This window comes from Rossellomorea sp. DUT-2, assembly GCF_052665285.1.
The window spans coordinates 57,672-173,014 of record NZ_JBQPEO010000003.1 but is presented as its reverse complement, the minus strand read 5'-3'; the positions used below and the strand labels follow the sequence as shown (position 1 = coordinate 173,014).

Sequence of the window (115,343 nt, the reverse complement as noted above, 5' to 3'; positions counted from 1 at the left end):
TCATCGTGATAATGTCTGATGTTCGCTCTCTCAGTGGAGGAATCGTAATAGGAACCACGTTCAAACGGAAGAATAGATCCCTCCTGAATTCTTTCTCATCTACAGCCACCTCTAGATCCTTGTTCGTAGCTGCCAGAACCCGGAAGTCAACCTTCCTTTGCTTCGTACCTCCTACACGATAAAATTGTTTCTCCTGAATGAATTTTAGAATTTTGACCTGGTTTGACAGAGATAGTTCCCCTATTTCATCTAAAAATAGGGTGCCGCCTTCAGCAAGTTCTGCTAATCCAATCTTTCCTTTTCGGTCCGCCCCCGTAAAAGACCCGGGTTCATAACCAAAAAACTCTGCTTCAAATAACGAGTCTGGTATCGCTCCGCAATTGACCTCAATGAACGGGCCGCCTTTTCGTTGACTTTTGTTATGTATGAATTTCGCAATATGGGACTTACCGACACCTGATTCCCCCAGCAGTAGGACGTTTACATCGACTTCTGCTACTTGCAGGGCAACCTGTAACACCTTTTTCATCTCATCACTTGAGGCAATGATCCCTTCCGAATAATAATGACGGCTTCTAAGGATTTCAAGCTCGCTTTTCACCCTCTCCATCTCATCTTCCATTTCTGTTAAATACTTTTTCATATTCAATAATTCCGTTACATCATGTGAATAGCTTACGATTCTAACTAGTTCACCGGTTTCATTGAATACCGGGATCCCTGTAACAAGCAGTTTCTTGCCTTCTTTACTCGTCTGGACCAACGTAATTTTTTTCTTTTCTTTTAAAACAATCGGAGTTAATATCGGAGAAAAAACGCCTTCTTTTTCCAGATCATATACAGATTTCCCTACCATTTCTGCCGAGTTCACGTTATATATGTCACCGGTTGCGTCACTTACCTTCAAGATAATCCCATCCGTATTGGTTACTAAAATATCATCTTGCAGCGAATGAAGAATCGCTTCATTTTCATTCCAACTTTTTTTCTCTACAGTCACAGACAGCATCCCCTTTGCAAGTCTTGAAATTATTCAAAAATGAATAATTATCCTGATATTTTTTATATTAATTCATTTATACCAAAGTTTTTTGACTTTTTATACATTTTTGAATAAATTATTCAAAAATAAATATTTTTACTCAACTCATTTGTAGGAGGCTAATTACTTCTATTCAAGATAGCAGTAGTTGATTTCCGCTGCAGGTGCTCGCTTTCCGCGGGGCGGGCGGTGAGCCTCCTCGGCTTCCCGCTTCTCCCGCAGGAGTCGAGCACCTTCCGCTCCAATCAACTTTTAAGCATGAGTTTTCATTATAGCTAAATAAAACCAAAATATTTGAGGAAATCACTTCTCTATTTCTTTTTTATTAATTACTAGTAATTCAATTTTCTTAAGGTTGTTTTTTCTCCACTTTTAAATTCTGTCATTAGAAACTCTTATAGATGGTGAGGGGAACTGCGCAGACTCCTGCGGAAGAACGGGCGTGCCGAGACCCCGGAAGCGAAGCTGAGGAGGCTCGGCCGTACGTCCGCGGAAAGCGGAGCAGTTCCCCTCACCATCTAGCACACTCTGGTTGACAGGACTAATAGCAATTTTAATGACGTAAACCACAAATATTGTTGAATAATAACTACAAAAAACCATTATACTTTGACAGACCTAATAATTGTTTTACTATTCAAACCATTTGGATTATCATTTTGGTAAGACTGTTTAAGGTGGGATAGGGATGACAGATGGAGAGAAGTTGACGTTGGAACATGCTCAGGAATTGGACAGGCAGGACTCATTGGCTCATTTCCGGAATGAATTTTACATAAAGAAAGGTCACTATTATATGGATGGGAACTCCTTAGGCTTATTATCTGAACGGGCGGAGAAGTCGTTGCTTACGTCTTTGGAAGATTGGAAAGAACATGGAATCGATGGCTGGATGGATGGGCAGGAGCCCTGGTTCTATTATTCTGAGAAGCTTGGTGAAATGACGGCCCCTTTAGTTGGGGCAGAAAAGGAGGAAGTGATTGTGACGGGTTCCATTACGACGAACCTTCATCAGTTACTCTCCACTTTCTATCAGCCCCAAGGAAAACGCACCAAAATCTTAGCGGATGAATTGACTTTTCCTTCGGATATTTACGCGATCCAAAGTCAGCTGGAGTTAAAAGGCTTCACCCCTGATGAACATCTGATTCAGGTAAAAAGCAGTGACGGATACACAATAAGAGAAGAGGACATCATCAGGGAGATGACGGATGAGATTGCTCTGATTCTATTACCCTCCGTTCTCTATCGAAGCGGACAGCTCCTGGATATGAATCGATTGACGAGGGAAGCCCATAAACGTGGCATTGTGATTGGATTCGATCTGGCCCATTCGATTGGAGCTCTTCCTCATCAATTACATGATGACGGAGTAGACTTTGCTGTTTGGTGCAATTACAAATATTTAAATAGCGGCCCGGGTGGTGTAGGTGGATTATTTGTTCATAACAGGCATAAAGGGAAAAAACCTGGCCTTTCAGGATGGTTCAGCTCCCGCAAGGATAAGCAGTTTGATATGGATCATACCTTGACCCATGCAGATTCTGCAGGTGCCTTCCAAATTGGGACCCCGCATATATTAAGCAGTGCTCCTCTACTCGGCTCGCTGGAGTTATTTGAAGAAGCCGGCATTGAGAATCTGAGAAATAAATCCCTTTCTCTAACACGCTTTATGATGGATCTATTTCAACAAGAACTTTCACAGTACGGGTTTACAATCTGTAACCCACTTGAAGATGATCGGAGAGGCGGGCACATTAGCTTAAAGCATGAAGAGGCAGCAAGAATTTGTAAAGCCTTGAAAGTGAACAAAGTCACACCTGACTTCCGTTCACCAAATGTGATTCGACTGGCTCCAGTCGCTCTCTATTCTTCCTATGAAGATGTGTGGGAGACCATCCAAATCTTGAAAACCATCATGGACAAGGAAGAATATAAGAAGTTTGAAAATACGCGGAATGTTGTAGCGTGACTTCTTTTAGAAAGGATGAGACTGTTTGAAGATCATTGATATTTCCCGCCCGTTGCACAATGATACTCCCGTTTGGCCGGGGGACACTCCCTTTTCTTTCTCATTGAATTGGACCAAGGAGGAAACGGAATCCGTGAATGTCGGTCAGCTCACCATGAGTTCTCATACTGGAACACACGTCGACGCCCCCTTCCACTTTGACAATGAGGGAAAGAGAATATTGGACCTGCCATTAGAGAGGTTTGTGGGACCGGCAATCGTTGTATCGGTGGAGAATGCTGCAGAAATAAGCAGTGAACGATTGGAAGAGGTCGACTTGTCAGGAGTTAAGAAGGTACTTTTCAAGACGAATGCCTGGAAGAATCCTGAGGAGTTTCCCGAACGCATTCCACCCATTGCGAAAGATCTCGCACCTTTTTTGAAGGAAAAAGGCGTGGACCTGATTGGAGTGGATCTTCCTTCAGTGGATCCATTGGATAGTAAAGAGTTGTATGCTCACCATTCATTACGGGAACATGACATCGGAATATTGGAAGGGATTTTCCTTGACCATGTAGAGCCTGGACGATATGAATTGGTGGCCCTTCCCCTCCCTCTTAAAGAAGGAGATGGCTCTCCCGTCCGGGCAATTTTAATGGATCTGACATGATAAGATTCCTTTACAGGTTTTCCCTTCATTTTGTATAATAGAATAGAAAAGTTCATTCATGAAATACAGAGTCCTGGCTGCCACCAGAACTCTGACAGTATACATTGCCGTGAGCAATTTTATCCTTAATAAGATCGAAGTAACCTTTCCCTTGCAGTTGTCATAGTGGGTGGGTTACTTCTTTTTTTGTTGCGTGACTGCGATTATTGCTACTGTTAATGTACCAAAGGCAATCATCAATTGTAGTACGTCTGCGGTTTCGATCATTCCTGCTCATCACCTCCCATCTTTAGGGAGCTGCCTCTTGCCCACCCAGCTATGTACACCGTAGATTCATTTTAACACAAAAACGAACGTATGTTCTATAATTATGAGCATATTTAGAAAATAGTTCCTTTTTACTGAATTAACCCTGCCTATAAATTGTTTTCAATCGCATATATTCCCTCCTCCCATTCATAGACTAACGATATAGATGTTTAAAATGGTGAAAATTGGACCATAGCTAATTTTAAAAAGGAGGCGGCACAATGGGAATCACAATCACTTTGGGTTTAATCGTGATGTTGGGAATGATTTTGGGTATTCTTATTTATTTCTTAAGACAAGCATTGGATTCAAATGATTCGAAAAAGATTGACTCTCATGATCATGATCATTTTTCTCAATGATGGTTTGTATTAAAGACCGATGCGAAATTGTCCATGCTTGCAGAGAGGTCGATCATCAAAGCAAAAAGCCCGGGCATCCTCTCTTGCAGGACGCCCGGGCTCTTTTTATTCAGTGATTTCCTTTTCACCCAGTTTCATTGAACTTGAGCATAGGGGACAAACCTTGGAATCTGTATCTTCATGGGTTTCCGGTCTCTGCCAGGCTATGCACTTGGTGTTTGTGCAAACCCAGGCCAAGATCTTACTCACCTTCCCACTCCTCGGCTTTTTATTTGTTTTCGGATGATCCGTGTGGGGAGTGTTCGTAAATAAGTCTGCAATAAAACGGGAGCATTTCCGCTGTTCACCTTGATAATAGGCAGGAGAAGAAATAAATAACTTCTCTTTTGCCCTCGTGATGGCGACATACGCGAGCCGTCTTTCTTCCTCTACTGCACCCAAAGCCTTTTCTTTCTGATTCGGATCTTTGTATACCTTATCTTCAAGCTTATTGGCATTCAGCGCTGAGCTGTGGGGAAGGTTTCCTTCAATCGCACCGATCAAAAACACGACGGGGAACTCCAGGCCTTTGGAACGGTGAATCGTCATTAATGAAACGCTGTTTGAATTCTTTTTTTGACTTTGATTTGAATAGATTTCTTCATACTTTGCTTTCATTTCATCAATGAAGGTAATAAAGCTCGAAATCGTATCAAAGCGCTTCGCCGATCCTTCAAGCTCGTCCAGCATTTCTTTAATGAGTTCCTTCTGTTCTGTTACCACATGTGATTCCTGGGCATCAATGTACTGATGATAGAACTCTTTCCTGATCCGTTTGATTGCAGCTTCCGGTGACTGGTCTCCGATCGACTTTAGAAATTTCATCCGTTCTTTTATATTCTTTACCTGAAACGGCTTTAATCCTGATAATGTCGTTAGATGGATAAGAGGATATTTCTTTCTCTCCTTACGATCTTCCTCCAGAATATGAGCCATACCCCGGTCCCTTCTTATGAAAAGAGTCGGCAGCAGTGATTCCATGGCTGAAAAGTTCCTTGGAACCATCGATAGCCGCAAGTAATCCACCACCGGTTTCACCGTCCAGTTTTCATAGAAGAGGGAATCCTTTTGATTATATGGCGTAAAAGGAATTTCCTTTAATAGCAGTTGCTCAAAGACCGCCCGCCCGCTGCTCATCGTGCGGTGAAGAATCGTCATATCCCCGTACGTATAGCCTTCTTCTATTAACCGGTGGATTTCTCCTGTGATCCAAACGGCCTCTTCATCTGCAGTCGCTGGCCTTGAATAAAGCGGCTTTTGCCCTTCCACTTTAGTGGCGATGAGCTCTTTAGCACGACGGTGTTCATTTTGTCCGATCACTTTATTACCCAACCCGATGATATACGCATCAGACCGGTAGTTCTCTTTCAAAGTTACAACCCTTGCATCCGGGAACTCTTCATCAAAATCCAAAATAAATTCGTTTCTGGCGCCGTTAAAGGTGTAGATCGTTTGGTCATCATCCCCTACTACGAACAAGTTCCGATGAGCCGCAATGAGCTTCATAAGCTCATATTGTACAAGATTCGTATCCTGGAACTCATCTACCATCACGTACTGGAAACGGTGCTGAAGAGAGGTCAAGAGGTTGGGGTTCGAAAGTAATAATTGATATGCTTCTGTCAAAATATCATCGAAATCCATTTTATGATTCATTCGCTTCCATTCTTCATATTTTAAGAGAATGTCACGCACTTCTTTTTCCGACTTGGATTTCTGTGGAAGATCCCTGATATCTTTTTGGTTCAGCTTATAATGAGAGAGTTTTGCGAGGAGCGTCTCCGCATCATAAGGGTCATATATCTTCATTTCTCTCTGTATCTGCTTCAAGATGATTTGTTTATAGCGCTCGTTCCCGATCACTTCTTGTGTGTAGTGGCGGGATCTCAATAAGTAAAGAAACAGGGCATGAAACGTGCTGGCATGAACCTGTCCCCCCGATTCCGTCCCCGGCAGGCTTGAAATACGCTGCTTCATTTCTTCCGCCGCTTTCTTAGTAAATGTCACCAGTAAAATATTTTTCGGCTGAATATTTTTCACACTCATCAAGTAGCCTGCCCGGCAAACGAGGACCGTCGTCTTTCCAGTCCCTGCACCAGCCAGGGTTAAGCACGGTCCCTTCACATGGCGCACAGCCTCTATCTGGGAAGCATTCAAGTGAATGCCTGCTTCCTCCATCGTCCGAAAGAAAAAAGAATCCTCTTCATGGGAGGATATCAGTTGTTTCGTCGTTTCCCCTTTATGGAGTGGCGCTACCGGGATTTCCTTCTTTTCCGCTTCATATGGATAAATAGAATAGTTGGTTAAAACTTTATTCAAAGCTCATTCTCCTAGCTTTTCTTTACGATTCATAACCTTCTCATCATAACAAGAGCCCTTCAAAAATAGCAATGACAATCTCAGAATGATAGGGACGGACTACTGGATATGTAAATACTGTTAAACGATTGTTTAATCCCTTGAACCCTAGTAGAATAAATGTTTTGAAGCACTAATCAAACGTTTGTTTAAATCGGATATGCTCCCCGAAGATTAACATATTGAAAGAAAAGGTAATAAAACATTAGGTGATAAATGATGAATCTAACAAAATGGGGCTTTACCCGCTTCAACAGCATAAAAGCAGAATTCGATCACTTCCCCCACTCCCTTGTCATCCTCAGGAAAATCAGAAACTATTACTTCGTAAATAAAGTTCACTGGTCCCACCTCGATCCCGTCGTGGAAACACATCATCTCGAAGAAATGGAACTGCTTGTGAACCGGGAGCTGGATTTGGAGAAGTACTATCTTAATAGAAGATTGGATTAATGACAGTTTTTTCGCCCAATTCATGAATTTATTTTTAATGAGAGAGGAACAACGTGCTATTCCTATGTAGAATGCCTGCTTTTGAAGTGACGTTCAATCCTTTTGTTAAATGATTTTTAGTGTTTGATCTATCTACTCCTTATTCTTATAAGTGATAAACAATGAAGAAGCACAGAGTGGATTGGAGCGGAAGGTGCTCGACTCCTGCGGGAAAAGCGGGACAGGTGAGACCCCGGAAGCGAAGCTGAGGAGGCTCACCGCCCGCCCCGCGGAAAGCGAGCACCTGCAGCGGAAAGGAACGGTCCTTGTTTTATTGAAACCACTCATTTTGAAGCTACTACTTACTTTTCCTAAGAAATTTAAAAAAACAAGAAAGATTGAGATAAAGTAAGATAACCCACTATTTCATCGTAAAAAACAGCCCAAATCGCATTATATTGATTATTCTGAACATTTGCATTAATTTTAGAATTTGTTAATATATAATTAATAAAAGATTTACAAACACAAAACTTTAAAGGAAGGCGTGATTCCAATGAAGTAAGCTAGCAAAGCATGTCAGCATCACATCTCGCTTTTGAGATCGGCCCGTGAAAACTGATTTCAAGATGTGTGGATATGCGGGAATGCGCAATCTTATTTCAGGAGATGATTCCAATGAAGAGTGTAAGCGAAGCATGCTAACATCATGGTACGCAAGAAGGTAGCCCGTGAAAACTATCTTCGTAACATGTGGGCGTGTGGGAAAATCAGCGGCAAATGAAAATAAACTAAATATTACATGCAAGACCATTAATTGAAATGAATGTTAAGTATGTGTATTAGTAAGAAAGGATAGTAAAGTTAATTGAATAAGGTTTACTTAAGTTAAGGCGCTGTTTATGTGATATAGGCATAAGCAGCGTCTTAAATTTTGTTTAAAACTCTTCTTTTAACAGGGAACAAACAGCTGCATCGCAAAAGATACCCTTTTCAAATGCCGCTTTTCTCAATACTCCTTCGAACATGAATCCTGCTTTTTCAAGACATTTCTTTGAAGCCGTGTTCTCCGGATCATAAAAGGCTTCTATTCGATTAAGGGACATTTCTTCAAACCCGTACTTCAAGGTAGGTCTTAACACTTCGGACATGACCCCTTGTCTCCAATAGTCTGGATGGACCTCAAATCCCACCTCGGCTTTAAAGTGTTCTTTTTCCCACTGATGAAAACCGCAGCTTCCTATGATTTCGTCTGTATCTTTTAAAGCAATCCCCCACCTGATCCCTTCGTTTTCTTGAAATTTCCCATTCCATCTGTTGATGATTTCAATGGCTTGTTTTTCTTCTTGAAATGATTCTAAATCATAATATCGAGTAACTTCATCTTTTGAAAAATAGTCAAATACTCGGGGAGCATCTCCTTCTTCCATCTTTCTTAAGCGGAATCTTTCAGTTTCAAGCACCGGAAAGGTTCTTGTCAGCATAGTCATTCTCCTTTACTTCTTGTTCTCTTTTACTATTCAACATTGTTTTTTTAATGCCTTCTTGAAAATTGAATTTCTCATAAAATCTTATACTCGTGATGAGAAGCGTTTGTTTGTATTCTTTCCTTATTCTGGTTACAATCGATTTAATAGGATGAAAAGGATTGGAGAAAAGATGTTGGATCATAAAGCTCATAAAATGATTGTAAGTAATGCCATATTTACCGGAAATGCTTTATCCCCTTTTGATGGGTTTGTGGCCGTTCGGGATGACCGTATTATTGGAGTAGGTCCCCGTTCAGAGATGGTAAGCTATATTGGACCTTCGACAGAAACTTGGGATGTCGGAAACCGCCTGGTAACGGCAGGGTTTCATGACTTCCATCTTCATTTGTTTTTAGGGGCAATGTTTGAGGGGTACTGTCAGCTGACATTCGGTTATTCAGAAGAAGCAACAGCGAAAATGGTTGCGCAGTATGCAATGGACCACCCGAATGATGAATGGGTACTTGGATTCGGCTGGCATCACGTGCGTTGGCCTGGTCAGGCCCTTCCCTCCCGTCACTCTCTGGATCAGTACATTCCCCACCGTCCTGTTGTGCTCCTGAATGAAGAAGCTCATAGCGCTTGGCTGAATACAGCTGCCCTTCAGAAATTAGGGATTCACCGTGATACACCCGAACCTCCTTTTGGAAAGATTGAAAAAGACGAGCATGGGGAGCCGACCGGCTTTTTGTATGAGACGGCTGTTCAGTATGTAATCGAAGCTTTTTCGTTTGATGAAAAAGTGAAAACCAGGCTGATGAACGGGATGTTGGCAAAGACATCATCCTACGGCATCACCTCTGTTTCTGATATGCTTCCTCTTCCCGGATATACTTTAGGGGATCCGGCTTTTTATAGGACCTTTGAGGAAAAAGGAGAGCTGACGACGAGAATTCATTTTTTGGATGTTTTGGACGGAAACCTTGAGCGTGGTATTCAATTCAAGGAAAAGTATCAATCCGATAAGCTTCAATTTTCCGGCTTGAAGCAGTTCCTGGATGGTGTCCCCCTCACCTATACCGGCTTTTTACTTCAGCCGTACTTTGACCGTCCTTCTGAAACAGGCGGCACCATCTATGATTCTCATGTGTACCAAAAATGGATTGATGAGGCTGACCGGGAAGGTTTCAGGATCCGCCTACACGCATGTGGAGACGCGGCGGTCCGGTTGGGCCTGGATTTGTATGAGCACGCCCGGAGTGTGAATGGCATGCGGGATTCCCGCCATACAATCGAGCATATTGAAGTTTGCGACCCAAGTGACTTCCATCGGTTTGAGAAGTTAGGCGTCATTGCATCCATTCAGCCTGAACACCTGACTTCAGGGTCCATGGATACCCATGCCTATTTAGACAGGCTGGGTCCTGGGAGGTCTCGATTCACTTGGCCGATCGGGTCCTTGCAGAATCATAACGCCAGTATCGCGTTCGGTACGGACTTTCCGATTGTGGAGCTGAATCCCATGCTTGGTCTTTACCGGGCGGTTACACGTAAACATGAAGACGGTACTCCACATGAAGGATGGAATCCTTACGAGAAAATTTCTATGGCACATGCTCTGATGCATTACACGAAATCCCCTGCTTACGGTAACTTCAGAGAGCATGATTTAGGAACGATCGAAGTTGGAAAGAAAGCTGATTTAGTCGTCTTGGATCGGAACTTGTTTGAAGTGGAAGCAGAGGAAATGCTGGAGACCAGTGTATGGATGACAATGATGGATGGTAACGTCGTGTATGGGAGATAGGGTTATAATTAGGGATGGGTAGACGTCACCACATCCAGTCAAAAAACAGAGGTCCGTCCCTCAAAACCTGGGGACGGACCTCTAATTATTCATCTTATTTTTGTTCTGGCGCTTGAAGTCCCCCACCGCGAATGGTTTTTTCTTGGAATGGGAGATTGAGTTCTTTGCTCAGTTTCTCGAGGAAGCTCAGTTCGCGTTTGGATACGAGGCAGATGACGGTTCCTTCTGCTCCCATGCGTCCGGTTCTTCCTGAGCGATGAATATATTGTTTTGTATCGCTTGGGAAGTCGTAATGGACAACGTGTGTGACATCTGTGATATCCAGACCGCGTGCTGCGACGTCTGTTGTCAGAAGCATCGACACTTTTCCTGAACGGAAGCGGTCCAGTGATTGCTTACGCTCCATCTTGTTTGATTCCCCTGCCAGCACTTCCAGTTCGACTCCCTTATACTTCAGCTTTTCTTCTATTTCAGAGAGCTTTTCCAATTGATTAAAAAAGACAAGAGCCTTGATTCCTTTGAAGTAGGAGATGCTTCTTAGAGCTTCCATTTTGTCTCGCATCTCACTGTATACATACACATGATCCACTTTCGGGTTATCGAGATTGGCTTCCATTTTCACGATTTCATGGTTTTGCAATAGGGATTCTGCTACGTGCTCGGTTTCGTCTGATAAAGTGGCCGAGAAGAATAAAACTTGACGCTCTTTTAAAGTTGACTTGATGATATCCTTCACTTCACGGATATGTTCTGAGGAAATCATTAAGTCGAACTCATCGACGACAATGGTTTTCACTTCATGCATCTTCATTTTCTTCATTTTCATCAGTTCGATCAAGCGACCCGTTGTTCCCACTACAATATGCGGCTTTTTCTTCAGCTTCTCGACTTGCTTTTTAATGTTTGCCCCTCCAATGAAGGCAGCACTCGTGACGTCGGTTCCCTTCGCCCACTTCTGGATTTCCTGGTGGATTTGCATGACAAGCTCCCTTGATGGAGCAAGTATCACAGCTTGAGCCTGTTTTCTTGATGGATCAATGGACTGGATGATTGGAAGTAGATACGCAAGCGTCTTCCCTGTTCCAGTCGGAGATTCACAAACAACATCTTTCCCTTCCATGATGAGAGGTACCACACGCTCCTGTACAGGAGTTAAAGAAGTGAATCCTGATTCATCCCAGTTTTTTTGGATTGATGGGGTATTGATAATAGTTGAAATTGAGTTCATGCTATTAGTCCTTTCTTAATCGGCAGAGGCAGCAGGAATCTCTTCGTCCACGATCGGCAAGCTGATTTCCACTGCGGTTCCTTTTTCTTTTTCACTTTGAAAGTGTATATGTCCTTTATGTCGTTCAATGATCTTTTGACAGACGGCCAGTCCCAGGCCCGTTCCTTTTTCTTTCGTTGAATAGAATGGCTCTCCAAGGTGGCTGATTCTCTCCGGCTCCATGCCTACACCGTTATCCTCAACGATAACATGGACGTCGTCGCCTCTAGTGACCAATGTAATGGAAACATTTCCATCCTTGTTATCAGGTATGGATTCAACTGCATTTTTAATAATATTAATGAACACCTGTTTGAGCTGATTTCCTTCACCCAAAACGTACAAAGGCTTTTCCGCCAGGTTTTTATATTGAATGGATACATTATCAAAATGAGCCTGTGGTTCCATCAGCACCAGTACTTGTTTCAGAATATCATCCAGTTTTTCACGACGAAGGTCGAACTCCTGCTGTTTACCCAGTATCAGCATCTCCCCTGAGATCAAGTCAATCCGATCGACTTCAGAGAGCATGATATCCAAATGATCATGGTTGATTCGATTACTGATTTGCATAAGCTGGATGAACCCTTTAAGGGACGTAAGGGGATTACGGATTTCATGCGCAACAGCCGCAGCCAGCTGGCCAATGACAGAAAGCTTTTCCGATGCTATCACCATTTCTTCATTTTCCCGATGAAGAGTGATATCCCTGGCAATGGCAAACATCCCCGTCACTTTTTGATTAACAATAATCGGTACAAGTGAACAGCGCAATATTTTCCGGTTGTTATTGGCTAAATGAATGGTCGTTTCAAAGGTTGACGCCCAGCCTTTGAAGGTTTGGAAGAAGTACTCCGTTACTCTTTTCATCTCGACTTCATCCAAAAATTCGCTGAATTTCACTTCTTTCAACTCTTCATGAGTTGATTCCAGCAATCCTTCAGCTTCAGAGTTCACAGATACCACCTTGCCCTCCAGGCTAAGCTCTAAGACTGCATCCGAATTTTGTTCAAATAAAGAATGATAATGCTGATTCCTTATTTGAAGCTGTCTCTCTTTTTTCTTCAACTTTTCATTCGAGATTATTAATTCACTGGTTCTCCGAAACACCAATAAAAAAATGACCACACCTGTTACAAGTGTAAATAACCAGCCTTTATAGCGCTGAAAATAGATATACATGCTAAGCTTTTCATGAGCGAGGATCATGGAAAAATAGTCGGATAGTATAATCCACAGGATGCCTAATAATACATAGGTGACGGAGATTCTTAAGGCAATGTCTTTTGCTTGTTTCATCGTTGATGGTTCACCTAAATTCAAAATAGTCTTTCTCCTATGGTTTCTCAGTTCTTACCAATTTATCATAAATTCTTTGAAGACTTATTTTCCTTTCAAAAAGAAAGTCGTCAAAGGGTAAATTCCTATGCTTTGTATGATGAGAGAAAGCAGGATGACACCAAATGTCAAGGAATGGAGCAGCTGAGGTCCTTGTCCACCTATACTCAGTAATAAAGCAACAGACATAGTTCCTTTAATACCGGACCAAGTTAATATGAATACTTCCTTCCATCCGTATGTTTTTCTCCAAGTTTTTTTCATTTTGACAACACCAATAATAATAACATAGCGAACCACCAAGGAGAGAATAAATAGGAGGAAGATCCACCCGATTAATGAGAAAGACAAATACTGTGTCGCCTGAATCCCGATTAATAGGAATAAAAAGGTCAGAATGGTCGGTTCCATGACGGTCCAGAAACCATCCAGATCCTTTCTAAAATGATGTTCCTTAATCGTTCTTCCGTATTCATACGAGAGCATGATCCCTGAGAATACAGTGGCGAGTACGCCTGAAACACCAAGCGCTTCCCCTATGTAAAAGGTTCCATAAGCAAGAATGATGCTAAGCATGATCTGATAGCTGGAATCTGTTGTGAAGTGGATCGCTTTACTCGCGAGCCAGCCGAGTGACACACCAATCGCGATTCCTCCTAAGGAAACCAGCAGAAATTCCAATAGAAAAGAAGGCACTGAAATGGTTCCTTCCCCAAAGTAGACTCCTGCCACAACCGTAAAGAGCACGATGCTTGTCCCATCATTGATCATGGACTCACCTTCTACAACATCTGCAATGTCCTGGTGACCGGAAGATTCCTTTAGTATAGACACCACGGACACAGGATCCGTAGGTGTCAGGATCGTCGCGATTAATAGAGCTTCTATAAACGAAATGGAAAGCCACGGATGCAAACCGTAATAAAAGAGCAGGCTCATCAGAAGGGTCGTAATGATAATTCCCACTGTACTTAGGATAGAGATGATTCCAACATGCTTTTTTAAGGCTTTGGTTGAAAATTGATAGGCGGAAATAAATAATAAGGATGGCAGAAACCATTCAAAGATGATTTCTTTCGTTAAGTTGACGTCAGAAAAAGCAGGTGCGTACGACAGCCCTATTCCAATCAAAAGTAAAACTACAGGAACAGGAACATTCTTTTTCTTTTTATCAATGGTAAAAACACTGTAGCCGATTACAAGCAAAAACAGAATTTGAATTGGATCGATGATTCACACCTCCAAACTAGGGGTTATACCTTTTTATTCCACTGATCCCCCTCCCATTAAACACACCCCAACCTTCTTCCTATTTTTTCAAAATTGTGTTTATTTTTCATGTAAGAGGAAAAAAGAGAAGCAATGATAGTGAAGGCAGGTGATGCTACATGTTGAGCACGATATATGGTAGCAAAACATTTAGTAAAAGCGGTACGATTACCCTCCCACACAGATGGCGAGAACAGTTTGGACTGGTTCCAGGAAGACTTGCAGAACTCGTCTACCAAAACAACTGTATCTATATTAAGCGAGCGGTCAAAGACTCTACTCATAACAAGCGCTACGTCTCTGAAAAAGGAACCGTCCACATCCCAAAAGAACTCCGCGAAGAAATGGGCATGGCCCATCAATCACCCTACTACCTGATCGTAAATGAAACGGATAATTGTTTTATGATTTCAAGAGAAAAATAACCATACGAACCAAGCTCTTCCCTCCACCAAACAAGGTCCGTCCCTCGCCTGTTTCAAAGCGACGAGGGACGGACCTTTGGTTGTTCGATGGTGATGCTGCTTCCCGATGGGGAGATGGATAGTTTGCGGACGTTCATGCTTGGGAAGGACTGTTCGAGCTGCCGTGCGAGCCATTCACTTGCTTCCCGTTCCACGAAGCAGGCAATCGTCGGGCCGGCACCGCTTAAGGCGACACCGAATGCCCCGAAACGGCCCGCAACCTCTTCCACTGCATCATAGTGAGGAAGCAGCTTTCTCCGGTGGGGCTGATGATACCTGTCTCGCTTCATCATTTCCCCAACCGTTTCCCAATCTCCCGTTAGAAATGCTGCCACCAGTACGTTTGATATCGCTCCGGCTTCCACGGATTCTTCAAAGGAAAGACTCTCAGGAAGTACATTTCGGGAATCCGATGTTTTCAGTTCAGCTTTAGGAATCACGCATACTACATCAACGGGCAGATCAGGAACCGATAAAAGACTCACACCTTTTTCATGCTGACAGCTGACTACAAACCCGCCATATAGTGAAGCTCCTACGTTATCGGGATGACCTTCGAACCGATTCGCAAGTGCCAGTTTCTTTTCCTGGGTCAGATTCAGTTCACACATCGCATTGGCAAGCTCAATGCCCGCCACAACTGCTGCTGCGCTGGAGCCTAACCCTCTCGTTAACGGAATGTCACTGGATATGTAGAGGTGACAAGGAGACGGCTTCTTACCATAGTCATCTGCCACCTCTTTCACGATCTCTACAATGAAATGTGTATCATCAGCCGGAAAGACCTCCAGGGCAGAAGAAAGGGGAATCACTTGCCAATCTTCCGCTTCATGTACCTCCACGGTTAAAAATACATTTAAAGCCAAACCCAGAGAATCAAATCCAGCTCCTAAATTGGCTGTGCTTCCAGGGACAATGATTTTCCAGGAGCGGGGGTCACGTCTTTTCATACGCCAATGGTCCCTTTAATATAGTCCTTCACCATTTCACGATCGTTTGGCAGCTTCGCCGGTATGACCGGACTGCAATCCATGGCCGTAACCGGATCCTTTAAGCCATTACCTGTCAGCACCGCCACTACCTTTGAACCTTTTTCGATCAAGCCTTTATCCAATGATTTCTTTATTCCCGCAATCGAGGCACAGGAAGCGGGCTCGGCAAAGATCCCTTCTTTACTTGCAAGCAGCTGATAGGCCTCTAGAATTTCTTCATCGGTTACTTCATCGATATGTCCGTTTGATTCCTCCAGAGCGTCTACAGCTAATGACCAGCTTGCCGGGTTCCCGATTCGGATCGCCGTCGCAATCGTTTCAGGCTGAGGAAACACCCTGTCATGGACCAAAGCTGCTGCTCCAGATGCTTCAAAGCCAAACATTCGAGGTAAAGTCGAAGCTTTGAGCTCACGATATTCTTTGAAACCTTTCCAGTATGCTGAAATATTCCCCGCATTACCAACAGGTATCGCAAGCACATCAGGGGCCTCACCCAATCCTTCGATGACTTCAAAAGCTGCTGTTTTCTGTCCTTCCAAACGATACGGATTCACTGAATTCACAAGAGTGACAGATTCGGTTTTACTCAATTCACGGACGATTTCCAGGGCTTCATCAAAATTTCCTTCGATGGAAATGATTTCGGCACCATACATGACAGCTTGAGCCAGTTTCCCTTGAGCAATTTTCCCCTCGGGGATGACCACGATACATTTGATTCCTGCCCTCGCTGCATAGGCTGCTGCTGAAGCGGAGGTATTTCCGGTAGAGGCGCAAATGACCGTCGAACTCCCTGACTCTACCGCTTTGGCAACGGCGAGAACCATTCCGCGATCTTTAAAGGATCCGGTAGGGTTTGCTCCCTCAATCTTTACATTCAACTCGATGCCCCATTCCCGGGACAGCGTTTTTAATTCAACCAAGGGGGTATTCCCTTCATTTAACGTTAAAAGAGGAGTGTCATCATTTAATGGAAGATGCTCCCTATACTGCTCCAGTAACCCTTTCCATCTCATCCTTTGTCTCCCCCTTCTACACGGTATGAACTTTCAATCGAATGAACCGCTTCATAATCCTTCAGCTCCATCAATATGTCTTCGTAATGATCAAGAGATGCTTTATGAGTCACAAGAACAATTTCAGCAAATTCATCACTGTCTAATGGATTCTGTAGAATCTTCTCAAAACTGACGCCATGATTCGAGAAGATGGAAGTGAGTTTTGCTAAGACGCCTACTTCATCCTGAACGTGCAGACGCAAGAAATATTTTGAGTGAATTTCATTCCGTTCTTTTAACTTTTTAGGGAATTGCGGGTTCACCGCACTCTTACCCGTGACTCCCAATCTCATATTCTTCATAATTCCTACCATATCTGATACGACGGCTGTGGCAGTTGGAAGACTTCCTGCCCCAGGACCGTAAAACATCGTTTCACCAACCGCTTCCCCGTATACGTATACTGCGTTATATTCATCATGAACGGATGCGAGTGGATGCTCATTTTGCAGCAGAGTGGGCTCCACGCTCACTTCAACACTTTCTCCTTCACGGTGAGCGTAGCCGATGAGCTTCATTGTGTAGCCGAATTGCTCGGCATATTGGATGTCATCACCCGTCACTTCCGTAATACCTTTTACTTTCACATCGGCTAAATCGACGTTCATGGAAAACCCTAACGTTGAAAGAATCGCCATCTTTCTCGCTGCATCCAAGCCGCCTACATCTGCCGTCGGATCCGCTTCTGCATACCCTAAGTCCTGGGCTTCCTTGAGAACATCATCGAAGGTCCGTCCCTCTTTCGTCATCTTCGTCAGTATGAAGTTCGTCGTTCCGTTGACGATTCCCATCATTTTCGTGATGCGATCGGAGGCGAGGCCATCTACTAAACTTCTTAAAATCGGGATTCCCCCTGCGACGCTGGCTTCATAGAATAGGTCGCAGCCGTTTTCTGAGGCGGCCCTTAGTAATTCCGGTCCGTGAAGGGCCATGAGATCCTTGTTTGCCGTTACGACATGCTTCTTCTGGTGCAGTGCATGGAGGAGATGTTCTTTCGTTGCTTCAATTCCTCCCATTACCTCGACCACAATATCAATTTCAGGATCAAACAGGACTTCCTCAGGATTTAAGGTCAGTATGCTGTTTACCATTTCCAGTCCTCTATCTTTCTCTAAATCCTGAACAAGGGCTTTCTTCACCTTCACAGGACAGCCGATTTGATGGGACAGTTTATCCTGATGATTCTCTACAATCTTCACCACTCCGGCTCCCACCGTTCCGAGTCCTAAAAGTCCGATTGAAATTGATTCCATAAGCCGAAAACCTCCATTTGTTTATTTCACATGTACATTTGTTCTTCTATAGTGGACATTATAGTTGAAAAAATTACCTATTACAATAGGTATTTACGTATTTCTCGAATGTAAGAGCTTTCATTATTCATATATTGTGAGAATTGTTTTTAATAAACTCCATTACTTATAAACAGAGGACCGCCCCTAACTAACAACGTAGTTAAGAGCCGTCCTTCTTTCACACAATATGGTGCAGCTGCCTGGCCATTTTTGATAGATCCCGGTACACAGGGATCTTGCTTGGATCGGCATTTCCGCCACTGATGACACAGCCGACTTTCTTTCCTTGTACCTTGACCTTTTGGCACATGGCTGCCGCTAAGGATGCTGCTCCTGCTCCTTCAACCAGCGTTTTTTCCCGTTGAAGCATAAACATGATGCTATAGGAGATTTCTTCATCCGTAACCGTAACCATATCGTCTACATACTGACGGATGATCGGAAACGTGAGCTCTCCAGGGTTCTTGACGAGGATCCCGTCAGCAATGGTGTGTACATGCTCCAGTGATCCTTTGTTTCTTCCTGTAAAAAAGTTATACGTAGCCGGTGCTCCCAGTGCCTGTACGCCGACGATTTGCACTCGGGGGTTAAAGGCTTTTACGGCCAGTGCCATTCCGGCCAACAGACCGCCTCCGCCAACAGGTACCAGGATCATGTCTAAATCACTGAGTTGCTGAAGCATTTCCAGTGCGACTGTCCCTTGCCCAGCCATCACTTTATGATCATCAAATGCATGAACATACGTCGAGCCATTTCTGATTTTCTCTTGGAGTGCTGCCCCGTAGGCTTCCTGATAGGTGTCTCCAGTCAGGACAATTTCAGCTCCGTAATGTTTCGTTGCCGCTATTTTTGTGGAAGGTGTTCGTTTCGGCATGAAGATTTTCGACGGAACTCCGCGCAGGGATGAAGCCAGTGCCACACCTTGGGCATGATTTCCAGCAGATGCAGCAATGATGCCCATCCTCGCTTCTTCTTCAGACAATGACATGATTTTATTCATTGCGCCTCTTACTTTGAAGGAACCTGTTCGCTGTAGGTTCTCCATTTTCAAATAAATCTCTCCACCTGTGAACGTATTCAGCGTCGATGATTGCTTTAACGGTGTTCGATGCACCTGATGACTGATTCTTTCCATCGCTTCTACAACTTCAGTGTTATCCATTAAATTCCCAAGCCACTCACCTCATAATTTTTTTCGTATTCTTCAATATTTTTCCCGTAATGTAACGTTAAATCAATTTCATCCAGTCCCTTTAACAACATCGTCTTCCAGTAAGGATCGATGTCAAAAGAGACATGAAGCCCTTCTGAATCACAAATGGTCTGATGCTCAAGGGAAACCTCCATTTTATATAAATCTACATGACTCTCATTTCTTAAAAGAGCATCCACTGTTTTCTCTTCAAGCTGAATGGGCAGGATCCCATTCTTCAAACAGTTGTTATAAAAAATATCTGCAAAGCTTTTGGCGATGATTACTTTAAACCCATAGTCCTGAAGGGCCCACGGAGCGTGCTCCCTCGAAGATCCGCACCCAAAATTCTTACCGCCAAGGAGAACCTCGGCGTTTTGATATTGGGGTGTGTCTAATAAAAATTCGTCTCGTAGCGACTTTCCATCGTCTTCAAACCGCCAATGATAAAACAAGAACTGTCCAAACCCTTTACGTTCAATTCTTTTTAAAAACTGTTTCGGTATGATTTGATCGGTATCGACATTGTCCCTCCTGAGAGGAAATACTTTCCCTTCCACATGATTGATCGCCACCTTCTCACCTCCTATGAAATCGGCATTTTTTCAAGCTTCCGTACATCTGTCAGCTTTCCGGTCACGGCAGCCGCTGCGGCCATGGACGGGCTGAGTAGATGGGTTCTCGATCCGTTTCCTTGCCGGCCTTCAAAGTTCCGGTTGGAAGTCGATGCACAGCGTTTGCCTGGAGGCACGATATCATCATTCATAGCCAGGCACATGCTGCAGCCTGCTTCCCTCCACTGGAATCCAGCTTCTTTAAAAATGGTATCCAAGCCTTCCTCTTCAGCCTCTTTCTTCACTTTAAACGAACCCGGAACAACCAAAGCGGTCACGCCCGGCTTAACAGTTTGGCCTTTTACTACCTCAGCCGCCGCTCTCAAGTCACTCAAGCGCGAATTCGTACACGAGCCAATAAACACATAATCAACCTCTATGTCCTCTATTCTCATCCCCGCTTCGAGCCCCATATAATGGAGCGCCCTTTCAACCCCTTCTCTTTCAGAAGGATCTGCGTACTGTTCCGGATGAGGGACGGACCTCGAGATCGATGCGCCCATTCCAGGATTGGTTCCCCATGTTACATGAGGTTCGATCTCCTCACCTTTCACCTCAATTTTGTGATCATAGGTTGCGTCCTTGTCACTCTTTAAGGATCTCCATTCTTCTTTGCATTGTTCAAACGACTTATCTTTAGGAAGATATTCTTTCCCCTTTAGATAATCGAAGGTCGTCTCGTCAGGACTGATTAATCCCGCTTTGGCTCCTGCTTCAATACTCATATTACAGACGGTCATTCTTTCTTCCATGGATAGATTGCGGATCACGTCACCGGTGAATTCGATGACATATCCGGTTCCAAATCCTACCCCGTAAGTAGAAATGATGTTTAAAATCACGTCTTTGGCTGTGACACCGAATCCCAACTCTCCCGTCACGTCCACTTGAAGAGTTTTCGGCTTTGATTGCCAGAGGGTTTGGGTTGCCATAACATGCTCCACTTCACTCGTGCCAATCCCGAAGGCCAGTGCTCCGAAGGCTCCGTGGGTTGAGGTATGGCTGTCTCCGCAAACAATGGTTTTCCCCGGCTGTGTCAAACCGAGCTCTGGACCGATGACGTGGACAATCCCTTGATCGGGATGATGAATATCGGCAAGAGTGACACCAAATTCTTCACAATTTTTCTTTAACGTATCCATCTGCAGTCGAGCGATTTCATCCCTGATGATGTGACGCTCTCTCGTCGGTACATTGTGATCCATCGTGGCATAGGTCAAATCGGGTCTTCTCACCTTCCGATTTTTTAAGCGAAGACCTTCAAATGCTTGGGGAGACGTTACTTCATGTACAAGGTGCAGATCAATATACAATAGATCCGGCTTGCCCTTTTCTCTGTGTACAATGTGTTTTTCCCATATCTTTTCGATGATATTTTTCCCTGCCATGAACTCCCTCCTGGTTTGGTTAGATTTTCATTCAGACTGTTTCGGTGAAACTGTCGCTAAGCGAGTAGTGGTTGATTTCCGCTCCAGGCACTCGCTTTCCGCGGGGCGGGCGGTGAGCCTCCTCGGCTTTGCCTCCGGGGTCTCACCTGTCTAGCTCCGGCGGCTAGCCCCTCGAGGTCATAAGCTAAATGGTCCAAGAAGGCAAAAAGCGCCTTCCCGGCCCATTCATCTTATGCTTGTCGGGGCTGGGCGAGCCGCCTTCGCTTTTCCTACTTTCCCGCTATTCCCGCAGGAGTCGAGTGCCTTCCGCTCCAATCAACTTCTTTATAATCTAATTGCTTACACAAAAGCAATTCAAGCAAATCCTACCCTACAAGTAAGCCGCCAGGATCGAAGACAGGGCATGATCCGCTTCCAGTCGCTCTACAACCAGCTGACTCATGGCACCAGTCCCTACAACCGTTCCGCGGCCCATGGTCCAAAGGTCTCCTGTACGGTAGCCTGCGTTCAGGACTTCCTGAACGGCCATTTCGATCATTTCCGCTTCTTCTTTTAAGCCGAAGGAGTGTCGCAGCATCATGGCAACCGATAGAATCATGGCCAGTGGATTGGCTTTTCCTTTTCCTGCGATATCGGGTGCTGATCCGTGTACCGGTTCGTAAAGCCCGAAGGAGTCCCCTCTTAAACTGGCGGAAGGAAGCATTCCCAGTGATCCTGTGATCATGGAGGCCTCGTCACTCAGGATATCTCCGAACATATTCTCCGTTACTAAAACATCGAATTGCTTCGGCTGATACATCAACTTCATGGCCGCTACATCGACCAGCATGTGCTCCACTTCCACATCCGGGTATTCAACGGCGACTTCATTCACGACTTCGCGCCACATTCGACTTGTTTCCAGAACATTTGCCTTGTCGACGGACGTTAATTTTTTCTTGCGCTTTTGAGCCAGCTTGAAGGCTTTATGAACGATTCGTTCGATTTCACTTTTTTCATAAACAAGAGTATCAACTGCTACTTCGTCTCTCTTCCCTTGACGACCGGACGGCTGACCGAAGTACAATCCTCCTGTCAGCTCCCTGACAATCACCAGATCTACTTCTTCTACAATCTCCCGCTTTAGCGGGGATGCACCTAGTAAACTTTCAAATGCTTTCACCGGTCTCAGATTCGCAAATAGTTCGAACTCTTTGCGGATCGCCAGGAGACCTTTTTCAGGACGAAGCTCTTTCGGAAGATGCTCCCACTTTGGACCTCCTACGGCTCCTAATAAAACGGCGTCACTATCTCTACAAAGCTTGATCGTTTCAGGAGGTAATGGTGTACCGAAGCGATCGACTGCAGACCCGCCGATGTGACCTTTCTCGACTTCGAATTCATGACCGAACCAATCACCCACTGCCTTCAGCACTTCTAATGCCCCGTCCATGATCTCTTGACCGATACCGTCTCCTGGTAGTACAGCGATTTTCTTCTTCATTAGAATTACCTCCTGTTTTGGTTGGCTTTTTTATGTGAGAGCCTTGGTATACAAGGCTCTTCCTTGTTATAAGCTGGCTTTCACCGCTTCCTTCTCCATGGACTGTGACTTCCGTTGAGCGGATCGATTCACTGCATTAAGGTAAGCGCGTGCTGATGCTTCTAATACATCCTGGGCAGTTCCGCGTCCGCTTGTCTTCTCTCCGTTATATTCGAGTCTGACATAGACTTCTGCAAGGGCATCCCGGCCACCGCCGACTGAGTTGATCTTGTAATCTAATAATCTAGAAGGACTTGGCAGGATTTTTTCGATTGTATTGTAGATGGCTTCTACACTCCCTGATCCCGTTGAAGCAAGCCGGGTTACACTTCCGTCCTCAAACTTCAATTCAATCGTGGCCGTCGGAATATTGTCCATGCCATATTGGACCTGCATTCTTTCTAATGTAAAGCCGACAGCTTCGGCCATTTCCGTTTGTTTATTCGTCAGGATGCTGAAGAGATCTTCATCGACGATTTCCTTTTTCTTATCCGCCAGATCCTTGAATGCATGAAATGCTTCATTAAGCTTCTCCTCTGAAAGTTCAAATCCCAATTCAACCACTTTATTTTTAAAGGCGTGACGTCCTGAGTGTTTTCCAAGCACCAGGCGGGTTGCATTCACTCCAATCAGTTCAGGGGTGATGATTTCGTACGTTGTTTTTTCCTTCAGCATCCCGTCCTGGTGAATACCTGATTCATGAGCGAAAGCATTATCACCTACAACCGCTTTGTTAGCCGGTACTCTCATCCCCGTCAGCTTACTGACAAGAGAGCTTGTTTTCTTGATTTCATCGAGTTTCAGGCGGGTGGTGGCTCCGTAAAAATCTTCCCGGATTCTAAGAGCCACTGCGATCTCTTCCAGAGCTGCATTTCCAGCCCTTTCCCCGATCCCATTGATCGTTCCTTCGATTTGAGTGGCTCCGTTTTCAATGGCAGCCAGTGAATTGGCTGTCGCCATTCCCAAATCATCATGACAATGAGCCGATAGCTTTACTCCGTCGATATTCGGAACGTTTTCTCTTACGTACCGAAACAATTCACCGTATTTATGAGGGGTGATATATCCTACCGTATCGGGCAGGTTAATGACAGAAGCTCCTGCCGCAATCACCCTCTCCATGATTTTCACTAAAAAATTCAGATCCGATCGGCACGCATCTTCTGCCGACCACTGAACCACCGGGAAAAATTTCTTCGCGTACTGAACGGCCTGGACCGCTGTATCGATGACCTGATCAGGCGTCATTTTCAGCTTATGGGTCATGTGAATGGGAGAGGTGGCTAGGAACACATGCAACCTTGGTTCGGCCGTTCCTTTAAGCGATTCCCATACCGCATCGATGTCCCGCTGCTGAGCTCGGGCAAGCCCCGTAACAGAGCTGTTCTTGATCGTGGAACCGATCTGCTGCACGGCATCGAAGTCCCCTTTTGAAGCTGCAGGAAAACCGGCTTCAATGACATCCACCCCGAGCCTTTCCAGTTGTCTCGCCACTTCGATCTTTTCAATCGTATTAAGATTTACACCCGCTGACTGTTCACCGTCCCGTAGAGTTGTGTCAAAGATCTCAATGGTTCGCACTCGCAACCACTTCCTTTTCTTTAGTAGAAGGTTTCTGTACAAATGGCATCATTTTACGAAGCTCTCTCCCAACGACTTCGATCGGGTGCTGACTTTCACGCTGATTGATGGCGTTAAACTCCGGACGGTTCGCCTGGTTCTCCAGGATCCATCCCTTCGCAAATTTTCCTGTTTGGATATCCGTTAATACTTCCTTCATGCGGGCTTTCGTTTCTTCGTTCACCACCCGTGGACCTGAAACGAAGTCTCCCCATTGAGCCGTGTCTGAGATTGAGAAGCGCATTCCTTCTAATCCCTGCTCATACATCAGGTCAACGATCAGCTTCAATTCATGTAAACACTCGAAATAGGCGACCTCTTTTTGATAACCTGCTTCCACAAGTGTTTCGAATCCTGCTTTCACAAGGGATGTCACCCCTCCACACAGGACTGCCTGTTCACCGAATAGATCGGTTTCCGTCTCCTCCTGGAAGGATGTCTCCAAGATCCCTGCGCGTCCTGCCCCAACACCTTTTGCATACGCAAGGGCCAGTTCTGCGGCATGACCTGAAGCGTCTTGATAAACCCCGAAGAGGGCAGGCACTCCGGCTCCTTCTTCAAATGTTCTTCTTACCAGGTGTCCCGGTCCTTTCGGTGCTACCAGGAATACATCTACATCTTCCGGAGGGACGACTTGATGGAAATGGATATTAAATCCGTGTGCAAATGCCAGTGCTTTGCCTGAGGAAAGGGCCGGCTTGATTTCTGCCTCATACACTTTCGGTTGATGCTCATCCGGCAGGAGAACCATGATGACGTCCGCCTGTTCGCTTGCTTCACGGACAGAGTAGACATCGAATCCGTCTTTTTCCGCCTGGTCCCACGACTTTCCTTTCCGTAATCCCACTACAACATCAAATCCGCTTTCCTTCAGGTTCTGAGCATGTGCGTGACCCTGTGAACCATAACCGACAACCGCTACCTTCTTCCCTTTTAAAACCTCTTCATTCACATCTCCGTTATAATATACCTTTACCATTTCCCTCATCCTCTCCATTTTTTGAATAATAAGTTTTTTTAAAAGTGTGAATTCAGCAGCTTCTAATTCACGATTGAATACTGTTTTAAATCCGTCACCGATTTACCATTTCCCCTTGCGAATGCCGTGATGCCTGTTCGGGCAATTTCTTTGATGCCGTATGGTCTTAACAGATCGATGATGGCTTCTATTTTGGAAGTTTCGCCTGTTACCTGGACGGTTACGCTGTCCCTGGCCACATCAATGATGGCGGCTCTGAAAGGTTCAACGATCCCATTGATTTCAGATCTGGTCTGCCCTGTACTCAGCACCTTGATGAGTGCCAGTTCCCTGGCAACGACTCCTTGATCCGTGATGTCGGAGACCTTGAGGACATCGATTTGTTTATGCAGCTGTTTTAAAAGCTGTTCAATTTTGCCATCGTCTTCTACATTGACGACAAACGTCATTCTCGAAATCCCTTCGACTTCTGTGTAGCCCACTGAAATGCTTTCGATGTTGAACTGACGCTTTGTAAACAATCCGGTCACCCGGTTCAGGACACCACTCCTGTTATGAACGAGAGCCGTTACAATCCGTTTCCTCATGGTTTCACTCCTAACATTTCATGTAATCCTTTTCCTGGAGCCACCATCGGGTAGACATTTTCTTTTGGATTCACCCAGCAATCAATGAGTACCGGTTCATCACTTGTTAATGCTTCTTTTAACACAGAATCGACTTCCTCCTGGGTTTTCACCTGATACCCTTTGATTCCGTATGATTCAGCCAGTTTCACAAAATCCGGCTGGGTGTTGAACACCGATTGTGAGTATCTCTTTTCAAAGAAGGTTTCCTGCCACTGTCTCACCATCCCCAGTGTGCCGTTATTGAGAAGGACTACTTTTACTGGAAGATTCAATTCTTTCAGGAGAACCAGCTCCTGAAGTGTCATTTGGAATCCTCCATCTCCTACAAAGGCGACCACTGTACTGTCTGGGTTCGCTAACTGAGCCCCGATCGCTGCCGGAAATCCGAATCCCATCGTCCCAAGGCCTCCGGAAGTGACCCAATTATTCGGCTTCTTAAAAGAGTAATACTGTGCCGCCCACATTTGATGCTGTCCCACGTCTGTTGTGACGACGGCTTCCCCGTTCGTCATTTCATACACCTGTTCAATCAGGCGTTGAGGAGATAGCACATCATGAGCCTGGTTATACCAGAAAGGATATTCCCTTTTGTATGACTTAAGATGCTGATGCCAGGCATCGAAATCAGGCTTCTCTTCCTCATGTTGAAGGAGTTTTTCCAGTGCCTGTTTGGCATCGGCTACGATCGGGATCTGCGTTTTGACATTCTTCCCGATTTCAGCCGGGTCGATATCGATATGAACCACCTTGGCCCTCGGCGCAAAGGTAGCGAGATTCCCGGTCAACCTGTCATCAAATCGGGCACCGATATTAATGAGCAAGTCACACTCGTGGAGAGCCATATTGCTTGCATAACACCCATGCATCCCCGCCATGCCGAGAAACAACGGGTGATCTGCCGGAAATCCTCCTAAACCTAAGAGGGTGTGGATCACCGGGAGTTCATATTGTTCTGCGAAAGTCTTCAATTCCTCCGTTGCCTTTCCATGAAGGACTCCAGCCCCGGCTAGGATGACCGGCTGCCTGGATACTTTGATAGCTTCCACCAGCTTCTTGATTTGAAGTGGATTGGGATAGAAGTTAGGCTGATATCCCGGTAAGTCCATTTCCACATCGCGTACCGGATAAGCTTGCTGCAAGGTCAAGTCTTTCGGAATGTCGACAAGTACAGGGCCAGGCCTGCCGGTTGATGCGATATGAAAGGCTTCCTTCACAATCCTCGGTAAGTCTTTAATATCACGCACCTGATAATTATGCTTGGTGATCGGCATCGTGATCCCGACTACGTCCGCTTCCTGGAAAGCATCGGTGCCGATGACCCCAGAAGCCACCTGCCCGGTAAAGATAACAAGAGGCAGTGAATCCATCATGGCATCGGCAATCCCTGTCACTAAATTCGTTGCTCCCGGTCCTGACGTGGCAATGACCACACCCGGTCTCCCTGATACACGGGCATATCCTTCTGCCGCATGGATGGCGCCTTGCTCATGACGAGCAAGAACGTGCTTGATCGGGGCTTTGTATAGAGCATCGTAAATCGGCAAGACCGCTCCTCCAGGATACCCAAACAGAATCTCAACCTTTTCCTCCTTCAAAGCTTTCATGAGCATATCAGCACCGTTGACATGTTCTGTTAGTGTCTGTGAAGCCAGTTCTGCCTCAACTTTTGCTCTCATTGCCTATCTCCTCCTTTATTCGAAATGCGCAGGCGGCTTGGTCAGGCCCGACAAGCATAAGGCAAGGTCGCTGAAAAGGCGCTCTTTGCCTTTTTGGCGAAATTGACTTATGACCTCGAGGGACTAGCCGCCGGAGCTGGACACCAAAATCATAGTGAAAAATTTTCATACCAATCAGATGTACATAATAAGCATTTTCCCAAACAAAAAAGACCTTTCCACCCACTACGACAGAGTTCATCTTTCGCAGGGGCGAAAAGGTCTTCATCCTTTCCACGGTACCACCCTAATTCAGAGACAACGGATATCATCTCCCTTTGCAGGCTGGTTTCACCAGCCTTTGTTTTTGTAACGAGTATCATCTACTCGATCGTTCCTACTTTCAGAGGTTCAGAACGATACTCAGAGGGGATGTCGGTATTGGATGTATTACTGGTTTGCAGCACCACCAGCTCTCTGAAAATACGATTTCCAATCCTTTTACCTCTTCAACGCTTTCCTTTATTCCGTTTTCAAAATTCCACCTGTACTGGCTGATGTTACAAGCTTGGCATACCTTGCTAAGTACCCTTTTCTGATCTTTGGAGGAGGCTGTACCCACTCCTTTTGCCTGAACTGAAGTTCTGTTTCTGAAACCATGAGGGAAATCGTTCGATTTGTGAGATCAATAAAGATGGGATCTCCATTTTCCACCACGCCGATCGGTCCCCCTTCAGCAGCTTCCGGTGAGACATGACCGATTGAAATGCCCCGGGATGCTCCTGAAAACCTGCCGTCCGTCATGAGTGCGACTTTCTTCTCAAGGCCCCTTCCTGCAATGGCTGCCGTTGGTGCCAGCATCTCCGGCATTCCCGGACCACCCTTTGGTCCTTCATACCGGATCACCACTACATGCCCTTCTTTCACTTCTCCACTTTCAATGCCTGCAAGTGCGTCATCCTGAGATTCATATACAATCGCTTCACCCATGAAGGTTTTAATGGATGGGTCGACTGCTCCGACTTTGATGACTCCTCCGTTTGGAGCGATATTCCCAAAGAGGACGGATAATCCTCCGACTGGACTGTGGGCATTTTCCTTGCGACGGATGACATCGTCATTTTGAATATGAGCATCCTTCACATTTTCATAAAGTGACTTTCCTGTAACGGTGATGCGATCTTTGTGTACAGCTTCCATTTCACATAGCTCTTTAATGATGGCGCTGACCCCTCCAGCGTTATGGACGTCCTGCATGGAGTAATCCGAGGCCGGGCTTATTTTAGATAAATAGGGGACTCGTTCAGCAACTTTATTGATCCGGTTGATGTCATAATCGATTTCCGCTTCATTGGCAATCGCCAGTGTGTGGAGGACGGTATTCGTGGAACCTCCCATGGCCATGTCTAAAGCGAATGCATCATCGATGGTATCTTTCGTTATGATGTCTCTTGGTTTAATATCTTTCTTGACCATTTCTACCAGGTATTTGGCTGCATCCTTGATTAACTGATGCCGTTCTTCCGATGTGGCAACAATCGTGCCATTCCCCGGAGGAGCCATTCCAAGCATTTCCATCAGGGAATTCATGGAGTTCGCCGTGAACATTCCTGAGCATGATCCACATGTCGGACATGCATTGGCTTCGATGTCGAGAAGCTGTTCCGCGGTCATCCTTCCTGACTGATGGGCTCCCACTCCTTCGAAAACGGATACGAGTGATAATGGCTTCCCTTCACTGGAAACCCCCGCTTCCATCGGCCCTCCCGATACGAAAACCGATGGGACGTTTGTTCGGACCGCTGACATGAGCATTCCCGGTGTGATCTTGTCACAGTTCGGAATGTAGAACACTCCGTCGAACCAGTGAGCGTTGATGACGGTTTCTGCTGAGTCGGCAATCAGTTCCCGGCTCGGGAGTGAGTACCTCATCCCGATATGTCCCATGGCGATCCCATCATCCACACCGATTGTGTTGAATTCGAATGGGATTCCGCCGGCTTCCCGGATCGCTTCTTTCACCACTTGGGCAAATCCGTTTAAATGCATATGACCGGGAATGATATCGATGTAAGAGTTGCACACCCCGATAAATGGTTTTTCCATGTCTTCGAGCTTGACTCCCGTCGCATATAGTAAACTGCGGTGGGGAGCCCGGTCGATTCCTTTCTTGATCATGTCACTTCTCACGTCATCACCTCCAACTTAGCCAACTTGAGCATTCTGTTTGTAAACTTTTCTTCCATCCTGCGTGACAGTGCTTCTGAACTCCTGCAATAATTGGGTTGTATACTTTCCAGGTTTTCCTTCACCGATTACACGTCCGTCAACCTTTACAACGGCAATGACTTCGGCGGCTGTGCCTGTTAAGAACACTTCATCCGCTGTATACACATCATGACGGGTGAAGACTTCTTCCTTCATCTCGAATCCTAATTTCCCGGCAATCTCAATGATGGCATTACGGGTAATTCCTTCAAGGGCCCCTACATATCCGGGAGGTGTAAGGATCTTTCCTTTTTTGACAATGAAGATATTGTCTGCGGATCCCTCTGCTACATATCCTTGATCGTTCAGCATCAATGCTTCGCTTACACCAGCGAGGTTCGCTTCGATTTTAACGAGAATGTTATTTAAGTAATTTAAAGATTTAACCTTTGGTGAAAGAACATCTGCACGATTTCGGCGGCTGGCCACTGTAACGATATCTATGCCCGTTTCGTATAAGCTTTTCGGGAATAGGGCCAGTTGTTCTGCAATGACGATGATTTGTGGTTTCCTACAAGTAAATGGATCCAATCCCAGGTTTCCAACACCTCTGGAGATGACCACTCGTATGTAGGCATTCTCAAGTTGATTCTTTTTCAATGTATCTACGATAATGTCGCTCATCTCTTCTTTAGAGACTTCGATATGCAACATGATGGATTTTGCTGAGTCATAAAGGCGATCAACATGCTCTTCCAGACGGAACACATTCCCATCATACATTCGAATCCCTTCGAACACTCCATCTCCATATAGAAAACCATGGTCGTACACAGATACAACTGCGTCTTCCTTTTTTACAAATTGTCCGTCTAAGTAGATCCACTGTTCGTTCATGTTAATCATTCCTTTCCCGGTTGAAATTTATTTGATTATTCAGAAATTTATTATTGCAACGCAAGTACGTTGACTTGGAGCTTACTTTAGCAGTCGGCTTGGTTCAGGTGTTGCTGGCGCTTCCTGCCGGCTCAGATTTTTTTATTGAGGACAATATTACTCCCGTTTCCCGGTTAGGTCAACAGGCTTTTTGTAAATTTTTTGACTATTTAGATTTATCTGATTATAAGTAAACGCTTACATCTTTGTCCTTATAGAGTTTATACGCATAAAAAATATTTTGAGATTTTTTAAAAAAATGGGGTGAATGACGCTTCAGTTCTGGTGTGGATCTCCTTTGAATATTTTTCGACAAAATCCTCTGAAAATGGGGGTTCGGGGAGTTTGGACCTGTGTGTATATGACTGATGTGTTCTCACTAATTATTCATAAATGAGAATACAACTCTCTACTAAATTGAAAGAATGAATTTTTATTAACTTTAGAATCGATTAACCAAAAGGCATGGATTCCATACAACACCTTCCAATTTTATAGGTCATCATCCCTTTCAACCTATAATTTTTTAAGGTCATGAATATTCTTCCATGAAGAATGATATCCACACATTAGGGAGTCGACTCTTTTTTAAACTCTATACAATTAAAAAAATCAATCCAAGCAACCAGATGGCCGTTGGATTGATTCTTCTTTTATACCCACGTGAACATATAATTTGGATCCTCGACATCCTTTGCTTTTTTAACGATCTTCAATGGTTTGAAGGTGTCGATCATGACGGCTAGTTCGAGGGTTTCTTTTTTCCCGATACTGGCTTCTGTCGTTCCTGGATGAGGACCGTGTGGAATCCCGCTCGGGTGAAGGGTAATCGATCCTTCTTTGATTCCCTTTCTGCTCATGAAGTTTCCTTCCACATAGTACAGCAGCTCATCACTGTTCACGTTGCTGTGATTATAAGGAGCAGGAATCGATTCCGGATGGTAGTCGTATAATCTTGGAACAAATGAGCAGACAACAAAGTTATGCCCTTCAAACGTTTGATGAACAGGGGGCGGCTGATGCACTCGTCCGGTAATCGGCTCAAAATCCTCAATGTTGAACACCCAGGGATACAGATAACCATCCCAGCCGACGACGTCCAATGGGTGATGATTTAACACATGGGAATGAAGCCCTCCCCTTGATTTGGTGATCACTTCGAATTCGCCTTCTTCATCCATGGTTGCAAGCTTTTCAGGTCCTCGCAGATCCCGTTCACAAAACGGACTGTGCTCCAGTAACTGTCCGTACTCATTGCGATAACGGCGAGGGGTGGTAATCTGACTGAAGGACTCGACGATCAGCATCTTCGTCTCTTCTTCAGGAACGACGCGGTAGATGGTCCCGATCGGAATCACCACATAATCTCCTTTTCCATAGGTGAGCGTTCCGAACATCGTCTCTACCTTTCCTTTACCAAAATGGATATAAAGCATTTCATCTCCATCACCATTTCGGTAAAAGCTTGTCATCTCTTCTGTAACATAAGCGGTTCCAATCAATAGATCCGAATTACCAAGTAAATACTCACGGCTCTTTAAGGCACAGCCTTTTTTCTCGACTCTGTCTGTAAAGAAATGTCGATGACGAAGTGCCCCCTCATCCTCAAACTCCGGCATATAACTCCCTAAATAATCGGTTTTGGCCACAGCCGTCGGCAAATGATGATGATACAGAATCGACTGTGTTCCCGAGAATCCCTTCGTCCCCATGACCTGCTCCCTGTAAAGCGTGCCATCGTCCTTTTTAAACATGGTGTGACGTTTGTGAGGTATTTTCCCCAGTTGACGATAGTACATGGTTTTCCTCCTCTCTTCTGCTTACAATTGTATTACGCAGAACCCCTAATCCCGTAATCTCTAATTCCACTACGTCCCCAGGCTTCAACCACGGATGCGTCTCAGTACCCAGCTCTAAAATGCATCCTGTTCCTACAGTACCGGATCCAATCACTTCGCCTGGATACAGGGTGACTTCTTTGGAGGCCCGCTCGATCATGTCTGCAAATGTATAGTGAATATCCTGATAATTACCCTTGGATAAGAGTTTCCCATTCACCTTCCCCGTCATGGGCAGGTCAAAACGGTCTCCCTTTCTATAGGTATCCAGTTCATCTTTCGTCACTAAATAAGGTCCGAAAGAAGTGGCAAAGTCCTTTCCTTTCGCCGGACCAAGCCCTACTTTCATCTCATGCTTCTGGATGTCCCTTGCACTCCAGTCGTTCATGATAAAATAACCATAAATATAGTCTTCCGCGTTTTCCTTTGAAATGTTTTTTCCTTCTTTGCCAATCACACAGGCGATTTCTAATTCATAATCAAGCCACTCACAGTCAGCCGGCTTTTCAATATGATCGAGAGGACCCTTTACAGCTAAATGATTCGTAAAATAGAAGACGGGGATGTCATACCATTCCGGCACAACATCCAGTCCCCTCCGTTTACGGGCCGTTTTCACGTGCTCTTCAAACGCATAGAAATCCCGGATGCTGACAGGCCTTGGAATCGGTGACTTCAGGGTGACTTCACGTAATGAATGTACTCCCACGTCTTTTTCCGACAAGGTACCGAGCCTCTTCATCCTTTTCATGCCTTCTTCTCCAAGATCGATAATGGATAACATGTCTTTAGGGAGCGATCCATTGCTGACAGCATGGATGTCCACGACAAGGTCATCCTGAACGAATCCTGCCCTTACTTCCCCTTCTTTTAAAAAACTAACCAGCTTCACGTAATATCACCTTTTTCGAATCAATTCAAATGAATCGGATAATGGTTTGGTGTACATCTGACCGGCAAGTCTTCCCACCGGCTTGAGTTCCTTTGAATCTATTTTTCCGTCGTAATAGAGTTCATCATTGATTCTCACACATTCTACCTTCCCGATGACAAGGCTTCCTGCACCAGGATGATCGCCGAAGTGAAGAACCTCATGAAGGACGCATTCCAACTGCACCTTGCTTTCAGATACCCCTGGAGGCTTTACCGTAAGGGACTCCTTCTTCGTCAGCCCGACCTGTTCGAATTCATCAACGCCAGGTTCAAATTCAATGGCACAGTTATTCATTTCCTCCACAAACTCTTCACTAACGATATTGATGACAAATTCCTTCGTTTTCTCGATATTTCGGAGGGTATCCTTTTTGCTGCCATCCTTTCCTCTTCTCATGGGGGAGAAGCAAACGAGCATAGGCTCTGCACAAATCGCCGTAAAGAAGCTGTAAGGGGCCAGGTTTGCAATCCCATCTTCATCAAGGGATGAAACAAAAGCAATTGGCCGGGGCAAAATCGAGCCGATCATCAATTTATAGGCTGACTGCCACTCCAGCGTCTGGGGTTTGATATCCATTTAGTTCACCCCTTCGTTTTGCAAAATGTCTTCCAGTGCCCCAACGAATCTCTTGTTATCGTCCTCTGTTCCAATCGTGACACGAACCGTGGTCGGATATCCGAGAAGAGTTCCTGAACGGACGACAATCCCCCTTTTCACAAGTTCATATGAGACCGTGTCCCCATTCATTCCCGTGTCCACCATGATAAAGTTCGATTGAGACGGGAAGTAGGATATCCCCATTCGGTCAAATTCATTTTCCAAATAAAGACGCCCCTGCTCGTTCTTATGGGTACACTCCCTGATAAATGCTTGATCTTCCAGGGCAATGATCGCTGACTTCTGGGCAACGGTATTCACATTGAATACATCTTTCACTTTACGGAGCTGTTCTGCAATCTCCTCATTCATGACCCCGAACCCGACTCTTAGTCCGGCCAGGCCATATATTTTCGAAAATGTTCTAAGGACGATCAGATTTTCAAATGCTGACAGAAGAGGCAGGGTTTCTAAATAGTCATCGGTTGTAACGTACTCCATATAGGCTTCATCCACCACCACCAGGATGTGCGAAGGGACGCTCTCGATAAAGTGCAGGAGTTCTTTTTTTCCGACGATGGTCCCGGTTGGGTTATTGGGATTACACACAAAGATCAGCTTCGTTTTTGGAGTGATGTGGTCAAGCATCCCCTGCAAGTCATGGGTACCGTCTACGAGAGGGACAATGACCGGAGTGCCTCCCTCCAGGAACACATTGGTCTGGTACCTGGGAAATGTAACATCGGCCATAACGGCTTCGTCGCCAGCGCTCAAGTAAGCTCTCGTCAACAGTCGGATCACTTCATCCGAGCCATTCCCGAATACGATCTGTTCTTTCGGAACCCCTAAAAACGCTGAAACCTTTTGACTAAGATCGACGGCAGCTCCGTCCGGATACAAAAACAGGTCGCTCCCATTTTCTTTAAACCACTGCTTCACTTTCGGGGAGCAGCCATATATATTTTCATTTTCTGACAGCTTTCTGATTGAGGAGAGACCATGCTCCTTCTGTAAATCGCCAAGCGTCTTCCCCAGCACGTATGGAGCGATATGTGTGACTGCTTCTCTTGTTTTGAACTTTAATGTCATACATGAATCCTCGCCTTCCTCATGGATGAAGGGGGTCGACTCACGTGTTAGCTTATCTTCTGTTCAAATATGGTACCTGCAAACTGTACGATATTATAAGTAGAAGCAGCTAATCTCTTCATGAGTTGACCCCCCTGACCGGTCCTTTGACCCCCGTTATATATACTAATCTCTATCTATTTTTTTATAGGTTTCCTCTGCGTTCTTGCTCGCGCTCGATGGATTCGAATAATGCTTTGAAGTTTCCTTCCCCGAACCCTCTTGCACCCTTACGTTGAATCACTTCAATGAATAGTGTAGGACGATCAACGATTGGCTTTGTGAAAATTTGAAGCAGGTAACCTTCGTCATCACGGTCCACTAGAATATTCAACTCTTTGATTTTAGAGATCTCTTCATCGATTTCCCCTACACGCTCTGAAAGCATGTCGTAATAGGAATCCGGTGTATTTAGGAATTCCACACCATTTTCCTTCAAGATCCCAACTGTCTTCACGATATCCTCGGTTAAGATGGCAATATGCTGTACCCCTGGACCACCGTAGAACTCAAGATATTCCTGAATTTGTGATTTGCGTTTTCCTTCAGCAGGCTCATTGATCGGGAATTTAATGCGACCGCCGTTATGCATAACCTTGGACATAAGGGCAGAGTATTCCGTTGTAATGTCTTCATTTGTGAAGTGGCGCATTTCCTTGAATCCCATCACTTTTTCATAGTACTCCACCCACTCTTCCATGCTCTCCACGTTTCCAACTACGTGATCCACAGCGATGATACCGGCATCTTCATGTTTAAGAGTAGAATCATATTTTTCAAAGCCCGGCATGAAGATCCCTTTATAATCTTTACGTTCCACAAGGGTATGGATCGTATCCCCGTATGTACCAATGATGGCTTTCTTCAATTTTCCATTATCATCTTCGAGGGTCGAAGGTGGCATGATTTCAATCGCACCGCGGGATACCGCTCCAGTGTAAGCCTTTTCAACATCATCCACCACAAGGGCGATATCTTTAATGCCGTCTCCGTGATGCTTTACGAATTGGGCCACCCGGCTGCCTTCGTGCAGGCTCCCCGTTATGACCAATCGGACTTTGTTTTGTTGCAGCACATAGGATACTGTGTCACGATTTCCTGTTTCCAGCCCTGAATAGGCAACGGTCTTAAAACCGAATGCTGTACAGAAGAAGTGAGCAGCCTGCTTTGCATTACCCGTATAATACTCCAAAAAATCCACATCTCTTACCGGAAAGACATCTTCTACTTTAACCTGCTTTTTTGCCGTATTCTCTTGCATCCTAATCCCTCCACTAACGTTAGTATATTCTGAATATTATATTAAATAGTTTTATAGAACTTCTCAAGAGCGGCTAGTAAAGCTTAAACGCTTCTCTGTGTAAAAGCATGTTCCTCACTTTACCTGGCAAGCTCCTCTTTTCGGGGAGGCATGTGCACGGCGTCTCCCTTTAAACCTTCGACCGCTTCGAGTAGACTTTCATTCATACTTGGGTGCGGATAAAGTGGAAAACGAAAGTCCTCATCTCTCGCTGCCATCTCAAGGCTGAGCACACCTGATGTGATCAGCTCGACTGCTCCCCTCCCCATCATATGAATCCCAAGAATCATATCCGTTTCACTGTCTGACACGACTTTCACGAATCCATCCTTTTCATCCGTCAGCTGAGCATACCCGTTTCCTCTGACAGGGTTCTCACACACTGTAACCGAATAACCTGCCCGTCTTGCTTCTTCCTCCGTCAACCCTGCACATGCAATGGGAGGACTCATCTGCACCACCGTCGGCACAAACTGCAGATCAACTTCCACTTGTAGCCCAGCCATCGCCTCGGCCGCCGCCTTACCCTGTTTGATCGCTTTGACTGCGAGGGACGGACCTTCCGTGACATCCCCGATTGCCCATATATTCGGAATGGAGGTCCGTCCCTCCCGATCTGTTTGGATATAATCTTCCTCCGTTAATTCAACACGGAGACGGTCAAGGCCGATGTCTGATAGGTTCGGCTTAACTTTTCCACTTGCGACAAAGTGAGTGCCTTCAATTGAAACGATTTCCCCGTTCCCTTTGTCAATGCTCACTGTGACTTTTGCTTCAGCTTGACTCGCAGCTTGCAACGTAGAATTCTTGATTACATTGACCTTCTGCTTTTTCAACTGTCTGAACAGTTCTTTTGATATGGCAGAGTCAAATGGAAATTCCCCGTTCAAAATAAGGGTGACACGGCTTCCCAATATAGAGAAAATAGCCGCGACCTCCAATGAAATATAATCGCTCCCATATATGATCAGCTCCCAAGGGATTTCCTCGAGCTGAAAAATCTCTTTCTCTTTTAGGACACGATCCGAGTCAAATTCAATTCCATCCGGGTATTGAAACTCACCACCTGTCGCGACGATTGCCTGTTTGAAATTAAACAGGGAAAACTCATGACCGTTTTCAACTCCAATACGGGATTCTGACAGGAAGGATGCCGAGCCCTTTACGATCTCAACCTTATTCGCTTTGCACAGTGATTCTACCCCTGCTCGGAGCTGGGTGATTTTTTTATTTTTATAGTTTTGAAGAGAAGAAAGATTGGCTACCAATTCCCCAAACTCCATTCCCATTTCCTTCAGGTGTTTCGTCTTTTTAAATTCCTGGGCAAAATGGGTGAATACCTTTGACGGAATGCATCCTTTATTTAAACAGGTCCCGCCTACATCCTCCCGTTCGATCAACGTCACCTGTCTACCGAGGCTCGCGGCTCTGATGGCTGCGTGATAGCCCCCGGGACCTCCTCCGATGACGACAATGTCTTTATCTTCCGTAATCTCTCCCACTACCATTTACATCAACTCCAAAAGCATGGATTGAGGTTCTTCAATCAGATCCCGTAATCGATTCGTAAATTTCACAGCTGTTCCGCCGTCTACCACCCTATGATCAAAGGACATCGAAACATTCATCATGGAACGGACGACAATTTCATCTCTTTCGTTCACCATCGGACGCTTCTTCGTTTTATGAAAGGCGAGGAGGGCTACTTCCGGTTCGTTAATGATCGGAGTCGCTCCGATCGATCCGTTCAGCGGTCCTACGTTACTGACCGTGAAGGTTCCTCCTTTGATATCCTTCATCGTTAACTTGCCTTCCTGTGCTTTTACGGTCAGTTCCTTCATTTCTCCGTGAATGTCCTTGATGGTTTTCCGTTCAACCTGTTTGATGACAGGGACGATCAGTCCTTCCTCTGTATCGACAGCGATTCCTATATTGTGATGGGACTGAAGCTCGACACACTCCTCCTGTTCATTGAGACGGGCATTGAAGACCGGAAACTCTTTTAAACAGACAGAAATGACTTTGATAAAATAAGCTCCAACGGAAATGGACCCGCCGCCCTCTTTCAGTGTATCTTTCCAGGCTAATAGATTCGTAACGTCGACTTCTTCAAAATGGGTACAGTGCGGGATGGTTCTGAGTGACTGTGACATTTTGGAAGCAATCTGTTTGCGTCTGCCCCGGAAAGGAATCGTTTCAGCGTCAGGTTCAATCGGTGCTACAGGGACAATAGTTTCAGGTTCTTCAACCGCCACCTGCACTGACTGACTTTCTCCATTCATATAAAGGAAAATATCTTCATCGAGGATTCTACCACCAGCTCCGGAACCAACCACTTCTTCTATGTTTATACCATTCTCCCTTGCTATTTTCCTCGTATACGGGGAAGCAAGGATCCTTCTCTTCTTCAATACTTGAGTTGTTTGTGGAAAGGACCGCTCGCCCTCATACTGCTTCTGTTCTTTTTCCATCAACAGCACCGTAGATCCAACTGGGATCGTTTCCCCTTCATTAACGGTAAACTCCTTGATCACACCTGAAAATGGTGCCGGGATCTCTGCCGTCATTTTATCCGTTTGTACCTCTACCAGTGGTTGATCCGCTCTCACGACATCCCCCACTTTTACAAGAAAGTGATTGATATTGGCTTCGGTCATGCCTTCCCCAATATCATGAAGCTTAACTTCCATGGACTCCCTCCTTGTCTAATAGCGGGCTACATTTTCCACTGCAGCCAGCACACGTTTACTGTCAGGCAAATAGAAATCTTCAAATCCGAAATATGGGACAGGTGTATCGAATCCTGTTACCCTTTCAGTCGGCGCTTTCTGATATAAAAAGGATTTGTCATTGATGATCGCCAGTACATCATTTCCGACTCCACCAGTGGCGTGTGCTTCATGGACAATCACGGTTCTGCCTGTCTTCTGCACAGAGATCGAAATAAGGTCTTTATCCAGAGGGTAGAGTGTTCTAAGATCAAGGACTTCACAGTCGATGCCTTTACCAGCCGCTTCCTTAGCAGCGTCCTCAGCTACCTTCACCATCGCTCCCCACGCAATGATCGTGACATCCTCGCCCTCTTTGACTATCTTGCCTTTCCCGATTTCCACGGTGTACTTCTCTTCAGGCACTTCTTCCCTGGAAGAACGGTAACATCGCATAGGCTCCAGGAATAGAACGGGATCAGGGTCCTCGATGGATGCAATCAGGAGGCCCTTTGCATCATATGGAGTTGCGGGACAAACAACCTTGATTCCCGGCATATGAGTGAAAAGTGCTTCCGTGCTATCGGAATGAATCTCAGGCGCCCTTACACCAGCCCCATACGGAGCCCTGATGACCAATGGGCAGGTAAAGTGTCCCAGGGTACGGGCGCGTATTCTGGATGCATGTGTCATGATCTGCTCGTATGCCGGGTAAATGAATCCTAAAAATTGGACCTCCGCTACTGGACGAAATCCGTTCAGCCCCATCCCGATGGCCGCTCCAATAAAGCCGGCTTCACTTAAGGGTGTATCAAGAACCCGGTCTTCACCAAATTCCTGTTGAAGACCGTCCGTCGCCCTGAAGACTCCGCCGTTCGTCCCGATATCTTCACCCATCAACAGAACATCTTCGCTTTCCTGAAGCATCACTCTCATAGCATCCGTTATGGCTTGAACCATCGTCAGCGTCTTCATTTTCGTTAAGGTGCTCATTCTACTCACCTCTCCATTGCTCAAGGAGCTTTTCTTTTTGTTCCTGGATCGTCCAGGTCGGTGTCGCAAATACATAATCAAAGATCACACTGGGATCGGCTGCAGGATATGCTTCCAGTTCCTCTACTGCAAGATCTACTTCCTTCGCAGATTCCTTTTGAACAGAGGTCATCCATTCTTCGTCAACCCAGCCTCGATGCTTCATGAATTTCGTCAACCGGTCGACAGGGTCATTTTCCTTGCGTCGGGTCTCACTTTCCTGTTGATCACGATACTTTGTCGGGTCATCTGCGGTTGTATGGGCACCGTATCTCCAGGTCACGGACTCGATCAAGGTAGGTCCGTCCCCGTTTCGTGCTCTCTCCAGCGCCTTCAACGTTTCAAAGTAAACAGCAAAAATATCATTGCCGTCGATGCGTACGCTTGGAATGTCATAGGCAAGTGATTTCTGGGCAATGGTCTTTGTTTTCATTTGCTTGTGCATGGGAACGGAGATGGCGTAATGATTGTTTTGATTGAAAAAGACGACCGGGGCCTCCCAGACGCTTGCCAGGTTCAATCCTTCATGAAAGTCGCCTTCAGAGGTGGCGCCATCACCAAAATAAACGATGGCTGCATTCCGGGTCCCTTTTCTCTTCTCGGCAAAAGCCGCCCCTACTGCATGGGGAAGCTGTGTCGCGATTGGTATGCCGGGAGTGAAGATATTCTTTCCTTCAGGGGGCACGCATCCTTCATTTCTCCCCTTCCAGAATAGGAGGATATGAAGCAGGGAGTGTCCGAATGTCATGGTTGCCCCATGATCCCTATAGGACGGGAATAACCAGTCCTTCTCTTGTAGTGCAAGGGCACTCCCTACCTGGGAAGCCTCCTGTCCCTCAAATGGTGCGTAAGTTCCGATACGGCCTTGACGCTGCAGGCTGACGGCTTTGCGGTCAAAGGTACGGATCCTGATTAGATGACGATAAAAAGTGCGGGCCAAGTCTTCTGAAATGTCCTTTTCATACTCACTTTGAACCAGTTGTCCTTGTTGGTCCATCACCTGGACCAATTGAAATTCCTCGATCATTTCATCACCTCTTTTGGCGCTTTTTTGATGGTACGATAACCTTTGCTTTTTTATGTCCTAACCGACCATTTCGGACGTTTCGCATGGGAGAAGAAGCTGTTTCTTCTTGTGCGTGCGTGGATCCTGTCCTCACAGAACCGGTTGGCTGCTTCGACTGTGGTCATATGCTGGTTTTCTGATTGCAGGTAAATATTTTGAAGGCTATTATAGATGGCACTTGTCTTTTGAAGGACGCGTTCTTTGTTCGGTTCGTACAATTCGTCCGCTACTTGGATCAACCCGCCGGCATTGACGATGTAATCAGGTGCATATAAGATTCCTTTTTCGTGCAGCTTCATTCCATGGGAAAGGTCTAATAATTGGTTGTTGGCAGAACCGACGACGGCTTTTACTTTCAGCTGATCTACCGTGTGATCATTAATGATTCCACCGATGGCACAAGGAATGAAGACATCTGCATCAACCGAGTAGATCTCATCTCCGGCTACGACTTTAATGGCTGCTCCCATTCTGTTTGCCTTGGCTACTAGCTGATCGATGGATTTCTGACTGATATCCGTTACATAGAGGTCTGCTCCCTCTTCAAGTAGACGCTCGGCTACTTTAAAGCCTACTTTTCCTAACCCTTGAATGGCATAGCTTTTTCCATGGAGGTCCTTTGAGCCCCATACGTTTTGGCTGGTTGCCTGTAAGCCGTAGATCACGCCCATGGCAGTCGGGATGGATGAATCTCCGCTTCCACCGTACTCTTCATTGACGCCTACAATGCAATTCGTTTCTTTTAAGGCATAAACAAAGTCATCAGGAGTGGTGCCCATGTCTGTCCCGGTATAGAATCTTCCGTTCAGGGATTCAACAAATTGGCCGAAAGCACGGAACAGCTCAGGATGTTTGTCTTTTTCAGGATCTCCGATGATGACGGCTTTTCCTCCACCGAAGTCTACATCGGCTGCTGCACATTTGTAGGTCATCCCTTTTGATAAGCGCAAAACATCCTCAAGTGCTTCATCTACTGAGGTATAGGGTCTCATTCGACAGCCGCCCAGTGCAGGTCCAAGAGTCGTATTATGTATGGCGATGATGGCTTTAAGTCCTGTTTCTTCATCATTGCAAAATACAACCTGTTCATGATTTTGTATTTTTTCGAACATATCCATTTCTCCGCCCCCTGCAAGCTCTCTGTTTGTAACCGCTTCCATTTTAGTGAATACGTTAGACACTCATCTTCCTCCTTTTATACTCCTATTGATGAAGTAGATCAAAACTAGTTCTCTTTTATTCTTTCATTTATTATCTCTTTAGGGAGTACCACTTGTTTGACTTCACCTTTCCCAATGAGTCTATTGTTCTCTCTATCTCTGACAGTCACTTCGGTCACGATGATGTTTCGTTCATATTTAATTACTCTCGCTTTAATTTCAAGAGAGGAACCGTTTTTCGCCGGAGCCATATGCTCGACGTTCACCTTGGCTCCCATTCCCTCTTCATGATCTTCCAAATAGGGTAGAATGATCTTTCTTGATGCCCATTCCATGTGGTAAACCATTGAGACGGTGGAATACACCGGGTGTACCACGTCTCCTTCAAACTGGGCATACATGCTGGGGATTACTTCTGTCGTGACGACGGCCGTATGTCCTTCTGCTAATCCAGACTTCATTGCTTTCCCCCTTTAAACCAACAAATTATATATTTTTATATAACGTTAATTCAACGATATAATAACATTTTGTTTTATAAATAGTCAATAAATTGTTAAAATTTAAAATATTATATTAATATAAGTTATGCAGAGGGACGGACCTTCGGCGAAGCCGAAGGTCCGTCCCTCACTCCTTTAACGCAAAAAAGCAACGAAACAGAGTCTCGTTGCTTTTTGTAGAAGGTTGTTTATTGTTTTTGTAAGCTTATGAGAGAAGTGCCCGGTCGCTGGCAAGTTTGTTTCCACGGATTCGCTGAAATTCGTGGAGAAGTCCTTCGACTGTGAGGTGTTTTTTCTCTTCTTCATTTACCTCTAATATAATCTGGCCCTTATCCATCATAATCAATCGGTTGCCAAGGTCCAGCGCCTGCTGCATATTATGGGTGACCATCAACGTGGTAAGCTTATACTTCTCTACAATCTCTTTTGTCAGGTTCGTAATCAGATCCGCTCTGGCGGGATCCAATGCTGCCGTATGTTCATCCAGCAATAGGATCGAAGGTTCTGTGAATGTGGCCATCAGTAGAGAGAGCGCCTGTCTTTCCCCTCCTGATAGCAGCCCGACCTTTGCATTTAATCGATTCTCAAGCCCGAGGTGAAGTGTTTCCAGTACTTCCTTAAAAAACACTTTCCGCTTTTTGGTCACACCCAGTTTAAAGGTGCGGGTACGATTTCTGGAATATGCCATGGCCAGGTTCTCTTCGATGGTCATAGTAGGAGCAGTTCCTGCCATTGGATCTTGGAACACGCGACCGATAAGCTTAGATCTTTTATACTCGGACACCTTAGAAACATCATGATCGTCAATCAGAACATTTCCCACATCAGGCAGCAGTACACCTGAAACGATATTCATCAATGTCGATTTCCCGGCTCCATTACTTCCGATCACAGTGACGAAATCCCCAGGTTTTAAAGAGAGCTGAATGTCATCAAGGGCGATTTTTTCATCGGGTGTCCCTTCATTAAATACTTTATGGATTCTATTTAATTGTAACACCGCTCTCACCCTTTCCATCTGTGATTGAAGACCTGTCCAATCGTTCTGCCATACGTTGCGCTTTTCGTTTCCTATCCTTGTAACGGTCCATCACCTTAGGCATGACAAGGGCAAGAATCACGATTGTTGCTGTGATAAGCTTCATATCCCCTGTTTCCAGGAAATCGACGCGAAGAGCCATGGATACGACTAATCGATAGATAATCGCTCCACCAATGACTGCGAGCGTCGTACGAGCGATCGTCTTGGTTCCGAACAAAGCTTCACCGATGATAACCGAAGCAAGTCCGATGATAATCATCCCGATTCCCATTCCGACATCAGCAAATCGGCTATACTGGGCAATCAATGCTCCCGACAGTGCCACCATCCCATTCGATATTCCCAAACCCAGAATAATCATCAGATTCGTATTAGCAGAGAAGCTGCGGATCATCCGCTGATTATCCCCAGTCGCCCGTAATGCCAACCCGATTTCCGTTTTCAAGAATCCGTCTGTTATAAACTTGATGACAAGCGTGATGATGATCATAATAAATAAAATGCTCCACGTTCCCGGTACAGGCTCACCAAGCCCCACTGCCGTCCACAATTTATTGAGTGCGGCATCGATTCCGAGAGATGACCAAAATCCTTCCACCCCTGTAAACGCAGTATCCTGACTTAGTAAAGGTACATTCGACCGTCCCATTATCCTGAGATTGATAGAATACAGGGCAATCATCATGAGAATCCCTGATAATAGGGCATTGATTTTTCCAAACGTGTGAAGTAGTCCCGTTATACATCCTGCAACAAATCCGATGACAATCGCTGTAATGGTTGCGATGACTGGGTTTACGCCACTAACAATCATGGTGGCAGCGACAGCGGCTCCCGTAACGAAGCTGCCGTCGACTGTTAAATCGGGAAAATCCAATATCCGAAAGGACAAGTAGACTCCGAGGGCCATAATAGCGTAAATGATTCCAGATTCAAAGGATGCGAATATTGCTGTTGGCACGAATCATCAACCCTTCCTATTTTTCTTCTAAAAATTTCCCGAGCTCAGACCAGGCTTCCTGTACTTCCACACCTTGTTCTTCAGCTGCCGCTTTATTGAACATCAACTCGAAGTTTTCCGGAGCCTGTACAGGGATTTCAGAAGGTTTTTTCTCCCCTTTTAGAATCTTCACTGCCATTAACCCAGTTTGATAACCAAGATCTTCATAGTTGAATCCACTCGCTGCAATCGCCCCTTTTTTCAATGAGTCCAATTCTCCTACAAAAAGAGGAATATCCTTTTCATTCGCTACCGTGATGACTGATTCCAGCGCTGAAACGACTGTATTATCTTTAGGGATGTAAATGGCATCGACTCTTCCCACCAGGGATTCAGTCGCCTGTTTGACATCAGCGGATGTCGAAACCGTAGCTTCTGCCACTTCCACACCTTTTTCTTCTGCAAGCTTATTCACTTCAGCTACTTGAACGACAGCATTTTGTTCGCCGGAATTATAAACAACCCCAATCTTCTTCGCTTTCATTTCATCCGTGATAAATTGAAGGGTCTTTGAAATCGCTTCCGGATGAGTATCGGTCGTTCCCGTGATATTTTCACCAGGCTCTTCAAAAGACTTAACCAATTCAGCACCAACAGGATCAGTAACAGAAGTAAAAACGATGGGAATCTCTTTCGTTGCATTCAATGCGTGTTGTGCACTTGGGGTTGAGTTAGCAAAGATAAGGTCGACACCGTCTCCAACAAAGTTCTTCGCAGCACTTTGTGAATTACTTTGATCTCCTTGGGCGATTTGAACATCATATTTTACATTTTCGCCTTCTTTGAAACCGTTCTCAGCCAAAGCCTTCTTAAAACCTTCAAATGCTGCATCTAAAGACGGATGTTCCACAATCTGGGTTACCCCGATCACATATTGCTTTTCACCATCTTCTCCACCTGAGCTTGTATCACTACCACAGCCCGCTAAAAACAGCATTCCCAGCATCATAGAAATGACAATAAGTAATAAACTCTTCTTCTTCACAGAAATCCCCCTTTTCTCTTCCTGATATATGATCAGTAGTCTGATAGACTAGCAAATCCAAGTATGATAAAAATGAACACCAACGTAAATACAACGTTATATTATCACTCCTGTCACAAAATAGTCAATAATATTCGGAAAATTTAAAAATTAATACTAGTATAGTCGGTATTGGTGATGATTTCTAGAGGGGCAGCGGGAAAATTTTTTCTGTCATGGGGCTGATGAACGTGATGCGGGGTACGTTTTTGTGATTTTGATTGTTATTGAGATGTGGCGATTGGCAATTCGTGGCGAATGCAATAATAAAACGTAATTATTAGGTTTAACAATCGTTAAAGTGTCACTAGAATAACGTTTTCTATGAAAATCCAGCTAAATTAATGGTTTTGTACTATAGTATTCCCCTTTGAATCTCTATTTTTCACTTTGTTGTGCCCGAATCTATCAAACTAGTGCCAAATTGTGAATACCACCATAAAAAAGACACTTCCCCACATCAAGGAAAAGCGCCTTTTCATAACAATCTATTAAAATTCCACACCACTTCCTGATAGCTTCCTGAAAATTTCCTTGGCATCGATTATCATTCCCTCTACCAATTCCTTCACCGTCGGAACATCCGATACTAGACCGGACACTTGGCCTCCATTGATAAATCCCTGATCCAGCTTTCCTTCAAGTGCTCCTACACGGTGATAATCTTCTGAGGTCATTCGACTGAACTCTTCAAGAGCGACTCCCTCTTGTTCTTTTTGAATCAGTTGTGTAGAATAGGGAGTTTTCATGACCCTTCTTACCCTTCCGACAGAACGACCGACGATGACGGTGCTATCGTCTTTCGCTTCCACTAGTGTCGTTTTATAGTTTTCATGAAAAGGGGCTTCCTGTGTAGCGATGAACCGCGTACCCATTTGCACACCACTGGCACCTAGGGCAAGCATGGAAGCGAGTCCCCTTCCATCACCGATCCCTCCTGCTGCGACCACAGGAATGTTCACAGTATCGACGAGTTGTGGAATAAGGGCAAGGGTTGTCGTTTCAAGGTTGGAGTTGATCCCGGCAGCTTCATAGCCTTCTGCCACGATCACATCCGCACCGGCGTCTTCCGCTTTCTTTCCTTGCTTTTTCGAAGCGACGACACAGATCACTTTTACGTTGTGTTCATGAAAATACGGAATGAGCGGGGAAGGATTTCCTGCTGATAAGGAAACGATCGGTATTCCATGTGTCACCACTAAGCGGATCATCTCTTTCAAGTGAGGAGTGATGGAAATTGGGATGTTTAGAGCGAAAGGCTTTATGGTTCTCTTCTTCGTTTCAACGATGATCCCTTCCACTTCCTCCACGGCCATGGTGCCGACACCGATTGTACCGAGAACCCCGGCCTCCGAGATTGCCGCCGTCAATGGAGCGTTACTGATGTTCCCCATGCCACCTTGAATGATTGGATATTTTATATGTAATAAGTCCGTTAAGTTATTCATTAAAATCCCCCTTCGTTAAATTAATGTTATACTTTTTCGAATTGTACGACAAGTACCGAAAATAATTTCCATCAATTTGAATTATTTATTGACATTTCATTCCAAAACACATATTCTAAAATCAGCTACTTTGTAAAACAAGGTAGTTATATTTTACATCAGTACCTTGTATTGCAATATACTAAAAAGGGAGGCACTATATGTCTATCCGCAGTCAGCTATTAAAGGGTATATTAGATGGTTGCGTCCTTTCTGTGATTGAAAAAGAGCCTGTCTACGGATATGAACTTTCCAAAAAGTTGCAGTCTTCCGGTTTACAGGATGTGAGCGAAGGGACCATTTATCCAGTGTTGTTACGACTTCAGAAAAATAATCTGATTCGCGGGGAAATGCAGCCTTCTGAATCAGGCCCTAACCGAAAATACTATTACTTAACGGAAGAAGGACATTCAGCACTCTCTGATATATCAAGGGAATGGGAACAAATCGTATCACCGGTCACAACACTATTAAAGAGGGGGAACCATGATGATTGAAGCAAAGCAGTTAATTGAATTGAACAATCAGAAACGAACAGGATTGTCGGAAGAGAATGAAAAATATTATTCAGATTTTTTGATATACATGCGCCTACAGCTTTCATTATCGGAGCAGCAGACCGAGGAAATATTAATGGAAATCCTGGATCATATTATTGATGGGCAGCGTGAAGGAAAAACAGCCAGAATGATATTAGGGGATGATCCTAAGGCTTACGCTGATGATATTATTGAACATCTTCCTACAGAAAAGAAGAGGAATGTCGTTACTTTCGTATCATCATTAGCTTTTGGTTTATTGGGATATTTCTTGTTGTTTCGAGGACTCTTATTATTGATTGGGCCGATGTTCAAAGATATAAGCAGTGAAGTATATCCAGTCACTTCCGGTATATTGGTACTTATCATCTTCATTTCCAGTTTGATTGGGGTAAAAATCATTTTCTCGGTCATTAAACATTCTTTATTTAAAGAGAAACAAACTCCTGTGAAAGATTCCATCAAGGCAGGCACAATGGGTATGGTATCGATGGGCATAATAATTTGCGCCACTTACTTCCTGCCTGACCTTGGTCCATCGCTCCTTTTTCCTTGGTATGCTTCTTTCCTTACCGGGGCATTATTATTTGGTATCTCTTATCTTCTGAAAAAATAGAGGTCCGTCCCTCAAAAAAACCACTTGCCAAACCGGCAAGTGGTTTTTGTCAGTCTAATAATAATGGGTGGGTCATGACGTTGTAACTCAGGTCTTTGTTTTTGAGTTCGTTGCCGTCTTCGAAGACACTTTCGAAGAATCGTGAGGCAGGTTCTGCAAGTTCTTTGTAGTATTCTCCGAACAGGGAGGCAGCGTGTGCGCCGAGCCATTTTTCAGGCAGCAGCTCTTCCGGCAGGCCGGGATCGACAAAGAGGAATTTACGGTATTCGTGGACGAGCTTCGTTCTTTCCACGAAGCATTCAGCATCGGTCATTTGCCCTTTCCCGATCTTACTCTTATCAATCATGTATTGTTGACTGTAATGGGAAATGAATTCCTGATAGCGGTCATTGATTTCTTTCAGGTCCCAGCTTTTTTCGATCAAACGCTGATTCTCATTGGGGCCTTCATATTCAGCAATGAAGAAATCGACATAGTCCTTAATCTCGTATTTTCCAATCAGGGATTGGACTTGCTTCTCCAGATTGTTAGGAGAGATCCACGTGCTTGTAGAAAGGGTTCCAAAACCGCTCCAAACCAGTTCTTTCCTCAGTTCATCACGGATGCTTCTAATCTCTTCCGGAATCGAGTACATCAGGATTCTCCATTTACCGTCCCATTGCTCCGGCTTCAGCTTGAAGATCCTGTTTGCCGCTTCTTCCATTCGGATCACACCGCGTTCTGTGAGGGAGTAGTAGCTTTTGTTCCCTTGTTTCTCTGCCTGTACCCAGCCTTGCTTATTCATTCTTGAAATGGCTGCACGGACTGCTTGATCGTTGTGACCGAATTCATTCAGAAGACGTATCAAACTGCCGATCCATATCTTATTGCCATAATGCCGTATGTAGTCCCCATATAGTGTAAAGATCATTGATCGTGTATTCATCGGTGCCTCTCCTTTAGATATATTCCGTTTGTTTATGACGTTTAATTTACGTTTGATTTATATATTATCATAAACTTTCTATGAAAATAAATGAATATTCATGATTTTTAAGTTTGGAAATGAATTTCAGGCACTAAAAAATCAGGCTCACCTACAGAGCCTGACCCTCAATGATACATCCTCAACATCTCCAGCATTTTAACAAATTCATACGAATTGACAACCTGTTCCTTCGACCAATTCGCCTCGATCCATCTCACGAGCTCTTCCTGGCTGTTGAACACTTCCCCACTCGTATCGGCTTTCCTTATCAAATACCTTCCGTTATCCTCATCCGCGACTACGAGACAAGGAATCTCACTTTCTTTTGTCATGATTTCAAATTCCATCTCATTCACCTCACTTCTATCTTTTCTAAATAGGGGCGATTCTAATCACAAAAAGAGCCCTGCACATACAGGACTCAAACTATTAAATTTCAATATTCTCTACTAAAGTCGCAATCCCCTGCCCGACACCAATACACATGGTAGACAAGCCGTACCGTACCTTCCTCTTTTTCATTTCATACAGAAGGGTGGTAAGGATACGCGCTCCACTTGCTCCAAGTGGATGCCCGAATGCGATGGCTCCTCCATTGACATTGACGATCTCTTCATTCAACCCAAGCTCACGGATGCAGGCAATGGATTGTGCTGCGAATGCTTCATTAAGCTCCACTAAGCCGATTTGGTCAAGGGCAAGGCCGGACCGTTTCAGTACCTTCTGTGTGGCATAGATCGGCCCCAGACCCATCACTGAAGGTTCAAGCCCTGAAGTGGCCGATGTCATGTAGCGGGCCAGAGGTGTAACACCTAATTCCTCTGCCTTCTCCCTGCTCATTAATAAAAGGGCGGATGCACCATCATTCACTCCTGATGCATTCCCAGCTGTCACCGTTCCTCCTTGGAATAAGGGCTTAAGCTTCTGCAGTTTCTCACTATTCGTATCGGGCCTTGGGTGTTCATCGAACTGGAATGTAGAAAGGTTTCCTTTACGGTCACGTAATTCAACGGACACGATTTCCTCTTTAAACCGTTCTTCATCCATGGCACGTTTCGCCTTCATTTGGCTCCAGTAAGCAAAGTGATCTTGTTCTTCCCTCGAAATGCCGAACTGTTTCGCCACGTTTTCAGCTGTTTCCGGCATAGAATCGGTCCCGTATTTTTCTTTGAGACGGGAATTGACGAAGCGCCAACCAATCGTCGTATCGAACATTTCCATATTGCCCCTTGGGTAATCCTTTGAAGGCTTTGCCATGACGTACGGAGCCCGCGTCATACTTTCAGTCCCGCCTGCAATGAACACATCTCCTTCATTAGCCAAAATGGCTCTCGCCGCATAGTTCACAGCGTCCAGTCCAGAACCGCATAAACGGTTGATGGTGGTGGCCCCGACTTCAACAGGGAGACCTGCCAGGAGTGTCGACATCCGCGCGACATTCCTATTGTCCTCGCCGGCACCATTTGCATTTCCAAGTACCACCTCTTCAATCGTATCCACCGGGACGAGGGGATTCCGTTCGACGAGGGCTTTAATCACATGTGCGCCCAAGTCATCAGGACGCACCTCTTTCAAAGAGCCTTTGTATTTTCCAATCGGGGTCCTGACAGCATCGACAATGACAACCTCTCTCATGACTGATGCTCCTTTTCCTTTGTTTCCGAGTAATCATAAACACCCTTGCCTGTTTTTCGACCAAGTCGTCCTGCCTTTACATACTTCTCTAAAAGAGGGGCCGGACGGTACTTTTCTCCGAGCTTTTCATGAAGGTACTTAAGATTATTCAATCGTGTATCCAGTCCGACTAAATCTCCAAGTTCAAATGGGCCCATCGGGTAATTTAATCCGAGCTTGATTGCTTTATCGATTTCTTCAGGAGAACCGAGTCCTTCCTGGAGCATGTAAAAGGCTTCATTCCCAACGAGGGCAGAGATCCTGCTTGTGACAAAACCAGGGAACTCATTGATGACCACTGTTTCTTTCCCCATCAGGCGGGCTACTTGCTGGATGACCTCCGTCGTTTCATCACTTGTTTCCAATCCCTTCACGATTTCAACGAGTGGCATTTTATGTACGGGGTTGAAAAAGTGCATGGCAATGACTTTGTCAGGTCGTTTCGTAAATGAGGCAATTTCCGTCGGGCTCATGGTGGAGGTATTCGTTGCCAGGTAGCAATACTCCGGGGCATGCGAGTCCAGCACTTCAAATACGCCACGCTTGATGTCTGTTTTTTCCGGAACCGCCTCGATGACCACATCGGCATCCCGTACGGCAATCGAAAGATTCGTTGAATAGCTCATTAGCTCTTTTGCTTCTACGTACTGTTGCTGAGTAATCTTATTTTTTTCAATTCCTTTTTGGAAAATGAGCCCAATCTCATTCCTGGCATGATCCAACTGCTCTTGTTTAATATCAACCAGTGTGGTCCGGAAGCCTCCAACTGCACTTACATAAGCGATCCCTCTACCCATTACTCCGGAACCAACTACCACGATATGCTGCGTCATGTTTGTTTTCCCCTTTCTTGCAATAAGGGGTTGACCCTGATAGGACAACCCCCTGCTTGTTTATGTCTTCTTACACACCAAATGGATTTAACGGACGGTTTCCGAAGTAAGAAATGATACTCTTTGTTTCTGTGTAGAGATCGAGCGTTTCAACGCAAAGTTCACGGCCGAATCCGGACTGCTTGTAGCCTCCGAATGGAGTACCCGGGAAAGCGGAGAACGGGCAGTTCACCATCACGATTCCGGCCTGGATCGCTTTCGATACTCGTGTCGCACGGCCATGGTTTTGAGTCCACACGGCTGAACCGAGTCCATATTCGCTATCGTTGGCCATTTTGATCGCTTCTTTTTCATCTTTGAATTTCATTACCACCACAACTGGTCCGAAGATTTCTTCTTTTACAACCTTCATGTCGTGATTCACATCTGTAATGATGGTTGGCTCATACCAATAGCCTTTTTCGAAGCCTTCAACCTTCGCAGGGCTTCCCCCGGCTAAGATCGTTGCCCCTTCTTCTTTGGCAGAGTGAACATAGCCGTCGATCGTGTCCAGCTGCTCCTGGTTGATGATCGCCCCGATATGAGTTCCTTTATCATGGGGATCAGCCAGTTTCAGCTTCTTCGTCTTTTCTACGAACTTTTCCATGAACTCATCGTAGATATCTTCATGTACATACAGTCTGGATCGTGCTTCACAGGATTGACCTGTATTATAGAAGATTCCGAACAGGGAACCATCCACCGCTCCATCGACATCTGCATCTTCAAATACGATGTTTGGTGACTTCCCACCTAATTCTAGAGTGACTCTCTTTAGGGTTTGAGACGCCTTTTCCATGATATTTTTACCGATAGGGGTGGAACCTGTGAAGGCTACTTTATCCACCTTTTTATGCTCAACTAAGTAATTACCGACAGAAGAACCTGCACCCGGGATGATGTTGACAACACCCTCAGGAACGCCGGCTTCAATACAAATTTCACCCAGGACAATCGCTGTTAATGGTGTAAGAGTCGCTGGTTTCACGACAACCGAACAGCCTGACGCAATGGCAGGTGCAATTTTCCACGCTGCCATCATCAATGGATAATTCCACGGAATGATTTGAGCACATACACCGACCGGCTCTTTCTCCGCAACATTCATGAATTGACCTGGTACATTATTCACCGTTCCACGATGGCCCACAATCGCTCCTGCATAGAACTCAAAGTCTTCGATCGCTTGCATCACTTGACCTTGTGCGGCGGATAGTGATTTCCCGCTATCGATGATTTCAAGAGAGACAAGTTCATTAAAACGTGATCGCATAATGCCTGCAATTTTATTGAGCACGCGGGAACGCTTATTGATCGGGAACTTCTTCCACTTACCGTAGTCAAACGCGTTTCTCGCTGCTTCAACCGCTTTTTCAGCATCTTCCACAGATGCCAGTGAAACGGTGGCAATCGCCTCACCTGTCGCAGGATTGTACGTCGTAAAGGTTTCACCCGAACCGCTTTCCATACGTTGGCCGTTGATCACCAATGAATAATGTTCTCTTTTCATTTCAAGGACTTCAAAGCTTTGCTCTTTTACTGTAGACATAACTCCATCTCCTTTTTGATTGAATTATTTTCCGTGAAAGGCTGGTCTTCTTTTCTCCATAAATGCTGTCACACCTTCGCGGTGATCTTGTGTCTTGCCTGCGATCCGCTGGGAACAGGCTTCCTTTTCTAAGTATTCGTTGAAGGATAGATCCGCGCTTCCCTTTAATAAACGCTTCATCAAACCTATTGCCTTCGTTGGCATAGAGGCGATTCTTTCGGCAAACGCCACCGTCTCTTCCTGCCAGTCTTCAAGTGATATGATTTTCGTGACAAGACCCAGCTTTTCTGCATCGACCGCCTTTATCTTCTCTCCAAACACCGCCAGTTCCAGCGCTTTTGCGTAGCCAACAATCTTTGATAAATAATAAAGATTCCCTGAATCCGGGACTAATCCGACATGCACAAATGCTTGCACAAAGCTCGCTTTCTCAGACACAAGTCTGAAGTCACAGGCAAGTGCCAGGCTGAAGCCCGCTCCTGCCGCCACTCCATTGACGGCTGCAATGACCGGCTTTTCGCACTGCTCAATTTCTTTCACCATCGGTCCGTAGTTATTTCGAAGGACCTCTCCATGATCCATCGATTCATCCACTTCGCTTAAATCCTGGCCCGAACAAAAAGCCCTGCCTTCACCTGTAATCACGATGGCTCTAACTTCTTCATTTCTTGAAGAGTCCTTCATCGCCTTTTGGATTTCCAGATTAAGTTGACGGATGAAAGCATTCAGCTTTTCAGGACGGTTCAAGGTAATCCAGGCTACGTTATTTTTCACTTCATATTTAATCGTTTCAAACATGCGGCAGCCTCCTTATTTCCCTTTAAAATTCGGTCTCCGTTTTTCCACAAAAGCCTTCATGCCTTCTTTCTGATCTTCAGAAGCAAAAAGAAGATAGAAGTTCTTCCGCTCATATTGCATCCCTTCATAAATCGAAGAATCAACGGCTTTATGGACAGATTCTTTGATCAATCTCAAGGAAAGCGGTGGCTTTGCAGCTAATTTCTTCGCAAACTTCTCGGTTTCTTCCATTAATAATTCTTTCGGAATCGCCCGGTTGATGACTCCCCACTCGAGAGCTTGCGTGGCTGTAAACATGTCTCCGGATAACAGCCATTCTATCGCTCTTGATTTGCCTATCAATTTGGTGAGCCTCTGGGTTCCACCTGCTCCAGGCATGACCCCAAGATTCACTTCAGGAAAACCGAAGCTGGCATCCTCTGAAGCGTATAGAATGTCGCAGCAAAGAGCTAACTCAAACCCGCCTCCTAATGCAAAACCCTGGACCGCTCCGATAATCGGCTTCTTAATCCAGGCCAGGCGGTCCCATTCGATGAATTGATTCAAGAGCTCTAAATCTATGGCCCCGTCTTCTGCCATTTCATCAATGTCTGCTCCTGCAGCAAAGGCTCTGCCCCTCCCTGATAAAACAATTGCTTTCACACTGTCGTTCCGGTCAAATGCCTCGAAAGCATTGACCAACTCCGATACCATAGGACGATTGATGGCGTTCAAAACTTTAGGTCTATTCAATTCAATAAAGCCAAGTCCGTCCCTCTCGCTCACTACGATATATTCGAACTCTTTACTCATTCACTTCTTCACCGATCATAAGAGTGACTAACTCTGCGGCGAAGCCCATAAGGTCCTTCCCGGAGGCTTTGCCTTCATCGGATTTCATGGCTGCTTTCATCGCTTCATGATTGTCATAATACATTTCGCACATTAAGTAGTATTTGCCTTCCCCACCCATAGGTGAACCGACGATTTTCGTTACATCCATCTTTTTAAGACCAGGAATTTTTGCCGTGATCGGAGCGTGGGTATTGAAGTAATGCTCATCAAATTTCTCTTTGTTTTCAGGGTGCTTATACAATGCGATTAGTTTTACCATAGTGGAATCTCTCCTTTGATTTTCAGTAGTTTATTTTGGTGCTATTGTTATAAAGACAGTAGTAGTTGATTTCAACAAAGCCTTACAAATCAACAATCTTTTAAAAAAAGCTTTGTAAAAAGGTAGATTTAGATAAACGGTGCTAAAAGCTAAAACTTACTAAATTTCACATCATTGTCGATATTGGCTTCATGGCTTCAAACGGGTTACGGCATTGTTTGCAGTATAGAATGCTTCTGCAGGCGGTGGGACCGAACAAGTTCTCCATGGAGGTATAGGGGGAATCACAATATGGACAGTGAATCTCCCAATCTTCTTCCCCGGTGAAATGTTCAGGCGGGGGTGCGATGCCGAACTCCTTCAGTCTCTCCCGGCCATTTTCGGTTAACCGGTCGGAGGTCCATGGAGGCGAATAGACAAATTTCACCTGTATGGATTGAATTCCAAGCTGATCCCGACAAGCCTTCTCCACATTTCCTTTGATAATGTCCAATGCAGGACAGCCGACAAAAGTTGGGAGGAGTTCAATCATCAGAGCATCTTCCTGATGATGAATGCGATTGACCATTCCAAGATCCACAATGCTGATGGAATCTATCTCAGGATCTTTCACAGTTTGAAGAACATTTAAAACGGTTGCAGTCATTTTCCTTCATCCTTTACCAGCTTGCTGCGGGATTTGTGTTATAGACTTCGCTTAATGTAGAAAGTGCCGTATCCAGTTCAGCAGTGTGTTCACCTAAGCGTCCATTCCCTTTTTTCATGCTTACATTCGGAGGAAAGGATAGTTGAGTAGATTGGAAGACCGGTTGAAGGGCCAGCTCCCATCGTTTCGCTAAGCTTTCTTCTCCTTCGATCAGAGCCATAAGTGACATTTCTTTCCCCAGTGGCCCCAGGGTCAGGACTCCCTGGAATTCATTTAATACTCGTTCAATCGCCTTATTCATTCGCTCCCTTGCTTCCCCGCCTGCATTCATTAATTGAATGAACCAGGTTTTCCAGTGCAGCAGGTGATAATATAATTCTGTGTTGATTTTGATCGCCATTTCGGCAAGTGGTTCATAGGAGGAGTTCTTTAACGAGTCAATTCGCACCTTTTTGGCGACGCTGTAGAAATAATGTCTTACAACCGCAAATGCCCAGTCGTAGCGGGGTTCTTGTAAGTAGTGTCCTGAGCCATTCACTTCTTCCAGTAAGATGGCATTTCTTCGTTCTGGCGCCTTCCTTCCATGTGCCAGATGGTCCTGATCCCCCTCCCCTAACTCTTCAAGGAGCTGATAGAACATGGTGGCATGCCCCATCGTGTCTTGATTAATGGAGGAAAACGCGACATCCTCTTCAATATGAGGAGCGAGTCCCAGCCATTCAGAACCGCGGTAAGCAAGGATGAAATCATCGTCGGCCAGTTGATAGAGCAGGCTCAGAAGCGCTTCTTTATAACCTGCGTTCGGGATGTCATTTGGACTTTTCACTTTCATTTCTTCTTCACCAACTCTCCCCATGACATGATTTCTTTCTCATCGAGCATTTCCTGTTCGTACTGTCTCCACTTCTTCTTCAGATAACCGTAGCCTTTGGCGTTCCGGTAATCTTTATTATCAAGACGGCCGACACTCTCTCTTTCCTCAGGTGTCATCATCCGCACGTCCGACCGCTTCACAACCCATATATCCGAAACCGGCTCTCTTCTCATGAAATTCTCTTGAGCCATCACCATGGCAAGCTCATGGTTGGGTGCTAACAGACTGAATTGATGCTGCATTTGCGCACCGTCCGTCCTTTTACTAAACACTTCAAATTCCTGATAAAAGTTCTGCCCCTTGTCAGACATCCAACTCATTCCCTTCTAGCTTACTTGGTCACTAGGGCTTAATGCTTCTCGAACCCACGCATTATTGTCGTAGGATAATTCTCTTAAACGAAGGCGATCCTTTGATTTCGGCCCATTGTTCCGAATGATTTCCTTGAAGCGGTTCCAGTCGGGCTGCTTATAGATCCATAAGTCCTTTTCTTCATCGAAGTACATCGTTTCATCAGGAAGAGTAAGACCTAACGACAGCATCCTCGGAACATATTTCGTGAAAAAGTCCTGTCTCAGCTGTTCATTTGTTTTCGTCCGGATGTTGTATTTGATGGTGATATCCTGCTTAGAGGAACCTGTCGTTTTCGCATCACCCGGTCCAAAGAACATAAGAAGCGATTCCCACCAGCGGTCCACTGCATCCTGAACTAATGCCCTTTGCTCTGGAGTCCCTTCTGCCAGAGCCATGATGATGGCTTCACCATGCTGTGCGTGGAACACTTCTTCCGCACAAATCCGCTTTAACGCCCGGGCATATGGACCGTATGAGGCATGGAGCATATTTGTTTGAGTGATGATCGCTGCCCCGTCCACAAGCCAGCCGATCAATCCAGCGTCTCCCCAAGTAGGCGCCTCCATGTGAAAAACGTTATGAAACTTTAAATCTCCTGAAAACAAATCTCTCATAATATGCTCACGTGTTTTCCCATAAGGCTTCATTAAATCTTCCGCTACACGAAGCAGAAGCTGTCCATGGCCCATCTCGTCCTGTACCTTTGCCATGATTCCAAGCTTCCTTCTTAGTGTAGGTGCTTTCGGTACCCACTCCTTCTCGGGAAGTGCCCCCATGATTTCACTGATCCCATGCATGGAAATCAGCTTGATCAGTGCATTTCGATATTCATCCGGCATCCAATCATCCGCTTCGATCTTTTCGTCATTCTCAATCCTTCTCATAAAATGAGCCATACGCTCTTCGTCTGTCAGTTGTTGATTTGATAATACGTCACTCATTGTAGCTCCTCCTTTATCACACAGTTACTACGCGGGAACTATATTGTGTGATAACTTTTTTTCTCAAAAAAATTTATTGAAACATGGCTTCTCCTCTAAGATCCACAATCCGGATGGCTTTCCCTTCTGAACGGGGGATTTCTTTCGGTCCCCTGATTTTCACATCCATGGAAACATAGCAACGATCTTTCATGAGGCTTTTCACTTTTGCTTCCAAGTGATTGATTCCTTCATGCTTTATGTCTTGAGACATTTCTTGGTAGCATTCATCCGTGACCTCAACCTGGAGCTCCACCATATCAAGTGCCCCTTTTTTCTTTAAGTGAACCTGATAATGTGGTGCAAGCTCCCTTATCTGAAGCAGGAAGTGTTCCATTTCAGATGGAAACACGTTCACTCCCCTGATGATCAGCATGTCATCCACCCTTCCCTTAACACGGGACATCTTCACCGTCGTTCGTCCACATGAGCATGTTCCGTGCTGAATCGAAGCTATATCTCCGGTTCTATAACGGATGATCGGAAAGGCTTCCTTCGTTAAGCTCGTAAAGACAAGTTCCCCGACCTCCCCTTCCGGCAGCGGCTCTAATGTATCAGGGTGAATGACTTCCACGAGAAAATGGTCTTCGGCAATATGAAGGCCATCCTGTGCTTCGTGACATTCCATGGCAACCCCAGGGCCGATGACTTCACTTAAGCCATATATGTCACACGCTTTAATATTGAGTTTTCTTTCCAATGTTTCTCTCAGCGTATTCGACCAGGGCTCAGCCCCGAATATTCCATATCGTAAGGATAGTGAAGCCGGATCCTTCCCCTGTGCCTCCATTGATTCTGCCAAATTGAGAACGTAAGATGGGGTGCCGCATATGACCGTGGGCTGAAAGTCTTCCAATAAAGTGATTTGTCTGGACATGTTTCCGCCCGATACCGGCACCGTGATCATCCCAAGCTTCTCACTCCCATAATGCAGGCCCAAACCACCTGTGAATAGTCCGTATCCATATGCATTATGGAGGACGTCCCCCGGTTTTCCACCTGACATGGCAATGGCCCTTGCCACAATTTCTCCCCACATGTTGATATCGTTCCGGGTATACCCTACAACCGTTGGCTTTCCACTTGTTCCGGAAGATGCATGGACCCTTACCATTTCTTCACGCTTGACCGCGAACAGGCCAAAAGGGTAATTTTCCCGTAAATCTTTCTTCTTTGTAAGCGGTAACATTTTGAGGTTTGACAAAGACTTTATATTCTCTGGCTTCAGACCTCTCAGATCAAATTGTTCACGGTAAAAAGGGACTCGTTCATACACATAAGATGCAATATGTTGTAATCTCTCTAGTTGAAGGCGTTCCATTTGCGATCGACTGGCAGTTTCAATCTCATGCAAAATCAAAGCATCGGCCTCCTGTCACTATATAAAAATATATTTATATAACGTTATTAATTCGTTTATATAATTACGTGTTATATTTAACTACTCACAAGATAACGGTTTTGCAGAAAATTGTCAATATATTTTCAGAAAATTTAATCATTGAAAGTTGGGTTTTCTTTGTGGCGGAGAGTATTTGTTCGATCGTTAGGAAAACCGGTTTGCTGATAAAAGGTTTGATTTCGCTGATCTAATCTAATTGCCGCTGATAAATTTTAAAAATCGCTGATATACATGCAGAAGCTCGAATAAACCATATACTATTTTATTATCGTTTGATCTTCCAATCTATTTTTTAGCAATTTACAATAAAAATCTTGAATTTCATCATCATAAAAACGTATTTTCTTTCTGGCTCTTTTCTATCCCCAAAAGAAGGACATCCCACACCAATAGAGAAATCTTACGAATGACTAGTTCTTAAGGAGGCTATAAAATGACCACTTACAAAGGAACAAGACAGATCCATGCTTTAGAGCTGGAAATCACGGAAAAGAAAAAGCAGCTTGCACAGCTACGCAAAGACCAAACGCCACAAAAGGTTAAAAACTACCTCTTTTTAACACCTGATCAAAAAACTGTTACACTAGAGGAACTTTTCAAAGACAAGGATGAACTAATTATCATTCATAATATGGGGAGGAATTGCCGCTATTGTTCCATGTGGGGGGATGGCTTTAATGGGGTGTATCATCATTTGTTAAGTCGTTGTGAATTTGTTCTATTCTCTCCAGACGATCCAGCCGTTCAAGAAGACTTTGCTTCTTCAAAAGGGTGGTCCTTTCCACTTGTATCATCGAAAGGAAACACTTTTTCACAAGATCTCGGGTTTAAAACCGAGAAAACCTCCATGCCAGGGGTGTCCACTTTCAAGAAAAGTGAAGAAGGAATGATTTATCATTGCAGCTCCGCATACTTCGGGCCGGGAGACGAATATTGCGTCATTTATTCCTTACTGGATTTATTACAGGCACCATCAGACGATTTTGTCCCTCAGCTAAAGCATAACCAACGTTCATCCTTTCAGCTCACTAAAAATGTTGCCGTTGGAGTGAAGCACTATCATGAGGCGATTCAATTTTACACAAATATCATTGGAATGAAGGTTGATGAGCGGGGACCAAATGAAACAAAGCTCTCGATGAATGGTCGGAATTTCTTCATTGAAGATAGTGATCATAACACCGTGCATTTCGAATTTGCTGTGGATGATTTTGAAAGAAGTAAACGAAAACTCCTGGACAGCGGCTGCAATGTAGATCACGCCTATCACGAGAAAAGTGAAATGATATCTGATCCGTTTGGATTGAAGTTTCATTTGTATGAGGTCCGAAAAACCAACTAATAAAAAGCTTGCTTTGAAATTCAAAGCAAGCTTTTCTTATTATTCAGTTGCCGGTTCCACAAATTCTGATCAAAAAAAGTCAGAAAAAATCTATAATAAAAACTTTTATAAGTAAATGCTTACATCGGAATTTACCATTTACATCCCAGTTTTCACTCTTTATAATCGGGTTGATTGTTTTTACAACTACGGTTACTGAAAGGAGCTTGCTCCATGATGAAACAAGTTCAATCCTTACTGAATATAACTCTTGGCGCTTTCTTGATTGCGCTGAATATACATTTTTTCTTATCACCAAATAAGGTCGGCACTGGAGGTACGAGCGGGGCAGGTATCGTTTTGTCACAATTCATGGACTTACCTGTTGGTGTGATTATGTTTGCACTTGATATGATATTATTCATTCTCGGCTTACTTCTGATTGGTCCGAGTTTCGGCCTGAAGTCGGTTTTCGCAAGCCTCTCATTAAGTGGAATGGTTTGGGCTTTAGAGGTTTATCATCCCCTCTACGATCCCATCGGCCATGACGTGCTTATCCAAATTGTGATTGGCACCCTCATTGGGGCCATTGGTGTCGCCATGATCTTTAACCAAGAAGCTTCCGCTGGTGGAACGGGGGTTCTTGCGAAGATTATTAACAAGTTCTCTGGTCTTGATCTCGGACGGGCAGTCCTTGCTTCCGATATACTCATTGTCATTTCATCTGCCTGGTTCTTCGGGCTGCAGATCGGATTGTATGCATTCTTTGGATTGTTATTAAAAGGAATGATGATTGACCGGACCCTTCAATTTTTCAATGAAAACAAAGAAGTGGTGATCATCAGTGAGCACAGTGAGGAAATTAAGCAGTTTATCGTTGGAGATCTTGAAAAAGGGGCCACTCTCCACTCAGCAAAAGGGGCTTTTTCTGATGATCAAAAAGAAGTCATCACAACCATTCTTGGTCGTAGAGAATTCTCGAAATTGAAATCATATATTCAATCAACCGATGAGAAAGCATTTATCACCGTACACAGTATGAACGAAATTTGGGGACAGAATTTTAAATCTTTTGCTTAAAAAGCTGATCTAATCAGGTGTCATTTTAGGAATTTGGAGACACCTGATTTTGGATCAGCCTTTTTTTCGTATATGATAGACAATATGAAATAATAGACCTGAATGGATGATGAACGTGAAAAAGAGACAAACCGCAGAGTTTAGAGTGTATGGGCAACTGAAAGATGCCTTACTTGCCAGAAAGATCGCTCCGGGAACCCAGCTTGTGGAACAAATCATCTCTCTGAAGATGGATGTGAGCAGAACCCCCATCCGACATGCGTTGAAACGACTGGAAGCCGAAGGACTGGTTCAGATCATTCCGAATCGAGGCGCATTTGTCGTCCATCCTACAAAAGAAGAGATTATATCTTTCTTCGAATTAAGGAAAGAACTAGAATTCCTTTCTGTAAAATACGGCCTCCCAAAGGTGAAAAAATCGCATATGTCAAAGCTGTATGAGTTTCTTGAGAACGAACAGGAAACCTACAAACAAAAGGACCTGTTAAAATACGTCGAGCTCAATAAACAGTTTCATTTATTCCTCGCAGAAGTCAGCGGGAATAAATTCCTGTTACGATATATGGATGAAATGCTTACTCAGTCTAACGTCTATCTGTTTTTATTTGATGTGTTTTATCATGTGGAACCAGGTGAAAACGTCCGTTTCCGCGAACATGAAGAAATGGTAAAGGCGATCGAAGACAAAGATCAGCAAACTTTGTTGGAACTGATCGATCTTCATATGAAGCATAGTTTTGATGATTTGCGATTGGAGGATAATGGGTATTCCTCACTTGAGTCTGTTTTAGTAGACGAATGAACGTAAAAAGCCGGTTCCCACCTTGTCTTTGCGTGGGAATCGGCTTTTACAATTAGAATAATTTCGTCGTCCAGTTTTCACAGTTCCATACTTCTGTCGCCACATCCTGATAGAATTCAGGTTCGTGACTGATTAAGAGAACGGTGCCTTTGTATTCTTTAAGGGCCCGTTTCAATTCTTCTTTTGCCTCAACGTCCAAGTGGTTGGTTGGTTCGTCGAATACAAGGACGTTCGATTCTTTGTTCATCAATTTACATAGGCGTACCTTCGCTTTCTCTCCACCGCTCAGCACTTCTACCTTGCTTTCGATATGCTTTGTCGTCAGGCCGCATTTCGCCAGGGCAGCACGCACTTCAGCTTGATTGAAGGATGGGAACTCATTCCACACCTCTTCAATACACGTGTTATTATTTTTGGTCTTGATTTCCTGTTCAAAATAACCGATATGAAGATAGTCTCCCAGCTCCACTGAACCTGAAATGGGTTTGATTTCTCCTAAAATACTTCGTAGTAGAGTCGTCTTCCCGATACCGTTTGCTCCAGATAGAGCAATCTTCTGACCGCGTTCCATCTTGAGATTGAGTGGTTTGGACAATGGTTCATCATAACCGATCACAAGATCCTTCGTTTCAAAAATGACCCTGCCGGCGGTTCTTGCTTGTTTGAAATGAAACTCGGGCTTCGGCTTTTCGGCAGCCAGTTCAATCATGTCCATCTTATCCAGCTTCTTCTGACGGGACATCGCCATATTTCGAGTGGATACTCGCGCTTTGTTACGGGCAACGAAATCCTTCAACTCCGAAATTTCCTGTTGCTGTCTCTTGAAAGCTGACTCTAGTTGCTGCTTCTTCATTTCATGGACGCGTTTGAATTCATGGTAATCTCCCGCATAACGATTCAGTTCTTGATTTTCCATATGATAAATAAGATTGATGACACTATTTAGGAATGGAATATCATGTGAGATCAGGATAAACGCATTTTCATATTCCTGCAGATAGCGTCTCAACCAATTGATATGCTGTTCATCAAGATAGTTGGTCGGCTCATCGAGTAATAGAATTTCCGGTTTTTCAAGTAGGAGTTTAGCCAGTAAGACTTTCGTTCTTTGTCCTCCACTTAAATCATGAACATCCTTATCCAAGCCAATATCATCCAATCCCAGACCTCGCCCAATTTCTTCTACCTTTGCGTCAATGATATAAAAATCATTATTCGTAAGGGCGTCTTGAAGAGTCCCGGTTTCTTCCAGCAATCCTTCCAGCTCTTCTGGAGTTGCCTCTCCCATTTTTGCAAATAACTCATTCATTTCTGTTTCCATGTCAAACAGGTATTGAAACGCTGTCTTCAGCACATCCCGAATCGTCATGCCCTGCTTAAGCTTCGCATGCTGATCTAAGTAACCGATACGAATTCGCTTCGCCCACTCCACTTTTCCTTCATCGGGCTCAAGCTTTCCTGTAATGATGTTCATAAAGGTAGACTTTCCTTCTCCGTTGGCACCGATCAAGCCGATATGTTCACCCTTTAACAAACGGAAAGAAACGTCATTAAAAATCGCACGGTCACCGAAACCGTGAGTCAAATTTTGAACTGATAATAAACTCATATTGTAAACACCTTTTCTTTATATACTAAAATTCGCTCCCTTTATTATAAGGGTCATTACGCTTAGAAGATAGAGGGAAATGAGCTGGTGTTTTTTTCTTCCTTTACTCGGGTGGCCCCTGCTACATCATAGTCGGCAGGATCCAGTTCAGTAGGTTCACCGAGTGCAAGCTTCGCAAGCTCCGAACCAAGATATGGGCCAACCGTCAGTCCTGATGCTCCAAGTCCATTCGCTACCAGCACCCCGGGAAGTCCTGGCATCGCTCCGAAAACGGGGAGAAAACCGGGAGTGAACGGGCGAAACCCCACCCTTGTTTCCATCACTGTACTGTCATGGATACCGGGTGCCACTTCAATCGCTTTGTGAAGTACTTCATATAAACCACCTGCTGTCACCCGACGGTCGGACCCCCTATCATTTTCATGAGTGGCTCCTGCTACGACTCTTCCCTCAGGAAAAGCAAGAAGGTATTGGTCATTAGGAGGCATGACGACAGGCCATCCACTCGTTTCTTCACCCTTTACCTCTAAATGAAGAATTTGCGCTTTTTGGGAAGATACCATAAAGGTTATTCCCAGTGGCTCAAAAAGTTCCTTCGCCCACACACCTGCTGTGACAATCACTTCATCTGCTGCAAGCTTTTCTTCGTCTATTGTGACACCTGTAATCCTGTTATGTTCTTTCAGAAGCCTGGCATCCCCTTTGCGGAATATCGCCCCGTTCTTCTTGGCTCCATTAATAAGCGCCTGCCGCATCGCTCTTCCATCAACTCGTGCCGCCCCACTTACATGAACAGCTTGATATTCTTCAGATAAAAGGGGGAAATGCCGACGTGTTTCCTCAGCCGTAAGAATCGTGAGTTCACCGATTTCAGGTGCATCCTCCCGACGTTTTTCCGCTCTCTCCACCATTTTCCGAAGCTTATTTTCATCGGTATGAAGGCTGATCGCCCCTACACGCTTATATCCTGTTTCTGTTTCCCCGTCTGCTTCCAGCTGCTGAATGATGAGAGGATAATACTTTGCACCGCCTTTGGCCAGTCGATACCACACTTTATTCCGGCGCTGGGACAGCCACGGACAGACTATCCCCGCTGCAGCATCGGTTGCTTGTCCAGGGTCCTGACGGTCTACTACTGTTACGTGCGCTCCGGCCTTAGCAAGATGATACGCCGTAGAAGCCCCAAGAATTCCAGCTCCGACCACAATATATGATTTCATTTAAAACACCTTTTTCATTACGTTTTTTCTTCATTCTACTTGAGAAGAAGGGGGAACTCAATGGAGATGCAGTTTTCAAGGAGTTTGATCTTGTTTTACCAGTACATCCTGCACCCTGACAACACCAAATACCACCAACAATTCCAGACAATTCTCACTACTTTTTTCAAAATATATTGACAAGTTGTTTTGTTTCATGATAAAAATTGTATAACCTAATATTGAATAGCTTTGATGGAAACAAGTAGCGAACATTTCCCTGTTAAAGAGAGCCGGTGGTCGGTGTGAACCGGTACAAAGATGATTGGTGAATTTCGATTCCGGAGCTTCTTTTGACGAGATCAAAAGACGGTTAAGGCCGTTATGTGTGAAGAGTGATGAGAATCGATTTCTCATAACTAGGGTGGTACCGCGATATCCAAATCGTCCCTACGATATGTAGGGGCGATTTTTTTGTGTTATTTGAAAGCGGCACGCCCCACATGTCAATAATAAACAGAAAAAAGAAAGGAGAATGAGAATGAGTCAACGTGAACAATGGTCATCAAAGATTGGCTTTATATTAGCGGCAGCAGGATCTGCGATTGGATTGGGGGCGATATGGAAGTTCCCTTATATCGCTGGTCAAAATGGAGGCGGAGCATTCTTCCTGATCTTCATTCTTTTTACTTTATTACTCGGACTTCCATTACTACTGGCTGAATTCTCCATCGGACGGACTGCAGAGAGCAATGCCGTTGATTCGTATCGGAAAATTGCCCCAGGTACACGCTGGCATTGGGTAGGGATTCTTGGAATGGTTACTTCCTTTATCTTACTCTCCTTCTACAGCGTGATTGGCGGATGGATTGTTGTTTATTTATTTAAAGCCATTACAGGTCAATTGAACAATCTTTCCTCGGATCAATACGCAGAAGTATTTGGTGCAACGATCTCAAATCCTGTAACAAGTGTATTTGTTCAATTCCTTTTCATCTTGATGACCATCATCGTGGTTGCTAAAGGGGTTCAAAAAGGGATTGAACTGGCCAGTAAAATCATGATGCCGGCATTATTTATTCTATTTATTCTTTTGGTCGTTCGTGCTGTAACCCTTGATAATGCCATGGCTGGAATCACCTTCCTGTTGCAACCTGACTTTTCAAAGGTCACATCACAAACGATATTAGAAGCGATGGGACAATCGTTCTTCACGCTAAGTGTGGGTGTATCGGTGATGGTAACATATAGTTCTTACCTGCCGAAAACGCAGAGCCTGCCCAGATCAGCCATATCCATTGTGGCTATGAATATCTTCATCGTACTGTTAGCAGGTTTGGCCATTTTCCCGGCAGTCTTTGCCTTTGATTTAGAACCTGGGGCGGGCCCGGTATTACTGTTTAACGTTTTACCAACCGTGTTCAGTCAACTTCCTTTTGGGATGTTGTTCTTTATTGCATTCCTTGTCCTGTTCTTGTTCGCTGCTTTAACATCCGCGTTCTCCATGCTCGAAATCATCGTTTCGGTCATTTCAAAAGGAGAACCTGAAAAGCGCAAGAAATGGTCTTGGATCATTGGTCTTTCCATCTTTATTTTCGGTATTCCATCGGCATTATCATTTGGGATACTTGGGGATATCACCCTATTCGATAAGACCATTTTTGACTTGGCTGATTTCGCTGTCAGTAATGTGCTGCTTCCGATTGGATCACTGCTTATTGCATTGTTCGTACCTATGAAAATGAAGAAAACAGCACTTTACGAAGAGTTGAAGCAAGGAAGTGGATTGAAGCGGGGATTATTCGAAACCTGGTTCTTCCTGATCCGCTTTGTAGCTCCATTGCTAATCGTTATTGTCATGCTTGATGTATTGGGCCTATTCTAATAGATGATGAAAGAAGAGGGTTGACCTGTCAAAGGTCAACCCTTTTTCATTAGACCCCATACCCCATAATGACTCCGCATGCGAGCCGTTTCCCCGCATCTCCTGAGGGCTGTGATCTGTAGTCATCCGGGCTTTGATGGATGATGACCCCTTTGCCTATGACGTCTTTCACTTTGAATTTATTCGTAAAAAAGGACATTTTAGCGTATCCTTCGTTTGAAAACAGGACAGGAAAATCCCCCGCATGATTACCATGAGGCTGACCCGTCGGATTCCAATGTCCCCCTGCAGAAGAGAAAGGCTCCTTATGGTCGCCTATTTCACAAACTCCCTTTTCATGTAAGTGAAATCCATGAGGCCCGATCGGATTTTGATCACCTTTTCCTTCCTTATATGATGGTAAACCTGTTACCTCTGCATATACTTCCACCCCATTTTGCACTTCCCGAAAAAAAACATAGCCCTGCAATCCTGGGGCTAATGGACCTCCCTGTATTTGAGCGAAGGCCATGTCAGGAGCGGATCGATAATATGAATAACCCGGATACCCATATTGATAATAATTCATCATTGATTCACCTTCCTTCAAGACATTTTATGTTGAAAGTATTAGTGACATGATGAAAAAACCAGAACTTCACTTTTTAACCAAACGTTTGTTTAACCTCTGAAAACCTTATCTACTCAATGGTTCATCCTATCAGTCAAACGTTTGTTTAAATTTGTGCTAATGAGATTGACACATTGACTGCAAGTCTGGAGGTTCTCACCGGCTCTTCCATTGAATACTACCTTCAAAACTTTAAAATCCCCTCCTCTATGCGTAAAGAAGGGAAAATATGATTGGTTTTATTTTCCTATTACCATTATCCCTTTTCATTTTGTCCAAAAAATGTTATATTTTCAGAAACTTCAGATTTTTAATGCAGTACCATTTTAGGAGGGATTGATATGCAAGGTGAAATTAGGTTAATTCCATATTTCATGGACGAAATGATTGTTGATGCAAATGAAATTCCTAAAGGCGTTGATTTAATTCAATCTCCTAGTATGTGGAAGAATGGATTCAAAGGAAAAGGGACGACAATCGCCGTCCTGGATACAGGCTGCGATATGAACCATCCTGATCTGGCAGGGAGAGTGAAGGGATTCCGCAATTTCACCGACGATGATAACGGTGATAAAAATAACGTTACTGATTATAGCGGACACGGCACCCATGTGGCTGGTACGATTGCTGCAAGTGAAAATGGAGATGGGGTTATCGGGGTTGCGCCACTGGCCGATTTATTGGTTATTAAAGTACTGGCGGGCAGCCGCGGGAGTGGAAAATACGATTGGATCGTGAACGGCATTCTGTATGCGATCGAACAAAAGGTCGACATCATCTCCATGTCATTGGGAGGTCCCACTGACCACAAGCCTCTGCACGAAGCGATTCAAAAAGCGGTGGATGCAAATATATCAGTTGTTTGTGCAGCAGGTAACGAAGGTGACTCGAACAGCAGCACCGATGAATTTTCTTTTCCCGCTTGTTACAATGAAGTGATTTCTGTAGGAGCCATCGACCTTCAAAGAAAATCTTCTTACTTTACGAATTCCAATAATGAAGTCGACTTAGTGGCACCGGGTGAACAAATTTTATCTACCATTCCCGGTGAAAAATACGCTAAACTCAGCGGTACCTCCATGTCGGCTCCACACGTGTCCGGAGCATTAGCCCTCATCAAAGAATTCGAGCAAGCAGCTTTCGACCGCAAGCTTTCAGAAACCGAATTGTATGCACAGCTCATTAAACGCACGGTTCCACTCGGATTCCCAAAAACATTGGAAGGAAATGGTTTGTTGTTTATCACAGCACCCGACCTACTGAGGGAGCACTTGAGAAACCAGCCTCTTGCTCAGATTGGGTGAAGGACATTAACTAGTTGATTTTTGGCTCATTTCCTATCAAGTGACCTTTCAGCTATGCTGAAAGGCGCGTGAAACGTACTTTTCACGCGAATGAGCCAGAAATCGTGCACTCACCCTTCTTATTACTATGCTACTGAAAAAGAACAGCCACTAAAGACTGTTCTTTTTGCACTGCTTTTCTACTATTGTAATCTGCTCTCAACTTGCTGACATACTTCATCAGCACTTAGTCCACTTGCTTCGATCACGGATCCTTGAGTAGCTACGTTTTGAATCCCCATTACATTGGAATCCATTCCTGTCACTACGCAGCAGTCACAGCCGTTTGCGTCTGTTTCCTGTTTTAGTTCAACGACGTCATGCCCCTTTTCACGTAAGGCTTGCACGACGTTTTGTAAGGATTGTTCAACACCAATTCTCATGCCTTTACACCTCCTGGTTCTACATATAGGTTTTTCTTCCGGGGAAAAAGATATTCGTCATTTATTTTTTATTTACTTGTTTGCCACTTTTTTTCTGACTTTGGCCTTTTGAATTCCCCACCTGAATATCAGTTCCGAATTCCACATCATTCTTGGCCTTTTGCTTTGCCAACTGTTCTGATGTTTGGTCCATACTTTTCTTTCCCTGTTTAGACATTCTCATCCCTCCTCTGACTTTTATAGAATTAGAATCCCCATTTCAAGGCAAAATATTTGAAGGGCATTCGATTACTTTCAGAATGTTTATTTGTCACTTTGCCGGGTAAATACTCTATATAACAATAAATAAAAGGGTGGTATTCAAATGGATGAAGCAAAATTAAAAGAATTAATCGATGGATTAAATGAAGATTTATCGAATGAATATGCTGCAGTTATTCTTTACACAAACTACGCTGCTGTCGTGAGTGGCTTATATCGTCAAATCTTAAAGCCCTTCTTCGAAGAGGAAATCCCGGATGAACAGGGACATGCTTTATACTTAGCGGAAAAAATTAAAACATTGGGCGGAGATCCGACGACCACTCCGGCTGCCGTGAAACAAACAGATAATGTGAAGGAAATGTTAGAGGAAGGCCGTAAAGCTGAGGCGGATACAATCGAACGCTATAAAATACGTAAAGAGCAAGCCGAGGAATTGGGTCTCGTCGAGCTTAGCATCAAGCTAGATGACATGATTGCAGATGAAACCCATCACCTAGAAGAATTCGATCGCTTACTAAAGGATCCTTCTTTTAACTAATACATGAAAAAAGACCGCTATCAGCGGTCTTTTTTCATGTAATGATTCGATAATCCTTCCATTCTTCAAGCAGTAATGACTGGTATTTCGGTGACAGATAACGATCGTCGATCAATCTGAGAACTCCCGTATCTTCCTCTGAACGGATGAGTCTCCCCCCGGATTGAAATACTTTATTTAATCCCGGGTAGACATACGCATGATCGAATCCATTTAACCCCCGTTCATTAAAATAGTCCTTAATGATTTCATGATCCCTGCTTGGCTGAGGCAGCCCTACTCCTACAATCATTACACCCTTTAATCGATCTCCTTTTAGATCGATACCCTCTGAGAAGATACCTCCCAATACGGCAAATCCAATCACCGGAAGGCCTCTGTCGCTTTGATACTCGTTTAAAAAATTCTCTCTGTCTGCTTCTTTCATATTAGGCTCCTGGATGATGAATTCTGCCTTCATTGCATCCTGATTCATTTCCTCGAAGGCTTCCCGCATATAGGTGTACGATGAAAAGAAGATCAGATAGTTTCCTTTATTCTCATTGAACGCTTCTGTAATGGAACGTGTAATCGAGGAAAGGGTTCTTTCTCTGTCCTTAAACCGGGTTGAAATCGGATGGATCCCAACCTGCCATTGTTCTTTTTCAAATGGCGAAGGAATCAAAAACCGATAATCCTCTTCACACCCACCCAGTTGCTGAAAATAGTATGAAAAGGGGTGAAGAGTAGCTGAGAAAAATATGGATGATTGAAAGGACCTAGTTATTTGTTTAATAAGCTTTGAAGGATCAATGCAGAATAGTTTCACTTCTACTCCTTTAGGCGTTTGATCGATCACAAACCGATGTTCATCAGAAAAGAGGTTGGAAATCCTCACAAATTGTAATGCATCAAAGTACAATTGAAGAAAGTCCTCAGACCAATCCCCTTCCGCTTCTCCCAAGTATTTTTCTGCTATCTCAACAAAACCTTGCACCTCATCCACTAACTCTGCATCCAACTCATTACGCACATCATCTCCTTGTTCTTTTTTCAAACGGAGGAACTGCTTATTAACCGCGACAACGCTTTGCTTCAAGTCCACATATCCCGGATACTTTCTTTTGACTTTTAAAAAATCGGACTTCCTCAGGGTGGCTGAATACATTTCCCGTCCCCTGCCAACAAGATTATGTGCTTCATCAATGAGTAGAGTCGTCTTTTTCTTCCCTTCATCACTCATTCTTTTGAATGAAACCTTCGGGTCGAAGATGTAGTTATAATCACAGATGACACCGTCTACTAAATAGGAAAGGTCGATTGAAAATTCAAAGGGGCATACCCGGTGCTTCCTGGCGTATGTTTCAACAATCGGACGTGTGATGATGGTTTCTTGCGTTAATATATCAATGAGTGCCCCGTTAATTCGATCATAATAGCCGTTCGCAAATTCACAATATTCTTTCTGACAAATCGTTTCTTCTTGAAAGCAGATTTTGTCTTTTGCCGTAATGGTAATCGCCCTGTGTGATAATCCTTCCCGTTCTAAAAGAACCAGCGCTTCCTCTGCGACAGTACGGGTAATCGTCTTAGCTGTCACATAAAACCACTTTGAATGTCCTTTCTCCATCGCTTTAATCGTCGGGAATAAGGTTGAAATGGTTTTCCCTGTTCCTGTCGGAGCATTCGCATACAGAGATTTGGATTCAGTAACCGTTTTATAGACAGCACCAGCAAGGTTTTTTTGCCCTTTTCGATAAGTTGGATAAGGAAATACCAGGTCTGGAATACTCTTTATTCGGTTTTCCTGATTGCTGAGTATAAGTGAAGCAAATGGAGTATAAGCAACCAGGGTCTCGTCAACGATGTGTTGGAGCTCTTCCATTGTATAAGTACGGGTGAAAGACTTCGTTTTTTCAGATTCTACCTCTATGTACGTGAGCTGCACGCCAATACCCTTTAACTGCCTTTCTTTTGCCAATAAGTAGGCATAGCATTCACCTTGTACCCAGTGGACACGGGCACCTTCTTCGATCTGAGCTATTGTTCTTGCCGTTGATTTAATTTCTTCTACGATTACTTCCCCGTTTTCATAATGGATCCCATCACAGCGGCCTTCCAGTTGATAGACAATATCCTCCACCGCTCTTTCTCCTTTTAGAAAGACTTCTTTCTCATCACCTTCTTTGTATTCTTTCTGTAGTTTTTGATGAAGCTTGGTTCCGATGGTCATGGAAGAACGGGCTTGAAACCTGACATCTATGCTTCCTTCTTTATATACGAACTCTACTAATTCCCTTATTGAAATCTTGAACGTTTTCTTCATGTGACTTCTCACCTCTTTCTTTCCCACACAAATTATCATTCTAATTTTTTTCAGTGAACATATATATTAGACAAGCTTTTTCGAACGGAGGATTCGGGGAATGAAGGCAAGATTCATTTTTTACAGTATAGGATTACTGGCATTATCATTAGGAGTTTCTCTTATTATTAAAGGTGATTTGGGAGCGGCCCCCTGGGATGCACTGGCCGTTGGTGAATCTACTTTGTTCAACCTTTCCATCGGGACATGCATCTTCATCAATGGATGTATTCTCATCTGTATAAACGCTCTGTTATTAAAGGAGCCCATTCAATGGTTAGCTGCACTCTCCATCTTCGTCATCGGGATGATGGTTGATTATTGGATCACGATCGGTCTTGAAATCCTTGAACCGGCCGGATTCTTTCAGCAATTGTCTCTTGTGCTGACAGGTATATTGCTACTCGGCATCGGAATCTCCATTTATCTTCAAGCCAAGCTTCCTTCAAGCCCCATGGATACATTTATGGTCGCGATTCATAGACGGTTTGGTTTGAATTTACGTAATTCCCGTTTATTGAACGAAGCGATTGCCATTACGTTAGCCATGCTTTTTCATGGAGCAGTTGGCATCGGCACGGTGATTGTCGCCTGTACGCTTGGTTTTATTATTCATATCTTCTATCCTATCATGGAACGTATGTACGGGAAATGGAGTTGAATCAATTTTATTTTGTCTTGTTGTTTCATAAAAAAACACTTAGTGATTTCCCTAAGCGTTTTGGTTGTTCATATATGTATTGGGGAAATTGGAATCAAACTTTACAACCTTATCACTATTTAATGGAAGATCGATCGTAACGACCGTTCCTTTATTCACAATGCTTGAATAATGGATATGACCACCCATGGCTTCGATGATGCGCAAGGACACCGAAGTTCCTAATCCAGTACCTTGGACCTTTGTTGTGAAAAACAAGGTGCCAATCCTTGAGATTTGGTCTTTAGTCATCCCTTTTCCTGTGTCTTTCACCGTGATGATGGCTTGTGTATGGGTGACTTCTAAATTCACGCTAACGTTTCCTTGAGGCGGGGTCGCTTCAATGGCATTCTTTATGATATTGACGAATGCTTGTTTCAACTTATTACGATCTGTCAAAAGAAATCCATCCTCTTTCAAATCCGCTTCAAGGTAAACACCCTCTTTGAGGGCATACGCATTCAGGAGGACCGTGACATCCGAGAGAACTTCTTTCACATTGATTTTCTCGATCTTTTCAAACTCGGGCTTGGCAAAATTCAAATAATCATTAATGATTTCCTCTGCCCTGCCTAACTCACTCAATACGATTTTCAAATATTCATCATGAGTCCCTGTCACTTGCTTCTTCATTAATTGAAGGAATCCTTTGACGACGGTTAGAGGATTGCGCACTTCATGTGCAATGGAAGCAGCAAGTTCCCCCAATGTATTGAGCTTTTCAGATTTAAGGATCTCTTCACGAAGCAATCGTTTCTCAATCATCCACTCATTGAGTTGTGCAGCCACACCGACCCCCAACACCTGGATGCCCCCGAATATCAGAACGTAGATACCCATTTCTTTATTACCCGAAACAGGAACTCCCGCAATGAATGCGAATGACAGAAGAATTCCCAGCATCACAAGCGCTGGCCAAAATCCAAGTAACACGGCAAATGTTACCCGTTTCTTTGGTGGAAATGTCCAGAATCGATTGGAAATCAGGAAAGGAAGGGTCCCTGCAAGAAACGCACTTACAAATCCAAAAATGATGGCATCCCCGCCGTTAATGATCCGTGCGGTTAAAATAAACACAAGAACAATGACCCCAGCTTTTCTCCCTCCATATAGCATTGAAAGAACCAGTGGAATATAGCGGAAATCCCAATACAATCCGAAACTTTCATAAGCGAATATTAAACACATAAACGCGGCAATCCCATGCAATACACCGATGAAAACAGGTGATTTACCGAGCCTGTGGTTTTCAAGGAGTGAAGTTTGAATAAGAACAGGAGCCAATATAATCAATACATGTAATAATAATTTCTCGATAATCATCGATTTGTCTCCCAATAAATAGTCATTACTTTACACATACGACAAAATTCTCGTAAATCCTCTTTCATCTCCCACAAAATTAAGAAAAAAGTAACGGAAGAGGGACGGACCTCGAGGGTTGCTGTCGAGGTCCGTCCCTTAAGTGAAATTCTAATCCAGTTTACCTTTGTAACTGAGGTCTTTTGGTTCAAGGTGGTTGTATTGTCCTTGGAGTATTTTATGAATGTCTTGGATGGTGTGTTGGATTGGGACGCTTTGCCCTTTTGTTTGGGTGAATTCTTCTGCCACGTAGAATGGCTGGCTCAAGTAGGCTTCCAGTCGCTCCCCTATCTGAAATAGATCGAGATCGGCTTCAGGTATTTTATCTTTACCGATTGTATTCAAGAGGACGCGAATTTCTTTGTAGCGCCTTAGCAGTTTCTTCGCTTTCTTATGAATAGTCGTGTGGCCTGAATCCAGGGCGTCGTCTTCAAGTAAAATCGATGTCGACTGCACAGGGTGGATGGCTGGGTACACCCCCCGGGTAGAGAGATCTATATCGAAGTAACATAAGGTATCAAGTGGACCGAACGGGTCATCCTCATCCACTGCTTCACCGGTGGGATCGAATAATATAGTAGTGATTTCTGGATAACTCTCTCCTTCAAATCGTTCCCTCAATTCATATAATTCCCCTGAGACAATATAAGAACGGTCCACATATAGGAGAATTCTGTCTTTCTCCTCAATAAGGCTAACTTCTGAAAAGGCTTCATCAATCGAGTGGCATTTAGCATCAACAAATCCTTCAAGGTCACTCAAACCAGGATAGGTTTTATCCGGCGTCAATAAAATCGAGTGATATCCTTTTTCTTTCAGCACTTTCGTCATTTCCGCTAAAACAACAAATTGACCCACCTGCGATCTCGCCACGAATCCATTCGTTCCTCCATGGACAATCGGGGCAAACAAATCGAGCGTTTTGATTCCTGTTTCAATCATAGTTAGTTTCCCTCCTTGAATAATTAGTTCATCCAGCGTGCAATTGGCCAGATTCGCTAAAGTTACAATCGTTTTCACTTCGGCACGTCCCACTGAAATTTTTCCGGTACACAAATTAGATACCGTTGCAGGTCGTAACCCTACTGTTTTGGCAGCTGATGTTAAATTGGGTACACGCCGCCGCAGCAATGAAACATTCAACCTTAAATTCTCTTTCATGGTAAATATCCCCTCCTTACTTTATAAAGTAATATACTTTACTATGAAAAGCAATAGATTTTATCATTAAAACGTAATTTTTTTACCTCCAAGAGTAATATATGAACAAATAGTGAAAAAACTCTTTGCAGTAAATAGTCATTTTCTTCTATCACCTGATAATTCCATAAAGATTAACCCCTATAATACTACAAAAATTACAAATATATTTGTAACGTTCATACTATTGACCTATATAAGTATTTGTCAATGTCTGTTAGGCTTAAATTAAGTCAAATGACGAAAGAAGAATTAATATGACAGTAAATGTATTTTTAGACGATTACCGCCACTGTCCTCAAGGGTACATTCTCGCGAAAGACATCGATGAATGTATTGACCTGCTTCTGAATTTTTCTATCGCTCATCTTTCATTGGATCATGACTTAGAAAGCAAGACCCGCAATGGATTAATGCTTGTACACTACATGGTGGAAAAGCAGCTATTTGCAGAACGGATCACGATTCATTCCGCCAACTCTGTTGCAGGCAAACAAATGTTCAAGTATTTAAAAGAGGCTCAGAGTGAACACAAGATGCCTAAATCAATCAAGATTTTGTTACGACCTTTACCTCTCAGATGAGTTATCATATAAAAAAGAACTGTTCCGGGAGCAGTTCTTTTTTTTGTCCATTCATTTCAATTGGGTTTTTCTTACTATATAATGAAGGCGACAGCCATTTATAAAAGAGGGTTAAATTATGGAGTTTCTGAAAAAAATTCAATTTGTCGGAGGCAGAATAGCCAAAACCGGTATTGCCGTTTTTTTAACGGCTCTTGTGTGTGAGCTTTTAAATTGGCCAGCGACCTTTGCTGTCATTACAGCCATAGTCACCATAGAGCCCACAGCCGCCAATTCAATCAAGAAAGCATTCATCCGTTTTCCCGCTTCGGCGATAGGAGCACTCTTTGCGGTGATCATTGCTTCCACGTTCGGGGATCACCCCATTACATATGCCCTGGTCGCACTGCTCACAATCATCACCTGCCACAAACTCCATTTAGGGGCAGGTATCCTGGTCGCTACATTAACAGGGATTGCCATGATCCCCACCATACACGATCACTATGTAGCTACCTTTTTCATTCGCCTGGGCACGACCACCATCGGGCTGATTGTATCAACATTGGTGAACTTGTGGATCCTTCCACCAAAATACTCGAAAACGATTACGACCAAGATTCATAATCTCTATTTCAAAACGGGCAATTTATTAGAAAAAAGAGGATCTGAAGTTCTTCAGAATCACTCTCTTCACCGGGATACAAAATTGATCTTCAATGATATTTTAAGAGACATAGAATCGACGGACACCCTGTGCGAATACCAAAAGGAAGAATGGAAGCTTCACCGCTCCAGTCGTGAGGAATTGCGTTATTTCCATTATGAGTACAAAAAACTTAACCTTTTAAGGCAGATCCTTTTTCATATTGGGAACTTAATTTACTTACCTGTTCAGTATTCATTCAGTGAAGAAGAGAAAGATCGCATCTTACATGCGACTCAATCGTTGAAAGGGATCATGCATCATCCCTCGTTTCACATTCCTGAACAACATTTCACTCTTATGAAAGATTTACTCGAGGAATTCTGGGACGATCATGAAGGACTTCATACAAAACCCTTTCAGTCCATGAAGCATCACTTTTCCTGCGAAACGGTCATGCTATACGAATTACTATCCATTCACGACCTTTTAGAGGAACTCAGTGAAATACATATGCTAGAAGCTCAGCATCAAACCGTCCTGGAGAAAACTTTACACCCATAGACACTGAGAAAGGTATAGACAAAATACTGTCTATACCTTTTGTATTGAAATCTTATTTTAAAGCGTTATTTGCTAATATTCCAATCACCATATCATCCATGGGCGGATTGTGCAGACCGGCCCTGACATCACGATAATAACGTTGCATTGGGTTCGAGCGGAAAAGGCTTTTTGCTCCAACGATTCTCATGGCGATGTCCACAATGTGAAAAGCGCTGTTCGTCACAACATGTTTTACAGAAGCAAGCTCTGAAGCCATGTCTTTCCGGTTTTCAGGATAACTCACCCACTTATCAGCTACTGAATAGAGAATTTGTCTAGCCTTAAATAGTTCCAATTCAATTTCACCAATTTTCCGTTGAACTTCAGGTACATCCTTGATCGGTCCCGGCAGGCTGTTTGGTGAATAGTCCTTCGCGAATTGGATGGCATAGTTGCGTGCGGCAATCGCAACACCTATGTAGCAAGCGGGTATGTGCAGTAGCCATGCTTTAGGAAGATCATTTTTACCTCTTGGATTTACACTGTCACGTTCGACGAGGGCAGATGATGGGAGATGAACATCCGTGAGAACGAGATCATCACTCCCCGTTCCTTTCATGGAAATCGTATCCCACGTTTCTTCAATGCTTACTCCTTCCAGGTCATGGTTTACCAAGAAAAATCCCTTCTCTTCAGTGTCTCCGATTGTTGCTGATACTAAAGAATAATCCAGAACTCTCGCCATAGAAGTAAAGGATTTCCTGCCGCTTACTTTCCATCCCCCTTCCGTTTTCACTGCTTTGGTTTCGGGGAGCCCTCCACGAGTGGGGCTCCCCGTTGCTGGTTCGGATGCCGCCCGGTTAATAAGAGCGTTGTTTGCAACAATTTCCTCACAAAGTTCCTTGAACACCCCTTCATCCCACGTACGGATTTCCGTCAGTTCCATCAATCCCCCGAGGTGCCAGCCAATGGACAAAGCAGTTGCCGCGTCCCCTGTAGCAAGCCTTTCTTGAATCATCACCAGTTCATATAAGCTGATTTCTTCTCCACCGTACTCTTTAGGAAGAGACAATGTTCCATATCCCTTTTTCTTCAGGTCGTTGAAATTTTCATAAGGGAATTCATCTTCCCTGTCATACGCTTCCCCTCGTTCAGAAAACGCATCAGCAAGGTCACCAGCTAAATCAACCAGCTTTCTTTGTCGGTCATTCTGTATATACGGTTCATATAAGTCCATTAAAACAGCACCTCCTGATTAAAATCACGTTTTTATTTCTTCTAATTATCATAATCAATTCACATGTCTAACTCAAAGATATTGTTTACTAATCTGATCGGAATACATCTTTACCATTATTCGTATAAATCTATTTTCATTAAACCACTCTAAGGTTAAGATATCACGTCATCTTTTTAGGAGGTATTCACCGTGAGTCATAAAAAAAAATAAACTTTACATACTTATTCTGATGTTCGTTTCTTGGTTATTTCTATTATTTGCAGGAAAAGAGAGCTTAAAAAAATATATACCTGCTTCTTTGTTTATGTCATTTCTCGTGTATTCCGAAAATGTAATGGCAGAAAAAATGAAATGGTGGACGATCACGACAAAAATCTTCCCGAAAGTGAATGGCATTATGCCTTTTGTGATTGGGGTATTTCTGAGTGGCTCTGTATGGATCCTTAAATTCACTTATAAAAATTTTTATCTTTATTTGTTTGCTAATATTCTGATTGATACATTCTTTACATACCCTTTTTATTCCCTTTTCAAAAAACTCGGTGTGTGGAAGCTAACCGGATTAAAGCAGTATCAGCTATCACTCCTGTTTTTTGTTAAATCATTACTTATGTATGCGTTTCAGAAGTATATCGGTGATCGGCTTTATTCCAAAATTGAAGGAACGGCTTCTAAACAACAAGACCTGTATTAACTAAAAAAACCTGATGCCCAGATAGGCAACAGGTTTCTATTATAGGTTAAGAAGCATTTTCTTTATCTTCTACTTTATACTCCTGCTCCCAGAACTCTGCATTCTTGATTCCGAGCTTTTTGGAGTTGAAGACTGGGTCAAGACCTTGCTTTTTCTGGTCTTCGTAATCCTTGAGGGCTTTTAAAGCAGGTTTAGCCAGGATAAGGATGGCAATTAAGTTCAGCCACACCATGATTCCAAGACCTATATCCCCTAGTGCCCATGCTAAAGCGGCTTCTCTCACTGCTCCATAGAATGTGGCAGCAAGCAGGACAACCTTTAAGATTGCCATCGCCACCTTTGAATTCTTACCTCTCAATAAGTAGGCAACATTCGTTTCCGCCATATAGTAGTAAGCCATGATCGTTGTAAAAGCAAAGAAGAATAAGGCAATCGCGACAAATGATGCTCCGAATCCAGGGATGACTGATTCGATGGCTGCCTGTGTATAACCAGGTCCGGCTTCGATTCCTTCTAAATTGTTCGCAAGCATTGTTCCATCAGGCGCTTCTGTGTTGAAGGATCCCGTAAACAAGATCATGAATGCTGTAGCCGAACAAACCAGAAGAGTATCGATGTACACGGAAAACGCTTGAACCAGCCCTTGTTTAGCAGGGTGGGACACTTCAGCTGCCGCTGCAGCATGTGGTCCTGTACCTTGACCTGCTTCGTTGGAATAAATTCCGCGTTTCACTCCCCAAGATACGGCCATACCGATGATTCCACCGAATGCTGAATCAAAGCCGAATGCACTTTTGAAGATAAGGGCAAAAACTGCCGGGATTTCAGCAATATTCATTCCTACAATAACAAGTGATAGAAGAATATAGGCAATCGCCATAAATGGGACTACGTAAGAAGCTACTCCAGCGATACGTTTGACTCCACCGAAAATGATGACCCCGATTAACACGACAAGACCAATACCCGTTACCGTTGTGCTAAGACCAAATGCATTTTCAAGTCCTAACGCAATGGAGTTTGATTGAATACCAGGCATTAAAATACTCATCGCTAGCAATGTAGCCAGTGAGAATAGAACGGCATACCATTTCCAACCGATCCCTTTTTCAATATAATAGGCTGGTCCTCCACGGTATTCCCCATCCTGCTTCACTTTGTAAATTTGAGCAAGTGTGGACTCAATGAAGGCACTGCTTGCACCGATGAATGCAATCGTCCACATCCAGAAAACCGCCCCTGGACCACCGAAAGCGATGGCAGTTGCTGTACCGGCGATGTTTCCCGTCCCGACACGTCCTGATAACGACAGCGCCAAGGCCTGGAATGAAGACACACCTGCTTTGGAGCTGCCCCCCTTAAACATTTGAACCACCATATCTTTAATCAACCGGACTTGTAAAAACTTCGTTAAAATAGAAAATAATAATCCTACACCCAAACAGAAGTAAATCATGACCGGAGACCAAAGTATTCCTACCAACTTGCCAACTAATTCTTCCACGGCATTTCCCCCTTTTCTTTGTAAAAATGTTCTAACTATTAAGAATTATATTTTATTTGACACAAATTAGACAATCTTTTTTTTGTGACGAACTTTTCTTAAACGTGGAAAAACCCTTATATGACAAGACTCTATACTCATAAAAAAATATTTGGGCAATCTAAAAAAGGGGTGAAAATATGTCGAGAAGAAAACTTCTTGTACCTGAATCCCGGGCTGCGATGGATCAATTAAAAGCGAAAGTTACTGGTACGCAAGATCCCAAAGAAGCGAAATATGAAATCGCCAAGGAACAAGGTATTCCTCTGCAAAGGGGTTATAATGGAAAATTAACGTCTGAGCAGGCAGGAAAAGTTGGCGGAAGAATTGGCGGTAACATGGTGAAGGAGCTTGTGCGAATGGCTCAGGAGAATTTAAATAAAAAATAACATAAAGAAGGCTGACATTTAACTAAATGTCAGCCTTCTTTATGTTATTTCCCCCTGAGGATTTCTTTCAACTTATCCAGGTCTTTATAGATTTCTTTTTCTAATGAGCGATTGTAGAAGATCGATGCAGGATGAAAGGTCGGAAATATTGAGTAGCTTTCATCGCTCATGACCCACTCATTTGAATCAAGATCTTTTAACCGCCTGACTTTAGCGTGAATCAGCCGGCCATGCCTTTGTGATATCGTATACTGATTCCCCAATAGTCTTTGTAACCCGATATTCCCCAAGGTTACAAGCTGTTTAGGCTTAATATGCTGCAGCTCATAATCCAGGATCGGAGCATGGGCCAGCTGTTCTTTACGATTCGGGGCCCTGTTATACTTCTTCTCCACAATCTCATTCCCCCCTACTTTCTTAGGGACAATTTTATAAGGTCTGCTTCTGACCGTTGAGGTAAAATAAATGTCTTCCCTTGGAACCTCCAGATACTGAAAGAACTCATCCAGCACTTTTCCTGCCCGCCCACTAAACGGCATTCCGTTATGTATCTCGGTTTCACCCGGGGCTTCCCCGACAATCATGATCGTCGGCTGCTCCGGACCGCGTCCGTATACAAACCCCTCACAGGAATACGGCTCCATCCTTTTCTTACAGATATCGACTAATTCTTCGGGTATCACGCTCATCATCCTTTGTTTCTTTAATATTTTCGTTATTCCCGGACAATACCTGAAATACACATTCCCATGTTTAATTTACCTTCATAAAAGGAATAGTATGGATATAAATGAACCTTTAAAGGAGATGGATTGTGTGTCACAAGCTGAACTGAAACAACAAATTTTAAAAGTGCTCGATGAAAGCAGAGTAGGGACACTGGCAACGGTTAAAAATAATAAACCTCATTCCCGTTATATGACGTTTTCACATGATGAGCTGACTCTATATACACCAACAAACAAGGAAACCCATAAGACAGATGAAATTGAGGACAATCCTAATGTACATATTCTTCTCGGCTACGAAGGAGAGGGGTATGGAGATACCTTCGTCGAAATCGAAGGTCGTGCCTCCATTGAAGAGTCCGCTCATTATAAGGAAAAACTATGGAATGACCATATGAAAAGATGGTTTGAAGGGCCAGACGATCCGGAATACATCGTCCTCAAAATTCAACCTGTCAGCATCCGCTTAATGAACGATGATGAGGATTCGCCGCAGTCACTTGAATTATAAATCCCCTTGACACGTTTTAATTTTGATGTTATATTTAGTTATTGTAATCTTGTAACATACATTAAAACGATAGAGAAGATAATTCGTAATTCTATTCTGTTTTGATTTAACAACTTATTCACACTGGATCGGCTTCGGAGCCGTTAGGATGTAAGAGAGGTAGGGCTTACGTCGTTTAGGTATATCAAACGACTCAAGGAATTGCCCGCGGCTGTTTATTATCTGCAAACAACGTTCAAGATATAAATATATTACTTGTGATGTTGCAAGTTACAGAGTTGCCTTTATCCGATTAAGGCAACACCAAAGGGATCGCTAACGGGATGATTAGCCCCTTAAAGATAAAAACACAAACACCCCAAAAGTGCTGACTTTTGGGGTGTTTTTTTGTATTCAGGATGAATGCCGTTCGTATTTCCCTCTGTTTTGCGGTCGATGCTCATTTTATTTCAAATCTCAGAATTTATTTTCAAAACCGGAATTCCCCTGCAGATTCACACAACCCATCAGCCGCTCTCCTTCAGCTGACTATGATACAACCCATGATAGAACCCTCTTTGCTTGAGAAGCTCATCATGAGATCCCCGTTCAATGATTCTTCCTTGATCAAGGACCAGTATCTGATCGGCCTGGCGGATGGTGTTAAGACGGTGGGCCACCACTACACTTGTTCTCCCCTTCATCAATCGCTTGAGGGCTTCCTGAATCTTCAGCTCTGTAATCGTATCGATGCTACTCGTGGCTTCATCAAGAATCAGGATGGACGGATTTGAAAGGATCGCTCTTGCAATGGATAATAACTGTTTCTGTCCCTGGCTGATCCCGCTTCCGTCATGTCTTAACATGGTATCGTAACCCTCAGGCATTTTCTCTATGAAGGAATGGGCATTGGCCAATTTCGCCGCTTCCCTTACTTCTTCATCGCCCGCCTCGAGTCTGCCGTAACGGATATTGTCTGCAATCGTTCCTTGAAACAGGAAGCTATCCTGCAGGACAAATCCCATCTGCTGACGAAGACTCTTTCGTTTGATCGTTTGGATATTCAGATCGTCAATCTCAATGGTGCCTTCATTCAGTTCATAGAAACGAGACAGCAGATTGGTAATCGTCGTTTTACCTGCTCCTGTCGGTCCGACCAAAGCAACGGTCTCACCCGGTGTAATGGTGAAGGATACATCCTGAAGCGTTTGATCCCCTTTTTCATACGAGAAGGAAACGTGTTGAAATTCCACTTTCCCTTCAACGGAATCGATTTCCACGGCATCCCCCTCATCCTTGGCTTCTTCCTCTTCGTCTAAAATTTGAAAGACTCGCTCAGCACCGGCAATGGCTGATAATAATGTGTTATATTGGTTCGCGAGCTCATTCAACGGACGGGTGAATTGACGGGCATATTCAGCAAATATCACAATGACTCCAATGGTGATCATGCCATTTAAAGCGAAAATCCCTCCGACTCCGGCAATGACGGCAAAGCTCAAATTGTTCAACACATTCATAAGCTTCGGAATAAAACCGGAATAGGTATCAGCCCAGTAAGCAGCCGTTCTCAATCGTTGATTTTTTTCTCCAAAATCCTTTATGGCAGTATCCTCACGGGAAAAGGTTTTGATGATGCTATGCCCCGAAATCGTCTCTTCGATATAGCCATTTAGCTCTCCGATATTTTGTTGATATTGTTTGAACAAACGTCCTGTCCGTTTCGTAATCCACTTCATACCGAGAGCCATCAGGGGAACGATGGTTAATGTGATCAAAGTAAGCAACGGACTGAGCCAGAGCATGATCGAGACGGTCCCCACTAATGTCAGGACACTGGATATGATTTGAATGAACGAACTATTCAACGTGGCACTCACATTATCAATATCATTTGTCACTCTGCTCATTAATTCCCCATGCTTCCGTTTGTCAAAGAAAGGAATCGATAGTTGATGCAATCGATGAAAAAGGTCCTTCCGCAAGCGGTAGACCGTGTCCTGAGCCACACCGATCATCCAATAATTTTGGAACCATACGGACAGGGAGTGGAAGATGTACACTGCCACTAAACCGATAACAAGACCAATCAATCCGGATGTCTCTTTCGTTACAATGTATTCATCAATCGCTTTTCCCACAAGGAAAGGCCCAAGGAGAGCTGCTGCTGAACTGATGAACACCATTAAAATCACAAGATACAGGATCACTTTCATTTCGGAAAGGTAGTTCCAAAGACGACGCAGCGTCCCTCTTGCATCTTTCGCTTTATCGTTTTTCCCCAGTTTCTTTCGGACATGCTTAGACATGATGGATCTCCTCCTCTCCGAATTGAGATTGAAAAATCCGCTGATAGAGAGAGGAATCTTCTAATAGGGATGTATGGGTCCCCTCTCCGATTAACACTCCATCTTCAAGGAGCAGAATCGTATCAGATTCCATGGCTGTACTTATTTTCTGTGTAATGATCATCGTCGTACATTCGTATTGCTTCAGGGCTTGAAGCAGCTTGGATTCTGTTTTCAAATCCAACGCACTCGTACTATCGTCCAGTAATAAAATCTTTGGTTTTCGAATGAGTGCTCTCGCAATCGACAGACGCTGTTTCTGTCCTCCTGAAAGATTGACCCCTTTTTGACCGAGAACTGTGTCATATCCATGGGAGAGATTCAGGATGGTCTCATGGATTTGGGCATCCTTTGCAGCTTGGATCATTTCTTCCCTGGTGGCATCTTCTTTTCCCCATAAGAGATTTTCTGATACTGACCCGGAAAACAGGACCGCTTCCTGGGGCACGTACCCAATATTTTTCCTTACGTGTTCCAAAGAGATGGATCGGATGAATTGACCATCCAGTTCCACAGACCCTTCCGTCGTATCGTACAGGCGGGGAATAAGTTGGAACAGGGATGTTTTACCGGAACCGGTTGCTCCCAGGATCGAAACCGTTTCACCAGCCTTCACTTTAAACGATACACCTTCCAGCACCTTCCCACGGGTGGAAGGGTATTGAAACGACACATCTTTAAATGTAATCTCTCCGTTCATCACTGTGTTTTCCTGTCGTACTTCCTCTCCGTCTTTCAAATCAATCTCGGTTTGCAGTACCTCTTCTACCCTGCCGGCGGAAGCCCTTGCTCTTGAAAAGCTCGTAATGATAAATGAGAAAATTGAAAAAACAGAAGAGATTCTCGTAACATAGGTGACAATCGCTACGACTTCTCCAACACTCGCCCCACCTGTGGCGACATCTATACTTCCAAACCACAAAACGGATAGGAGGGCCAGATTCATCACGAGCATCAGAAGCGGCATGATGATTTCCATAAAACGAAGAGCCTTCACCGTTTGATCCTTCAAATCTTCATTCGCACCATGGAATCGGCTTTCTTCATACTTGCTTCGTGTATACGCTTTAATTACCCTCATCCCGGAGAGGTTTTCCTTCATGACCTCGTTTACTTTGTCGAGACGGGATTGAACTCTTTCAAATAGACTCCATCCCCGTTTCAGGACCCATATCAGGAACAGCCATAAAACCGGAATCACGATTAATAAAATAAGGGCAAGACGAGCATTGACGATGAGTGCCATGATTGCTGATCCGACAACTAGCAGCGGTGCCCTTAGCATAATGCGCAAGCTCATGAAAATTGTATTCTGCAGCTGCCTTACGTCATTGGTCATCCTGGTGATCAAGGATGATGCTGGGAGCTTATGAAAGCTTGCAAAGGAAAACGACTGAACCTTTTTATATAAGCTTTCCCGCACATCATAGCCAAATCCCTGACTCGTATGAGCGGCGAAAAATGAATTTGTCACGCCTGAAATAAACGCGAGGAGAGACATCCCCACCATGATGAAGCCCCATTTCATCACCACGTCCAAGTCTCCATTCATAATTCCTTCATCAATAATCCGTGCCATAAACAGCGGATTTAATAGTTCAACAGCAAGCTCTACCAGCATTAAACTCCAGGCAACCGCCATGGCAACACGGTAAGGCTTTAAAAAATGTATCACCTTCAAATGAACACCCCTCTGACAAAAGACTTCCATTATGTATATATGTATCATCATATCGTTTTTTTATGCCGGGTGGTAGTTGGAAGTGTTATACGCGCCACCTCTGCCATCTGGACGACTAACCATGCCCAAGCCCCTTTCATATACTGACGAAGACGATTAGTGAAAGAAAAGGAGTTGACGTGATGGATATTCAAATGTCTACTTTAACCGATCCATATTTATATCAAGCATTAATGAGCATGATGGATGAATATCTCGTGGTACAGACGAGTGAAGGCTCTGTACGGGGCAAGCTTGCAAGTGTTTTGCCTGACCACATTGTCATTGAAGTGAGCGGAACGCCATTCTATGTTCGATCTCAACAAATTGTATGGTTCTTCCCCAGTTCTGAAGATGCTGACCGATAGAATTTAAAAAGGAGGGTAAGGCATGTTTAAACGAATGAATAAGCTGCTCATTGAACTTCCCATCCCTGAGCACGGTGATAAAAATGCCGCAGCTGCCGTTCAGGAATTACTCGGTGGAAAGTTTGGAGAAATGTCTACTTTAAACAATTATATGTTTCAGTCCTTTAATTTCCGCCAGAAAAAGAAGCTCAAACCCTTTTATGATATTGTAGCCAGTATTACCGCAGAAGAATTCGGTCATGTCGAGCTTGTAACCAATACAATTAACCTGCTGTCTGTCGGGAACACCTTCCCCGGTGACCCTAATATCGCCCCTCTCCAAAACGGACTGGATGCCAGAAATACGTATCAATACATTGCCACTGCCCAGACTGCTTTAGCCGGTGATTCCATGGGAAGGGCGTGGACGGGGGATAATGTGTTCAGCTCTGGAAATTTAGTATTGGATCTACTTCATAATTTCTTCTTGGAAGTGGGAGCCAGAACCCATAAAATGCGGGTGTACGAAATGACAGACCATCCTACTGCCAGAGAAATGATCGGGTACTTACTAGTTCGGGGCGGCACGCATGTATTGGCCTACGCAAAGGCGCTGGAAATCGCAACTGGTGTAGATCTTACCAAGATGCTTCCCATCCCTGACCTAGATAATTCCAAATTCGATACAGCTGTGAAATTCGAAGAAAAAGGGATTAATAACGTTCTTTATACTTGGAGCGACAACGACTACAAGGATATCGCACAAATCTGGAAGGGAACAAATCCTGAAAACGGTCAGCCACTAAGAGTTATCGAAGGCACACCTGAAGGAGCCCCGATCCCTAACCTGGATGACCTGCCGGAAGAATTTGCACCTGGTATTTCGAAGGATGATTATGAGCTGATTGCGAAGAGATTGTTGAGGAACTTATAAAATCTACTGGCTCAGCCTCAACAATGATAAGGACAAAAGAAACCACATGATCTCATAAGGACCATGTGGTTTTATGACGCTTATTGATTAAAAGGAGGTGTATCTGTTCCGCCATTGTTTGGCCTGTTCTTTTCTTCTTCAATTTTTCGATCCAGTTTAGAAAGGTATTTTTGTGCAAAGTCCTTTCCACCCAGACCAAAGGCCAAACCGAAGGCTAGTGCCAGTCCACCCAGAATCAGCATGAAGGCAATATTGACGATGGAATCAGCCACTTTTAATTGATCCAAGGCCATAAAGAAGCTTAAGGCAATGATGGCATATTTCGTAATGGTTCCAAGTACTTGGAAGTTATCACTTAATACGTTGGATATGATGCTCTTGACTAAGTTACCTAAGTATAAGCCTGCCCCAAGAATGACGATGGCTGCTAATACATGCGGTAAATACGCAAGGACACCTGTTGCCAGAGCGACCAGGAATTCCAATCGCACAATTTCCAGGGCTTCTACTACAAAGAGGAAAACAATGATGATCTGAACGACTCTACCTACAAGCCCTGATAGATTCATATAAGATGAGCCCGTTGGTTCATACGGATTCTTATTGACGTTCATACGACCAATACCCATATTACGTAATAGAGAATTGAATCCTACCCGGTTCAATAAACGGGCAACCATGGCTCCAACCCATTTACCAACCCAGATTCCCGCAAGAATGAGTAGAATCGCAATCGCAATATTCGGAAGCATCACAAGGACCTGATTCAGCATGTTAATCGCCGGCTCTGAAATCCCACGAATGTTCAGCTGATCTAATGCAGAAATCGTAACCGGAATCATAATGAGTACGAATACAATCGTACCAATGACCGATGAAACCGTTGTTCCCTGAAAGAGCTTGTTAATGCCGAATCGATCAGCGACTCTCTCTGTTCCAATCGCTTGTAAAAAGTTCGTAATAATATCCCGGACGATTTTGGCTACAAACCAGCCAACCAGGAGAATGATAGCTGCGGCAAACAGTTTAGGAATAAACCCTAGGAAGTTTTGGAGCATTTCCGTGAAAGGCCCTGAAACCCCTGTGATATTAAGAGCTGCTAACACTCCCGGTAAGAATATGAGAAGCACGAGATAGAAAACAATTCTAGCAGCCGTATAGACATAGCGATGTACATCGTTCTCATCTTTCGCTAATTTAGATCTTACCAGCGTGCTTTTAACTGCGGGTCTCGTACCCAGTTTCTCTATCAATACCTTCAGTACAGAAGCAACGATCCATGCAAATAATAGAATTAGTGCTGCTTTTAATACATTTGGAATCGCTGCTGCCATCGTACTCAGCATACCGACTAAAGGTGAAGCAATGAAGTTCAAGTCCAGCATATTGAAGAAGGCAATAAACACGAACACAAGCAGAATAAAGTACACAATTTTACTTATGACTTTCTCCGATGTCCATTTCCGTTCTCCTTCCCTGCTGCCAAAATAAAGGTTGTCATCGATCTTCACCCGTTTTAAAATTCCGTAAACGGCTTTTTCGACAGCCTTTGCAATGATCCACCCGATCAATAACACTAATAAAGCCAATAACAGATCAGGAAGCTTCCCTAAGTACCCGTACCATTCTTGCGTTATATTATTGTTCATTCGATGTTCTCCCTTCAATTATGGAAATTGTATAATGCTAATACTTATCTACCCATAGATTTTTTTTCAAAACCTGACAAAAAAAGATAGTCTAAATGATGCATCAGGGAGTCTTAAGTAATAGAAACCCCTTAAGGCATGCGCCTTAAGGGGTTTCATCATGGGAGATCAATCGCGTTTTCTTCTATAAAATCGTCTAGAGAGTAAGCAGTCACTTTCTTATGTGATACTGTATAAAGCTGATCATCAATATATAGGAGTCTTTGAATCTGTTCTTCCCACTGTTCGTAATATTCTTTGTTTTTGTTTTCTTCATCTGTGAGCTGAGACTTTAAAACGATTCCCTTTTCGGGTGTGATTTCATAAAGAAGGGCACCTTGATAGTCAAAATCCAGCTCATGCCGGCTTCCCTCTTTTTCATGATAAACAGAAATGGGAAAACCATATAGATTTCTCGAAGGTTCATGTAGCAATGCTTTGTGATCTTCCAACAAATAAGAGTGAGTACCCGTCCCCCCTATTATTTCAGTGTCCGTTTCCTTCGGATGCTGAAAGTCTGTAATATCAAACAAAGAGATCTTCATTCCGCGTCTAACGATTCTCGGTTCCTCATTGGTAGCTTTGTTATCATCCACCACTTTCGTATCAAAACCAAACCCGATGAGGTGATGCTCGTCAATGGGGTGAAGATAGGTGCTGAAACCAGGAATCTTCAACTCCCCCAAAACCTTTGGAGCTTCCGGATCTGCCGTATCGATGACAAAAAGGGGATCGACTTGTTTGAAGGTGACCATATATGCCTTATCTCCCATAAACCTGACAGAATAGATTTGTTCTCCCCTGGCTAAATCCGTTACTTCACCAACATTCTTCATGTTTTCATCTAAAATATAGAGAGCATTGGATGAAGGTGAATCACTGTTCCACACCTCCCCTTTCGTCGTTGCAATCCGAAAGTGGCCTTCATGTTCATCCATGGAAAATTGATTTAACGCCCTTCCTTCCACGTTCCCTGATGAAGCATATTCAATCCTTCCATCATTTACGGAAAATTTATAAATCTCCGTGTTTGAAGAGGTCCAATTTTTCATGTCATCTTCATTGTATTTTTCTACAGCCACATAAAGATTATTTTTAGACATATACACTTTATCGCCGCTTCCAAGATAGGATTGAATGTTTAGAGAAGCTTTGGAATCCTCCATATTCATTGCTGTCAATAAGGTATAGTTAGGGGACTGGGACTGCGGAAAATACTTAATGTCCTGTATTGGAAGTGGCGTCATTTCATCACCTGTTAAACTATCTTTCACCCTGGGTCTCAAATCAGGATTTTGCTCCTGTTCGAGCGTCCAGTAGTTTGGATACAAATTCGAAATGAGATAGACAGTGGAGTCAATCTTCCTGGACGTCACATATTGACCTTCAAGCTCAACATGCCTGAGGAGAGATGGTTTTGCTCTGTCGGAGATATCATACAGAAGCGCAACAGTCGTTCCGTCGACAGGCATAGTGGAAGCGATTGACTTTTGTTTATCCTCTTGGAAATGGGCATGCGCCCAGCTGTTACCGATGACGAGCAGCTTATCTTTCTGTAAAAATAGATGGTGAGGCTGCATATTTTCTTTATAGCTGGTAGAAGATACTACTTTCATTTCCTTGACAGGATTTGCCTTTGTAATCAGCAGCCTACGGTCGGTTAATTGGTAAATATAGCTTCCATCAGTCTTCACTATATCTCCTTCGTCAACTCCTTTAACCTGATTATTCGTTTCAGAAAAATTGGATCCCGATTGAGACGACTCTCCAGCCGCACTATCTTCCGATGACTTGGACTCCATATTTTCTTCTCTTTCGAATAGAGAAAACTTCGTATCTTCCTTATTTTTCTTTAAGATTTGTTTAAAATAGTTCGTTAGCTCTTCCTTGGATTGAATACTGGGTAGTTTAGAGGTGACAGAAAAAGGGATTTCTGTGTCTCCGTCATAGGAAAAACCCCATTTGGTTTTCACTTTCGGAGAGATATGAAGTGTAAACTGGTGTGGATCAGAAGGATATCCTCCTGACGGTGCTTGAATTTGCAGGGTCTTTCGATTTTCATTCAACTTGAAAGAGACCTTGATCCTCTCTCCATTGGAGTCTTCTACATAAATGTTCTGCGGCGTCACCGTTTCCTTATTCAGGGCCGTTGAAAATTGCAGATTCCAAGAGTTATTCTCCATCACGAGAAGATCGCCCTTTACCTTTCCCTCGGCCTTCACGACAGGTCTTTGACTATACATAAACGTTCCAAGTGCCACCAGCAACACAATTCCAGCAATGATGAGCAGATAAGATTTCTTACTCATACTATGACCCTCCTATATGTTCTATTTGTTGATTAGACGTTAGGGGGCAGAAAATGTTACATTGGCGCGGAGTCTGTAGGGGGGATTCATTTCGTCCAACTTTGTGTCTATGCTCTGCTGAAGCCAAGAAAAAAAGACCCCACAAAAGTAAGGTCCGTCCCTCTATCTCATTCGTCTTGCGCTTGCGTTCAGGCGTGCGTTTCGGATGACTTGGTTGATGACTTCTGAGAAGATGAGCCCGATGGCGATGGAGCCTGAGATCATGAAGGCTTTTGCTGCCAGGTTGATGGCGGCATTATAATCGTTTTGAACGAAGTTTCTCATGGCATCGTACGCAAGTCCTCCAGGTACAAGGGGGATAATGCCGGCTACAGAGAAGATGATGACCGGGGTTCTATATATTTTCGCAAATACCTGACTGATCACAGCCACCACAAAGGAGGCAAGTAATGTCGCAAACACCGCATCGGCGTCGTTTAAACTCATAAGTGTATATATGATCCAGCCTAACATTCCAACAACTCCGCATTTGAAAAGGGACTGCTTTGGAGCGTTGAAAATGATTCCGAATGCAGCAGCGGCGATGAAGCTGGTCACTAATTGTTCGATGGTGTGCATTCCCTTTTCACCTCAATCTTTTTTCCTAATACTAAACAAAGTCACTCTACGTCAGAGTGAAAACTACGGCAATACCCGTCCCGATGGCAAACGCTGTTAAAAAAGCTTCTGCTCCCTTCGATAATCCCGATACCAAATGTCCTGCCATTAAATCCCGCACGGCATTTGTGATAAGGAGACCGGGAACCAGGGGCATCACTGATCCAATAATAATCTTATCCAACTCCTGTCCGACTCCAAGCTGGACGAATCCATAGGAAAGCATTCCGATAATAAAGGAAGCAAGAAACTCAGCAAAGAATTTGATGGGAACGAGGCGGTGTAAATAAATCAGGCTCGTAAACCCGACACCTCCTGTGATCAGAGCAGGAATGAAGTCCTTCCACATCCCCTGGAACATGATGAGAAAACAACCACTGGCAATCGAAGCGGCCAATACTTGAATCACAAAGGAGTATGATAGATCAGATTGATCCAGTTTTTCCAGGGCATTGTAGGCTTCTTCAAGGGTGAGGTGCCCCTTACTGATTTGCCTTGAAATACTATTCACGAGGGTTACTTTTTCAAGATCAGTCGATCGCTCGTTAATTCGAATCAGCTTCGTTTTCGTTGGTTCAGACGTTTCAATCGAAAAGATGATCCCGGTAGGCGTCACATAACTGTGAGATTCTGAAATCCCATAAGAAGCGGCGATGCGCATCATCGTATCCTCGACGCGATACGTCTCTGCACCACTTTGCAACATGATCTTACCCGCCAGCAAGCTGACTTCCATAATGTCATATCTTCTTATCATTTTTGCTTCCATACGATCTCTCCACACGTGCTATTTTTTGAATAGGTCTAGTTTATCGGAAAGAAGGGGTGTAATCAATGAGGAACGGGATGATTTAACGTAGTTTTAATCTGTGTAGAGGGTGTTAGGGTCGAATGATCGAGCAACTTGTCGAAAATCTCCAGTCTCAGAATCTTTACTTGTCATCCTCCTATTCCCTTTTCTCTCTTCCTTTTAAAAAGAATGTACGAAGCAGTGACCAGCACAAACCCTGTCAGAACCAACAGTTGATATTCTTCTACCAGCGCCATAATCACTTCTCTATCACCCTCATAGAACTTGCCTATACTTAAGAATAAAAAGGTAGACGGAGCAATACCCAGCATAGTAAGGAGAGAATACACTTTCAGATTCATTTTTGCCATGCCTGCCATGAAGGGAATGACATTTCCTAAGTGAAGGGGGCTTGCGATCGCTACGCTCCAGATTCCGTAGCTGCTGAACTTTTCCTGCGCTTCTTTAAGCTTCTTCCTTTTTTCAGGGTTGAGTTTGGCCTCAAGCTTCGCACCTAATTTTAAGCTGATAAAATAAGGAATATAGCTCCCGGCTGTATAGAGAAAGCTTCCTACTAGAGAAATGACTCCTATCTCCAGCCACGTTAATTCTATAATAAATCCCATTGTTACGATAAAAAAAGTGCCCACAAAAGGGAAAGCACTTCCTTCAATAAATAAAGAAAGCAATACACCCCATAACCCCCACTCAGCCGTGTAATTTGCCATGATTTCTTCCATCAAGGTCACTCCTATATGAACGAATACCTTAAGTATAAAAAAATCGCCCATATGCTAACAGAAGCCGTAGAAGTAATTGTTTCTAAGACCTGGGGTGTATTTTCTTCACATAAAAAAGACCTGCCTCTTTATAGGAGCGGGTCCGGATCATCTATGATTTCTATGTTCACACCTTTATATGTTTTATACATGAAAAAGAGATTTTAATAGATATGAAGATTACTTTTTCAGACTTGATTAAGGTGACTCATTAAGAGGATCGTGAAGTATGATGACGGGCATTGACTTAGGGGTAACCATGAATCCATAGACTTTACCATCCTTGTCCTTATACGCTACAGAATAATCTCCAAACTGGGGTGAGAATTCGACGTTTTGGTATTCGAGGTCAAGATCCTGATATTTCAGGCTAACATACAGGTTGGTGGCGATTCTTGCGGTCAGGTGTTGCACACTGGAAATCCGGTTGGCTACTATTAAGAGGATGATTGCTAAACACAGTAACATGACTTTCTTTGTTCCAGACAATCTGATCATTCATCAAGCCCCCTTTTATTTCTTCATGACTACTATACTCCTATACTCTCTATTATATACCTATTCACTGAACCATGACAAAAGAGCTACTTTTTTTAGCAGCTCTTTTTATAGATTTTTTCTTATACAAGCGAGTAGTGGTTGATTTCCGCTCCAGGTGCTCGCTTTCCGCGGGGCGTGAGTTGAGCCTCCTCGGGCTTTGCCCTGCGGGGTCTCAACTTTCCCGCTATTCCCGCAGGAGTCGAGCACCTTCCGCTCCAATCAACTTTCTAAGCATGAGTTTCTAGATATAGATTAATAAAAATGCTATACACGTCTTATAGAATAGCCTTTTTTATTGCTCTTCTATTCCAGGTGAATTGGACTACTGAATAGGCATGAATCCTACGCTCCAATAGCCATCCTCATCTTTGATCATCTGAAAGCCCATAAAGCCCTCTCCACCATTGTCATACTTGATATAGCCATCATTGTCGCTCGTTTGAATGAATTCACCGTCTTCAATTCCATCGAAAGTACTCAGTATATCATCCTTTGTTCCCCGGTCTGATTGGGGGATATTCGCATCTTCTTGTTTTGTCCAGCGTACATACTCTGGTCTGTCCGTGTACATTTCATAGACCAAATCGTATCGTTCATCCAACGATGCCTGAACATAAATCTTCGCTATACTAATGGGAGACAAATCTTTCAAATGTGCTTCTGTTGGATCCTGAGAAAACTCGTGATAGGCCTCCATTTCTTCCTGTGTCAGCGCGAGACTGGATTCACTGCTTTTCTCCACCTTTTCTATTACTCTAAAAGAAAATGGCATCACTACACTGAATTTCCATCTCTGATCATAAAGCATCCTGAAACTTTGAACGTTTACTTCCCTGGAACCTTCCGAAACCGGAATCTCGTATGTCACATCACTCATTGTTTCTGAAGTCCTCACTTTGATTGCGGTAGTGTTGGTCCATTCATAGCTAGCTTCATAAGACACATCGGGTTGTGCCAGTTTTCCTTTGTAAACGATAAAGGGGTGATTCTCGATCAGCTGCTGAGCCGCATCAGGCGTAAAGCTTTCTGCTAAGTAATGAACCACCTTTTCCTTTGAGTCAAATTCTTCACTCATATACCGATAGAGCTCCCCTTTATACTCAAAGGCTTGACCAGTTCCTTCATCGTTAAGGATGGAATCATATCGATTAAACGCCTCTCCAATCAGTTTGTCGGCAGTCGTCTCATCCAGCTCGGTTGGTTCCTCGATGGTTGGTTCTACTGGTTGAACTATGTCTTGATCCTGTGGAGCGTTCTGACCGTCCATTCCTATTCCAATCAGATCGACGGATAAAAATATACCGGCCATTATGAAGGCTGCCACCAATAGATTCGGAACCAAGCTTCTTCCTTTGGTTCTACTTTGCTTAGGTTCGGGCATTTCTTCAAATAACTTGGTTTTCAGTTCTTCCTTGAACTCTTTGCGGGGAGCAAGATCTGGTCGATTTTTTAATGAATGTAGAAAATTATCATTGAATTTTTCGTTCATCACTCAGCACCGCCCCTTCAATGGAATGTCCTAATTGCTTTTTTAACAGCTTGATGGCCCGATGATAATCGACCTTTACCTTGGAAGGCTTGCATTCAAGGATTTCTGCCGTTTCTTTGACGGAGTATTCTCTCAATCCTCTTAGGATGACGACATTTCGATAATCCGCCTTCAAGGTAAAGAGAGCTGCTTGTAGCACTCTCCACTCTTCATTTTTTTCCATTTCTTGATCAGGGAGGCCATCTTCACTTTTACGTAGATTCATTAAGGCTTCTGGAAGCAGTGAAATGAACCTCCGCTTTCGGTAATGATCAATGGCCGTGCGTTTGGCAATAGATATGATCCACGTTTTCTTGGAAGATTGGTGTTTGAAGTTGCGGTAACTTTTGAAAACACGCATAAATGTATCTTGAGTTAAATCCTCTGCTTCGGAATAATTGTTTGTAAAATATAATAGGTACTGATAGACATCGTGAAAGTAAGTTTCGTAAATCTTTTCTAACTGACCCTGATCCTCTTTCAACGGCCTTCCCCCCTTAACTGTAAATATTAGTCGTTTCACTAACTCCAAAGGTTTCAATTTCCCCCAATAAAAAAGAGCCGTTTCAAAACAGCTCACGATTTTAGATTTCTTTCCATATGACGGAGATATCATGTTCTTAAACAACCGTTTAACCCTTTCTACCTTGTCAGGTCAACAACTTCCATTCTTAATCAAACGTTTGTTTAGTTGTCTAACATCTTCACCAAACGGGAAATTTGGGTATGTAACTCATCGATTGGAACAAATCGGGCCTTCCTGAACATTTCTTTTCCCTCTACAAATACGATGACGACCGGTACAGTAAAGATGGAGAACTCACCAGCTATTTCCGGCATTTCTTCTGCGTCGGCATGAATGGACTTAACATCTTGAAAATCTTCTAATACCCCTTTCACCTGTGGCAAGAGAGCATGACAAACAGAGCAGTTTCGTCTGGATATGTATAGTAACACCATCTTTTCCCCTGCCAGTGTAGCCTTGATTGTTTCTAAAGAATGAACTTCCTCCATATCTTATGGCCTCCCTTCTTTGATTTAACCTTCATAATAGGTATACCCACATCTCCAAACGTTTACCATTAAGAACCCGCGGGAAAAGATAAACAACAAAACAATTTGAATGATGGAGGAGACCTGAAATGAAACCGACTGTTAAGGAATTTTATGACGATAAGGAATTAATTACAGAAGTTGAAAAGCTTTCTTCTCAAGGAGTGGACAAAAATAATCTTTATGTATTATCCCATGATGATGACCGGACGGACAGAGTAGCTGATCGAGCGGAAGCCAATGAAATCGGTGTAAAGGAAACAGGCATTGGGACTGCAGTGGGGAACATGATTCTGAAAAAAGGTGACGAACTCCGAAACAAGCTGATGGAAGTTGGATTTTCTCACGAAGAAGCGGATCAGTACGAAGAAAAGCTCGATGAAGGAAAGATATTATTGATTGTTAAGAACTAACCTTTTAGAAAATTGACTTAGGATGATTCCCCGGAATCATCCTTTTTTGTCTTGAAAAACATAAAGCTTCCCGTTTACCGGTCTTCTAAACTTAGGACCTTTAAACCCTCGTTTAATCAGCTCTTTTCTCATAAACATCATAATTCCGCCGTGACCTACAATGAGAACGTCCTCACCCTCTTGTATGACCTTATCGACAATCCCGTTGATTCTTTTGAGGATCTCATTCTTGCTTTCAGGCTGAGAACGATGATTAAACCACCAGGCTACACGGATCATAAACAAATGTAAAAACAGTGGAAGCTTTCTCTTGGAACTGAATATGGGGGATAGTCTGATTTCACGTAGTTCCTTCAACGAAACGATATCCCCGGCATAGACATTTCGAGCTGTTACTTCTGCCCTGGTTAAGTCACTTGCGTAGCACTTCCTCCATTCAATATCATGAAGATCAACCTCATTCTCTTCTACATCAGACTCATCGTACTCTTCTACCCACTTCATTAAATCGTCGGATGTCACAAATCTATTAGGATATCCTCTTGTTACTTTAAAATGCCTCACGAGACCAATCTTCACATTTCCGCCCCCTTCCCTTTCATTATACGATTATTTGGAAAAGAAAAAAGCATGCGATCTAAGCCGCATGCTTACTTTTATTATCCCAATGATACGTCCAGAATCATCATCACAACAAATCCAACCATGAGTCCCAATGTAGCCAAGTCTGTACTTCCAGAGGACTGAGACTCTGGGATCAGCTCTTCTACTACCACGAAAATCATGGCCCCTGCGGCAAAAGCAAGTGCGTAAGGAAGCAATGGCTGCACTAAAAGAACAGCAGCTGCACCAATTACGGCAGCAATGGGTTCAACGATGGCTGAAAGCTGACCATAGTTGAAGGACCTCAGACGTGACATTCCTTCTCCGCGCAACGGGATGGACAGGGCCGCACCTTCAGGCATGTTCTGTATGCCAATTCCGATTGCAAGCCCGATTGCCCCTACCAATGTTGCATCACCAAGTCCCATTGACGCCGCACCAAAAGCCACACCGATGGCTAAACCTTCAGGAATGTTATGAAGGGTGATCGCAAGAAATAGTAAGGTTGATTTTTTAAATTTAGTTGAAGGTCCCTCGGCTTTTTCCGCTGAGTTCCCGAGATGCAAATGAGGTACTACAAAATCCAACAGTCTAATAAACAGGCCGCCAAGCAAAAAACCAATAGCAGGAGCGAGCCATGGAATCTGACCATTTTGCTCACTGAACTCTATAGAAGGAGCAAGAAGTGACCAAAACGATGCCGCTATCATGACACCTGCAGCAAATCCAAGCATCATATTCAATGTATGCTTTTCAATTTTGGTGAAGAAAAAAACCGATGCAGCCCCCAGTGCGGTTAACCCCCATGTCAGCGTGCCGCCAAACAGTGCCTGGACAACTGGATTGAATCCACTTAACCAATCTAAGAACATGCCAATCCTCTCCTCCGATCAAAAATTTTTGAATACCACCATTTTGCATCAAGGAAACTTTCTTTGTCAAAGGAAATGTCATATTTCATATTTACTACGAATTTTCACTTTTGTATATATATGCTTTTCATCTATTTTTGTGTTTGTATCATTCTTATACTTCCAAATCCTAGAGACCTTATCCACAAGGCAGATAGCTCTCTCAAATATTTTTCATTTCCCCTCTTCCCAAACTGGCAGAACTTGTTATATACTTTAACTGTATTAAGACACATAGTACACTGTATACAGTTGGGAGGGTGGATATGTTTGAACTTGATTTAAGAAGTCGAAAGCCCATTTATGAACAATTAGTGGAGAAATTAAAAGAGTTAATCATTAATGAGGTGTTGAAGCCTGACGAACAATTGCCTTCCGTTCGTGCCTTGGCTCAGCAACTGACCATAAATCCAAACACAATCCAAAAAGCTTATAGGGAACTCGAAACTCAAAGGTTCATTTATTCTGTGAAAGGACGGGGTAGCTTTGTTAATCCATCAAATCACATTCAAAACGCGGAGAAAATCATGAAAGTAAAAGAAGAGTTGTCTAAACTTTTGTCTGAAGCTCTATATTTAGGGATCACGCCTGAAGATTTAAAGCAGATGATTGCTGACATCGAGGCATCGGTAGGAGGGAATCAATCTGATGATAGAGATTAAATCATTAAGTAAATCCTTTGAAGGTACTACAATCATTCATGACGTTTCCTTCTCTGTTCAAAAAGGATCGATCTACGGACTGCTCGGATCAAATGGTGCAGGAAAGACGACCCTGCTCAAATCCATTTCCGGGGTTCTGAAGCCCGAAAGTGGTGACATTTATTTAAAAGGTAAACCGGTCTTTGAAAATGTCCAAACGAAAGAAACCATGGTTTTCATTCCTGATCAACCGTTTTTCTTCGCTCACTATACCTTAAATCAAATGGCAAGATTTTATCAATACACCTATAGCCGTTGGGATGAGCATCAATATAAATCTCTAACAGGCCTATTTGGGATAGATCCTCACAAAAAGCTTCATAAATTTTCCAAAGGCGTCCAGCGTCAAGCAGCTTTCATTCTTGCATTATCCACTCAGCCGGATGTGCTCATTCTGGACGAACCCCTTGACGGATTAGACCCTGTCGTGCGTAAGAAGGTAAAAAGCGTACTGATCACAGAAGTGGCCAACCGGGAGATGACGATCCTTATCTCCTCTCACAACCTGCGTGAAGTGGAAGATATTTGTGATCATATCGGAATTTTGCATCAAGGAAGATTTTTATTGGAGAAAGAGCTTGATGATTTAAAATCAGGGATTCATAAAGTTCAGTTGGCCTTCAAAGGTGAGATACCTCATAAGCTCTTTACTGAGCTTGACCTTCTGCACGAAGAGACCAGGGGAAGCGTATCCCTCTGCATCGTAAGAGGTGACGAAAAGCATGTGAGAAGCATGATCCAGCCTTATCATCCGGTGATTTTCGATATGTTACCGTTGACCCTTGAGGAAATATTTGTTTATGAAATGGAGGACGTCGGATATGCCATCCAAAACATCATGGATCAATAAGGAAGTCATCATTCAAAGCCTTCGGAATGTTGGCTGGGTAGGGATCGTTTATTTTATCGGACTTCTCTTTTCTTTGCCGGTTGACATTATCGGTAAACTATCTAACGACAATCAGCCCTATCCGATTGCCATTTACGAAAACCTGTTTAAAATGCAATACCCGATCCAAATGGGCTTGATGCTGTTCGTTCCAGTCATCCTATCCCTTTTCCTTTTCCGTTATTTACATGTAAAGCAGGCTGCAGACTTCATGCATAGCCTTCCGCTGACACGCAGCAAATTGTTTTACCATTTTACCGGTACAGGATTTATCATTCTCATCATGCCAATTGTACTGAATACAGCGATTTTACTTTCCCTTTATTCATTTACGGATCTTCAGCAATTTATTGATGTTCAAGATATTTTCATCTGGTGCGGCATCACGGTTCTTATGAACAGCCTTCTGTTCACAGCCGCTACCTTTATGGCCATGATAACGGGACTGACAGCTGTACAGGGAGTAATGACTTACATCCTGCTCTTATTACCGGCTGGAATGTTTATGCTCGTATGCTTCAGCCTGAAAAATCTATTATATGGATTTCCTGAGGATTATTTTTTCAATATCCAAATTGAACAATACTCCCCAGTCATCAAGGCCGTATATCTGGAGAATAAAATCTTTTCCGGAATGGATGTAACACTGTTCATAGCTATCACTCTCCTACTCTATGTTTTATCGTATGTATTGTATAAAACGAGAAAAGTAGAAGCAGCATCCCTTGCCATTGTATATCCTGTCCTCAGACCCCTGTTCAAATATGGAGTCGCTTTCTGCTTCATGCTTGTTGGGGGAATGTACTTCCATGAGATCTATCAGGATTTCACCTGGACAATTTTCGGATATTTTATTGGATCATTCATCGGCTACTATATTGCCGAAATGGTGTTACAAAAACATTGGAGAGTATTCCGGCACTGGAAAGGATATGCAGGGTTTGCCATTACCATCTCTCTTATCGGGCTGTTCATCCAATTTGATTTATTTCAATATGAAAAGAAGGTTCCTGATATGAAGGGTATAGAAAAGGTCCATGTCAGCCACAGCTATTATTCCCTTAGAGACAATCCCGATAGCCTTATCAAGGATCACTTTATGGATGACCCTCAAACCATTAAAGCCGTCCTGAACCTTCATAAGGAAATCCTCAACAATCAGGATCGCACCGTCACAGACGAGGATAGTGAGCAGGTCTTCCTGTATTACAAGATGCACGATGGAAGCAAGCTTGTGAGGAATTACCGTGTGAATATAGAAGAGATTGAATCCCAATATGCTGCTTTATATAAAATGAAAAGTTTTAAAGAAACAACGGAAGAGATTTTCGCCGTAGATTCAAACAGTGTAGACAAGCTGTCGATTTATGCTGATATGGGGAATAGACAGAGCATAAGCATCATCGACCCGGAACAAATCAAAGAAGCAGTCGGGATATTAAGAGAAGAAACCTATAATGATACGATAAAAGATCGCGACCGAGTGAACCTCTATAACGTTGAATTACTTCTTTCAGAGAACCAATGGATCCATGTCGGGGTGCGTAATAACGATAAAAAATTTGAATCCTGGCTCCAAGAGAATGAATACCTTGATGATGTAAGGGTGACTGCATCTGACGTTGAGTGGATGTACGTAATCGATCAAGAGCGTTACCGTAACCGTCTGTTCAACGTCATGGATCCAGATACCGAAGCCCTTAAGTTAAAGAAAGAAAACAAAGGGATCGAAGTAGCGGACTCCAAACACGTAGAAGCCATCATGAATCAACTCGTATACAATCAGATGACCAATGAATATATAGTGATCATCAAGTATAAAACACACGGAAATATCGAAGTGCGAGGCTTAAAAGCTGAAGATACGCCTTCATTCCTGAAGAATAAAACGGACAATTGACTACAGAAAGCGAGGTGAAGCCATATGGAAACACTACAGATGCAACCATCTCCTCTTACGTTAGAGGAGATGTATGGACAATTTCATAAACTGATCTATCATATCGCTTATACGATGACAAAGGACGCTCATCTATCACAGGATATCGTTCAAGAAACCTTTCTCAAGGCCTACATCAGGATGGATACTTTACTCGATGTGACGAAAGCGAAGTCCTGGCTCACTTCTATCGCAAGATGTACAACAATCGATTTCATCCGAAAAGAATCGAAACGCAATGAAGTCTATATGGAAGCTGATGAAGAGGTTCAATCCATACAGGATAATAACCCTCTGGAAATAGAGATTGAAGCACGGTTTCTTAAGAGCAGCATCCAGGAAAATATTAAGAGGCTGCCACTTTCTCAGCAGGAAGTCATGTCATTGAAAGTGATACAGGATCTTAGTGATGGGGAGATTGCTTTAAAGCTGAACCTCTCTCCCTCCACCGTCAAAACCCGTTTTCACCGGGGAAGAAAGCAGCTGTACTCGATCGTTTATGCACAGACTGCATAGAAAAAGGAGCCTTGTTTAAGGGCTCCTTTTGTCGTAGAATTTTGGATTTGAAAATAAATGTTCTCAAATGGGGATATGACCTCTAGATTTATAACGTTTCCCCTTCATATGACCCAATATTATAGCACTTTACTTAAAAACGCCTGGGTTCGTTCATGTTTCGGATTACCAAAGAGCTCAGACGGCAGGTTTTCTTCCACGATATACCCGCCGTCCATAAAGATGACACGGTCCCCTACTTCTCTGGCAAATCCCATTTCATGGGTTACGACCACCATGGTCATGCCTTCCTTCGCCAGTTGTTTCATTACCTCCAGCACCTCTCCTACCATTTCGGGATCAAGGGCTGAAGTGGGCTCATCGAACAGCATGATTTCAGGCTCCATGGCAAGTGCCCGTGCAATGGCGACCCGCTGTTTCTGCCCTCCTGATAAGGAGTCCGGGTACACATAAGCCTTTTCAGACAGTCCCACTTTTTCAAGTAATTCCAATGCCTTCTGCTCCGCTTTATTTTTTTGCCACTTTCTCACCTTCATCGGTGAGAGCATAATGTTCTGGATCACCGTCTTATGAGGGAACAGATTAAATTGTTGAAAAACCATCCCTACATCGGTCCGGACCTTATTGATGTCTGTTTGCTTGGACGTGATGTCCCGATCTTTAATATAGACATGTCCATCGGTAATCGATTCCAAAAGGTTCAAGCAACGCAGAAACGTTGATTTTCCTGAACCCGATGGCCCAATTACCACTACCACTTCTTGCGGTTCTATATTGACGTTGATATCTTTCAATACTTCTAATTCTCCAAAGGACTTCTTAAGATTCACTGCTTTAATCATTCGGTTGCCATCCTCCGCTCAATATAGTTTAGTAGATACGTAAGAGATAGAGTAAGGATTAAATAGATAATAGCGACTGCCAGGTACGGTTCCCATACACGATAATATTGCCCCTGCATGGCCCGGCCCCAGTACATAAGCTCCGGAGCGGCAATGACCGCTGCCAGGGAAGAATCTTTCAGTAACACGATAAACTCATTTCCAAGTGGCGGAATCATCCGCTTAAATGCTTGAGGGATAATGATATGCCTCATCGCCTGGAGATTGGTCATCCCCAAAGATCTGGCCGCTTCCATCTGACCCCGGTCAATGGATTGAATGCCCCCACGGAAGATCTCGGCGATATACGCTGTGGCATTCAACGATAATGCCACTAATGCAGACACAGCCGGATTAATTTCCGACATGATCATAGGCATCACACCAAAGTGAATGAGTAGGATCTGCACGAATAATGGTGTTCCTCTAAAAAAGTTTATGTACCAAATGAAAGGTGTTCGAACGAGGAGATAGGGGGAAATTCTGAATATCCCCATCAGCAGTCCGAAGATTAAGCCTAAAAAGATGGCTCCCACCGATAAACCAATTGTTAATAGTGCTCCCTTTAGAAAAAAAGGTAAGTATTCCCCAATAATGTCCCATCTGAAATCCAGCATATCCTAACTCCTTTTGTCTCGGTAACGGCGTTATCCCGCTTTCCTTTTCAATAGTAGTAATTAGATTCATATAAAAGGGGCAGGTGAAGAAGGAACAATCCTCTTTAAAATCGATAAAGAAGATCCTCCCTACTTTCACTACGCCCCTTGTTCCCTTATTCTGCTTGTTCTAATAAAGCGTCAGTGTTCGGTTCTGTACCAAACCATTCTTTATAAATTTCAGCATATGTTCCATTTTCAATCACTTCTTTTACCGCTTTATCAAATTCAGACTTCAACTCACTGTCTTTAGGAAACATTAAGCCATAAAATTCAGATTCGAAGTTTTCCGGATCTTCTACTGTATTGAAATTGTCATCCGGATTGTTTTTCACATATTCATTTACAACCGTATTATCGGTTACAACAGCATCGACTTGACCTTGCTTTAATGCCGTAATGGCTACTACATTGTTTTCGTATTTAGAGATATCAGAGCTGTTCTGCCCAACTATTTTCTCTGCTGCCGCCTGACCGGTCGTTCCATTTTGAACCCCGATCTTCAGTCCTTTCAGGTCCTGGGCACTTTTGATATCCACACCTTCGCCAAACATGATCATGTGAGTGGATTCAAAGTAAGGATTGGAAAAATCAAACGTTTCTTTACGATCATCATTGATGGTGATCCCGGAAATCCCCATATCGACTTCCTTGCCGCCTTGAACGGCTGCAAATAACGGATCCCATCCAATGTTCTTCACTTCGTACTCATAACCGGCTTCTTTCATGACGGCCTCTAAAAAATCAATATCAAATCCGACAATTTCCCCTTTATCCATATATTCAAATGGAGCAAAGGCTGCATCAGTTCCCACTACTAGCTTTTCTTTTTTATCTCCGCTTGCTTCTTCACTTCCACAGGCAGTCATGATCGCTGCCATTCCAATCATCAATACTAGAAATAATCCTCTTACTTTCTTCTTCATCATTGGCCCCCTAAAATAGTTTGTATTTTCTAATAATTATAATTATACAACTTTTTTACTAGAAAACCAATAACTATTAGAAAATTACTAGTTTTCAGACTAATCATCTTTCTAGTGATACGAATTTTTGTATATTAAAATGTATAAAAAGATGCATCTCATATCTTTGTTTTATTTCCATTGATACCTTTAACATTGACAGTCTCCTCTATAGGTTTCAGAATAAGAGTATAAGCCAAGTTTAAAGGGAGAGTTTATGGATACACATTCGTCTGATTTATATGAATACTTAGTTGATCATGCCTTAGATTTCACTGAAGACTGGTTGAAGTTCCAGAATATTAAATCCGGATCTCACTATTCGCCTGATTCTCCTCCAGAGGTACTTAACAAAATAAAAGAACAAAACTCTAATTATGTGAAGATCATCGCCAGGTGTCTGTTACTTTCTCAAGAAGAGTCAAAAGAATTGATTTATAACTGGACTTCACAAACAGCTGCAGATCGAAGTAAATCCAGTACGACTCTCGATGAGGTTGTTCGTAACTCAGGTGTGTTCAGAAGAGTGTATTGGACGTATGTCGAAAAGTTTGTGGAAGAATCGAACGTAAACGTCCAGTTGAAAGAAGTATTCGAGTGGGAACGAAAGATCAATTTCGCATTGGATTATGTGTTAGAAACGTTCACTTCCACGTTCCTGAACATATTAATGAATCGACTCCAGGCACAGTCAACCCTGATTAAGGAATTAAGTACACCGGTCATTTCTTTAACTTCAGAGGTAGGACTTCTGCCTATTATTGGAGATATTGATACGACACGGGCCCGTATGATATTAGATGCAACCCTTCAACAAAGTGCCGATGCCCATTTATCCATGCTGATCATCGACTTATCAGGTGTGGTATTGGTTGATACCATGGTCGCTCAGCAAATCTTCCACCTCATCGATGCCTTAAATCTGCTTGGAGTGAAGAGCGTCATCACCGGGATTCGTCCTGAAGTTGCCCAGACAGCCATCCATTTAGGATTGGATTTCTCCAATATCCATACTGAAAATTCACTCGAGCGAATCATCGCCGATGTAATTCAGGAAAACAGCTCATTTTTGCAGGTGTAGGAAGATGGAGGCAAAATAAAAAGACTGATTCTCGCGGTGCTGCCGCTCTAGAATCAGTCTTTTTTATTAAGAATAATGATGAGAAGCTTTATAACTCGCTTTCACCATATATTCATGTTGAAGCAGTTTCACTTCGAATAAAGTGATCGGGTCGAAATATCGCTCCGGATTTGCTTTCATTTTCTTTAACGTTTCTTTGTCGCTTGCAATATCCGTTTCTGTATCTTTAATCGTGACGTCCAGTTGTTTAAATGGCTCTGCGAAGAAAGAGTGAACATCCTGCTGCAATGATTTTTCGAACAAATCAAACTGAAGGAAAAATTTATTGACGACAGATGCCGTGATATCCTGATAATCTTCGTTCTCTAAGTAGCGCTTGTATTGATTGTAGAGTAACGACTTATTCTGAGGTAATACACCTAACAGCTTTCCGGCACTCTTCAATAGGAACTGAGCCGGTTTAAAGCGCAATAGAATATTCTCTTTATCAATCTGGGCTCTCGTTCCCATTCGGTTTACATCCCGGCGCCAGTCGTCCATTACTTGGAAATCACATTGTAAAACGACTTTATCCTTTCCGAATAACTCGTTGAATGTTTCACTCATCTCATTTAAATAGTTCTGGCTGTCTTGAAGCTCCTGCTTTGAAAAGCCAAGCCACTCCTCAAGGGATTTGACATAACGGGGCATGAGATCATCTTGGATATACCCTTGAATCCTCGTATTCATCGCTTCATTTAACTCTGTATGGATCTGTTTGAAATCACTTTCTTCACTGATCAGGTCAGAGCAGCCGCTAAGGATACGGGGAATTTTCTCAGAGATTTCCTTCTTCATCGCTTCTTTCTTTTTATGGAAAGAATCCTTAATGACTGATACCTTATCGCTCTGCATGTCACCCAAGTAGTTTTCAAAGCCGTTCAAACGAGTCAGGATATCTTCATTCTTCTCGATTGTATCTTTCAACTCATTTTCACGATTCTTACGTTTTGAGTATAGATCTCTCAGTGTTTTTCTGACCAGGTAAAATAATTTGGCTCCACGTTCCGCTTTGAGCACGTTTCCATTCATCATATACTGTTTCTTTAGGAAGGACTGAACATCCTGTCGCTGCAGATGAACGGCTTCCAGGGATGAATATGGCAATACCTCTGCGTCCGGGAACCATTCCCGGGCTTTGTTTCGGGCTGATTCAATGATCTCTTCTGTACGGTCGGAATGAGATACTTTGTCCATCTTATTTAATAAGAAATGTACGTTCACAGGCTGTCCGATTTCCGCTAATTTTCTTAAGGTTTGTCTGTCCTCTGCATTAAACGGGGCATCGGCATTCAAGACATACAGTAATCCATCCGCTACAGGATAAAAGGCCGTTAGATCATCCAGATGCCTTTTGCCGGTTTGAACGTCAATGATGGCACTTCTATTTTTCTTAAGAAACTCAGACGGGAGCTTGTATTCTACGAATGCTTCCCTTTGCATCAGCTCTTCAAAATCAGCTATGCTCTCGACTTTGTGAACACCATGATCGTGAATCTCCTTCACTTCTACCTGCTGATCATGATAGCTATAAATGATGGTGGAGTCTTCAGCCTCACCGACGCTCTCGCCTAAAACGGATTGAACGAAGGAAGATTTTCCGCTTGAGCCACTCCCTGCAATTAATAAGTGGTGTTCACTCAGATCCATTAACTGCTCCGCAATCCATTTTGTTTTATAACCTACAGAAGCATCATTTCGTTCTGACCAATCCATAATTTTATTTAAGAACAGAATAATGTCTTCAAAGCGGGCTTGATAGGAGTCTCCTTCCAGCAGGATCATTTCCGCCTCATCCGTCACCATCTGTTCAATACTGTACGAAAAGACATCGTTCCAGGCTAAAACGGCCGCTGCCGGGAAAAGTGGTTGATGATCCCTGCTCACTTTCAGCCAATTGCTCAGCATGCTTGGCATAAAGCCTTCCAGGTCTTTCACTAAGTAGTTGCCTTCCAGGAATCCTACGTATGCTTCCTGGAATTGGTGTAAGATGTCCTCCCATGATTCGTTCGGGAGTATTTCTACATATTCAAAGACTGTATTGACCGTCAGCATCCATTCAATATGTGCGACCGGATTGCTTCTGTAACTTGTCCACAGAGCAGACACGAGATCCTTAAATTGTTTACGATCCTTTTCATAGACCGCAATCAGTAAGTCGTAGAAATAGGTAGGTGCAAAGGATGTTGTGTAACCTTGATCCCCATATTCCCTCAGAATCATGAACCAGGCAGGGTCCTGGGTACGGATCGATTCCTGAACCGCCAGTTCCACGGCTTTATTCCAGTCCTCTTGTTCTTCATAAAAAGCCCGGGCAAGTTCAGTTACGTTGGGATAATCCGGATCGATCGCCAAGGCTTTGTCGATGGTACGATAAGCTGACTGAATCTTATTTCGTTCGATATAAAGAGAGAATAGCTGCAGGGATACTTCCAGCGTTAATATCGTGCTTTCCGTTTGAATAGCTGTATAGACATCCTCCGCTGACGATAACAACCCAATCTCATAGTAAGAATCCGCGATATTCTTCTTAGCCCAGGGTTCTAATTCGTTCTGGATGCTTTCCCATTTGAAAATAGCCGCTTCATAGTCCTTGCTATGAAAATAGACCTCACCCTGAGCATAGCGAATGAACGTTAAATCATACGGCTCATTTTGCTGCTCTTCTACAAAAGCTTGACCAAGCACTTCAATTGGATGACGGTTCGTGTCATAGTCTACTAAAAAAGTTCCATAGAATGACTTTTCCATTAGTAATTTTTCTTCTGTCATAATGTCCTCCGTTATATGTGAATCCCCCTGTTAAAGGAACCTCACAGACTAGTCTATTTCTATCATTCTAACAGAATTTCCTTGGGATAAAATTTCATTTCCTTTTCAATTTCCGATTGATACTTTCTGCCGTGATTCATAGGGATCACTTCCATTACAGAAGAAAGGACTACCCGTTACTAAAGGCTGCTTGTGCCTTCAAAAACAGATAGTCCTTTTTACTTACCACCATTGTTCAGCCATCAAACTAGGCGGATGTCTGGTGAACAAACTTTTTTTGTTTGCGCCCTTCCAGTATCGCTACAACTAAAGCAATGAGCAGGAATAAGCTTGAAATTTGGAATAATACACCCGTCTCAACATATTGTGCAAGCACTCCGAATACTAAGCCGCTTAAGCCGATCCCAAGATCAATGGAAGAGAAAAACATCCCATTGGCTACTCCCCTTCTATTGTCAGGAGTTAATGACAAAGTCCAGGATTGGAGTGTTGGAATAAGAGATCCAAATCCAACTCCAAACAAAATACCTGATACGATGATGAGGAAATCAGAATGGGCATAGGATAATACCCACATCCCGATAAAGGTAATCACGATACAAAAGAGAACAAGCCCCTTAGGTCCGCGTTCATCAAACCATTTCCCTGCAATCGGTCTTGATAGGGATGCCATGATCGCATTACATAAATAGAACAAGAAGATATGCTGGATTCCACGTTCTTCCCCAAAGATGACGATAAAGGTAACGATCGACCCGTAGCCAAAGGTCACCATTATCGTAATGAACGCTGGAAACCAGCTGGATTTTTCAACTAATGAACCCAGGTATGAAAACTTCAAGTCTTCCTTTTTCGTTTCTTTGACGACTTGAGGTGTACGGTAATGAACGACACCTAACAAGATAACCGCGATGACACCCAATGCACTGGAAGTAATGATCAGGTTCGTGAACGTCGTTACCTGGAATAAATAAATCCCGAGACTCGGAGCTATAATCATTCCTATCGTAATCGACAATCCGTAATACCCCATCCCTTCACCTAAGCGAGATTTCGGCACCACATCCACGGCTGCCGTCCCATTCACCGTTGTGGACCATCCCCACGCCAATCCGTGTACAAACCTGAATAAAAGAAAGATGAATACCACACTGGACAATGGATAAATCACCGTAATCAACAATAACGAGACCCCGCCTATCAGAACGAGAGGTTTCCTGTCCCTATACTCCAACATAAACCCAATGAATGGCCTGCTTAACACTGCACCTATCGAAAATAACGTTGTCACTAATCCAATTTCCAAACCTGAAGCCCCGATCGACTTTATATAAGGCGGAAGCGTCGGTATCAGCATTTGAAACGACATAAACACAAACAAGTTTCCTACCATCAGCATAATAAAAGACCTCGTCCATAAAGGATCCTTTACCTTATCCATAAGAAAACCTCCTTTCACATCTATCAATAATCCTCCCAATACATTCAGGAGGATAATATTTCGGATTACTAAATAATAGCACATAAAACACAAATGCGATACGATTTAAAACCGGCGAAAACATGCTAGTTTTTTACAAATATTGCACCATGAATCCCGAGAATTTTTTTGATTGAATCCAATACATAGAGGGAAAGTAATACTACCTGTTTTTTTTGGCTCTTCTTCTCTCCCCGGCCATTCAGTGCCAGCTGAAAGGCGAGTGAAACGAACGTTTCACTCGAATGAGCCAAAAAAACGAATGCAAAATTTCCAGACCACCACACACAATACGGTTGGAAGAACCATCTAATTCCCAACCTTTTATTGAAAAGACAAAGAATTATACTATAATAACAACATGGCGTAAATTTCTGAATAATCTTATTTGCACGCCTAATCCTACATAATTATTTTCTATTTTTTATAAACATACATACACGACTGGAGGTAGTTCTTTGAATTATTCGTTACGACCCCTAGGTGATCATGCCATCGTTATACAATTAGGGAACTCAATACAGCAAGAAACACACGAAATGGTTAAAACCGTCACCACCTTTTTTGAAACCCGGACAATCGAATGGCTTGTGGAAATCATCCCGGCATTTACAACCGTCACACTTTATTACGATCCGATCAAAATCATCGAATCTCACAAACCTTTTCAGAATACATTACCGTACAAGATTGTCTGTTCAGAAATTGAACATATGCTTTCCCAACTTACATTCGGTGAACAATCAGATTCGCGAATCGTCGACATTCCCGTCTGCTACGGTGGAGAATTTGGACCAGACCTTGAAGAAGTCGCGAACCACAATCACATGTCTACTGAAGAAGTCATCGCGAAACATTCCAATGGTGACTACCTCGTGTACATGATTGGGTTCGCCCCGGGATTCCCTTATATCGGAGGCATGTCCCCGGATATTGCGACACCGAGAAGAGAATCACCCCGTCTCAAAATCCCGGCAGGCTCAGTTGGGATTGCCGGGGAACAAACAGGCGTTTACCCGATTCAAACACCGGGGGGATGGCAGCTGATTGGCCGTACCCCCTTAAAATTATTCAAACCAAAAAACGACGACTCACCAAGCTTACTAAAAGCAGGAGATCGAATTCGTTTCACCCCCATTTCTCTGGAAGAATATAAAGCATTGGAGGAGGAACAATGATTAATGTAATGAAACCGGGTCTCCTTTCAACGATTCAGGACCTGGGAAGGTATGGCTATCAAAAATATGGTGTCATCGTCAGTGGGAGTATGGATCCTCTCGCTCATAAAATCTCTAATCTGCTTGTAGGGAATGATGAAAACGAGGCTACTCTTGAAATGACACTTATGGGTCCAACGCTTGAGTTCCGGGAAACCACCCTTATCTCCATTTGTGGAGGAGACTTATCTCCAACCATTGACGGGAAGCCGGTTCCTTTAAGGAGATCACTATTAATCAAAGCTGGAAGTGTTCTCAAATTCGGAGCATGCAAGAGTGGCTGCCGCAGTTACCTTGCGATAGCAGGTGGATTCAATGTAGAAACGGTGATGAACAGCAAATCAACTTACGTAAGAGCAGGGATTGGAGGATTGAATGGTCGCTCCTTAAAAGAAGGTGACCACCTTGAACCAGGAACGATTAAGAAAGAATCTGAAAATATTATCGAATATTTACTTCCCTATTTAGAGGGCAATGATTTCACAGAAATTGAGTGGTCCATCTCATCTGAATTCATCTCGGCTTATCAACAGAAAAAAAACATTCGAGTGATACCGGGATCCGAGTACGATCTATTTTCACCAGAAAGCCGGGAACACTTCTTCAGTGAACCCTTTAAGGTGTCTGCTCAATCAGATCGAATGGGCTACCGTTTGGAAGGTCCGTCCCTCCATCTCGAGAAGGATTATGATATGATTTCAGAAGCGGTTGCCTTTGGGACGATTCAGGTTCCTTCGAATGGGAAGGCTATTGTTCTGTTAGCGGATCGGCAAACGACGGGAGGCTATCCAAGAATCGGTCAAATCGCATCAGTGGATCTTCCTTTGATAGCTCAAGCAAAGCCTGGAGAAGAGTTGACCTTTACGATTGTTTCTCATGAAAAAGCCCAGGAACTCTACATAGATCGTGAACGACAAGTAAGACATTTAAAACAAGGTGTTGCCTTGAAATTCAACTCGTAGTTTCAACCCATGACATGACAGCAAAGGAGCGAAATTCTTGAAGAAAAAATCAAATTTCAGCGTATTGTTAGGGGCTGCGTTCTTAATGGCCACATCCGCCATCGGACCAGGCTTCCTGACTCAAACGACCGTATTTACTCAAACCCTGGCGGCAAGCTTTGGTTTCGTCATCCTTGTTTCGATCCTCATTGATATTGGTGCCCAGCTTAATATATGGCGCATCATTGCCATTTCTGAAAAAAGGGCTCAGGATATTGCCAACGATGTCTTGCCGGGATTAGGTTACTTCCTTGCCATCCTAATAGTGCTGGGCGGATTGGCCTTTAACATTGGAAATATCGCCGGAGCTGGATTAGGTACGAATGTCCTGTTTGGTATTTCGCCTGAAATGGGCGCATTATTCAGTGGAATTGTCGCAGTAGGAATCTTCCTGGTGAAAGAAGCCGGTAGATTAATGGACAAGTTCGCCCAGATCCTCGGGTTACTCATGATTATGCTTACGGTGTACGTGATGTTTACAGCAAATCCTCCTGTAGGAGAAGCCGTTACGAAAACATTTGCACCAGACACCATTGATTTTCTGGCCATCATTACGCTCGTAGGCGGAACCGTTGGTGGATATATCACATTCGCAGGTGGTCACAGGCTACTAGAAGCCGGAATAACAGGGAAACAAGCACTTCCTGAGATTACGAAAAGCTCAGTATCCGCAATCGGTATCGCGTCCATCATGCGAATCTTCCTTTTCCTTGCAGCTTTAGGAATTGTGTCACAAGGTCTGCAATTGGACCCTTCCAACCCGCCAGCCTCCGTATTCCAACTGGCTGCCGGTGATATTGGTTACAAGATGTTCGGGATCGTCATGTGGTCCGCTGCTGTTTCATCTGTTGTGGGCGCTGCTTATACATCGGTGTCCTTCATTAGAACGTTCAGCCCACTTCTCGAGAAATATCATAAGTGGCTAATCGTTGGATTCATTACCGTTTCAACACTAGTATTCGTCATTGTAGGTAAGCCTGTCGCGATTTTAATCCTCGTTGGTGCACTTAATGGATTGATTTTGCCAATAGCATTGGGAGTTATGCTGATCGCCGCTCA

The 115,343-nt window shown here is 43.7% G+C and carries 108 protein-coding genes and 2 other annotated features (2 of these 110 cut by a window edge); of the genes, 31 read left to right on the top strand and 77 right to left on the bottom strand.

Annotated features, from left to right (window positions below; genetic code table 11):
* Positions 1-1,000, bottom strand: the 5' portion of a protein-coding gene (locus ACOSV2_RS11650) for a sigma-54 interaction domain-containing protein (protein ID WP_428975219.1). It extends 380 nt beyond the left edge of the window; only the first 1,000 of its 1,380 coding nucleotides appear in the window; its start codon is at positions 998-1,000; the stop codon falls past the left edge of the window.
* A 730-nt stretch (positions 1,001-1,730) separates the two neighbouring features.
* Between ACOSV2_RS11650 and kynU the strand changes: the two genes are divergently transcribed.
* Both kynU and kynB read left to right on the top strand, forming a co-directional pair.
* Positions 1,731-3,014 carry a kynureninase gene (kynU, locus tag ACOSV2_RS11645; RefSeq protein ID WP_428975218.1) on the top strand — a complete coding sequence of 428 codons (1,284 nt, stop codon included), beginning with the start codon at positions 1,731-1,733 and terminating at the stop codon, positions 3,012-3,014.
* Positions 3,015-3,039: 25 nt separating this feature from the next.
* The gene (gene kynB, locus ACOSV2_RS11640; protein WP_428975217.1) at positions 3,040-3,663 is read left to right on the top strand and encodes an arylformamidase; all 624 of its coding nucleotides are present in this window, start codon (positions 3,040-3,042) and stop codon (positions 3,661-3,663) included.
* 174 nt (positions 3,664-3,837) lie between these two features.
* On the opposite strand, the gene ACOSV2_RS11635 is transcribed toward kynB, so the two are convergent.
* The gene (locus ACOSV2_RS11635; RefSeq protein ID WP_220154057.1) at positions 3,838-3,930 is read right to left on the bottom strand and encodes a putative holin-like toxin; all 93 of its coding nucleotides are present in this window, start codon (positions 3,928-3,930) and stop codon (positions 3,838-3,840) included.
* 263 nt (positions 3,931-4,193) lie between these two features.
* Between ACOSV2_RS11635 and ACOSV2_RS11630 the strand changes: the two genes are divergently transcribed.
* Positions 4,194-4,334 carry a hypothetical protein gene (locus tag ACOSV2_RS11630; RefSeq protein WP_187443189.1) on the top strand — a complete coding sequence of 47 codons (141 nt, stop codon included), beginning with the start codon at positions 4,194-4,196 and terminating at the stop codon, positions 4,332-4,334.
* 105 nt (positions 4,335-4,439) lie between these two features.
* On the opposite strand, the gene ACOSV2_RS11625 is transcribed toward ACOSV2_RS11630, so the two are convergent.
* Positions 4,440-6,692 (bottom strand): UvrD-helicase domain-containing protein, encoded by a 2,253-nt coding sequence (locus ACOSV2_RS11625; protein ID WP_428975216.1) that lies wholly within the window; start codon positions 6,690-6,692, stop codon positions 4,440-4,442.
* Positions 6,693-6,950: 258 nt separating this feature from the next.
* On the opposite strand from ACOSV2_RS11625, the gene ACOSV2_RS11620 reads away from it, so the two are divergent.
* Positions 6,951-7,184 (top strand): hypothetical protein, encoded by a 234-nt coding sequence (locus tag ACOSV2_RS11620; RefSeq protein WP_148967314.1) that lies wholly within the window; start codon positions 6,951-6,953, stop codon positions 7,182-7,184.
* A 917-nt stretch (positions 7,185-8,101) separates the two neighbouring features.
* On the opposite strand, the gene ACOSV2_RS11615 is transcribed toward ACOSV2_RS11620, so the two are convergent.
* Positions 8,102-8,647, bottom strand: coding sequence for a GNAT family N-acetyltransferase (locus tag ACOSV2_RS11615; RefSeq protein ID WP_428975215.1), 546 nt, complete (start codon positions 8,645-8,647; stop codon positions 8,102-8,104).
* A gap of 175 nt (positions 8,648-8,822) precedes the next feature.
* Here ACOSV2_RS11615 and ACOSV2_RS11610 point away from each other — a divergent pair, with 175 nt between their 5' ends.
* Positions 8,823-10,439 carry an amidohydrolase gene (locus ACOSV2_RS11610; RefSeq protein ID WP_428975214.1) on the top strand — a complete coding sequence of 539 codons (1,617 nt, stop codon included), beginning with the start codon at positions 8,823-8,825 and terminating at the stop codon, positions 10,437-10,439.
* A gap of 94 nt (positions 10,440-10,533) precedes the next feature.
* On the opposite strand, the gene ACOSV2_RS11605 is transcribed toward ACOSV2_RS11610, so the two are convergent.
* The 3 genes from ACOSV2_RS11605 to ACOSV2_RS11595 are packed head-to-tail and all read right to left on the bottom strand — an operon-like array spanning position 10,534 to position 14,250.
* A complete protein-coding gene (locus ACOSV2_RS11605) occupies positions 10,534-11,667 on the bottom strand; it encodes a DEAD/DEAH box helicase (protein ID WP_428975213.1) in 1,134 nt (377 codons plus the stop codon).
* A gap of 15 nt (positions 11,668-11,682) precedes the next feature.
* Positions 11,683-13,029: an ATP-binding protein gene (locus tag ACOSV2_RS11600; protein WP_428975212.1), complete on the bottom strand. Its 1,347-nt coding sequence runs from the start codon at positions 13,027-13,029 to the stop codon at positions 11,683-11,685.
* Positions 13,030-13,089: 60 nt separating this feature from the next.
* Positions 13,090-14,250, bottom strand: a complete 1,161-nt coding sequence (locus ACOSV2_RS11595) for a cation:proton antiporter (protein ID WP_428975211.1) — start codon at positions 14,248-14,250, stop codon at positions 13,090-13,092.
* 182 nt (positions 14,251-14,432) lie between these two features.
* Here ACOSV2_RS11595 and ACOSV2_RS11590 point away from each other — a divergent pair, with 182 nt between their 5' ends.
* The gene (locus tag ACOSV2_RS11590) at positions 14,433-14,738 is read left to right on the top strand and encodes an AbrB/MazE/SpoVT family DNA-binding domain-containing protein (protein WP_428975210.1); all 306 of its coding nucleotides are present in this window, start codon (positions 14,433-14,435) and stop codon (positions 14,736-14,738) included.
* A gap of 53 nt (positions 14,739-14,791) precedes the next feature.
* Here ACOSV2_RS11590 and thrB read toward each other — a convergent pair whose 3' ends face one another.
* The 28 genes from thrB to ACOSV2_RS11450 all read right to left on the bottom strand — a co-directional run bounded on the left by thrB (position 14,792) and on the right by ACOSV2_RS11450 (position 47,645).
* A complete protein-coding gene (gene thrB / locus ACOSV2_RS11585; protein WP_428975209.1) occupies positions 14,792-15,727 on the bottom strand; it encodes a homoserine kinase in 936 nt (311 codons plus the stop codon).
* Entirely contained in the window at positions 15,724-16,785 is a 1,062-nt protein-coding gene (thrC, locus tag ACOSV2_RS11580; protein ID WP_428975208.1) for a threonine synthase, read from the bottom strand. The genes thrB and thrC overlap by 4 nt, the downstream gene beginning before the upstream one ends.
* Entirely contained in the window at positions 16,782-18,080 is a 1,299-nt protein-coding gene (locus tag ACOSV2_RS11575; RefSeq protein WP_428975207.1) for a homoserine dehydrogenase, read from the bottom strand. Before ACOSV2_RS11575 ends, thrC begins: the two co-directional genes overlap by 4 nt.
* Positions 18,081-18,300: 220 nt before the next feature.
* The gene (ilvA, locus tag ACOSV2_RS11570) at positions 18,301-19,284 is read right to left on the bottom strand and encodes a threonine ammonia-lyase (protein ID WP_428975206.1); all 984 of its coding nucleotides are present in this window, start codon (positions 19,282-19,284) and stop codon (positions 18,301-18,303) included.
* Entirely contained in the window at positions 19,284-19,889 is a 606-nt protein-coding gene (leuD, locus tag ACOSV2_RS11565; RefSeq protein ID WP_428975205.1) for a 3-isopropylmalate dehydratase small subunit, read from the bottom strand. The genes ilvA and leuD overlap by 1 nt, the downstream gene beginning before the upstream one ends.
* Before the next feature lie 11 nt (positions 19,890-19,900).
* The gene (gene leuC / locus ACOSV2_RS11560; RefSeq protein ID WP_428975204.1) at positions 19,901-21,316 is read right to left on the bottom strand and encodes a 3-isopropylmalate dehydratase large subunit; all 1,416 of its coding nucleotides are present in this window, start codon (positions 21,314-21,316) and stop codon (positions 19,901-19,903) included.
* A gap of 370 nt (positions 21,317-21,686) precedes the next feature.
* Entirely contained in the window at positions 21,687-22,799 is a 1,113-nt protein-coding gene (gene leuB / locus ACOSV2_RS11555; RefSeq protein WP_428975203.1) for a 3-isopropylmalate dehydrogenase, read from the bottom strand.
* Positions 22,800-22,865: 66 nt separating this feature from the next.
* Positions 22,866-24,419, bottom strand: coding sequence for a 2-isopropylmalate synthase (locus ACOSV2_RS11550; protein ID WP_428975202.1), 1,554 nt, complete (start codon positions 24,417-24,419; stop codon positions 22,866-22,868).
* Entirely contained in the window at positions 24,406-25,437 is a 1,032-nt protein-coding gene (ilvC, locus tag ACOSV2_RS11545) for a ketol-acid reductoisomerase (RefSeq protein WP_428975201.1), read from the bottom strand. Before ilvC ends, ACOSV2_RS11550 begins: the two co-directional genes overlap by 14 nt.
* A 62-nt stretch (positions 25,438-25,499) precedes the next feature.
* The gene (gene ilvN / locus ACOSV2_RS11540; protein WP_113968593.1) at positions 25,500-26,024 is read right to left on the bottom strand and encodes an acetolactate synthase small subunit; all 525 of its coding nucleotides are present in this window, start codon (positions 26,022-26,024) and stop codon (positions 25,500-25,502) included.
* Positions 26,021-27,742, bottom strand: a complete 1,722-nt coding sequence (gene ilvB, locus ACOSV2_RS11535) for an acetolactate synthase large subunit (RefSeq protein ID WP_428975200.1) — start codon at positions 27,740-27,742, stop codon at positions 26,021-26,023. The genes ilvN and ilvB overlap by 4 nt, the downstream gene beginning before the upstream one ends.
* Before the next feature lie 245 nt (positions 27,743-27,987).
* Positions 27,988-28,243 (bottom strand) — a binding site (T-box leader).
* Complete coding sequence (ilvD, locus tag ACOSV2_RS11530) at positions 28,244-29,911, bottom strand: dihydroxy-acid dehydratase (RefSeq protein WP_428975199.1); 1,668 nt, start codon at positions 29,909-29,911, stop codon at positions 28,244-28,246.
* Positions 29,912-29,926: 15 nt separating this feature from the next.
* Complete coding sequence (gene ilvE / locus ACOSV2_RS11525) at positions 29,927-30,826, bottom strand: branched-chain-amino-acid transaminase (RefSeq protein WP_113968590.1); 900 nt, start codon at positions 30,824-30,826, stop codon at positions 29,927-29,929.
* Positions 30,827-31,518: 692 nt separating this feature from the next.
* Positions 31,519-32,664, bottom strand: a complete 1,146-nt coding sequence (locus tag ACOSV2_RS11520; protein WP_428975198.1) for a homogentisate 1,2-dioxygenase — start codon at positions 32,662-32,664, stop codon at positions 31,519-31,521.
* Positions 32,612-33,595, bottom strand: a complete 984-nt coding sequence (locus tag ACOSV2_RS11515; protein ID WP_428975197.1) for a fumarylacetoacetate hydrolase family protein — start codon at positions 33,593-33,595, stop codon at positions 32,612-32,614. The genes ACOSV2_RS11520 and ACOSV2_RS11515 overlap by 53 nt, the downstream gene beginning before the upstream one ends.
* Positions 33,596-33,601: 6 nt before the next feature.
* Positions 33,602-34,213 (bottom strand): flavin reductase family protein, encoded by a 612-nt coding sequence (locus tag ACOSV2_RS11510; RefSeq protein WP_428975196.1) that lies wholly within the window; start codon positions 34,211-34,213, stop codon positions 33,602-33,604.
* Positions 34,214-35,323 (bottom strand): histidinol-phosphate transaminase, encoded by a 1,110-nt coding sequence (hisC, locus tag ACOSV2_RS11505; protein WP_428975195.1) that lies wholly within the window; start codon positions 35,321-35,323, stop codon positions 34,214-34,216. It abuts the gene before it with no gap.
* Between the two features lie 184 nt (positions 35,324-35,507).
* Positions 35,508-36,623: a 4-hydroxyphenylpyruvate dioxygenase gene (gene hppD / locus ACOSV2_RS11500; protein ID WP_428975194.1), complete on the bottom strand. Its 1,116-nt coding sequence runs from the start codon at positions 36,621-36,623 to the stop codon at positions 35,508-35,510.
* A gap of 119 nt (positions 36,624-36,742) precedes the next feature.
* Positions 36,743-38,170 (bottom strand): dihydrolipoyl dehydrogenase, encoded by a 1,428-nt coding sequence (gene lpdA, locus ACOSV2_RS11495; protein WP_428975193.1) that lies wholly within the window; start codon positions 38,168-38,170, stop codon positions 36,743-36,745.
* Positions 38,171-39,352, bottom strand: a complete 1,182-nt coding sequence (locus tag ACOSV2_RS11490) for a dihydrolipoamide acetyltransferase family protein (protein WP_428975192.1) — start codon at positions 39,350-39,352, stop codon at positions 38,171-38,173.
* A 15-nt stretch (positions 39,353-39,367) separates the two neighbouring features.
* The gene (locus ACOSV2_RS11485) at positions 39,368-40,363 is read right to left on the bottom strand and encodes an alpha-ketoacid dehydrogenase subunit beta (protein ID WP_428975191.1); all 996 of its coding nucleotides are present in this window, start codon (positions 40,361-40,363) and stop codon (positions 39,368-39,370) included.
* A 1-nt stretch (position 40,364) separates the two neighbouring features.
* Entirely contained in the window at positions 40,365-41,429 is a 1,065-nt protein-coding gene (gene pdhA, locus ACOSV2_RS11480) for a pyruvate dehydrogenase (acetyl-transferring) E1 component subunit alpha (RefSeq protein ID WP_428975190.1), read from the bottom strand.
* A 50-nt stretch (positions 41,430-41,479) separates the two neighbouring features.
* Positions 41,480-42,586 carry a Leu/Phe/Val dehydrogenase gene (locus ACOSV2_RS11475; protein ID WP_428975878.1) on the bottom strand — a complete coding sequence of 369 codons (1,107 nt, stop codon included), beginning with the start codon at positions 42,584-42,586 and terminating at the stop codon, positions 41,480-41,482.
* Positions 42,587-42,693: 107 nt separating this feature from the next.
* Positions 42,694-43,089, bottom strand: a complete 396-nt coding sequence (locus ACOSV2_RS11470) for a thioesterase family protein (RefSeq protein WP_428975189.1) — start codon at positions 43,087-43,089, stop codon at positions 42,694-42,696.
* A 247-nt stretch (positions 43,090-43,336) separates the two neighbouring features.
* Complete coding sequence (locus ACOSV2_RS11465) at positions 43,337-44,131, bottom strand: ABC transporter ATP-binding protein (RefSeq protein WP_428975188.1); 795 nt, start codon at positions 44,129-44,131, stop codon at positions 43,337-43,339.
* Complete coding sequence (locus tag ACOSV2_RS11460) at positions 44,115-45,134, bottom strand: ABC transporter permease (protein ID WP_428975187.1); 1,020 nt, start codon at positions 45,132-45,134, stop codon at positions 44,115-44,117. Before ACOSV2_RS11460 ends, ACOSV2_RS11465 begins: the two co-directional genes overlap by 17 nt.
* Before the next feature lie 16 nt (positions 45,135-45,150).
* Complete coding sequence (locus ACOSV2_RS11455) at positions 45,151-46,122, bottom strand: ABC transporter substrate-binding protein (protein ID WP_113968778.1); 972 nt, start codon at positions 46,120-46,122, stop codon at positions 45,151-45,153.
* 566 nt (positions 46,123-46,688) lie between these two features.
* Positions 46,689-47,645, bottom strand: coding sequence for an NAD(P)H-dependent flavin oxidoreductase (locus ACOSV2_RS11450; protein WP_428975186.1), 957 nt, complete (start codon positions 47,643-47,645; stop codon positions 46,689-46,691).
* Between the two features lie 200 nt (positions 47,646-47,845).
* On the opposite strand from ACOSV2_RS11450, the gene ACOSV2_RS11445 reads away from it, so the two are divergent.
* Both ACOSV2_RS11445 and ACOSV2_RS11440 read left to right on the top strand, forming a co-directional pair.
* Positions 47,846-48,181, top strand: a complete 336-nt coding sequence (locus tag ACOSV2_RS11445) for a PadR family transcriptional regulator (protein WP_324746570.1) — start codon at positions 47,846-47,848, stop codon at positions 48,179-48,181.
* Positions 48,171-48,839: a DUF1129 family protein gene (locus ACOSV2_RS11440; protein ID WP_428975185.1), complete on the top strand. Its 669-nt coding sequence runs from the start codon at positions 48,171-48,173 to the stop codon at positions 48,837-48,839. Before ACOSV2_RS11445 ends, ACOSV2_RS11440 begins: the two co-directional genes overlap by 11 nt.
* Before the next feature lie 49 nt (positions 48,840-48,888).
* Here the strand turns inward: ACOSV2_RS11440 and paaX are convergent, their stop codons facing one another.
* The 13 genes from paaX to ACOSV2_RS11375 form a co-directional block, all read right to left on the bottom strand.
* Complete coding sequence (gene paaX, locus ACOSV2_RS11435) at positions 48,889-49,764, bottom strand: phenylacetic acid degradation operon negative regulatory protein PaaX (RefSeq protein WP_397553069.1); 876 nt, start codon at positions 49,762-49,764, stop codon at positions 48,889-48,891.
* Between the two features lie 167 nt (positions 49,765-49,931).
* Positions 49,932-50,153, bottom strand: coding sequence for a hypothetical protein (locus ACOSV2_RS11430; protein WP_428975184.1), 222 nt, complete (start codon positions 50,151-50,153; stop codon positions 49,932-49,934).
* An 82-nt stretch (positions 50,154-50,235) separates the two neighbouring features.
* Positions 50,236-51,441: a thiolase family protein gene (locus tag ACOSV2_RS11425; RefSeq protein WP_428975183.1), complete on the bottom strand. Its 1,206-nt coding sequence runs from the start codon at positions 51,439-51,441 to the stop codon at positions 50,236-50,238.
* Positions 51,438-52,313 (bottom strand): 3-hydroxyacyl-CoA dehydrogenase, encoded by an 876-nt coding sequence (locus tag ACOSV2_RS11420; RefSeq protein WP_428975182.1) that lies wholly within the window; start codon positions 52,311-52,313, stop codon positions 51,438-51,440. Before ACOSV2_RS11420 ends, ACOSV2_RS11425 begins: the two co-directional genes overlap by 4 nt.
* A gap of 70 nt (positions 52,314-52,383) precedes the next feature.
* Positions 52,384-53,901 (bottom strand): aldehyde dehydrogenase family protein, encoded by a 1,518-nt coding sequence (locus ACOSV2_RS11415; protein WP_428975181.1) that lies wholly within the window; start codon positions 53,899-53,901, stop codon positions 52,384-52,386.
* A gap of 24 nt (positions 53,902-53,925) precedes the next feature.
* On the bottom strand, positions 53,926-54,699 hold the full coding sequence (locus ACOSV2_RS11410; protein ID WP_428975180.1) for an enoyl-CoA hydratase-related protein: 774 nt from the start codon (positions 54,697-54,699) through the stop codon (positions 53,926-53,928).
* 12 nt (positions 54,700-54,711) lie between these two features.
* Positions 54,712-55,491 carry an enoyl-CoA hydratase/isomerase family protein gene (locus tag ACOSV2_RS11405; RefSeq protein WP_428975179.1) on the bottom strand — a complete coding sequence of 260 codons (780 nt, stop codon included), beginning with the start codon at positions 55,489-55,491 and terminating at the stop codon, positions 54,712-54,714.
* Positions 55,484-55,792, bottom strand: coding sequence for an EthD family reductase (locus ACOSV2_RS11400; RefSeq protein ID WP_113968569.1), 309 nt, complete (start codon positions 55,790-55,792; stop codon positions 55,484-55,486). The genes ACOSV2_RS11405 and ACOSV2_RS11400 overlap by 8 nt, the downstream gene beginning before the upstream one ends.
* Before the next feature lie 166 nt (positions 55,793-55,958).
* Positions 55,959-56,438 (bottom strand): 1,2-phenylacetyl-CoA epoxidase subunit PaaD, encoded by a 480-nt coding sequence (gene paaD / locus ACOSV2_RS11395; protein ID WP_428975178.1) that lies wholly within the window; start codon positions 56,436-56,438, stop codon positions 55,959-55,961.
* 13 nt (positions 56,439-56,451) lie between these two features.
* Positions 56,452-57,270, bottom strand: coding sequence for a 1,2-phenylacetyl-CoA epoxidase subunit PaaC (gene paaC / locus ACOSV2_RS11390; RefSeq protein ID WP_428975177.1), 819 nt, complete (start codon positions 57,268-57,270; stop codon positions 56,452-56,454).
* Positions 57,267-57,623, bottom strand: a complete 357-nt coding sequence (gene paaB, locus ACOSV2_RS11385) for a 1,2-phenylacetyl-CoA epoxidase subunit PaaB (protein ID WP_113968566.1) — start codon at positions 57,621-57,623, stop codon at positions 57,267-57,269. Before paaB ends, paaC begins: the two co-directional genes overlap by 4 nt.
* 15 nt (positions 57,624-57,638) lie before the next feature.
* Complete coding sequence (gene paaA / locus ACOSV2_RS11380; protein WP_428975176.1) at positions 57,639-58,607, bottom strand: 1,2-phenylacetyl-CoA epoxidase subunit PaaA; 969 nt, start codon at positions 58,605-58,607, stop codon at positions 57,639-57,641.
* 73 nt (positions 58,608-58,680) lie between these two features.
* On the bottom strand, positions 58,681-60,006 hold the full coding sequence (locus tag ACOSV2_RS11375; protein ID WP_428975175.1) for a phenylacetate--CoA ligase family protein: 1,326 nt from the start codon (positions 60,004-60,006) through the stop codon (positions 58,681-58,683).
* Positions 60,007-60,481: 475 nt separating this feature from the next.
* On the opposite strand from ACOSV2_RS11375, the gene ACOSV2_RS11370 reads away from it, so the two are divergent.
* From ACOSV2_RS11370 to ACOSV2_RS11360, 3 genes are all read left to right on the top strand, one after another.
* Complete coding sequence (locus ACOSV2_RS11370; protein WP_428975174.1) at positions 60,482-61,390, top strand: DUF899 family protein; 909 nt, start codon at positions 60,482-60,484, stop codon at positions 61,388-61,390.
* A gap of 213 nt (positions 61,391-61,603) precedes the next feature.
* Positions 61,604-62,449: a YitT family protein gene (locus ACOSV2_RS11365; RefSeq protein ID WP_428975173.1), complete on the top strand. Its 846-nt coding sequence runs from the start codon at positions 61,604-61,606 to the stop codon at positions 62,447-62,449.
* A 115-nt stretch (positions 62,450-62,564) separates the two neighbouring features.
* Positions 62,565-63,251, top strand: a complete 687-nt coding sequence (locus ACOSV2_RS11360) for a GntR family transcriptional regulator (protein ID WP_397553081.1) — start codon at positions 62,565-62,567, stop codon at positions 63,249-63,251.
* A gap of 52 nt (positions 63,252-63,303) precedes the next feature.
* On the opposite strand, the gene ACOSV2_RS11355 is transcribed toward ACOSV2_RS11360, so the two are convergent.
* Together ACOSV2_RS11355 and ACOSV2_RS11350 are read right to left on the bottom strand one after the other, a co-directional pair.
* On the bottom strand, positions 63,304-64,860 hold the full coding sequence (locus ACOSV2_RS11355) for an ABC-F family ATP-binding cassette domain-containing protein (protein ID WP_324746552.1): 1,557 nt from the start codon (positions 64,858-64,860) through the stop codon (positions 63,304-63,306).
* Between the two features lie 62 nt (positions 64,861-64,922).
* Positions 64,923-66,080, bottom strand: a complete 1,158-nt coding sequence (locus tag ACOSV2_RS11350) for an NAD(P)/FAD-dependent oxidoreductase (RefSeq protein ID WP_428975172.1) — start codon at positions 66,078-66,080, stop codon at positions 64,923-64,925.
* 222 nt (positions 66,081-66,302) lie between these two features.
* Positions 66,303-66,514, top strand: a binding site (T-box leader).
* An 86-nt stretch (positions 66,515-66,600) separates the two neighbouring features.
* Between ACOSV2_RS11350 and ACOSV2_RS11345 the strand changes: the two genes are divergently transcribed.
* Positions 66,601-67,944, top strand: a complete 1,344-nt coding sequence (locus tag ACOSV2_RS11345) for a sodium-dependent transporter (RefSeq protein WP_428975171.1) — start codon at positions 66,601-66,603, stop codon at positions 67,942-67,944.
* A gap of 49 nt (positions 67,945-67,993) precedes the next feature.
* Here the strand turns inward: ACOSV2_RS11345 and ACOSV2_RS11340 are convergent, their stop codons facing one another.
* Complete coding sequence (locus tag ACOSV2_RS11340) at positions 67,994-68,512, bottom strand: superoxide dismutase family protein (protein ID WP_428975877.1); 519 nt, start codon at positions 68,510-68,512, stop codon at positions 67,994-67,996.
* A 383-nt stretch (positions 68,513-68,895) separates the two neighbouring features.
* Between ACOSV2_RS11340 and ACOSV2_RS11335 the strand changes: the two genes are divergently transcribed.
* On the top strand, positions 68,896-69,858 hold the full coding sequence (locus tag ACOSV2_RS11335) for a S8 family peptidase (protein WP_428975170.1): 963 nt from the start codon (positions 68,896-68,898) through the stop codon (positions 69,856-69,858).
* Positions 69,859-70,040: 182 nt separating this feature from the next.
* Here the strand turns inward: ACOSV2_RS11335 and ACOSV2_RS11330 are convergent, their stop codons facing one another.
* Both ACOSV2_RS11330 and ACOSV2_RS11325 read right to left on the bottom strand, forming a co-directional pair.
* A complete protein-coding gene (locus ACOSV2_RS11330; RefSeq protein WP_113968558.1) occupies positions 70,041-70,280 on the bottom strand; it encodes a YkuS family protein in 240 nt (79 codons plus the stop codon).
* A 61-nt stretch (positions 70,281-70,341) separates the two neighbouring features.
* Complete coding sequence (locus ACOSV2_RS11325; protein WP_181778057.1) at positions 70,342-70,497, bottom strand: hypothetical protein; 156 nt, start codon at positions 70,495-70,497, stop codon at positions 70,342-70,344.
* Positions 70,498-70,644: 147 nt separating this feature from the next.
* Here ACOSV2_RS11325 and ACOSV2_RS11320 point away from each other — a divergent pair, with 147 nt between their 5' ends.
* Positions 70,645-71,082: a ferritin-like domain-containing protein gene (locus ACOSV2_RS11320; protein ID WP_428975169.1), complete on the top strand. Its 438-nt coding sequence runs from the start codon at positions 70,645-70,647 to the stop codon at positions 71,080-71,082.
* 34 nt (positions 71,083-71,116) lie between these two features.
* Here ACOSV2_RS11320 and ACOSV2_RS11315 read toward each other — a convergent pair whose 3' ends face one another.
* Complete coding sequence (locus tag ACOSV2_RS11315; RefSeq protein WP_428975168.1) at positions 71,117-73,387, bottom strand: helicase C-terminal domain-containing protein; 2,271 nt, start codon at positions 73,385-73,387, stop codon at positions 71,117-71,119.
* A gap of 100 nt (positions 73,388-73,487) precedes the next feature.
* On the opposite strand from ACOSV2_RS11315, the gene ACOSV2_RS11310 reads away from it, so the two are divergent.
* Positions 73,488-74,087 carry a YczE/YyaS/YitT family protein gene (locus ACOSV2_RS11310; protein WP_428975167.1) on the top strand — a complete coding sequence of 200 codons (600 nt, stop codon included), beginning with the start codon at positions 73,488-73,490 and terminating at the stop codon, positions 74,085-74,087.
* A 51-nt stretch (positions 74,088-74,138) separates the two neighbouring features.
* Here the strand turns inward: ACOSV2_RS11310 and ACOSV2_RS11305 are convergent, their stop codons facing one another.
* Positions 74,139-75,449 (bottom strand): ATP-binding protein, encoded by a 1,311-nt coding sequence (locus ACOSV2_RS11305; protein ID WP_428975166.1) that lies wholly within the window; start codon positions 75,447-75,449, stop codon positions 74,139-74,141.
* A 150-nt stretch (positions 75,450-75,599) separates the two neighbouring features.
* Positions 75,600-76,649 (bottom strand): ATP synthase beta subunit C-terminal domain-containing protein, encoded by a 1,050-nt coding sequence (locus ACOSV2_RS11300; RefSeq protein WP_428975165.1) that lies wholly within the window; start codon positions 76,647-76,649, stop codon positions 75,600-75,602.
* Between the two features lie 296 nt (positions 76,650-76,945).
* Between ACOSV2_RS11300 and ACOSV2_RS11295 the strand changes: the two genes are divergently transcribed.
* Entirely contained in the window at positions 76,946-77,272 is a 327-nt protein-coding gene (locus ACOSV2_RS11295) for a cyclic-phosphate processing receiver domain-containing protein (RefSeq protein WP_113968552.1), read from the top strand.
* Between the two features lie 118 nt (positions 77,273-77,390).
* A complete protein-coding gene (locus ACOSV2_RS11290) occupies positions 77,391-78,461 on the top strand; it encodes an aromatic acid exporter family protein (protein WP_428975164.1) in 1,071 nt (356 codons plus the stop codon).
* A 52-nt stretch (positions 78,462-78,513) separates the two neighbouring features.
* Here the strand turns inward: ACOSV2_RS11290 and ACOSV2_RS11285 are convergent, their stop codons facing one another.
* Complete coding sequence (locus tag ACOSV2_RS11285; RefSeq protein WP_428975163.1) at positions 78,514-79,680, bottom strand: acyl-CoA dehydrogenase family protein; 1,167 nt, start codon at positions 79,678-79,680, stop codon at positions 78,514-78,516.
* Positions 79,681-80,029: 349 nt separating this feature from the next.
* Here ACOSV2_RS11285 and ACOSV2_RS11280 point away from each other — a divergent pair, with 349 nt between their 5' ends.
* A complete protein-coding gene (locus tag ACOSV2_RS11280) occupies positions 80,030-80,377 on the top strand; it encodes a hypothetical protein (RefSeq protein WP_428975162.1) in 348 nt (115 codons plus the stop codon).
* Between the two features lie 46 nt (positions 80,378-80,423).
* On the opposite strand, the gene ACOSV2_RS11275 is transcribed toward ACOSV2_RS11280, so the two are convergent.
* The gene (locus ACOSV2_RS11275; RefSeq protein WP_428975876.1) at positions 80,424-81,833 is read right to left on the bottom strand and encodes an alanine/glycine:cation symporter family protein; all 1,410 of its coding nucleotides are present in this window, start codon (positions 81,831-81,833) and stop codon (positions 80,424-80,426) included.
* A gap of 227 nt (positions 81,834-82,060) precedes the next feature.
* On the opposite strand from ACOSV2_RS11275, the gene ACOSV2_RS11270 reads away from it, so the two are divergent.
* Positions 82,061-82,309 (top strand): small, acid-soluble spore protein, alpha/beta type, encoded by a 249-nt coding sequence (locus tag ACOSV2_RS11270; RefSeq protein WP_428975161.1) that lies wholly within the window; start codon positions 82,061-82,063, stop codon positions 82,307-82,309.
* Positions 82,310-82,353: 44 nt separating this feature from the next.
* On the opposite strand, the gene ACOSV2_RS11265 is transcribed toward ACOSV2_RS11270, so the two are convergent.
* Positions 82,354-82,998 carry a uracil-DNA glycosylase gene (locus ACOSV2_RS11265; protein ID WP_428975875.1) on the bottom strand — a complete coding sequence of 215 codons (645 nt, stop codon included), beginning with the start codon at positions 82,996-82,998 and terminating at the stop codon, positions 82,354-82,356.
* Positions 82,999-83,125: 127 nt separating this feature from the next.
* On the opposite strand from ACOSV2_RS11265, the gene ACOSV2_RS11260 reads away from it, so the two are divergent.
* Positions 83,126-83,548 (top strand): pyridoxamine 5'-phosphate oxidase family protein, encoded by a 423-nt coding sequence (locus tag ACOSV2_RS11260; protein ID WP_428975160.1) that lies wholly within the window; start codon positions 83,126-83,128, stop codon positions 83,546-83,548.
* A gap of 506 nt (positions 83,549-84,054) precedes the next feature.
* Here ACOSV2_RS11260 and ACOSV2_RS11255 read toward each other — a convergent pair.
* Positions 84,055-85,836, bottom strand: coding sequence for an ABC transporter ATP-binding protein (locus tag ACOSV2_RS11255; RefSeq protein ID WP_428975159.1), 1,782 nt, complete (start codon positions 85,834-85,836; stop codon positions 84,055-84,057).
* Positions 85,829-87,586 (bottom strand): ABC transporter ATP-binding protein, encoded by a 1,758-nt coding sequence (locus ACOSV2_RS11250; protein ID WP_428975874.1) that lies wholly within the window; start codon positions 87,584-87,586, stop codon positions 85,829-85,831. Before ACOSV2_RS11250 ends, ACOSV2_RS11255 begins: the two co-directional genes overlap by 8 nt.
* A 152-nt stretch (positions 87,587-87,738) precedes the next feature.
* Here ACOSV2_RS11250 and ACOSV2_RS11245 point away from each other — a divergent pair, with 152 nt between their 5' ends.
* Together ACOSV2_RS11245 and ACOSV2_RS11240 are read left to right on the top strand one after the other, a co-directional pair.
* Entirely contained in the window at positions 87,739-87,963 is a 225-nt protein-coding gene (locus tag ACOSV2_RS11245) for a YuzF family protein (protein ID WP_428975158.1), read from the top strand.
* 22 nt (positions 87,964-87,985) lie between these two features.
* Entirely contained in the window at positions 87,986-88,876 is an 891-nt protein-coding gene (locus ACOSV2_RS11240; RefSeq protein ID WP_044339080.1) for a manganese catalase family protein, read from the top strand.
* An 80-nt stretch (positions 88,877-88,956) separates the two neighbouring features.
* Here ACOSV2_RS11240 and ACOSV2_RS11235 read toward each other — a convergent pair whose 3' ends face one another.
* The 9 genes from ACOSV2_RS11235 to ACOSV2_RS11195 all read right to left on the bottom strand — a co-directional run bounded on the left by ACOSV2_RS11235 (position 88,957) and on the right by ACOSV2_RS11195 (position 98,181).
* Entirely contained in the window at positions 88,957-90,525 is a 1,569-nt protein-coding gene (locus tag ACOSV2_RS11235) for a mechanosensitive ion channel (RefSeq protein ID WP_428975157.1), read from the bottom strand.
* A gap of 158 nt (positions 90,526-90,683) precedes the next feature.
* Positions 90,684-92,873, bottom strand: a complete 2,190-nt coding sequence (locus ACOSV2_RS11230; protein WP_428975156.1) for a beta-propeller domain-containing protein — start codon at positions 92,871-92,873, stop codon at positions 90,684-90,686.
* Between the two features lie 162 nt (positions 92,874-93,035).
* Positions 93,036-93,491 (bottom strand): threonine/serine exporter family protein, encoded by a 456-nt coding sequence (locus ACOSV2_RS11225; protein WP_428975155.1) that lies wholly within the window; start codon positions 93,489-93,491, stop codon positions 93,036-93,038.
* Between the two features lie 46 nt (positions 93,492-93,537).
* Positions 93,538-94,299, bottom strand: coding sequence for a threonine/serine exporter family protein (locus ACOSV2_RS11220; RefSeq protein WP_113968541.1), 762 nt, complete (start codon positions 94,297-94,299; stop codon positions 93,538-93,540).
* 170 nt (positions 94,300-94,469) lie between these two features.
* Complete coding sequence (locus tag ACOSV2_RS11215; RefSeq protein WP_428975154.1) at positions 94,470-95,060, bottom strand: DedA family protein; 591 nt, start codon at positions 95,058-95,060, stop codon at positions 94,470-94,472.
* 237 nt (positions 95,061-95,297) lie between these two features.
* A complete protein-coding gene (locus tag ACOSV2_RS11210) occupies positions 95,298-95,597 on the bottom strand; it encodes a hypothetical protein (protein ID WP_428975153.1) in 300 nt (99 codons plus the stop codon).
* A 364-nt stretch (positions 95,598-95,961) separates the two neighbouring features.
* The gene (locus tag ACOSV2_RS11205; RefSeq protein ID WP_428975873.1) at positions 95,962-97,128 is read right to left on the bottom strand and encodes a DL-endopeptidase inhibitor IseA family protein; all 1,167 of its coding nucleotides are present in this window, start codon (positions 97,126-97,128) and stop codon (positions 95,962-95,964) included.
* Entirely contained in the window at positions 97,109-97,651 is a 543-nt protein-coding gene (locus tag ACOSV2_RS11200; RefSeq protein ID WP_428975152.1) for an RNA polymerase sigma factor, read from the bottom strand. The genes ACOSV2_RS11205 and ACOSV2_RS11200 overlap by 20 nt, the downstream gene beginning before the upstream one ends.
* Positions 97,652-97,854: 203 nt before the next feature.
* Positions 97,855-98,181 carry a thioredoxin family protein gene (locus tag ACOSV2_RS11195; protein WP_428975151.1) on the bottom strand — a complete coding sequence of 109 codons (327 nt, stop codon included), beginning with the start codon at positions 98,179-98,181 and terminating at the stop codon, positions 97,855-97,857.
* A gap of 128 nt (positions 98,182-98,309) precedes the next feature.
* Between ACOSV2_RS11195 and ACOSV2_RS11190 the strand changes: the two genes are divergently transcribed.
* Positions 98,310-98,633 (top strand): general stress protein, encoded by a 324-nt coding sequence (locus tag ACOSV2_RS11190; RefSeq protein WP_428975150.1) that lies wholly within the window; start codon positions 98,310-98,312, stop codon positions 98,631-98,633.
* A gap of 36 nt (positions 98,634-98,669) precedes the next feature.
* Here the strand turns inward: ACOSV2_RS11190 and ACOSV2_RS11185 are convergent, their stop codons facing one another.
* Both ACOSV2_RS11185 and ACOSV2_RS11180 read right to left on the bottom strand, forming a co-directional pair.
* A complete protein-coding gene (locus ACOSV2_RS11185) occupies positions 98,670-99,212 on the bottom strand; it encodes a histidine phosphatase family protein (protein ID WP_428975149.1) in 543 nt (180 codons plus the stop codon).
* Between the two features lie 80 nt (positions 99,213-99,292).
* Entirely contained in the window at positions 99,293-100,108 is an 816-nt protein-coding gene (locus ACOSV2_RS11180) for a ZIP family metal transporter (RefSeq protein ID WP_428975148.1), read from the bottom strand.
* Between the two features lie 305 nt (positions 100,109-100,413).
* On the opposite strand from ACOSV2_RS11180, the gene ACOSV2_RS11175 reads away from it, so the two are divergent.
* Genes ACOSV2_RS11175 through ACOSV2_RS11160 form a run of 4 tightly spaced genes read left to right on the top strand, consistent with a single transcriptional unit; the run spans position 100,414 to position 104,192 of the window.
* Positions 100,414-100,809: a GntR family transcriptional regulator gene (locus ACOSV2_RS11175; protein ID WP_428975147.1), complete on the top strand. Its 396-nt coding sequence runs from the start codon at positions 100,414-100,416 to the stop codon at positions 100,807-100,809.
* The gene (locus ACOSV2_RS11170; protein WP_428975146.1) at positions 100,796-101,698 is read left to right on the top strand and encodes an ABC transporter ATP-binding protein; all 903 of its coding nucleotides are present in this window, start codon (positions 100,796-100,798) and stop codon (positions 101,696-101,698) included. The genes ACOSV2_RS11175 and ACOSV2_RS11170 overlap by 14 nt, the downstream gene beginning before the upstream one ends.
* Positions 101,670-103,637, top strand: a complete 1,968-nt coding sequence (locus ACOSV2_RS11165) for a DUF6449 domain-containing protein (RefSeq protein WP_428975145.1) — start codon at positions 101,670-101,672, stop codon at positions 103,635-103,637. Before ACOSV2_RS11170 ends, ACOSV2_RS11165 begins: the two co-directional genes overlap by 29 nt.
* Before the next feature lie 24 nt (positions 103,638-103,661).
* A complete protein-coding gene (locus tag ACOSV2_RS11160) occupies positions 103,662-104,192 on the top strand; it encodes an RNA polymerase sigma factor (RefSeq protein ID WP_428975144.1) in 531 nt (176 codons plus the stop codon).
* Between the two features lie 119 nt (positions 104,193-104,311).
* On the opposite strand, the gene ACOSV2_RS11155 is transcribed toward ACOSV2_RS11160, so the two are convergent.
* From ACOSV2_RS11155 to ACOSV2_RS11145, 3 genes are all read right to left on the bottom strand, one after another.
* Positions 104,312-105,034 (bottom strand): amino acid ABC transporter ATP-binding protein, encoded by a 723-nt coding sequence (locus ACOSV2_RS11155; protein WP_113968530.1) that lies wholly within the window; start codon positions 105,032-105,034, stop codon positions 104,312-104,314.
* Complete coding sequence (locus ACOSV2_RS11150; protein WP_113968774.1) at positions 105,031-105,687, bottom strand: amino acid ABC transporter permease; 657 nt, start codon at positions 105,685-105,687, stop codon at positions 105,031-105,033. Before ACOSV2_RS11150 ends, ACOSV2_RS11155 begins: the two co-directional genes overlap by 4 nt.
* A 158-nt stretch (positions 105,688-105,845) precedes the next feature.
* Complete coding sequence (locus ACOSV2_RS11145; protein ID WP_397553112.1) at positions 105,846-106,655, bottom strand: basic amino acid ABC transporter substrate-binding protein; 810 nt, start codon at positions 106,653-106,655, stop codon at positions 105,846-105,848.
* Between the two features lie 256 nt (positions 106,656-106,911).
* Here ACOSV2_RS11145 and ACOSV2_RS11140 point away from each other — a divergent pair, with 256 nt between their 5' ends.
* Entirely contained in the window at positions 106,912-107,775 is an 864-nt protein-coding gene (locus ACOSV2_RS11140; protein WP_113968528.1) for an STAS domain-containing protein, read from the top strand.
* Positions 107,776-107,841: 66 nt separating this feature from the next.
* Here the strand turns inward: ACOSV2_RS11140 and ACOSV2_RS11135 are convergent, their stop codons facing one another.
* Together ACOSV2_RS11135 and ACOSV2_RS11130 are read right to left on the bottom strand one after the other, a co-directional pair.
* The gene (locus tag ACOSV2_RS11135; protein WP_428975143.1) at positions 107,842-110,586 is read right to left on the bottom strand and encodes a GTP-binding protein; all 2,745 of its coding nucleotides are present in this window, start codon (positions 110,584-110,586) and stop codon (positions 107,842-107,844) included.
* 247 nt (positions 110,587-110,833) lie between these two features.
* Positions 110,834-112,027: an MFS transporter gene (locus ACOSV2_RS11130; protein WP_428975142.1), complete on the bottom strand. Its 1,194-nt coding sequence runs from the start codon at positions 112,025-112,027 to the stop codon at positions 110,834-110,836.
* A gap of 497 nt (positions 112,028-112,524) precedes the next feature.
* Here ACOSV2_RS11130 and pxpB point away from each other — a divergent pair, with 497 nt between their 5' ends.
* The 3 genes in view from pxpB to ACOSV2_RS11115 are tightly spaced (at most 37 nt apart) and all read left to right on the top strand, a layout consistent with a single transcriptional unit that may run on beyond the window.
* On the top strand, positions 112,525-113,244 hold the full coding sequence (gene pxpB, locus ACOSV2_RS11125) for a 5-oxoprolinase subunit PxpB (RefSeq protein ID WP_428975141.1): 720 nt from the start codon (positions 112,525-112,527) through the stop codon (positions 113,242-113,244).
* Positions 113,241-114,245, top strand: a complete 1,005-nt coding sequence (locus ACOSV2_RS11120) for a 5-oxoprolinase subunit C family protein (protein WP_428975140.1) — start codon at positions 113,241-113,243, stop codon at positions 114,243-114,245. Before pxpB ends, ACOSV2_RS11120 begins: the two co-directional genes overlap by 4 nt.
* Positions 114,246-114,282: 37 nt before the next feature.
* Positions 114,283-115,343, top strand: partial view of an NRAMP family divalent metal transporter gene (locus ACOSV2_RS11115; protein ID WP_397553118.1) — the 5' portion only. It continues 130 nt past the right edge of the window; the window shows 1,061 of its 1,191 coding nt (coding positions 1-1,061); its start codon is at positions 114,283-114,285; the stop codon falls past the right edge of the window.

Coding starts and splice junctions, on each gene's coding strand:
- ACOSV2_RS11335 (WP_428975170.1), top strand. CDS start 68,896: ATGCAAGGTGAAATTAGGTTAATTCCATATTTCATGGACGAAATGATT.
- ACOSV2_RS11270 (WP_428975161.1), top strand. CDS start 82,061: ATGTCGAGAAGAAAACTTCTTGTACCTGAATCCCGGGCTGCGATGGAT.
- ACOSV2_RS11605 (WP_428975213.1), bottom strand. CDS start 11,667: ATGAACTCAATTTCAACTATTATCAATACCCCATCAATCCAAAAAAAC.
- ACOSV2_RS11420 (WP_428975182.1), bottom strand. CDS start 52,313: ATGACGCAGCATATCGTGGTAGTTGGTTCCGGAGTAATGGGTAGAGGG.
- ACOSV2_RS11140 (WP_113968528.1), top strand. CDS start 106,912: ATGGATACACATTCGTCTGATTTATATGAATACTTAGTTGATCATGCC.
- ACOSV2_RS11255 (WP_428975159.1), bottom strand. CDS start 85,836: ATGTCTAAGCATGTCCGAAAGAAACTGGGGAAAAACGATAAAGCGAAA.
- ACOSV2_RS11450 (WP_428975186.1), bottom strand. CDS start 47,645: ATGAATAACTTAACGGACTTATTACATATAAAATATCCAATCATTCAA.
- ACOSV2_RS11130 (WP_428975142.1), bottom strand. CDS start 112,027: ATGGATAAGGTAAAGGATCCTTTATGGACGAGGTCTTTTATTATGCTG.
- ACOSV2_RS11430 (WP_428975184.1), bottom strand. CDS start 50,153: ATGGAATTTGAAATCATGACAAAAGAAAGTGAGATTCCTTGTCTCGTA.
- ACOSV2_RS11295 (WP_113968552.1), top strand. CDS start 76,946: ATGACAGTAAATGTATTTTTAGACGATTACCGCCACTGTCCTCAAGGG.
- thrB (WP_428975209.1), bottom strand. CDS start 15,727: ATGAAAAGACGTGACCCCCGCTCCTGGAAAATCATTGTCCCTGGAAGC.
- ilvA (WP_428975206.1), bottom strand. CDS start 19,284: ATGGATAACACTGAAGTTGTAGAAGCGATGGAAAGAATCAGTCATCAG.
- ACOSV2_RS11340 (WP_428975877.1), bottom strand. CDS start 68,512: ATGAATTATTATCAATATGGGTATCCGGGTTATTCATATTATCGATCC.
- paaD (WP_428975178.1), bottom strand. CDS start 56,438: ATGACTGCAACCGTTTTAAATGTTCTTCAAACTGTGAAAGATCCTGAG.
- ACOSV2_RS11615 (WP_428975215.1), bottom strand. CDS start 8,647: ATGCTGACAAGAACCTTTCCGGTGCTTGAAACTGAAAGATTCCGCTTA.
- ACOSV2_RS11280 (WP_428975162.1), top strand. CDS start 80,030: ATGAAATGGTGGACGATCACGACAAAAATCTTCCCGAAAGTGAATGGC.
- ACOSV2_RS11440 (WP_428975185.1), top strand. CDS start 48,171: ATGATGATTGAAGCAAAGCAGTTAATTGAATTGAACAATCAGAAACGA.
- kynU (WP_428975218.1), top strand. CDS start 1,731: ATGACAGATGGAGAGAAGTTGACGTTGGAACATGCTCAGGAATTGGAC.
- ACOSV2_RS11330 (WP_113968558.1), bottom strand. CDS start 70,280: ATGAGAATTGGTGTTGAACAATCCTTACAAAACGTCGTGCAAGCCTTA.
- ACOSV2_RS11165 (WP_428975145.1), top strand. CDS start 101,670: ATGCCATCCAAAACATCATGGATCAATAAGGAAGTCATCATTCAAAGC.
- ACOSV2_RS11230 (WP_428975156.1), bottom strand. CDS start 92,873: ATGAGTAAGAAATCTTATCTGCTCATCATTGCTGGAATTGTGTTGCTG.
- ilvN (WP_113968593.1), bottom strand. CDS start 26,024: ATGAGGAAACGGATTGTAACGGCTCTCGTTCATAACAGGAGTGGTGTC.
- paaC (WP_428975177.1), bottom strand. CDS start 57,270: ATGAAAGTGAAAAGTCCAAATGACATCCCGAACGCAGGTTATAAAGAA.
- ACOSV2_RS11120 (WP_428975140.1), top strand. CDS start 113,241: ATGATTAATGTAATGAAACCGGGTCTCCTTTCAACGATTCAGGACCTG.
- ACOSV2_RS11245 (WP_428975158.1), top strand. CDS start 87,739: ATGGATATTCAAATGTCTACTTTAACCGATCCATATTTATATCAAGCA.
- ACOSV2_RS11345 (WP_428975171.1), top strand. CDS start 66,601: ATGAGTCAACGTGAACAATGGTCATCAAAGATTGGCTTTATATTAGCG.
- paaA (WP_428975176.1), bottom strand. CDS start 58,607: ATGAGTGACGTATTATCAAATCAACAACTGACAGACGAAGAGCGTATG.
- ACOSV2_RS11305 (WP_428975166.1), bottom strand. CDS start 75,449: ATGATTATCGAGAAATTATTATTACATGTATTGATTATATTGGCTCCT.
- ACOSV2_RS11590 (WP_428975210.1), top strand. CDS start 14,433: ATGTTGAGCACGATATATGGTAGCAAAACATTTAGTAAAAGCGGTACG.
- ACOSV2_RS11410 (WP_428975180.1), bottom strand. CDS start 54,699: ATGTTTGAAACGATTAAATATGAAGTGAAAAATAACGTAGCCTGGATT.
- ACOSV2_RS11370 (WP_428975174.1), top strand. CDS start 60,482: ATGACCACTTACAAAGGAACAAGACAGATCCATGCTTTAGAGCTGGAA.
- ACOSV2_RS11250 (WP_428975874.1), bottom strand. CDS start 87,586: ATGGAAGTCTTTTGTCAGAGGGGTGTTCATTTGAAGGTGATACATTTT.
- ACOSV2_RS11425 (WP_428975183.1), bottom strand. CDS start 51,441: ATGAGAGAGGTTGTCATTGTCGATGCTGTCAGGACCCCGATTGGAAAA.
- ACOSV2_RS11405 (WP_428975179.1), bottom strand. CDS start 55,491: ATGAGTAAAGAGTTCGAATATATCGTAGTGAGCGAGAGGGACGGACTT.
- ACOSV2_RS11470 (WP_428975189.1), bottom strand. CDS start 43,089: ATGAAGTCTGGATTAGCAGAAGGACATACGGCCGTCGTCACGACAGAA.
- ilvE (WP_113968590.1), bottom strand. CDS start 30,826: ATGAACGAACAGTGGATCTACTTAGACGGACAATTTGTAAAAAAGGAA.
- ACOSV2_RS11265 (WP_428975875.1), bottom strand. CDS start 82,998: ATGAGCGTGATACCCGAAGAATTAGTCGATATCTGTAAGAAAAGGATG.
- ACOSV2_RS11310 (WP_428975167.1), top strand. CDS start 73,488: ATGAAGGCAAGATTCATTTTTTACAGTATAGGATTACTGGCATTATCA.
- ACOSV2_RS11635 (WP_220154057.1), bottom strand. CDS start 3,930: ATGATCGAAACCGCAGACGTACTACAATTGATGATTGCCTTTGGTACA.
- ACOSV2_RS11170 (WP_428975146.1), top strand. CDS start 100,796: ATGATAGAGATTAAATCATTAAGTAAATCCTTTGAAGGTACTACAATC.
- ACOSV2_RS11195 (WP_428975151.1), bottom strand. CDS start 98,181: ATGGAGGAAGTTCATTCTTTAGAAACAATCAAGGCTACACTGGCAGGG.
- ACOSV2_RS11630 (WP_187443189.1), top strand. CDS start 4,194: ATGGGAATCACAATCACTTTGGGTTTAATCGTGATGTTGGGAATGATT.
- leuC (WP_428975204.1), bottom strand. CDS start 21,316: ATGGCAGGGAAAAATATCATCGAAAAGATATGGGAAAAACACATTGTA.
- paaX (WP_397553069.1), bottom strand. CDS start 49,764: ATGAATACACGATCAATGATCTTTACACTATATGGGGACTACATACGG.
- ACOSV2_RS11610 (WP_428975214.1), top strand. CDS start 8,823: ATGTTGGATCATAAAGCTCATAAAATGATTGTAAGTAATGCCATATTT.
- ACOSV2_RS11300 (WP_428975165.1), bottom strand. CDS start 76,649: ATGAAAGAGAATTTAAGGTTGAATGTTTCATTGCTGCGGCGGCGTGTA.
- ACOSV2_RS11190 (WP_428975150.1), top strand. CDS start 98,310: ATGAAACCGACTGTTAAGGAATTTTATGACGATAAGGAATTAATTACA.
- leuB (WP_428975203.1), bottom strand. CDS start 22,799: ATGAAGAAGAAAATCGCTGTACTACCAGGAGACGGTATCGGTCAAGAG.
- ACOSV2_RS11205 (WP_428975873.1), bottom strand. CDS start 97,128: ATGAACGAAAAATTCAATGATAATTTTCTACATTCATTAAAAAATCGA.
- ACOSV2_RS11320 (WP_428975169.1), top strand. CDS start 70,645: ATGGATGAAGCAAAATTAAAAGAATTAATCGATGGATTAAATGAAGAT.
- hisC (WP_428975195.1), bottom strand. CDS start 35,323: ATGACATTAAAGTTCAAAACAAGAGAAGCAGTCACACATATCGCTCCA.
- ACOSV2_RS11490 (WP_428975192.1), bottom strand. CDS start 39,352: ATGGAAGTTAAGCTTCATGATATTGGGGAAGGCATGACCGAAGCCAAT.
- ACOSV2_RS11350 (WP_428975172.1), bottom strand. CDS start 66,080: ATGAAATCATATATTGTGGTCGGAGCTGGAATTCTTGGGGCTTCTACG.
- ACOSV2_RS11355 (WP_324746552.1), bottom strand. CDS start 64,860: ATGAGTTTATTATCAGTTCAAAATTTGACTCACGGTTTCGGTGACCGT.
- ACOSV2_RS11325 (WP_181778057.1), bottom strand. CDS start 70,497: ATGTCTAAACAGGGAAAGAAAAGTATGGACCAAACATCAGAACAGTTG.
- ACOSV2_RS11455 (WP_113968778.1), bottom strand. CDS start 46,122: ATGATGCTGGGAATGCTGTTTTTAGCGGGCTGTGGTAGTGATACAAGC.
- ACOSV2_RS11415 (WP_428975181.1), bottom strand. CDS start 53,901: ATGTCTACAGTAAAAGAGCAAAGCTTTGAAGTCCTTGAAATGAAAAGA.
- ACOSV2_RS11275 (WP_428975876.1), bottom strand. CDS start 81,833: ATGATTTACTTCTGTTTGGGTGTAGGATTATTATTTTCTATTTTAACG.
- ACOSV2_RS11160 (WP_428975144.1), top strand. CDS start 103,662: ATGGAAACACTACAGATGCAACCATCTCCTCTTACGTTAGAGGAGATG.
- ACOSV2_RS11145 (WP_397553112.1), bottom strand. CDS start 106,655: ATGAAGAAGAAAGTAAGAGGATTATTTCTAGTATTGATGATTGGAATG.
- ACOSV2_RS11285 (WP_428975163.1), bottom strand. CDS start 79,680: ATGGACTTATATGAACCGTATATACAGAATGACCGACAAAGAAAGCTG.
- thrC (WP_428975208.1), bottom strand. CDS start 16,785: ATGAGATGGAAAGGGTTACTGGAGCAGTATAGGGAGCATCTTCCATTA.
- ACOSV2_RS11315 (WP_428975168.1), bottom strand. CDS start 73,387: ATGAAGAAAACGTTCAAGATTTCAATAAGGGAATTAGTAGAGTTCGTA.
- ACOSV2_RS11510 (WP_428975196.1), bottom strand. CDS start 34,213: ATGGATATCAAACCCCAGACGCTGGAGTGGCAGTCAGCCTATAAATTG.
- ACOSV2_RS11445 (WP_324746570.1), top strand. CDS start 47,846: ATGTCTATCCGCAGTCAGCTATTAAAGGGTATATTAGATGGTTGCGTC.
- ACOSV2_RS11575 (WP_428975207.1), bottom strand. CDS start 18,080: ATGGAATCAATTTCAATCGGACTTTTAGGACTCGGAACGGTGGGAGCC.
- ACOSV2_RS11220 (WP_113968541.1), bottom strand. CDS start 94,299: ATGGAAGCAAAAATGATAAGAAGATATGACATTATGGAAGTCAGCTTG.
- ACOSV2_RS11400 (WP_113968569.1), bottom strand. CDS start 55,792: ATGGTAAAACTAATCGCATTGTATAAGCACCCTGAAAACAAAGAGAAA.
- ACOSV2_RS11475 (WP_428975878.1), bottom strand. CDS start 42,586: ATGGATATGTTCGAAAAAATACAAAATCATGAACAGGTTGTATTTTGC.
- paaB (WP_113968566.1), bottom strand. CDS start 57,623: ATGTCTGACAAGGGGCAGAACTTTTATCAGGAATTTGAAGTGTTTAGT.
- ACOSV2_RS11290 (WP_428975164.1), top strand. CDS start 77,391: ATGGAGTTTCTGAAAAAAATTCAATTTGTCGGAGGCAGAATAGCCAAA.
- ACOSV2_RS11135 (WP_428975143.1), bottom strand. CDS start 110,586: ATGACAGAAGAAAAATTACTAATGGAAAAGTCATTCTATGGAACTTTT.
- ilvC (WP_428975201.1), bottom strand. CDS start 25,437: ATGGTAAAGGTATATTATAACGGAGATGTGAATGAAGAGGTTTTAAAA.
- ACOSV2_RS11620 (WP_148967314.1), top strand. CDS start 6,951: ATGAATCTAACAAAATGGGGCTTTACCCGCTTCAACAGCATAAAAGCA.
- ACOSV2_RS11235 (WP_428975157.1), bottom strand. CDS start 90,525: ATGAACAATAATATAACGCAAGAATGGTACGGGTACTTAGGGAAGCTT.
- lpdA (WP_428975193.1), bottom strand. CDS start 38,170: ATGGTAGTGGGAGAGATTACGGAAGATAAAGACATTGTCGTCATCGGA.
- ACOSV2_RS11485 (WP_428975191.1), bottom strand. CDS start 40,363: ATGAGCACCTTAACGAAAATGAAGACGCTGACGATGGTTCAAGCCATA.
- ACOSV2_RS11210 (WP_428975153.1), bottom strand. CDS start 95,597: ATGATCAGATTGTCTGGAACAAAGAAAGTCATGTTACTGTGTTTAGCA.
- ACOSV2_RS11520 (WP_428975198.1), bottom strand. CDS start 32,664: ATGTACTATCGTCAACTGGGGAAAATACCTCACAAACGTCACACCATG.
- ACOSV2_RS11175 (WP_428975147.1), top strand. CDS start 100,414: ATGTTTGAACTTGATTTAAGAAGTCGAAAGCCCATTTATGAACAATTA.
- ilvB (WP_428975200.1), bottom strand. CDS start 27,742: ATGAGAGCAAAAGTTGAGGCAGAACTGGCTTCACAGACACTAACAGAA.
- ACOSV2_RS11180 (WP_428975148.1), bottom strand. CDS start 100,108: ATGTTCTTAGATTGGTTAAGTGGATTCAATCCAGTTGTCCAGGCACTG.
- ACOSV2_RS11215 (WP_428975154.1), bottom strand. CDS start 95,060: ATGGAAGAAATCATGGCAAATTACACGGCTGAGTGGGGGTTATGGGGT.
- ACOSV2_RS11225 (WP_428975155.1), bottom strand. CDS start 93,491: ATGCACACCATCGAACAATTAGTGACCAGCTTCATCGCCGCTGCTGCA.
- hppD (WP_428975194.1), bottom strand. CDS start 36,623: ATGCAAGAGAATACGGCAAAAAAGCAGGTTAAAGTAGAAGATGTCTTT.
- ACOSV2_RS11240 (WP_044339080.1), top strand. CDS start 87,986: ATGTTTAAACGAATGAATAAGCTGCTCATTGAACTTCCCATCCCTGAG.
- pdhA (WP_428975190.1), bottom strand. CDS start 41,429: ATGATCGAGGAATTTCAATTGGTCCAGGTGATGGACCAACAAGGACAA.
- ACOSV2_RS11365 (WP_428975173.1), top strand. CDS start 61,604: ATGATGAAACAAGTTCAATCCTTACTGAATATAACTCTTGGCGCTTTC.
- ACOSV2_RS11155 (WP_113968530.1), bottom strand. CDS start 105,034: ATGATTAAAGCAGTGAATCTTAAGAAGTCCTTTGGAGAATTAGAAGTA.